This is a genomic window from Pigmentiphaga sp. NML080357 (assembly GCF_002188465.1).
In the GTDB taxonomy this organism is placed as follows: Bacteria; Pseudomonadota; Gammaproteobacteria; order Burkholderiales; family Burkholderiaceae_B; genus Pigmentiphaga.
Genome location: NZ_NINW01000024.1, coordinates 113,953 through 225,816, shown reverse-complemented (window position 1 = coordinate 225,816; position 111,864 = coordinate 113,953). Strand labels below are relative to the sequence as shown.

The window sequence follows — 111,864 nt, the reverse complement described above, 5'->3', positions numbered from 1 at the left end:
GCATCAAGGCCCTGCACGTGCCCTATTCGGGCGCGGGGCCGGCACAGACCTCGGTCATCGCCGGAGAGGTGGACTTCCTGTGCGACTCCGTCGGCAATTCGCAGTCCATGGTCCGCGCGGGCAAGATGCGGGGACTGGCGCTGGCCGCCGCGCAGCGGTCGCCCGCCATCCCCGACATTCCCACCATGCGCGAGGAAGGCGTCCCGGTGGAGGCCTACGTCTGGCAAGGCGTCTTCGCGCCCAAGGGATTGCCCGCCGGCATACGGGACAAGCTGGCGGCGGAAATCGCCCGGGTCATGCGCATGCCCGAGATGCAGGCCCGCCTGCAAAAGGACGGCTACGACCTCGTGCTCCAGCCGCCCGACCAATTCGCCAGGGACCTGGTCGCCGAGCAATCGATGTGGGCCAGGCTGATCGCCGAGAAGAATATCAAGGCCGACTGACCTTCGCCGGTACCACCGCACTTTCCACGCAACCACGAATGGACATCGACCATGTTTGAATACTTCGGCGACAATTACACCTGGAATATGGCCGTCAACCTGGCGCTCGGCATGGGCGCCGAGATCGGCGAGCTCGACGACGCCTCCGGCCCCGTCAAGGAAGCGTCGCGCCGCGGCGACCCGCATGCGGCCGAGATCCTGTTCACCGCCTGGACCGGGCTGGCCGACCGCGTGAAGGCGCTGGCGCAGCAGGACCTCCAGCACGATCGCACCTACAGCGCGGGCCGCAAGTTCAAGCGCGCCGCCATCTACTACGTGCAGGCCGAACGCATGCAGGCGCCGCGCTTCCCTGGCCGGGACGCGGCCTTCCGCAACATGCTCGAGTGCTTTCGGCGCTACGCCGAGCTGACCGGCCAGCCCGTCGAATGGGTGGACGTGCCCTACCAGGGCACCACCCTGCCGGCCCTGTACGTCCCGGCGCGCGAGACGCCGCCCGGCGGCGCGCCCTGCATGGTGCATTTCGACGGCCTGGACGTGACCAAGGAGATCCTGTACCTGATGGGCATGGGCGAGGCCTTGCGCGAGCGCGGCGTGTCCGTGCTGCTGGTGGACAACCCCGGCGTGGGCGAGGCCTTGCGCCTGCAGGGCCTGACCAATTTCCCCGAGGCCGAGGTGCCCGCTTCGGCCTGCGTCGACTACCTGGAGGGACGCGACGACGTCGATGCCTCGCGCATCGGCATCATGGCGTTGTCGCTGGGCGGCTATCACGCGCCGCGCGCCGCCGCCTTCGAACCCCGCCTGCGCTGCTGCGTGGCCTGGGGCGCCAACTACGACTGGGGCGCGACCCAGCGCTACCGCCACCAGAGCCAGGACCCGCGGCTACCCGTTCCGCATTACTGGGAACATGTGATGTGGGTGTTCGGCCAGACCACCATGGAAGGCCTGCTGGCCACGGCGGACCGCATGACGCTGGAGGGCGTGCTGCATCGCATACGGTGCCCCATCCTGGTCACGCACGGCGAGAACGACCGGCAGATCAAGCTGGCCCAGGCCGAACGCCTGGTCGCCGAATGCGTGAACAGCCCCAAGGCGGAGCTGTTCGTCCATACGCTGCGCGATGGCGGCGCCGAGCATTGCAGCGTCGACAACCTGGCGCTGGGCGTGGACGCCATCGCTGACTGGGTCGGCGCAACCATGCGGGAGCTTGGGCAGCGCCCGCAGGATCGACGCCCGCGCTAGCCGGCCTTCGCCCCGAACTTGGCCGGCACGACGACGGCACGATCGTCCGCGCCGGCCTCGGGCGACGCCGGCGCCTTCCTGGCGTGCTTGAGGCGGTAGTCCTCGAGGAACTTGGCGATGCGGCCGATGGCCTCGCGCAGATCCGCCTCGTGCGGCAGGAACACGATGCGGAAGTGGTCGGGATGCGGCCAGTTGAACCCCGTTCCCTGCACCAGCATCACCCGCGTGGCTTCCAGCATCTGCAGGAAGAACTGGCGGTCGTCCTCGATGGGATACACCTCGGGATCCAGCCGCGGGAACATGTAGAGCGCGGCCTGCGGCTTGACGCAGGTCACGCCGGGAATGGCGGTGATCAATTCATAGGCCAGGTCGCGCTGCTGGCGCAGCCGGCCCCCCGGGGCCACCAGGTCGTTGATGCTCTGGTAGCCGCCCAGCGCGGTCTGGATCGCCCACTGGCCCGGCACGTTCGCGCACAGCCTCATGTTGGCGAGCATGTTCAGGCCGTCGATGTAATCGCGCGCGGCGCGCTTGTCGCCCGAGACCACCAGCCAGCCCGCGCGGTAGCCGCAGGCGCGGTAGCTCTTGGACAGCGAGTTGAAGGTCAGCGTCAGCACGTCGGTGGACAGGCTCGCCAGCGCGGTGTGGCGGGCGTCGTCGTACAGCACCTTGTCGTAGACCTCGTCGGCCAGGATGACCAGCCCGTGCTCGCGCGCGATGGCGACGATTTCCTGCAGCACGTGGTCGGGATAGACCACGCCGGTCGGGTTGTTCGGGTTGATGACCACGATCCCCTTGGTGCGCGGGGTGATCTTGGCCCGGATGTCGTCCAGGTCGGGAATCCAGCCCTTGGCCTCGTCGCACAGGTAGTGCACGGGCGTGCCGCCCGACAGGCTCACGACCGCCGTCCACAGCGGGTAGTCCGGCGCGGGCAGCAGCAACTCGTCGCCGTCGTCCAGCAGCGCGTTGGTGGCCATCGCGATCAGGTCGGAGGCGCCGTTGCCCAGGTAGATGTCTTCCAGCGTCACGCCCTGCACGCCCTGCGCCTGGGTGTAGTGCATGACCGCCTTGCGCGCGGCGAAGATGCCCTTGCTGTCCGAATAGCCCGCCGAGTTGGGCAGGTTGCGGATCATGTCGAGCTGGATTTCCTCGGGAGCGTCGAAACCGAACACGGCCAGGTTGCCGATGTTGAGCTTGATGAGCTTCTGGCCTTCGTCTTCCATCTGCTTGGCCCTGTCCATGATGGGGCCGCGGATGTCGTACAGGACGTGGGCTAGTTTGTTCGATTTGTTGATGGGTTTCATGCACGGTCTTCCGGAGAGTGGGGCAGCAGCGCTCCCAAGCCGAGATACTAGAACATAGAACACGAAATCCCCAAAAAGCGGGGAGCCGCATCGGCGTTGCGATGACTTTCCACGGCTTGACTCGATCACTGTATATTTATACAGTATCCTGCCGTAAACCGTTGTTGTCCCATGCCTTCTGCCGGAATCTCCACGCCGCGCGCCAGCACCGCGATCCATCCCCTCCTGTGGCGGGGATCGCAGCTTGCCCGCAACTGCCGCCCCGGCCTGGATACCGGCCATGCCGAGCTTTCCCGCCAGTTGCCCGACGGCGGATGGCCGCTGGGCAGCCTGACCGAACTGCTGCTGCCGCAGCCGGGCATAGGCGAAATCCGCCTGTTGCTGCCGGCGCTGCGGCAATTGCCCGCCCAGCGCAGCATCGTCCTGCTCCACCCGCCCCACCAGCCGTCCGTCCAGGCTTGGCAGACCCATGGCATCTCCAGCCGGCAACTGCTGTGGATAGCGCCGGCACAGGCGGCCGATGGCTTGTGGGCGGCCGAACAGATCCTCAAGCAGGGGCATTGCGCGGCCCTGCTCTACTGGCCCTCCCGTCCACCTGCAACCGCCCTGCGCAGGTTGCACCTGGCCGCCCAGGCCGGCGACACCGCCTTCTTCGTATTCCGCCATGCCGAAGCCGCCCGCGCGGCATCGCCCGCGCCGCTGCGCCTGATTTTGCGTCCCGCCGCCGACCACCTGCGCGTGGACATCCTCAAACGCCGCGGTCCCGTCCACGATGCGAGCCTGCTGGTGCCGCTCGCACAGCCGCGCACGGCAACTGCCGTGGATTCGATTCCCGTCTTTTCCGAGTCTCCCCATGCGCCTGTGGATCAGCGTCTACCTGACGCACTCCAGCCTCGACGCACTGAGCCTGTCCTGGCCGGATGACACGGCCGGCCCGCTGGTGGTCCTGGAGCGCGAAACGGTGGTGGCCGTGACACCCGCCGCCGCGCAACTGGGCGTGCGCCCCGGCATGCGCAAAAAGGGCGCTGGCGCTCTTGCCCCACATGCAGAGTTCATTCAGCGAGACCCCGAACGGGAAAAGCAGTTGCTCGATGCCGCCGCGCTGGCCATGCTGCAATACACGCCGGAAGTCGCGCTGGGCCCCGATACCAGCGTAGTGCTCGACGTCAGCGCCAGCCTGCGGGCCTTCGGCGGCCCCTTGGCACTGAGCCGGCGCATCCGGCGCACATTGGAACAACTGGGCTGCCGCGCCCGCGTCGGCATGGCGCCGACCGCCCATGGCGCCTGGCTGCTTGCGGCACGAACGACGCCCGGTCCACGCCGCGTACTGCGGCAGGAGCGCCTGTTGCGCCGGATGGCCGGGCTGCCATGCCTGCTGCTGCCTCCGGCACGGCTTCATCAGGCTTGGCTCGAAGGCATAGGGTGCCGGACCATTGCCGCCCTGATGCGGCTGCCGCGGGCCGGCCTGCAACGGCGTTGCGGCCACGCCCTGCCCCACATGCTCGATCAGGCCCGCGGCCGCGCCCCGGAACTGTTCGACTGGGTCCGCGCCCCCCTGCAGTTTTCGGCCCGCCTCGAACCGATCGCCCGGCTCGAACACACGACCGCGGTAATGGTCGTGGCCCGGCGCCTCGTCCAGCAACTTGCCGGCTGGCTCGGAGCCACCCATACCGCCGCCCGCACCATCGTCCTCGTCCTCGAACACGAGCGCGGCCGCCATGCCCGGCCACCCACGCGGCTCGCCGTGGCCCTGGCCCAGCCCGGCTGGCAGGCCGATCACCTGCTGCGCCTGCTCAAGGAACATCTCGAGCGCCTGACCCTGGCCGCCCCCGCCATCGCCGTGGCCCTGCACGCCGACCAGCTCGTTACCCGCACCGCGCCCTCCGAAGCCTTGTTCCCCGATCCCGGCGGCACCCCGGCCGACCACGATCGGCTACTGGAACTGCTGACGGCGCGACTGGGCGCCGACCGTGTGCTGGCCGCCCGGCCACGCGCCGACCACCGGCCGGAAGTCGCCAACTGCTGGCAACCGGCCTTGTCCCCATCCTCGTCGGGTCCGCAGGACACCGCTCCCGGAGCCGAGCGCCCCCTGTGGCTGCTCGCCCAGCCCATCGCCCTGGTCCTGCGCGGCAACCGGCCGCACTACGGCACGCCGCTGCGCTTGCTGCACGGTCCCGAACGCCTGGAAAGCGGCTGGTGGGACGGCGCCCCCATCTCGCGCGACTACTTCGTGGCCGAAAGCGCAGACGGCATCCGCTACTGGATCTACCTGGACCAGGCGCTGGACGAGCCGCGCTGGTACCTGCACGGGCTCTACGCCTGAACCGCCATGCCATCGCTCCCGCCCTCGCTCCCCTCCCTGCCCGGCTACGCCGAATTGCAATGTCTGAGCAACTTCACCTTCCTGCGCGGCGCCTCCTGGCCCGGGGAACTGGTCGAGCGCGCCGCCGAACTGGGCTACACGGCTCTGGCCATCACCGACGAATGCTCCCTGGCCGGCGTCGTGCGCGCGCACGAGGAAGCGAAGAAACACAAGCTGCGCCTGATCCTGGGCAGCCAGTTCCGGCTCGACGCCCAGGACGGCATTCCGCCCCTGGACCTGATCCTGCTGGCCACCAACAAGGAAGGCTACGGCAACCTGTCGGAACTGATCACTTATGCTCGCATGCGCGCCGCCAAGGGCAGCTACCGCCTGCTGCCCGGCGATCTTTCCCACCCCGAGCCCGAGCATGATCATCTGCGCGGCGTGCCGGACTGCCTGGCCATACTTGCGCCCGCCCACGGCGTCGCCCGCGATGTGCTTGCCAAGCAGGCCGGCTGGCTGGCGCGGACCTTTCCGGGGCGGTGCTGGATGGGTTTGTCGCTGCTCAATCGCGCCGGCGACGGCGCCCACCGCCAGACCGTCGAAGACGTCGCCCGCACGATGGACCTGCCCGTCGTGCCCCTGGGCCAGGTCGAGATGCACGTCCGCTCGCGCAAGCCCTTGCACGACACGCTGTGCGGCATCCGCCTGCGCCAGTCCGTGGCCGAATGCGGCTATGCGCTGGTGCCGAATGCCGAACAGCACCTGCGCGCGCGCGTGCACCTGGCACAGGTCTACGGCGCCGAGCTGATGCGGGAAAGCCTGCGCATCGCCGGACTATGCACCTTCAATCTGAAGGAACTCGAGTACGAATACCCCGAGGAACTAGTGCCGGCGGGGGCCACGCCCGCAACCTACCTGCGCGACGAGACCTATGCCGGCGCCAACAGACGTTTCCCCGAAGGCATCCCGGACAAAGTGCGCGATCAACTCGAAAAAGAACTCGCGCTGATCAGCGAACTCCAGTACGAGGCCTACTTCCTTACCGTCTACGACCTGGTCAGGTTCGCCAAGAGCCGCCGCATTCTCTGTCAGGGACGCGGATCGGCCGCCAACTCCGCGGTCTGCTTCTGCCTGGGCATCACCGTGGTCCCGCCGGACGACAACTCGCTGTTCGGACGCTTCATCAGCAAGGAACGCAACGAGCCGCCGGACATCGACATCGACTTCGAGCACCAGCGACGCGAAGAGGTCATCCAGCACATTTACGAAAAATACGGACGGCGCCGCGCCGCGCTGACCGCCGTCGTCATCAGCTACCGTTCTCGCAGCGCACTGCGCGACGTGGGGCGCGCGCTGGGCATCGACCTGGCCCTGGTCGATCGCGTCGCCAAGGCCCACCAATGGTGGGACGGCAGAAAGAACTTGCTGAACCGGTTCGAAGAATGCGGACTCGCCGCCGACTCTGCCGAAGCCCAACTCTGGGCCAGGCTGACCGAGCAACTGCTGGACTTCCCGCGCCACCTTTCCCAGCACCCGGGAGGCTTCGTCATGTCGCGCGGACCGCTGTCGCGCCTGGTGCCCATCGAGAACGCCGCCATGCCGGACCGCAGCGTCGTGCAATGGGACAAGGACGACCTAGACGCGGTCGGCCTGCTCAAGGTCGACGTGCTGGCACTGGGCATGCTGACGGCGCTGCGGCGCGCCCTGGAATTCGCCAGCCAGCGACAGCAGAGGCTGCTCGATCTCTACAGCATTCCTCCCGACGACTCGGACACCTACGACATGATCTGCAAGGCCGACACCATAGGCGTCTTCCAGATCGAGTCCCGCGCGCAAATGAGCATGCTGCCCCGCCTGCAGCCGCGCAATCTGTACGACCTGACGATACAGGTCGCCATCGTCCGGCCCGGCCCCATCCAGGGCGGCATGGTGCACCCCTTCCTGAAACAGCGCGAACAAGCACGCCTGCACGGCCCCGCCCGGATTCCGTATCCCAGCCCCAAGGTCCGCAAGGCCCTGGCCCGCACCTACGGCGTGCCCATCTTCCAGGAACAGGTCATGCAGATCGCCATGTACGCCGCCGGCTACAGCGAAGGCCAGGCCGACGAACTGCGGCGCTCCATGGCGGCCTGGCGGCGCAAGGGCGACCTGGCGCAGCACTACGAACGCATCGTCACCGGCATGCTGATCCACGGCTACGACCGCGCCTTCGCCGACTCCATCTGCCGCCAGATCCAGGGCTTCGGCGAATACGGCTTTCCCGAATCGCACGCCGCCAGCTTCGCGCAACTGGCCTACTCCAGCTCCTGGCTCAAATGCCACGAACCCGAAGCCTTCCTGGCCGCGCTGCTCAACAGCCAGCCCATGGGGTTTTATTCGCCCTACCAGTTGATCCAGGATGCCCAGCGCCATGGCGTGGCCGTCCTGCCTGTCGACGTACTGGCCAGCAATTGGGACGCCACCCTGGAAGACACCGGCGACGAACGCCCGGCCGTGCGGCTTGGACTGAACCAGGTGCAGGGCTTGTCGGAAGCAGCCGGCCGGCGCATCCAGGCGGCGCGTGAACACCGACCGTTTGCCGACGCCACCGACCTGGGCCGGCGCGCCGATCTCGATCGGCATGCCTTGCAGGCCCTGGCCGCGGCCGATGCACTGCGCCGCCTGTCCGGCCACCGCCGCGCCGCCCTGTGGGAAGCCATCGACAGCGTCCCCCAGCGCGACCTGCTGCGCGACGCCATGGTGCACGAACAGGCGCCGCTGCTCGATGCGCCCAACGAAGCCGACGACATCCGCGCCGACTACGAATCCCTGAAGATGACGCTGCGCCGCCACCCCGTGGCCCTGCTGCGCGACCGCCTGGCCCGTCGCGGCTTCATGCCGGCCGAGGTATTGAAGACCTACCCCGACCGCCGCCTGGCCCGCGCCTGCGGCATCGTGACCGTGCGCCAGCGTCCCGGCACCGCCAAGGGCGCCGTCTTCGTCACGCTGGAAGACGAGACCGGCCAGGTCAACGTCATCGTCTGGCCGGGGCTGGTCGAACGCCAGCGCCGGGAACTGGTGGGCGCGCCGCTATTGGGCGTGTACGGCACCTGGCAGTCGCACCAGGGCGTGCAGCACCTCCTGGCCAAGCGGCTGGTCGATCTGACGCCGCTGCTGGGCAAGCTGGTCGTGTCGAGCCGGAATTTCCACTGAGGGAAACCCACCCCCTCCGCGCTCCGCGCGTCCCCCTCGAGGGGGAGCGGCCAAAGGCCGCTAGGGGGTGGGCATCCTTGACTGACGCTCGTGCGTGAGCTTGCGTATCAGCGCCAGGATCACCAGCGCGAACAGCGTGCTCAGGATGGCGGTCATTTCTCTGCCCATGCCCGCCGCGATGCCGATGGCCGCCGTCAGCCAGATGCTCGCGGCGGTCGTGAGTCCATGGATTTCGCGATTGTTGTCTTTCAGGATGGCGCCCGCGCCGAGGAAACCTATGCCCGCGATCACGCCTTGCAGGACGCGGCTCATGTCGGCCACCTCCATGCCGGCCTGCAAGGGCACCAGCACGAACAAGGCCGCGCCCAGCGCCACCAGCATGTGCGTGCGCAAGCCCGCCGAGGTACCGCGGATCTCCCGCTCCAGCCCCAGCAATCCGCCCAGCACCATGGCAACCAGCAGGCGCACCAGCACCCGGGTGAATTCGCCTACGTCGGGGAGATCCGAGAATTCTCCCGAGGCCGCCGCCCATACCTGCGCCCACAATCCGCTTTCCATAGACTCGTCCCGGCATGTCCGCCAGGCGCCAGACTACGGCAGCGCGGCCGTGGGCGCCGTCACAAACATGGCACGGCGGTAACAAGGTATGAATCGCCGCCTGCGGCCCTAGACGACGGCGCGATGGCGCTCGATGCAGGTGCGCAGGATCTCGTCCGTGCTCCGCTCCCACCAGCGGTAGGAAAAAATCTCGACCTCGCTATACCCGGCGAACCCCTGGGCTTCGACCCAGCCGCGAACCTTGGATATCTCCATCACGCCGTCGCCCATCATGCCGCGGTCGTTCAACAGGTCGGTCGTGGGCGTGAGCCAATCGCACACGTGGAAAGCCAGCAGGCGGCGCTTTCCGGCTCGCTCGATCTGCGTCTGCAGCTTGGGATCCCACCAGACGTGGTAGAGATCCACTGCCACACCGAGATCGCCGCTGCCGGCCGGATCGAGCAAATCGCACACGTCCAGCGCCTGTTCCAGTGTGTTGATGCAGGCCCGGTCGGCGGCGTACATGGGATGCAGAGGCTCGATCGCGATCGGCATCTTCCGCTCGCGGCCGTATTCCAGCAATTGCGCGATGCCGTCCGTCACCTGCGCACGGGCCCGCCCGATGTCGCGATACTCGGCCTGGCCTTGCAATGCCCCCGGCAGCCCCCCCACCACCAGGACCAGGCAGGCGGCGTTCAGCTCGCACGCCTCGTCCACCGCGCGCCGGTTGTCGTCGCGGGCGCGCGCAAGGCCGGCATCGTCCGAGGCTGTGAACATGCCGCCGCGGCAATAGCCGGACAAGGCCAGGTCGTGGCTGCGCACGGCGCGCGACACTTCTTTCAGGCCGACGGCGGCAACCTGGTCGCGCCAGGGGGAAATGGCCCGCACGCCATGACGCGCGCAGGCATCGAGGATGTCGAGCAGCGGCACTTCCTTTCCATGCGCCTTGCGCACCGTGGCCGTGTTGATGGACATCCATTCATGGTCTTTGGAGAAGTCTCGCATGAGTGTGAATCCCTAGTCTTGCTCCAGGCCATGCAAGGCCAGCAGCGTCCGCATGCGGTGCACGGCGAGTTCGGGTTGTTCCAGCAAACCGGCCGCGTCGGCCAGCCGGAACAATTCGGCGAAGTGCTGCAGCGAACGAGCGCTCTGCTGCCCGCCCACCATCGCGAAGTGTTTCTGGTGGCCATTGAGCCAGGCCATGAACACCACCCCTGTCTTGTAGAACCGCGTGGGGGCGGCGAAGATGTGGCGCGAGAGCGGCACCGTGGGCTGGAGGATTTCGTTGAAGCGATCCAGGTCGCCGGCGGCCAGTTCGGCCAGCGCGGCGCTCGCGGCGGGAGCGATCGCATCAAAGATGCCCAGCAGCGCGTCGCTCTGCCGATGATTGGGCTGGTCTCCCTGGCCGTCGCCGGCGATTAGTTCGGCATAGTTGAAGTCGTCGCCCGTGTACATGCGCACGCCCGCGGGCAGGCGCCGGCGCATGGCGATTTCCTTGTCCTTGTCCAGCAGGGATATCTTGATGCCGTCGACCTTGCCGGGGTGCGCGGCGATCACGCCGAGCGCCGTCTCCATGGCCGCGTCCAGGTCCGCGCTGCCCCAATAGCCCGCGAGCGCCGGGTCGAACATGTCCCCCAGCCAGTGCAGGATGACGGGCTCCTTGGCCTGGCGCAGTATGCGGTCGTAGACCCGCTCGTAGTCCGCCGGGCCGCTTGCCACCCGCGCCAGCGCGCGGCTGGCCATCACGATCAGCCGGCCGCCCAGCCCTTCGATGGCCTCCATCTGCTCTTCATAGGCGCGGATCACGTCGTCGACGCCGCGGGCATCCTCGGGCGCCAGGTGGTCGGTGCCGCAGCCCGAGGCCACACGGGCGCCTGGCACGTCGCGCGCCGCGTCCAGCGACCGGCGGATCAGCTCGAGCGAGGTTGGCCAGTCCAGTCCCATGCCGCGCTGGGCCGTATCCATGGCCTCGGCCACGCCCAGCCCCAGCGCCCACAGGCGCTGGCGATAGGCGATGGTGGCGTCCCAGTCCACCGCGCATTGCAGCCATGGGTCGACCGCGGCCAGCGGATCGGCCACCACGTGCGCGGCCGAATAGGCGATGCGGTTGAACCGGACACCGGCCTTGGGCGGCTGGAACGCCGCCCGCTCGCGCAGCGCGTAGCGTTGCAGGCCTGCGGGCGAGGGCAAGGTTATGGACAGGCTCATCGCGCGGCCCCGATATCCAGCTTGGGCACGTCCACCCAGCGGCGTTCATTCCAGCTGCGCAACGCGGCCTCGACCAGCTGCACCCCCTTCGCACCTTCGGGCAACGTCCAGCGGTACGGCGCGTCCTCCACCACGTGGCGGATGAAATGCTCCCATTGCACCTTGAAGCCGTTGTCGTAGACCTGGGTGTCGGGCACCTCTTGCCATTGGTCGTAGAACGGCATGGTCTGCTTGACGTCGGGATTCCACACCGGCTTGGGCGTATTGACGCGCGATTGCGTACGGCAATCGGTCAGGCCGGCAACGGCGGAACCATGCGTGCCGTCCACATGGAAGGTGACGAGGTCGTCGCGGCGCACGCGCGTGACCCACGAGCTGTTGACCTGGGCCACGACGCCACCCTCCAGTTCGAAGGTGGCGTAGCACGCATCGTCGGCGGTGGCCTGGTAGGGCTTGCCGGCTTCGTCCCAGCGCGTGGGGATGTGCGTCTTGCCCAGGCAGGACACGGCCTGGACTTCGCCGAACAGGTTGTCCAGCACGTAGCGCCAGTGGCAGACCATGTCGAGGATGATGCCGCCGCCGTCCTCGGTGCGGTAGTTCCAGGAGGGGCGCTGGATGGGCTGCAGGTCGCCCTCGAACACCCAGTAGCCGAACTCGATGCGCACCGACAGGATCTTGCCGAAGAAGCCCGCCTTGTTGAGCATGTCCAGCTTGCGCAGGCCCGGCAGGAACAGTTTGTCCTGCACCGCGCCGTGCTTGAGGCCGGAGCCTTCGGCCAGCCGGCAGATCTCCACCGCCTCGTTCAGGTTGGTAGCGATGGGCTTTTCGCAATACACGTGCTTGCCGGCGCGTATGGCCTTGGCCAGCAGCGTGGGGCGCATCTGCGTCGTGCCGGCGTCGAAGAACACGGAATCGTCCGGATTGGCCAGGGCCTTGTCCAGGTCCGTGCCCCAGCGAGGGATGTCGTGGGCCTTGGCAAGCGCTTCGATTTTCTCCGCATTGCGGCCGATGAGGATGGGGTCTGGCATGACCTTGTCGCCGTTGGACAGGGTGACCCCGCCCTGCTTGCGAATGGCCACGATGGACCGGATCAGGTGCTGGTTCATGCCCATGCGGCCGGTCACGCCATGCATGATGAGGCCGAGTCGTTGTGTTGCCATGCTTTTGTCTCCGTGGATCAGCGGGGCGGGTTGCACTTAATTCACCATTTGGTGAATAGTGACGATGAAGCAATGGGATGTCAACGGTGGCTTGGCGGAATGGACGGCGGGGGAAACCCTAATGAGGTGGGTTCTCACAGGCGGACCGCGTGTCTGCGCCCATAAAAAAACCGCGCCGTGGCAACGGCGCGGTTTGCTTGGCGGAAGCCGAAAAGCTTAGAAGTCCATGCCGCCGGCGGCGGGAGCCGGAGCCTTTTCTTCCTTGGGCAGTTCGGCCACCGTGGCGTCGGTGGTCAGGATCAGGCCGGCGATGGATGCGGCGTTTTGCAGCGCCGTCCGCGTGACCTTGGTGGGATCGACGACGCCGATCTCGACCAGGTCGCCATAGTCGCCGGTCGCGGCGTTATAGCCGAAGTTGCCTTTGCCCTCGAGCACCTTGGACACCACCACCGAGGGCTCTTCGCCCGCATTGGCGACGATGGCGCGCAGGGGCGCTTCGAGCGCGCGCAGCACGATGCGGATGCCGGCGTCCTGGTCGCCGTTGGCGCCCTTGAGCTTCTCGACCGCGGCCCGGGCACGCAGCAGCGCGACGCCGCCCCCCGGCACGATGCCCTCTTCCACCGCGGCGCGGGTCGCGTGCAAGGCATCGTCGACGCGGTCCTTCTTCTCCTTCATCTCGACTTCGGTCGCCGCGCCCACCTTGATGACGGCCACGCCGCCGGCCAGCTTGGCCACCCGCTCCTGCAGCTTTTCACGGTCGTAGTCGCTGGTGGCCTGCTCGATCTGCTTCTGGATGGACTTGACGCGGGCGTCGATGCGCGATTGCTCGCCGGCGCCACCGATGATGATGGTGTTCTCTTTCTGCACCTCCACGCGCTTGGCGCTGCCGAGGTCTTCCAGCGTGGCCTTGTCGAGCTGCTTGCCGGTCTCTTCGGAGATGACCGTCGCGCCGGTCAGGATGGCGATGTCTTCCAGCATGGCCTTGCGGCGGTCGCCGAATCCCGGAGCCTTGACGGCCGCGACCTTGAGTACGCCGCGCATGGCGTTGACGACCAGCGTCGCCAGGGCCTCGCCGTCCACGTCCTCGGCAACGATGAGCAGGGGTTTGCCGGCCTTGGCGGTCGCCTCGAGCACGGGCAGGAGATCCCGGATGTTGGAAATCTTCTTGTCGTGCAGCAGGACCAGCGGATCGTCCAGGTAGGCGACCTGCTTTTCCGGATCGTTGATGAAGTACGGACTCAGGTAGCCGCGGTCGAACTGCATGCCCTCGACGATGTCCAGCTCGTTCTCCAGCGACTTGCCGTCCTCGACGGTGATGACGCCTTCCTTGCCGACCTTGTCCATCGCCTCGGCGATGATCTTGCCGACGGCCTCGTCGGCATTGGCCGAGAGCGCCGCGACCTGGGCCACTTCCTTGTTGGTGGAGATGGGCTTGGAGAGTTTGCGCAGTTCTTCGACGACCGTCGCCACCGCTTTGTCGATGCCGCGTTTGAGGTCCATCGGATTCATGCCGGAAGCCACGTACTTCATGCCCTCCTGCACGATGGCCTGCGCCAGGACGGTGGCGGTGGTGGTGCCGTCGCCCGCGACGTCGGCCGTCTTGGAGGCAACCTGCTTGACGATCTGCGCCCCCATGTTCTCGAACTTGTCCTTCAGCTCGATTTCCTTGGCCACCGAGACACCGTCCTTGGTGACTACCGGCGCGCCGAAGCTGCGTTCGAGCAGCACGTTGCGGCCCTTGGGTCCCAGCGTGACCTTGACCGCGTCGGCCAGCACGTTCACGCCCTGCACGATGCGCGCGCGGGCACTATCGTGGAATTTGACGTCTTTCGCACTCATGTCTTTCTCCTCGCAGTCGGATCGTCAGGCGGCTTTCTTGAGTTCGCCCCGGTTGTCCTCCAGGACACCGAGCACATCTTCTTCGCGCATGACGAGGAATTCCTCGCCATCGATCTTCACGGTCTGGCCGGCATACTTGCCGAACAGCACGTGGTCGCCGACCTTGAGCTGCAGCGGTCGCACGCTGCCGTCATCGAGCGTCCTGCCCGGCCCCGCCGCGACGACTTCCCCCTGCTCGGGCTTTTCCGCAGCCGTGTCCGGAATCACGATGCCCGAGGCCGTCTTGCGTTGTTGTTCGATCCGCTTGACGATAACCCGGTCGTGAAGGGGACGAATCTTCATGATCAATCTCCTAAGCGATTACAGATCACCAGAAAGGGATAACCGGCGCACTCGCGCAAGAGCGGAGCGCCAGGCAGCCTGCCGCTGCGGACCGAAAATATGAGCGCGCGCCAAGCCTTCAAGAGGCGCTTGGCCGCGTACTTGTATCAAAATGAAACATCAAAGAATGATGTGGTCCACCCGGCCGAGCCGATAGACGGCGCGGCCCCCGCGCCCGGTTTCCAGGGGATAGGGCACGACCGGGCACGGCAGCGCCCGGCCACCCCCGCTGTCGAGCGTGCTGTCTTCGTCGTCGACCTGCTGCCACAGCCCGCCCTTGCGGGGCCGGAACAACCAGCGCACGTAGCCCCTGTACGCCGCCATGCGCAGCAGTTCATCGCGGTCTGGCGCTTCCATCACCACGCCCGGCTCCGCGGCGTCCACGTCCGGATAATCGCCGAAGGCCCGATGGCCGGCCAGCGCTTCGCTGGCGGATGCGCCCAGCCGCCACCAGGGCCGGCGCACCAGGCGTTCGAGATCCCACGCGCCCAGTTGCCATGCCGCATCGAGCAGGGATTGCTCGATGGCCGCGATGCCCTCCCCCCGCGCCTCGATCTGCAGCGCCGACCCCGCAACGGCTCGCAGCGGCACGGGCACGCCCGCCAGCTTCAGCGGCGTTTCGCGCCTGAAGCCATGCCAGTGGATGATGAGGATGACGGGAATGTCGCGCCGCGGCACGGTGGTCGCGGTAATCGCGTAGATGGGCAGCTTCATTGCGGCAGCATGGGCCGAAATCGTTTCAAAGACGTTCATCGTGCCTCCGATTCGATTTACGCGCGGCCCCGGCTTGCATGCTGCATGCGAGATGCGAACATGCGGGGCCGCCGTGCTTCATGCGGAAAAATGTATCGCGGCGCCCGGGTCTCTTCAAGCGTCCCGGCCCTGGGGGCACGGCGGCCGGTAGGCAAAAAAAAGGCGGCTTGCCAGGCAAGCCGCCAACACAGGCAACAACACAACAGAAAAAATCAGCCGGCCTTCGGGGCTTCCTTGCCCTCGACCTGTACCCGGTAGCCGGAACGCACGTTGGGCCAGTAATCCCAGATCGCCTTGTGGTGCGTGCAGCGGTTGTCCCAGAACGCGATCGAATGCGGTTCCCACCGGAAGCGGCAGGTCCACTCCGGCTTGTTGCAATGATCGACCAGGAACTGCAGGACGCGCTCGCCTTCCAGCCTGGGCAGTTCGTTGATGTGCGAGGTGAAATCGGTATTGACGAAGATCAGTTTCTTGCCGCTCTCGGGGTGGCGCACGATCACCGGATGGGAAGAAATCGGCGTGCCGGGACCGAACACCCGCGTGCCGTCATGGGTGGCCGTCAGCCCTTCCAGATAGGTTTTCATGCGGGGCGACAAGGCGTCATAGGCGGCGTACATGCTGGCGAACATCGTGTCGCCGCCACCGTGCGGAGGCACCGTGTGGTTGTAGAGCATGCTGCCCAGGGGAGGAATCGGCGCGCAGGACTGGTCGCTGTGGAAGTTCTCGCCCGAGATCTGCTTGGACGTCTCGTCGTAGTGGAACTTGCGGACCAGCGGGTTCTCGGTGGTCTTGCTGATGGTATTGACGCCGACGTGCTTGCCCAGCGTGCCGAAATAACTGGCGGTGCGGATCTGGTCTTCGAAACTGATCTTCTGATTACGGAAGAAAATAACCTGGTATTCAATGAAAGCCGCATGCAGCTCCGCGACTTCCCTGTCGCTAAGCGGCCGGGTCAAATCGATGTTTCCGATTTCAGCTCCAATATGCGGAGATATCGGGGTAACGGTGATGCATTCGTATTTCATAAATAGTTTTCCTGATCCGCCAAAATAAAAACCGGAAAATGATTCGACGGCAACCGGTCTTGTCGCCAGTCCGGCATGGAAGCAATCATGCGCCCGCGGAGCCGATTCAGCTAGCCCTGGGGCCGACTACTAGTTATGCATTTTTCGCATCGCTCATGGGGCAGACTCGCTGCCAACCAGGGTCTCGGCGGCGGTCTGCCTGAGCAGGTCCACGGTTTTCGTCGTCAGCAGCGTCGGAGGGCGCCGGCTATGCGTCACCAGCGCGATGGCCCCGCCGATGACCGGCTCGACCAGGGGATGGATGCGCAGCTCGGTGCTCTGCATGCCGGCGCGCACCAGGTTGTACGGGACCACGGCCGCGCCGAACCCCTTGTCGACCAGCGCCACGATGGCCTCGACCCCGTCGATCTCGAAGGCGATGTCGAGCGTCAGCCCCTGGCGCGCCGCTTCGGCCTCGACCAGCATCCGCAGCGGATGCGGCTCCGACGGGAAGATCAGCCGGTGTTCGGCCAGGCGGGCAAAGGCCAGCGGCTTGCTTTCCCCGCCCTCCTCCGTCTTGCGCAGGATCAGGCACAAGGGCTCGCGCACGATGGGCTCGATTTCGGTCAGGGTGGAGACCGCCGGGTCGTACATCAAGGCGGCGTCCAGCTTGTCCGAGATCAGGCGCTCATAGAGCGCCATGCTCAGCGCCTCCACGATAGTGAGTTTGGCCAGCGGAAAGCGCTGGCTGAACGCACGCACCAGCGGCACGGTCAGAACGCGCCCGAGCGAAGGCGGCAGCCCGATCACCACCCGTCCCGTGATCTCGGTTTCCGACCGGGACAGGACCTGGGTCGCGGCATCGAACTGCTGCAGTACGCTGCGGGCGAACAGGGAAAACTGCTCGCCCGCATCGGTCAGCACGATGCCCCGGCCATGCCGGTGGAACAAGGTCTTGCGCAGCTCGACCTCGAGCTGGCGCACCTGCCGGCTCAGAAACGGCTGGCCCACGCCCAGGGCCGCGGCCGCGCGGCTGAAACTGCCGTGCTCGGCCACCCGCACGAAGTACTCCAATTGCTTGAAATCCATGGTTTTTTGATCTAACAGAAATGCAATATCTGCATAGCTTGTTGCTATATTCGTGCTTGAAGGCGACTTTGGCAAGCCGCGGGAAAATCTGCTTGACACCGCAAGACTCGACCTTATAGTGTGTCACCTATTAACCAATGGACCATACACGAAACACCGATATTCGGTTTTCAAGTCACATATTTATCGTTTGTTTTAGTAATCGGGCCATGGCTGCGCAAACCGAGGGTTTGCACGAATTATCAATGGAAGAGACACCCGGATATTCCGGCATACCCCCCGGCATTTTGGCCGGATAAATGATTTCTTCCTTTTCTTCGTCGAGAGAGCATTACCATGGCATTGAAAAAAACCATGCTGCGCACCTGTGTGGCCGCAGCCATCGCATCCCTGGGCCTGGCCGGCGCCGCGCAAGCCCAGGGCTATCCCGCCCGCCCGGTCACGCTGGTGGTCCCCTTCGCCGCCGGCGGCTCTTCCGACATCCTGGCCCGCGCCTTCGGCGCCTCGCTCGCCGCTCGCCTGGGGCAACCCGTGGTCGTCGAGAACAAGCCGGGTGCCGCCGGCATCATCGCCTCGGATTATGTGGCGCGCGCCCAGCCCGACGGCTACACCCTGTTGTTCGGCACCATCGGCACCCACGCCATCAACCCCGTCCTGAAAAAGACCCTGCCCTTTGACGTCGCCAAGAGCTTCACGGCCATAGGCCGGCTGCAGGACGGTCCGCTGGTGCTGGTGGTCAACCCGGGATTGCAGGTCAAGAACCTGCAAGGGCTGATCGACTACGCGCGCGCCAACCCCGACAAGCTGTCGTATGCCTCGGCCGGCATCGGCGCCATTTCCCATCTAGCGGGCGAGTTGTTCAAGTCCGAGGCCAAGGTCGAAATCACCCACGTGCCCTACAAGGGCGGCGGCGCGGCCATGCCTGACCTGCTGGGCGGCCAGGTGCAACTGATGCTGGAAACAATCCCCAACACGCTGTCTTCGGTGCGTGCGGGCAAGCTGCGCGCGCTGGCCATCAGCAGCGATGCGCGCTCGGCCTCCCTCCCCGACGTTCCCACCTTCAAGGAGGCCGGGCTCAACAAGCTGAATGTCACCACCTGGACCGGCCTGTTCGGACCGGCCGGCATGCCGGCCGACGTGGCGGCGCGGCTGAATGCCGAGATCGCGAAAATCGCGACCGACCGCGACTACATCACGCGCATCGAGCAGACCGGCAGCGAGGTGGCCAAGCCCATGACGGGCGAGCAGTTTGCCTCCTTCGTCAGCAGCGAGGTCTCGCGCTGGCGCACGGTGGCCCAGGCGGCCGGCGTCCAGCCCGAATAAGTCGTCGGCACCGCTCCCGCGAGCAGGCTCCCGCGCCTGCCGCCATGCGGCAGCGCGGTCCGGCGGCAAGCGGGCAAACGGCCCCGGGATGCGCTGGGCCCCGCCTATCCCGGAGGGCGGCCACGCACCTCGGCCCGCGACGAAGCGGACAGCACCGGCGCCACATTGGCCGGCAGCGATTTCATGCACGCGGCATAGTCGGCATCGACCTGGGCCAGCGTGGTCCGGTTGCCGTAGATATCGGTCACCAGGCCGACGAACCAATTCTTCGTTTCGACATCGTCGATCTGCGACGTGGCCAGCACTTCGTCTATCGTGCGCTGGGCGGTCCACCCCATGTCGCGCAGCCTGACGACGACTTCCCGCACGTCGCGGTTGGTAACGCACTCGTCTTGACGAGCGGCCGCGCCGGCCTGGTCCGGGCCGTGCATGGCGCATCCCATCGTCACAGCAGTCGCGAGCCCCGCGAGCACTGTTCTCATGAATTTCCCGATCCCCGAGGATGTTTGTTGCTTCTCTGCGCGCAAGCATATCGAAGCGCGATGAGGAATTCCACACGTGTGCAGAAGACGCCGGGATTCCGCGACGCCGGCGGGGCTCGCCCGGCCGGGTCGATCGTCCCGGGGGGCAAAAAGTGCTCCCTTGCCGGGGCGCGCAGCAGCGTGCCGGCATTTTCTACACCGAGCGCATGCCGGCTCGGATAGCCTGTTAAACCCGGAAATGACCGCAACGGCGCTGTAACCCCTGGGGAAAAAGCGTGCCGCTAAGCTGGACTCGTAAACGAACAGGATGCCTGCCATGCGCATTCCTCCCACGACGCGCGAGACACGCTACACCGCGGAAGCCTATCTGCGGACGGTGGTGCTGCCGCTACGCCCGGACATTCCCTCGCACGCCGTCACTATCGAAACCGACGAGCGGGGGCTCTGGAGCGCGCAGATTTTCGGAGTCGAGCAATCCTTGCAGAGTCCCGGCGAGCCGCTGTACCGCGAGGTCCTGGACCGGCTGTCGCACTGGCACCCCATCTACGACCGCGAAGAGATCACGGCACTGCTGACCACGCTCAAGATCATCGCCCCCAAAGCCGGCGTCGCCATCCCGCCCGGCTCGTTGAAGCTGCTGGAACTGCCCGCGGGCGTCCTGGTGCTCACGCTGAACGACACTGCCGTGGTGGCCTCCGAAGACCCCCTGCACTTGCTCTCCCAGGCCGTGGTGAGGCTGCGCGCCGCCCAGGACGCCGCCCGTTGACGCGGGTGACCCCGGAGGCCGGGAACCGTTGCGACTGGTATCATGCATACTTCCCGCCTCGCGGCGGGCAAGCAATAGGTGAAGCATGTTCCCGACACGACTCACAGACGGCTATCGTTCCTTTCTCGACGGCCGCTTCAACGACGAGCGCGCCCGCTACAAGACGCTCGCCGAAAAGGGCCAGAAGCCCGAAATCATGGTCATAGGCTGTTGCGATTCCCGCGTCGCCCCGGAAGTCATCTTCGACGCCGGCCCAGGCGAAATCTTCGTCGTTCGCAACGTCGCCAACCTCGTCCCTCCCTATGAAGGCGGCACGCCCAACTACCACGGCACCAGCGCCGCGCTGGAGTTCGCGGTGCAGTCCCTGCGGGTCAAGCACATCGTGGTGCTGGGCCACGCGCTGTGCGGCGGCATTTCGGCCATCGCCAACAGCGCCGAGCCGCTCTCCCCGGGCGACTTCATCGGCAAGTGGATGCAGCAGATCGCCCCTGTCGTCGATCGCATCGTTCCGCCCGGGGAAAACCCCGGCATGTACATCAGGCAACTCGAACTCGCGACCGTCGAACACAGCCTGGCCAACCTGATGAGCTTCCCGTGGGTGCGCTCGCAGGTCGAGCAGGGCCGATTGCAGCTGCATGGAGCCTATTTCGGCGTGGCGACCGGCGTATTGATGGTGCGCGACCCGTCCACGGGCGAATTCCACGCCGTGACCGACAGCCCTCCCCTGGGCAACTGATCCTCGGCGCAACAACTTTTACGCAACGTCATCCGGCCCCGGCGGTCGAAACGCTTTGAGCACCGCCGACGCGCATGGAGCCACGCATCATGATGTTACGTATCGCCGCCGCGGCACTGTTCTGCCTGCCCCTCGTCGCCCATGCGGCCGGCACCGCCAAGCTGGCGGGCCTGGACGACCGGGGCCGGCCCTTCTCGGCTTCGGTGGAATACGCCGGCGACAACCTTCGTGCCGCATCGCCCCAGAGCCCCAACGGCTACCTGCTAGCCCGCGGGGAAAAAATCTATGCGGTGACCCGGGTCAATGGGCAGCAGGTCGTCATGGAAGCCGCCGACCTGATGCGCATGGCGGGCAGCCTGATGCCCAGCCCCACCGCCGCGCTGGAACAAGTCAGCGCCATCGTTTCGCTGCAACCGACGAGCCGGCGCGAAACCGTCGCCGGACTCGGCGGGACAGTGTACGTCCTGACCTATGAAGACGGCCAGCGACGCCGGCGCACGGAAGAGCTGGTCCTGACCTCCGAACCCGCCGCGAGCGAACTCACGGCCGCCGCCCTCAAGCTGGGGAGGAGCCTGGCGGCGCTGGCCGGAACGCTGCTGCCCGCCGGCGCGGACGACCTGGCGCGGCGGCTGCAGAACGATCGGCTCGGCCTGCTGCGCTTCGGCGACCGCTTCCGGGTTGAAGCCCTGGACGACCGCGCCCCCCAGGCTTCGCGTTTCGAGCTTCCCGGAGGGTCTTTCCAGATTCCCGATCTGCGCGGCCTCGTGCCGGGCCTCGGGGGGCGTTGAGCCACCGGACATCGGGCATGCAATCGGGGCGGACAGGGCCTAGAATGCCGGAATCCGCCCACCCGCCTCCGATTCCATGCTCCATCCCGCCGCTCCCCACGGGGAGAAGACGTTCCCATGACCCGCGCCACGCAGTTCAGCCTGGTGACGATCGCCGTCGGCATCGTCGTCCTCGGCATGAAATACGTGGGCTATCTGCTCACCGGCAGTATCGCGCTCTATTCGGATGCCCTCGAAAGCATCGTCAACGTCGCCACCGCCGTCATCACGCTGATCGCCGTTTCGGTCAGCGCCATCCCGGCCGACACCAACCATCCGTACGGCCACAACAAGGCCGAGTACCTGTCCGCCGTGCTGGAAAGCACGCTGATCCTGGTTGCCGCTTTCACCATCCTGCGCGAAGCCTACGAGGGCTTCATGCATCCACGCCCCTTGGAAACGCCGCTGCTGGGCACGGCCGTCAACCTGGCCGCCACGCTCATCAATGGGCTGTGGGGAGCCATGCTGATACGCCATGGGCGCCGGTGGCATTCGCCCGCGCTGGTGGCCGACGGCCGCCATCTCTGGACCGACGTCGTGTCCTCGATCGGCGTGGCGATAGGCGTCGCGCTGGTCGCCCTGACGGGATGGCAGCGCCTGGACGCCATCATCGCCGGGCTGGTGGCGCTGCACATCCTCTGGTCGGGATGGCGGCTGATGCGCGATTCCGTGGGCGGCCTCATGGACGAGGCGCTGCCGGTAGAAATCGTCGACGGCATACGGCAGGTCATCCGCAACGCGGGCGGGGGCGCGTTGCAGGCCAACACGCTGCGCTCGCGGCGTTCCGGCGCGCGGGTGTTCATCGAATTCAATCTCGTCGTGCCCGGCGACATGCCGGTGGCCGCCGCGCATGCCATCTGCGACCGGCTGGAAGCCGCCATCCAGGACTACGTGGAAGGCAGCGCCATCGTTATCCACCTTGAACCCGAACAGCAGGCCGTGGCTACGCCCGACGTCCGCATAGGCTGACTCTCATCATGTTCGTATCCCCGCCCGACTCCCTCCCGCCCCAGGCCGCCATCGACGCCACGCGCGCCTGGCTGGAAAAGGCCGTCATCGGCCTGAACCTGTGCCCTTTTGCCAAGGCCGTCCACGTCAAGGGCCAGATCCGCTACGTGGTCAGCCAGGCCCACGATCCTGACGCCCTGCTCGAGGACCTGGCCGAAGCCTTGCGCAGTCTCGCGCAGAGCGATCCCGAGCAGGTGGACACGCTGCTGCTGATCCACCCTTGGACGCTGGCCGATTTCCATGCCTACAACGATTTCCTCGACGAGGCCGACGCCGCGGTGGAAGCGCTGGGCCTGGCGGGCGAAATCCAGGTGGCCAGTTTTCATCCCGACTACCAGTTCGCCGATACCGAGCCGGACGACATCGAGAACTACAGCAACCGTTCCCCCTATCCCACGCTGCACCTGTTGCGCGAGGCGAGCGTGGACCGCGCGGTCGAGGCATTCCCCGAAGCCGAGCGCATCTACGAGCAGAACATCGAAACGCTGCGCGCCCTGGGCCATGAAGGCTGGAAGAAACTCGGCCTCTAGGGCCGGTTCGCCTATTCGTCGTCCACGCGGACGCGCAGCCGCTTGACCTGCCCATGCCGGACCTTGCGCTGCAGGCGGCGCTGCTGCGACCCTATCGTCGGCTTGGTAGGCTTGCGCGGCTTGGGCGGCTCGGCTACCGAAGCCAGCAGCGCCCGCAAGCGCTCCAGCGCATCCGCGCGGTTCTTTTCCTGGCTGCGATAGGCCTGCGCCTTGATGACCACCACACCCGCGCTCGAAATGCGCCGGTCGTGCTTCTGCATCAAGGCCTGCTTCCATGCCTCGGGCAACGAGGACGCGCCGATGTCGAACCGCAGGTGGACGGCGCTCGACACCTTGTTCACGTTCTGCCCGCCCGCGCCCTGGGCGCGTATCATCGTGAGCGCGATCTCGTCCTCGTCGATCGCGACGCCCGGGGCCAGGTGCAGGAGCGGCATGAGGCTTCCTAGTGCGTGCCGGCGTCCACCCGCATGCCCAGGCGCCGCAGGAGGCTGCGGTCGGCCTCGGCCTGGGGATTGTCAGTGATCAACAGGCGGTCGCCGTAGAACATGGAATTGGCGCCCGCCAGGAAACACAGCGCTTGCAAGGCGTCGTTCATTTGCTCGCGCCCCGCCGACAACCTGACCATGGCCTCCGGCATGGTGATGCGCGCCACCGCGATGGTGCGCACGAACTCGAACGGATCCACGGCAGCGTTGTCCGCCAGCGGCGTGCCTTCCACGCGCACCAGGTTGTTGATCGGTACCGACTCGGGATACGGATCCATGTTGGCCAGCTGCACGATGAGCCCCGCCCGCTCGCGGCGCGACTCGCCCAGGCCGACGATGCCGCCGCAGCAGACCTTGATGCCGGCGTCGCGCACCCGGCCCAGGGTGTCCAGGCGATCCTGGTAGGTGCGCGTGGTGATGATCTGGCCGTAGAACTCCGGTGCGGTGTCCAGATTGTGGTTGTAATAGTCGAGCCCGGCCTCGCGCAATTGCTCGGCCTGCCCGTCGCGCAGCATGCCGAGCGTCACGCAGGTCTCCAGCCCCAGGCCCTTGACCGCCTTGACCATCTCGGCCACGGCTTCGACCTGGTGCGGCTTGGGGCTGCGCCAGGCGGCGCCCATGCAGAAGCGCGTCGCGCCATTGTCCTTGGCCGTCTGCGCCGCGGCGAGCACGTCGTCCAGCGGCAGCAGCTTTTCCGCCTCCACGCCGGTGTCGTAGCGCGCCGACTGCGGGCAATATGCGCAATCCTCGGGACAGCCGCCCGTCTTGATCGACAGGAGCGTCGACAACTGGATGGCGTTGGCGTCGAAGAACCGCCGATGCGTCTCTTGCGCGCGGTAAAGCAGATCGGCGAACGGCAGTTCGAACAACGCCAGCACCTCGTCCACGTTCCAGGATGCGCAATTGCGGCGAGATGTAACGGCGGGTGCCGCGTTCGCAACGGCGGGATCTGCTTGCATGGAGAACTCCTTCACGATGGATCGAGAGGCCGGCGAGCGGCGTCAATCGCACATGGTAAGCAAGCGGCGCGGCATCATCAAATATTCAAAATCCGCTTTTTGCCGGAAAAATCGGCGAATTTGCTGCCTACGTCGAGATCTTGAATCAAGTCGCGGCCAACATGCCGTCTACGTCCGTTGCAATTTCGCATGATTTTTCGGTTAAGGTGCGATACGCGCGCCCGCAGTGAATGCTCTCGCGCCCGGGCGCGCAAGATGATGTAATCGCGCCCCGGACTTGCATTTCTTCTCCAAGATTGCTTGAATGCCGGCTCTGTGCAGAGGCGGCCAGCCGCTCAGGCCGGTCTGCCAATATTTTTTAAGGAGTACGCATGCGCACCAAGAAAGAACTGATCGACGCTCTCGCCGAGCGCACCCAACAACCCAAGAATGTCTCCGAAGCTTTTGTCGACGCGCTGGGCGATGCGCTGCGCGACTCGCTGGCCAAGGGCGACGAGGTCGTGCTGCCTGGCGTCGGAAAGTTCTCGGTGAAAGAAAAAGCCGCCAAGACCGGCCGCAATCCCCGCACCGGCGAAGCGATCCAGATCGCCGCCCGCAAGGCCCCCGCTTTCAGCGCGGCCAAAGTGCTGAAAGACGCCGTCGACGTCAAGTAAGCGTCGTTCGCGCCGTCGCATCGAAGCCGCCCGGCTTCGGTGCACTCCCGCTGGCTCGCACGAATCAGTCTGCCTTACACTGGCAGGAACCTGTCGTCCCACGGAGCCATTCTTGTCCACCGAGCACCTCGCCGAGCCCTTCAACGGCCCGAGCACCACTTACCTGGTCTCCCAGGTCCATCATCCCCTGCGCAATTTCAGCGATGCCATCCTCAAGCCCTATGGGGTCACCGGCATCCAGTTCACCGTGCTTTCCGTGGTGGCCCATCGGGAAGGCCTGTCGTCGGCCGACCTGTCCCGCCGGTTCTACGTGACTCCGCAATCCATGGGGCAGCTCCTGGCGACGCTCGAGGAACGCGGCCTGCTCGAACGCAAGGAAGACAGCAACAACCGCCGTATCCTGCGCATCACGCTCACCTCCGCGGGGCGCGAAGTCGTCGAGGCCGGCACGCGCGACATGGCCAAGCTCGAGGAAGATGCCTTCAGCAGCCTGAGCCCCAAGGAAATCAAGACGCTGCGAAGCCTCTTGCGTACCGTGGTCGACGACCTGCGCAGCCGCAGGATAGGCTCGGCCTGATCGACTTGCGCCCCTGTGCACGACGGGGCGCAAACAGCGCCGTTTCTATCGAAATCCGTTGTGATTCGATAATTATTATGTGATTCAACTAGCCCGGCGCTTCATCCTATAGTGCCCCTCGACATACAATCAGAGGGGACACCGATGAACGTACCTGCCGGCAAGACGGCGGCCCCATCGCGCCGCATCTGCCTGGGCATCCTCGCCGCCGCCGCGCTGGCGGCCGCCGGCGCCGCCCACGCCGCCGAATTCCCCACCTCTCCCGTCACCATCGTCGTGCCCTTCCCACCCGGCGGGCCGACCGATACCACGGCCCGGCTGGTGGGCAAGACGCTCTCGCGGCAACTGGGCCAGCCGGTCGTGGTCGAGAATCGCGCGGGAGCGGGAGGAACCGTCGGCTCGGCCTACGTGGCGCGCGCCAAGCCCGATGGCCATACGCTGCTATGGGCGAGCACGAGCAGTCTGGGCGTGGCCCCCGGCCTCTACCGCAACCTGGCCTATTCGCCCATCAGCTCGTTCGAACACGTGGGCCTCGTCGCGCGCAGCCCCATCCTGCTGGTCGTGCGCGCCTCCCTGGAGCCCGACACGCTGCAGGCCCTGACCGCCTACGCCGCCACGCACAAGGTGTCCTACGGCTCGGCCGGCAACGGTTCGATCAACCACCTGACCGGCGAATGGTTCAAGGAAGTGTCGGGCGCAAAGCTCCTGCACGTGCCCTACAAAGGCGGCGCGCCGGCACTGGCCGACATGCTGGGCGGACAGATCGACATGACGCTGGAAACGATCACGGTGGTACGTCCCTACCTCGAATCCGGCCGCGCCAAGGTCCTGGCCACGGCCGGCGCCGCGCGATCGCCCGAAATGCCCAACGTTCCGACCGTGCGCGAAATCTACGGCCACGACTTCGAGTCGTATTCGTGGACCGGCCTGGTGGCGCCGGCCGGCACGCCGGCCGACGTCGTCCGCAAGCTCAACGCCGCATTGCATGCGGCCCAGGACGATCCCGAGCTGGTCGAGCAGATGAAAGCGGGCGGCCAGGAGGTGATCAAGACCACACCCTCGGAGTTCAAGCAGTTCCTGGCCGGCGATACGCGGCGCTGGGCCGAGCTGATCAAACGCACCAACACTTCACTGGATTGACCTTATGCGCATCATCATCGCCGGCGCCGGACTGGGCGGACTCACCGCTGGCCTGGCCCTTCTCCAGCAGGGCTTCCAGGTCCGCATCCTCGAACAGGCTCCCGTGCTCAAGGAGGTGGGCGCGGGCATCCAGCTCGGGCCCAACGCTGTCCACGTACTGTACGCACTGGGCCTTGAACGGGACGTCATGGAACAGGCCTGCGAGCCCGAGGGCAAGATCGTGCGCCTGTGGAACACCGGCCAGACCTGGACGCTCTTCAATCTGGGCGACGTCTCGCGCGAGCTCTACGGCTATCCCTATCTGACCGCGCATCGCGCCGACCTGCACCAGGCGATTGCCGCCGGCGTACGACGCGCGGATCCCGACGCGCTGGTACTTGGTGCCAGGTTCGTCCGTTTCGAGCAGCATGCCGGCGGCGTGGTGGCCCATACCGCCGACGGCCGCAGCTTCGAAGGCGACGTGCTGATCGGCGCCGACGGCGTGCATTCCCAGGTCAGGGAACAGCTGTTCGGCGCAGACCGTCCGCGGTTCTCGGGGCTGGTCGCCTGGCGCGGCGTGATCGAGGCGGACAAGCTGCCCGAGCGGCTGCGGCGGCCCTATGGCGTGAACTGGGTGGGCCCGGGCGCGCACGTGATCCACTACCCGCTGCATGCGTTCAAGCTGGTCAATTTCGTGGCGGCGGTCGAGCGCTCGGATTGGCAGGTCGAGTCCTGGACCGAGCGCGGCACCACGGAAGAATGCCTGGCCGACCTGAAGGGCTGGAACGAGGACGTGCACACCCTGGTGCGGACCATAGACGTACCCTACAAATGGGCGTTGATGGTGCGCGATCCGATGCAGACATGGCGCCGCGGCCGTGTATCGCTGCTGGGCGACGCCTGCCACCCGACCCTGCCCTTCCTGGCCCAGGGAGCCGGCATGGCGCTCGAAGATGGCTACATACTGGCACGGGCGCTGCGCGCCTATGCCGACGACCCGGAACACGCCCTGCAGCGCTACGAGGATGCCCGCAAGGAACGCACCGCCGGCGTCATCAACGGCTCGAACGCCAACGCGCAGCGCTTCCACAATCGGGAGCTCGCGCACGCCGAAGGCGCCGCCGCATATGTGAACCGCGAATGGCGCGAGGACCGCGTCAAGGAACGGTACGAATGGCTGTTCACCTACGATGTGGAGACGGTGCCGGTTTGACGCCCGTGGCGGTCATTTCCGTTCCATGACCGCCTTGAAGATGGCGGCGAAGCGGGCCAGCGTGTCCGGATGCGGCGCGCCGGCCCGCATGACATAGCTGAAATCGAAGGGAACCGCCGGGCTGATGCGGCGGAACTCGACCGCATAGCGCGCGCACGCGCTTTGCGAGAAAGCCGGAATGATGGCGATGCCGAAGCCCTGCTCGGCCATGCCCAGCGCCGTATCGAGATGCTGGACGGTCATGCGCGGCCCGATGTCGATCTGGTGCTTGTACAGGGCCTCTTCGGCCAGTTGCTGGATCGGACTGTCGTCCGTCAGCGCGACGTACGGCTGGCCGCGCAGCATCTCCCAGGTGGTGTCGTCCATGCCGGCCCCGGAAGGGACGGGCCGGAAGCGCCCGGCCGCGTAGACGGCCAGCAGGCCCGACGAGGCCAGGGGCTTGCGCGCCAAACCGGACACCTTGGAAAAAAATGCGCCGAAGGCCGCATCGATCTCGCCCGTCTCGGCCAGCTGCTGGATTTCGAGCGGGCTGCCGGCGATGACCTCGATCTCCACGTCGGGATGCTCGGCGTGGAAGCGCCTGAGCGTTTCGGGCACGACATTGGCGGCCATGAGCGGCGTGAATGCCAGCCGCAGCGCCGCGCCTTCTTGCCGCCCCATTTCCTTCAATCGCGCCGCGGCGGCGGTCAGTTCTCGTTCGACCATTTCGGCCGAAGGGAGGAAGGCCCTGCCCGCCTCGGTCAGCACCACCGCCCGGGTCGTACGCTCGAACAGGCGCGTGTTGAGCTGGGACTCGAGTTCGCGTATGGTGGCGCTCAGTCCCGCCTGGCTCAGGTGCAGCCGCTGGGCGGTGCGGGTGAAATTGCCCGATGCCGCCACGCCCAGGAAGGCTCTCAATTGGCGCAGAGAAATATTCATGCGCCAATTATTTCACGTTAATTCAGGTTCAAGCCCACCTGCTTGACGATGTTGCCCCACTTGGCGATGTCGGTCGCGATCAGCTTGCGCAGGCCATCGGGCGACGTCGGCTTCGGATCGGCCCCCGCCGCGCGCACCCGCTCGATCACCGCCGGATCGTTCAGCGCCGCCGATACCGCCTCGTTCAGCCGCTTGATGATGGGCTCCGGGGTCCCTGCCGGCACCGCGATGCCGAACCAGCCCATGGCCTCGTAGCCCTTGATGCCAGCCTCCTCCAGCGTCGGCACGTCCGGCAGCGAAGAGGAACGCTCGCTGGTGGTGACGGCGAACGCCTTCAAGCGGCCTTCCTTGACGTAAGGGACGGAGCTGGGGGTATCGCTCATCGCCAGAGGGATCTGGCCGGCCATGGCGTCGGTGGTTGCCGGCCCGGTGCCTTTGTAGGGCACCAGCACGGTCTTGACGTTGCCCAGCTGGTTGAAGAGCTCGCTGGCCAGGTGCATGACAGTGCCCTGCCCGCCGTGCCCCAGCGACAGCTTGCCCGGCGACGCCTTGGCGTCGGCAAGCAACGCCTTGACGTCTTTGTACGGGGAATTCGCCGGTCCCACGAGCACGAAGGGCGACGTTGCCACCAGGCTGACCGGGGCCAGGTCCTTGACCGGGTCGAACGGCAAATTACGGTACAGCACGCTGTTGATGCCGAGCGCACCCGCGCCGCTCAGGACCATGGTGTAACCGTCGGGCGCGGCTCTGGCCACGGCCTCGACGCCGATGTTGCCGCCGGCTCCGCCCTTGTTCTCCACCACGACCTGCTGCCCGAGGTTCTTGGACATGACGGGCGCCATGACCCGCGCGATCAGGTCCGTGCTTCCGCCCGGCGGAAACGAGACGATCATGCGTACCGGCTTGCTGGGAAAGTCGTTCTGCGCCTGCGCACCGGAAGCGGCCAGCGCCACCGCGGCCGCCACGGCGGCCAGGATGCTTGTCTTCACCATTATCTCCTTTGGAAAGCTCGCGGCCCGTGTCGCGGATTGCCTCCGGGCCGTCTTTATTTTGATCAAGCTCAAATTTGAACATGCTTCATGATGAATCATCCCCATGGATTGCGCATCAGGGCATTCACCATCATCGCGTTGACCTGTTCGGCCGCCTCGTAGACCGCCCAATGCCCCGCCCCGGGCACCAGGTCGAAGGAGGCCTGCGGCAGGGTCTGGCGCAATGCGCGGCCTTGAGCCTCCACATTACCGCCGCCGTAGACGTCCAGTTCGCCGGCAATGCCGTGAACGGCGCAGCCCAGCGTGGCGAAGGCCTCCACTTCGCGGCTGGCGAGTAGCGGCCTGGCGTCCAGCCGGCACCGCTCGACATTGCGAGCTTGTATCGCCACCGCTTCGTCGTCGATACGACCGGGATTCCCGAACATCGATACGGCCAGGTTGTGCCGATGGATGCGCGCCCGCTCCGCGGGATCGGCGATGCCCCGCCAGCGCAGCAGCTCAGGCGGCTTGGGCACGGCGGGCGCGAAGCTGCCTCGCAGCAGCAGTACCTGCCGCACGCGCCTCGGCCGTTGCAGAGCCATGCTTTCGGCAAGCACGGACCCCAGCGAGAATCCGGCCACGGCGATGGTTGCATCCGGTCCGGCCAACTGGTCGATGCCTTCCCACAACAGCGTGGCAAAGCGCCGGCAGGACACCTCGCCCTCGGGAAGCTCGGAATCGCCATGCCCGGGCAGGTCGGGCGCCAGCACGGTGAAGTGCCGGGCAAGAGGCAGCACGTTGCGCATCCAGTGCGTCCAGGATCCGCCGGTGCCGTGGACCAGAACGAGCACCGGCCCGCTGCCCCACTGCCGCCATGCCATGCTCCTGCCGCCGCACGAAACCGCATGCAAGGCCGCAAGCGATTCGGGGTCTTCGACGATGGCTTCCACCCTGCCTCCTCCAACAACGTCCTTCGTCTGGACATCTCATGATAATGATACCTTATATAAGGTTATCTTACTTAGTCAAGACTTTATTGAAGGGCAAGGCCAACCTTTTCTTCTAGAATAGGCGGCGGTCCAGCCGCCCCCGTTTCATCCCCTTCACGCTCGCGCCTTTTCTTCATGAAGAACCCATCCGCCTCGTCTTCCTCCTCCCCGGAACTCGGCCTGCGCGAACGCGGCAAGCTCGACAAGCTGCGCCGCATCAAGCAGGCGGCGCGCGACGTGTTCCTGGAAAAGGGCTATGACGCGGCCACCACGCGGGAGATCGCCCAGCGGGCCGAAGTGGCCATCGGAACCATCTTCGTCTACGCCGAGGACAAGCGCGATCTATTGATGATGATCGTCAACAACGATCTGGACGCGGTCAACGAGAAAGGCGCCAAGGCCTTGCAGCAGGACGGGCCGCTGATCGACCTGCTCATGGCTTTCTTCGGCCTGCGCTACAAGTACTGGGCCCGGCATCCGCAAATATCGCGGCCCGCGGTGCAGGCAACCTCGGATTTCCTGGCCACCAGCACCGATCGCGGCGAGGAAACGCGGCGTTTCTATGCGCGACGCACCAACATCTACGCCATGCTGGCCGACGTCGTGAGGCGCAAGCAGGCCAGCCACGACATCGGCAGCCGGGCGGATCCGGAACTGATCGCGGCCTTGTTCGTCACCATCTACCTGACGGAAGTCCGCCGCTGGCTCAGCCAACCGACGCCCAAGCCCGCCGCCGGGCTGGCTTACCTGCGATCGCTGTTGCGGCTGGCCATCGAGGGGCTGGGGCCGACGTCCTCCGAGCGCCAGGCGCTGGAGCGTCAATAGGGCCTGGTCACGCCGAATCGCCGCTACCCTCTTCCCAAGAGGTCGTGCGAGTCCAGCAGCGCAAAGACGATTTCCGGATTCTTTTCGAAGCAGCGGCGTATCGCGGCCGGTATGGCTTCCCGGGTCTTCCTGCACAGGCCCGGGCGCTCCTCGATCTCGATACTGATGCCCCGCACGGTGCGCACCTCGTAGATGCTGGGCGTAATCCGCAGCACGATGCCCAGTTGCGCCTGCATGCGCATTTCCATGTGCTTGAGGTCGTCGAAGCTGGACATATTCTCCAGCCGGGCCACCAGCCGTTTTTCCTCTTCCTTGGTCAACCGTAGGACGCGGATGTCGGCCTGCGGGTCGGCCAGCAACCGTTCGCGGTCGCATATGCACGCACCCGGCGGGCATTCTTTGCGGATCGGAAATGGGGCATTCATGCCCTGGGATTTTATCCCCTGCCAAGCAAGGGCATGGACAACGGGAAAACCGTGCCCTCGTACAGGTTGACTTCCGGCGGCAGCGTAGCCATCAGCACGACCACCCGCGCCACGTCCTCGGCCTTCATCAGTTCGCCGGGCTGGAACTTGCGGCCGGACTTGGCAGCGAGCGCCGACTCGGTCACGCCGGGATGCAGGATGCTCACGGCGATGCCATGCGCGCGGCCGTCGAGCGCGAGCGCATGGGTCATGCCCGCCAGCCCGTGCTTGGTGGTCGTGTAGGGAACGGAATCCGGCCGGGGAACCTTGGCCGCGACGCTGCCGATGTTGATGATGCGTCCGCCCCCCTGCGGCTTCATGATACGGAAGGCCTCGCGGCTGCAAAGAAAGGTGCCGGTGAGGTTCACGTCCAGCACCTGGCGCCACGTGTCCAGGCTCATCGTCTCGATGGGCTGGCTGGTGGTCACGCCCGCGTTGTTGACGAGGATGTCGACGCGGCCGCGGGCCTCCATCGCGGCCGCGAACAAGTGCGCGACCTCGTCCTCTCGGCTGATGTCCGCCACGCAGGCCAGGGCTTCGCCGCCCGCTTCCCGTACCCGGCGCGCCGTCTCTTCCAGGGCCTCCCGCTGACGCGCGGCCAGCACCACGGCGGCGCCCGCCTCGCCCAGCGCGATGGCGATCGCCCGGCCGATGCCCGAGCTGGCACCGGTGACGATAGCGGTCCTGCCTTCCAGGCTCAGCATGATGCCGTTCCTCCCGACGATGGCGCCGCGCGCCGATGACCGGCGCGGCTCATTCCGCAGTCATCCCGGCGGCGCGTATGATCTTGCCCCACTTCTCGGTATCCACTGCCACGACGCGCGCTAGGTCCTCCGGTCCGCCGGGCAGCGGTTCGGCGCCGATCCCGCGCAGGAAACGCGCCATGTCCGGGCTGACGGTCACCTTGTTCAGGGCGGCGCTCAGCGTCTTGCGTACCGATGCCGGCGCATGGGCAGGCAGGAAAATGCCGAACCAGCCGGCAAGGTCGTAGCCCTGCACGCCTGCCTCCGCCATGGTGGGCACGTCGGGCAGCGACGTGGGGCGGGTGCTGCCCGTGACCGCCAGGGCCTTGACGCGGCCGCCCTTGAGTTGCGGAATCGCCAGCGTGGCATCGGCGAACAGGAAGGTGATGCGTCCGCCGATCAGGTCGGTCATGGCCGGCGGCACGCCTTTGTAGGGAACATTGACGGCATCCACGCCGGCAAGCGTCTTGTACAGTTCCCCGGCGACCTGCCCCGTCGCGTTGCCGCTGCCCCAGGAATACTTGCCGGGATCGCGCTTGAGCATGGCGGTCAACTGCGCCACGGAATCGACCTTGGTGTGTTCGGGAGCGACCAGCAGGACGAAGCCCAGGCTCGCCACCGTTCCCACCGGCATGAAATCCCCGATGGGATCGAACGGCAGCTTCTTGAACAGGTGCACGTTGGCGGCATGGGTGGAATTCGGCGTGAACAGGATGGTGTAGCCGTCGGGCGCGGACTTGGCGACGAAATCCGCCGCCAGGTTCCCCAGCGCGCCGGCCTTGTTCTCGACCACCACCGGCTGCCCCAGCTCTTTCTCCAGGCCGGCCGCCACCTGACGGGCCACGTTGTCGATGCCGCTGCCGGCCGGGTAGCCCAACAACATGCGCAACGGACGCGCCGGATAGTCTGCGGCAGTTGCCGGCGTGCCTGCGGCAAGGGCAAAGACCGCGGCCAGGAAGGCCAGATACTTGTTCACCATCGACTTCGTCTCCTCGTGTTGTGCGGGGATCTCGCGTCCCCTGCGGTCAGCGTCCGAACTTGGCCGACAAAGCCGTACCGGACAAATGGCCCGCCAGGCTGCTCGACGCCGCGGCGGACAACCCGGGCGCCAGTTCCAGGAATTGCTTGACCGCGCGGACCGTGACCGCGCTGCAGTCCAGGATCGACGCCGCGATCTCGTCCGCCCGAGCGAGCAGCGCGTCGCGCGCCACAACCTCGCTGGCGAGCCCGGCCTGCAATGCCTGCGCGGCATCGACCACGTCGCGGGTAAGCACCATGCGGGCAATGGTCTTGATCGGCACCCGCCCCGTCAGCGCGGACATGACCAGCGCCGGCGGGATGTCCCGCTCCATTTCCGGAATCCGGAACTGCGCGTCGTCGGATGCCAGCGTGATGTCGCACACACCGGCGAGCGCGCATCCGACCCCTTCGGCTCGCCCCTGGACGACGGCGAGCACCGGGACCTGGGTGCTCTTGAGCGCGTCGTACAAGGCCAGCGCCGGCATGGCGACCCGGCGCCGCAGGAACTCCCCGGTAGGCGTGGCGCCGGGCTGCGGCATGGGCGAGACCCGGCCCGCGCAGAAATCGTCCCCCTTGCCGAACAGCCGCACGAGGCGCGTATCCTCCTCCAGGTGCGAGACCGCTTCGATGATGAGGTTGCCCATTTCCGCACTCATCAGGTTGCCGTTCTCCGGGGTATTCAGGACGATGTCCACCAAGCCGCCGTTGCGGCTTACCAGGACGGGTTGGCTCATTGCTGTGCTCCTTGCGCGCGCCGTATGGCTTCCCAAATGACCGGGGCAGTGGCAGGCATGGGAAGCTCCCCGTCCCAGCAGTCGCCCAACGCATCGGCCAAGGCATTGAAAATGGCCGCCGTGGCCGGCGTGATGCCGCTCTCGCCTCCCCCCTTGACGCCCAGGGCGTTGCCCTGGGTGCGGTCCTCGGTCAGTTCGACGTCCAGGCGCGCCGGCATCACCCCAGCCCGCGCGACGCCGTAGTCCATGTAGGAGCCACTGAATACCTGCCCGCTTTCGGGATCGATCTGGTAGTCCTCGAGCAAGGCCTGCCCGATGCCTTGCGCCAGCCCGCCATGCACCTGCCCTTCGACGATTTGCGGATTGATGGGCCGCCCCACGTCGTCGATCGAGGTATAGCGGACGATCTCCACGTCGCCGGTGTCGGGGTCGACTTCCAGTTCGCACACCGCCGTGCCCGTGGGATGCGCGGGGATACGGCCGTTGAACTCGGCGGCGGCGGAATACCGGCGGACATCGGCTTGCCCTGGCACGCCATCCCGCTCGATGCGGGCGGCCACCTCGAACAATCCCACCGCGCGGCTCGAGGCCGGATCGACGAAACGCCCCTGCTCGAAGCGCACGTCCTCGGTCCCGCATTTCAACATGGCCGCGGCGACCGGCGCGCCCGCCGTGCGCAGCTGCGCTGCCGCCTCGACCAGCAGTTGGCCGCCCAGCCGCATGGACCGATCCGAGTGAGAGCCTCCTCCCACCTTGACGAAGGCCGTGTCGCCCGTGCGTACGGCAATGGCATCGAACGGCACGCCCAGTTCGTCGGCCAGGACCTGGCGGAACGTGGTTTCATGCCCCTGTCCGGTACTCTGCGTGCCGACCACGCAATCGATCGTCCCGTCCGGCGCGACCGTGAGCTCGACACGCTCCCGCGGCGCGCCCACCGGCGATTCCACGTAGTTGGCCAATCCGAGTCCCAGCCACTTGCCTCGCGCTCGCGCCGCTTGCCTGCGCGCAGGCGCATCGTCCCACTCGGCGACTGCCAGGGCACGCTCCATGTTGGCCGCGAACTGCCCGCTGTCGTAGGTCAAGCCCATGGGACTTCGATAAGGCATCTGCTGCGGGCGGATCAGGTTGCGCCGCCGCAGCTCGATGCGGTCCATGCCCAATTGGCGAGCGGCGATATCGAGCATGCGTTCCATCGCATGCGTGGCTTCCGGCCGGCCGGCGCCGCGATACGGGCCGGTGGGCGGCGTGTTGGTCAATACGGCGGACAGCGTGGCGGCCGCGGCCGGCACGTGATAGACGGTGGTCATGATGCGCGAGCCATTGGCCAGCGGCACGTACGAGACCGTGTGCGCGCCCACGTTGCCAATGATCTCGTTGTCCATCGCGAGGATGCGTCCGTCCTCGTCGAAGGCCATGGCGGCGCGGATGACCTGGTCCCGCCCCTGGTAATCGGCCAGGAAGGCCTCGTTGCGATCGCTGGTCCATTTGACCGGGCACCCCACGCGGCGCGCCGCCCACAGCACCGCCAGCTGGTCGGGGTTGACGCAGCTGCGCGGTCCGAAGCCGCCGCCCACGTCGTACGAGACGACGCGCAGCCGCTCCGGCGGAATGCGCAGCGCGTCGGCCATGCACAACTGTTGGCGGTTCACGCCCTGGCTGCCGGCGATGAGCAGATACTCGCCCGTGCGCGGGTCGTAGCTGCCCAATGCCGAGCGCGGTTCCATCTGGCAGTTGACTACGCGGCTGTTGCGGAACTCGTGGCGCACGACGTGCCGGGCGCGGGCGAAGGCGCGGCGCACGGCCTCTTCCTCGCCGATGCGAGCCTGGAAGCAGAGGTTGCGCGGTGCGCCCGCCCACAGCTGCGGCGCGCCCTCTTCCATGGCTTGCACGGCGTCCACCACGGCCGGCAGCGGATCGTAGTCGATTTCGACCCGTTCGCAGGCATCGCGCGCTTCGCGCACGCTGCGCGCCACGACCAGCACGACGGGTTCGCCCACGTGCCGCACGCGGTCCACGGCCAGCGGCAGGTGCCGCTGGTTGAAGATGACACCGGTGCTCGACTGCGAGAAGGCCCGCTCCCTGAACGCAACGGCGTCGGCCGGATTGGGGATGTGGTCCATGCCCTGGTGGCCGTCGTCGAGATAGTCCTGGCCGCGGAGCACGGCGATGACGCCCGGCGATTCCAGCGCCGCCTGGACGTCGATGGCTCGTATCGCGGCATGGGGATGCGGCGAGCGCACGAATGCGCCATAGGCCTGGCCCGGCAGGTTCACATCGTCGGTATAGCGCCCCTTGCCGCTGACCAGGCGGATGTCTTCGGCGCGGGGCAACGGCTGGCCGACCAGCTTATCCATGGTTCGCCTTCCCCAGCGGCTTGCCCGCCGCGATACGCGCCTGCGCCGCGTGCTTGACGGCGCGCACGATGTTGACGTATCCCGTGCACCGGCAGATATTGCCTTCCAGCGCGCGGTGTATCCTTTCGTCGTCCGGCGATCCGTCGGTATCCAGGTAGTAGTCGATGGCCATCATCATGCCCGGCGTACAGAATCCGCACTGCAGCCCGTGGCAGGCGACGAAGGCCTGCTGCACCTCGCCCAGGCCGTCCGGACCGCCCAGTCCCTCGACGGTGAGGACGTCGCCGCCGCTGGCCTGCGCCGCCAGCACCGAACACGATTTCACGGCGGCGCCGTCGAGCTTGACGGTGCATGCGCCGCATTGGCTGGTATCGCAGCCGACGTGAGTACCCGTCAGGCCCAGTTCGCCGCGCAGCAGCTCCACCAGCAGCGTGCGATCATCGACCTCCCGGCTCACGGGCTGCCCGTTCACGCGCAGCTCGACCTTGATCATGTCTGTGCCTTCTCGCCGACGGTGGCGCTGAACCGCCTGAAGAACTCCTCGGCCAGCTTGCCCGCGACCGATCCGACCACCCGGGATCCGATCTGCGCCAGCTTGCCGCCCACCTGCGCCTGCGCGGTGTAGGAAAGCAGCGTGCCCTCGCCCTCTTCGGCCAGCTCCACGTCGGCCACCATCTTGCCGAAACCGGCCATGCCGCCGTCGCCCTGGCCCACGATCCGGTAGCGCGCAGGGGCCTGCTTCTCGCCGATGACCAGCGTGCCCTTGAACCTGGCCTTGACCGGCCCGATGGCCGCCACCACGACGGCCGCATACTCGTCGGCGCCAGTCTCGCTGAACGACTCGCAACCCGGCACGCAGGCCTGCAGCACCTCCGGAGTATTCAGGTATTTCCACACCAGCGCACGCGGCGCTTCCAGCCGATGCGATCCCTTGAGTTCCATGTTGTCTCCGACAGTTTCCGGCACCGGCATCGCCGGGGCCGCTCCATGCCCCGCGTTTCAGCCCGCCCGTTCCACCGCGTCCCATGCGCGCCGCGCCAGCACCCGCACCAGATTCGCGCGATAGGCTGCGCTGCCCGAGCGATCGTCGTTCAAGCCGGTTTCCTCCAGCGCGGTGTCGTCCAGCGCCGCCGCGCCGCCCGCCGCGAGCGCCTGTTCCGCCTCTTGCCAGCGAAACACACACGGCCCGGCGCCGGTTACCGCCACCCGGAAGCCAGCTTCGGTCTCCGCAATGAAGACCCCCGCCACCGCATAGCCCGTGGCCTTATGGCGGTACTTGGCGTAGGCGCTGCGCCGCGGCACCGGAAACTCGATACCGACGATGATTTCTCCCGGAGCGAGAGCGGTCTCGAACATGCCGAGGAAGAACTCGTCGGCACCGATGCGCCGCCGGCTGGTCACGACCGTGGCGGCCAGGCCCAACACCGCCGCCGGATAGTCCGCCGCCGGATCGTTGTTCGCCACGGAACCGCCCAGGGTGCCGCGATTGCGTACCTGCGGGTCGGCAATGAGGCCGGCCAGCGCGGCGAGGCCGGGAATCGCATCGCGCACCACGGGGGACGATGCGACCTCGGCATGCCGGGTGGCGGCCCCGACGGCCAGGACGCCCTGCGCGAGCGACAGGCCCTGCAACTCCGGCAGGCGCGATACATCCACCAGATGGGAGGGGGCCGCCAGCCGCTGCTTGAGCGTGGGGATCAGCGTCATGCCCCCCGCCAGGGGCCGCGCCTCGGATTCGCGCGCCAGCCAGTCCAGCGCTTCCGGCAGGGATGCCGGGCGCACGTAGCTCAAGGGATACACGGAGTCTCCATTCTTATCGTGCAAAGGCCGGGAACGCCGGCCTTTGCAGTGTCGCGCACTACTGTAGAAGAAACGGCCGCGTGGCTGAAACACCGAATTGCGATGGATTAACAAGCAATTTCGATCAGTCTTCGTAGCGTTTCAACATGGCCCGCGCAATCACCAGTTGCAATACCTGGCTGGTACCCTCGTAGATGCGCAAGGCCCGCGCGTCGCGATAGAGCCGCTCGACGTGGTGCTCGGCCACGTAGCCGGACCCGCCGTGGATCTGCAACGCCCTGTCGGCAATGCGTGACAGCGCCTCGGAACAGAAATACTTGGCCGCGGCCGCCTGGCTGCGCGCATCGTCGCCGCGCTGCAAGGCCTGTGCAGCCTGCGTCACCAGGGCATGGCCGGCCAGGTATTCGGTTTCCGAATCCGCCAGCATCGCCTGGATGAGCTGGAAGCCGGCAATGGGCTGGCCGAACTGCTTGCGCTGCAAGGCATAGCGGGCGGCTTCGTCGATCAGCCGACGCGCCATGCCCAGTGCCGAGGCCGCCACGCTGATGCGGCCGCCGTCGAGAACCTGCATGGCGGTCTTGAACCCCTGCCCCAGCGCGCCCTCGCCGCCGATCACGTTCGCGACCGGCACCCGAACGTCGTCGAAGATCACGTCGCTGATCGGCGAGCCGCGCTGGCCCAGCTTTTTCTCCGGCTTGCCGATGTGCAACCCAGGCGTGTCGCGGTCGACGAGGATGGCGCTGATCCCCGCCGCCCCGGGCGCGGCGGGATCGGTGCGCGCCATGACCGTGAACACGTGCGCGCGGGTGGCATTGGTGATGAATCGCTTCGTGCCGTTGATGACCAGCATGTCGCCATCGCGCTCGGCCCGGGTCTTCAGGCTCGCCGCATCGGAGCCGGCATCGGGCTCGGTCAGGCAGAAGGCCGCGCGCAGCTCACCGCTCGCCAGCCCCGGCAGGTACTTGCGCTTCTGCGCCTCGGTGCCCGCCAGCACGATGCCCTTGCTGCCTATGCCGACGTTGGGCCAGAACACCAGCCGGAACGCGGGCGAGGTATAGCTGAAGGCCATCTGCACCTGCAGCTCCTGCATCAGGTCGAGTTCGCAGCCCCCGTACTCCTCGGGAATGCCGAGGCCGAAGAGCCCCATGTGCTTCATCTCTTCGATGATTTCCGCTGGCACCTCTTCTTTCTCCTCGACCTGCCTCTCTAGCGGCATCAGGCGCTGGCGGATGAAGCGATCGATGGTGTGGAGCAGCTGCGGGAACGTTTCCTGGTCGAATGCCGGCATCGGTGCGCTCCCGTTCAACGGATGACGAACAAGGCATCGAGCGCGACGACGCCTTCTCCTTCCGGCAGCGCGACGAGCGGGTTGACGTCGATCTCGGCGATCTCGGGATTCGCCAGCATCAGGTCCGCCAGCCGGCGCACGACGCCGGCGACGGCCGCGACGTCCACCGCCGCGCGTCCGCGCAGCCCGGACAACAGCCTGGCTCCTTTGAGCCGGCGCAGTTCGCCGGCGATCTGCGCCTCGGTCAAGTCGGGCGCCATCAGCCGCACGTCGTGCAGCGCCTCGATCCAGATTCCGCCCAGGCCGGCCAGCATCACGACGCCCCATTGCGGATCGCGGCGGCCGCCGACGACCAGTTCCAGGCCCGGCCGGGACATGGCCTCCACCAGCATGCCGTCGAGCTCCAGCCCGGGGCTGTGCCGCGCCACCGACGCCGCCATCGTCCCCCACGCGGCCTCCAGCGCCGCGGCGTCGTGCAGGCCGACCGCCACGCCGCCCGCATCGCTCTTGTGCATCAGCATGTCGGCCTGCGCCTTCAGGACCAGGGGATAGCCGACGTCGGCCGCCCGCTGCAGGGCTTCGTCCAGCGTACGGGCCAACCCGCCCCGCGGCGTCGCGATGCCCAGTTCCTGCAACAGGCGCTTGCCCTTGTATTCGGCCATCGGCCCCGGGACCAGGCCCGGCAGCCGCCGGCCGCCCTCCGGGCTGCGCTCGGCGGCCGCCGCATGCAGCCGCCCGTAGCGGTGGACGTGCGCCATGGCTCGCATCGCCCGCTCGGGCGAACGCAGGAAAGGCATGCCGCTCTCGTGTACCTTCGCAAGGAACTCCTGGCCCAGCGGCGCGCTGTCGCCCATGACGACGAAGCACACCGGCTTGCGCGAGGCCCGCATGACGGGCAGAAGCGAGTCGGCCTTGGCCACCTGCTGCTGGGGCGAACCGCCCATGAGCGGCATGATGAGGCTGCCCACGCCGGGGTCGTCCAGAATGGCCTGCGCCGACTGGCCGAAGATCTCGGGCTTCTGCATGCCGATGGCGGTCAGGTCCAGCGGATTGTCCGGCGCCATAAAATCCGGAAGAATGCCCGACAGCGCCTTCATCGTTCCGGGAGCGAACTCGGCCAGCGGAAGGCCCACTTCCTCGCAGAAGTCGAGCGCGACGCCGCGCAGCGCGCCCGAGTTCGAGGCCACAGCTGCCTTGCCTTGCAGCACCGGCTGGGGATACCGGGCCAGGATCGCCGTCACGTCGAACAGCTCGTCCATGCTGTCCACCACCACCACGCCTTCGCGCTCGACCAGCGTGCGCATCACCTCGTAGTCGCCCGCGAGCGCGCCGGTGTGGGACTTGGCCGCCTCCCGGGCGCGCTGGCTTCGGCCCGGATGCATCAGCACCACCGGCTTGCCCAGTTCGCGCGCACGAGCGGCCATCCGCAGGAAGGCGGCCGGCTGGCGCAGCATCTCGACGAACACCGCGAAGGCGTCCACGTCGGGCGCATCCACCAGGGCCGAGAGGAAATCCTCCGCCCCGAGCACGGCTTCGTTGCCGGTGGAGATCGAGAACGAGACACCAAGGCCCCTGCCCTGGAAGGCCTGGCGCAGATTGCCGTTCATCGCGCCGCTCTGGGCCACGATGCCGATGCGCGGCCCGCTTCTGGCCGCCGCAGGCTGCACCGGCTCGAACGTGAGCGGCACGTTGTCCGCGAAGTTGATGAAGCCAAGGCAGTTGGGACCGAGCACGGCGACGCCGTGGCGCCGGGCGATGGCCGTCAGCTCGTCCTGGGCGGCCTTGCCGGCTTCTCCCAGCTCGGCAAATCCCGAGGCGAAGACCACCGCAGCGCCCACGCCGCGCCGCCCGCAGGCGGCGATCGATTCGCAAACGGCCACTTGGGGCACGACCAGTACCGCCACGTCGACACCTTCCGGCAGGTCGTCGATCGACTTGAAGCAGCGGATGCCGTTGACTTCGTCGCGGCTGCGGCTGACCAGGTGCAGCGTGCCGGCATAGCCGAAACGCTGCAGGTTGGCCAGCAGCAGACCGCTTACCGAACCGGGTTCGGGCGAAGCGCCCACGACCGCGATGGACTGGGGCCGCAGGAGGCGGTCCAAGGCAAAGGAGGACATGCGATTTTCCTGCTCGATCAGCGTTGGTAGGCGCCGAGTCCCGGCTTGAACGATTTGTCGTCGAGGAACTGCTTCATCGCGGTGTCGCGGCCGCGTTCGGGATCGTGGAAGGTGCCCTGGTCGACCTTGGCCATCAGGTAGTCGGCGGCCTGCTCCCAGGTCATTTCCGCGGCCATGCGATGCGCAATCTTGGCCTGGCGGAGGACGGTGGGATTCTTTTCCATCAATACCTTGGCCAACGCCTTGGTCCGTTCGCGCAGGCGCGCGCGCGGCACGGCCTCATTGACGAGGCCGATCTCGGCGGCGCGGCGGCCGTCGAAGGTTTCCCCGGTCATGACGTAATACATGGCTTCGCGTTCGCGCACCAGGCTGGCGAGCGCACGGCTGACGACGCCGGCCGGGATGATGCCCCAGTTGATTTCGGACAGCCCGAAAGTGGCTTCTTCGGCGGCGATGGCGAGGTCGCAGGAGACCAGCGGCGTAAAGGCGCCGCCGAAGCACCAGCCATTGACCATGGCGATGGTGGGCTTGGAATAGAAGCGCAGCTGGCGCCATTGCCACAGGCCGTTGGCGCGGAACAGACGCGTGCGTTCTTTGGGGTCGTTGTCGGTCGCGCGGAAATATTCGCGCAGGTCCATGCCTGCGGAGAAGGCATCGCCGGCGCCGGTAAGCACCATGACCTTGCAGCGGTCGTCGGCCTCGAGTTCTTCGAGGATGCGGACCATGTTGTAGACGATGCCGGGATTGATCGCGTTGCGTTTTTCGGGGCGGTTGAGGGTGACCCAGGCGATGCCGTCTTCGAAGTCGACGAGGACGGGGGGGGCGTCTGCGGCGGGTTGGGTGGCGGAATTGGCGGTCATTGATGTCTCCTCGATCCGTTGCTGGGGTTATGGTTCGTGAGACGTAATATATAAACTTACTTTATATAAATCAACTTGTTTTTATGCTCGATGGAGACAGGATACTGCGCGGACGGGTTCTTGGGGACGTGGGCCGGCAGGCGCGGTGCCAACCGCGGTGCTCAGTGAAACATTCCGGTGTTGGCTTCCGAGGGGCCGCGCAAGGCGCCTGCCGGCGCCTCGGCTTCAGGCCGGCGAAAACACGCGCAGGCGATGGCCGTCCGGGTCCACGGCGACGAAGGAGCGGCCGAACTCGAGGGTTCTTGGAGGCATGAGCAGGGGTACGCCGCGTTCGGTCCACCGGGCACAAGCGGCGTCGACCTCGGCGTGGGTATCGACGTTGATCGACAGTTCGCAGCCTCCACCCTCGCCGCCTGGCGCGGGTTCGACGGTGCGTTTGGACCACAGTCCCAGCCTGAGGCCGGACGCGAGGGCGAAGAGCGCGAATGTCGGCGAAGACTCGACCGGTTCGGTATCGAGCAGCGCCGCATAGAAACGGGCGCTCGCCTCGGGGCTGTCCACATAGAGAATGACGAAGTTGGGATGGGGCATGTTGTCGCTCCTGGATGGGTTGTGCAGCCAGGATAGCGGCACATGCTGTCAATTTCTGGCAGCATCAATCCCGCGGTTCGGGGATGCCCTCTTTTGCCCGCCATTCCTTGAGCAGCGCGTGGCGCCGCCGGGGGTAGCGGTCGTCGGTGGGAACCAGCTCCACGATCCGGTCGGTGCGGAAGTGGCGGAAATCCTGGCGCAGTTCGCACCAGCCCAACACGATGCGCGCCCGGTCGAAAAAACCGAGGCCGAAGGGCCAGATCGTGCGCCGCGAACGGATGCCTTTGCTGTCGAGATAGACGATGCCGAGCTTGCGCTCGGCGCGGATCGCCCTGCGTATGGTCGGCAGGTCTGCGCCGTCGGCCGCGATGGCCTCGCCCGGTCCGACAAGCAAGGCAGAGGTATCGATGTGGGGGCGCAGGTCGTCCGGCAGGACCGCCGCGATCTTGGCCAGCGCATTGCGTGCAGCCGCGGCGAGCGGGTCGTCCGCACGCTTGGCCACCCACCGGGAGCCGAGCACCAGGGCTTCGATTTCCTCTTCGGAGAACATCATGGGCGGGAGCATGAAGCCCGGGCGCAGGACATAGCCGAGCCCGGGTTCGCCTTCGACCTGCGCGCCTTGCGCGTGCAGGCTGGCGATATCCCGGTAGAGCGTGCGCAGGCTGATGCCAAGCTCCTGGGCGAGCACGCGTCCGCTGACGGGGCGGCGGCGCCGCCGCAAGGCCTGGAGCAGCGCGAGCAGGCGTTCCGACCGGGACACCGCGCAACGCCCTGGGACCGCTAGCCGGCCAGCGCCCGCAGCGTATCCGGCACGGGAATGCCCTGCATCTGCCAGAACGCCTCGTCGGCCCAGCCCCGCCCTACTTCCGTTCCGTGGGTCTGCTTCCAGGCCGGCCGCTTGTCCTTGTCGATGAGCAAGGCGCGTATGCCCTCCTGGAAATCGCCTTGGGTGCTGCACCACAGGGCAACGCGGTACTCCAGCTGGAAGACTTGCGCCAGCGACATGTGGCGGGTACGGTGCCGCAGCTCCCATGCCAGGCGCGCCGTGCTGGGTGCCCCTGCGGCGAGGGCATCGCGCGCGCCTTGCAGCCACGGATCGCCGCCATCGTATTGCAGGATGGCGGACACGACCTCGTCGAGCGCCGGCGCGCGGCAGAGCTCTGCAATGGTGTCGGCGTTGCGGCGCAGCGGGCCGGCGGCGGGTTCCGGCACGCTGCGATACGCATCCAGTACGTCGTGCAGCAGCATGTCGTCGAACTGCCGGTCCCCGCTCCATTCCTGTCCGGCCAGGGTATGGAGCACGTGCGGTTTCTGCTCGTGCCGGATGTGGTAATCGGCCCACCCGGCGTACAAGGCGTCTGCGGCGTGCAGCGACGCCCCGGTCAGGCCCAGGAACAGCCCCGACTTGCCCGGCATGCGATTCAGGCCCCACGACATCCCCACGTCGGGAAACAGGCCGATGGCGATCTCGGGCATGGCCAGGCGCGAGGTCTCGGTGACGACGCGGTGGCTCGCGCCTATCATCAGTCCCAGTCCGCCGCCCATCACGATGCCGTTGCCCCAGCACAGGAAGGGCTTGGGATACGTGTGGATGGCATGGTCCAGGCTGTATTCGCGCTCGAAGAAGCGGGCGATTTTCGGCGGGATGCCTTCGTCCTGGCGAGCCACCATCTCGCGGTACACGCTCCGCAGGTCGCCGCCGGCGCACAGCGCCCTGCCCTCGGCCTCCAGCATCACCACTGCGATGGCGGGATCCGTCGCCCAGGCGGCGAGCCGATCGGCCAGCAGGTTCGCCATTTCCAGCGACAGGGCATTGAGGGTGGCCGGGGCATCGAGAGTCGCGATGCCTATGCGCCGGCCGCCTGCAGCGGCGACTTCGCGGAACCGGACCGGAGCGGAAGAAGTCTGCATGGCCGTTCTCCCGCCTGGCGCTACTGCATGCTGCCGGCAAACAGCGACCGCGGGCGCCGCCGCAGCAGCAGCGCGGCGATGCCGGCCATGGCCAGCACGGCAAACAGCAACAGGCTCCAGATCTCGTAGCGCACGCCAAGCAGATCCACCGCCGCGTCGGCGCAGGTGGCGTAGATGCCGAACACCGACGGCAGGGCCTCATCCAGGCCGGACGCGGTCATGAAGCGGTCGGCGAAAGTCTGGGCGCAGCTCATCAGGTGCGAAGCGACATTGTGCTGGTAGACGGCCGTCGCCCCCCCGGCCAGCGCAAGCACGGCCACCACGCCGGCGCACAGCTTCTGCGCCGCGGCGATCCTGCGCAACGACAGGCCCAGCAGTGCGAATACCGCAACCGCGAGATAGATCAGGCGCTGCAGCACGCACCAGGCGCAAGGCTGCATGTCGAAGACATGCTGCGATACCAGCGCGATCGCCACGGCCCCCAGGCTGGCGATGGCGGCGAATGCGAGCAGGCGGTCAACAAGAACGGTTTTCATGGATGATGGCCGGAGGTTCTCAGAGGGAGTGTAGTTGTGCCTGGCGCAGCACGCCCAGCACCAATTCCGAGGCTCCGTCCCAGACGATCTGGACCCCCAGACACAGCAGGATGAATGCAGACAGCCGCAGGAACACCGCAGTTCCCGAATCGCCCAGGAGGCGCAGCAATTGCTGCGCATAGCGGAAGGCCAGCAGCACCGACGCCGCCACCAGCGCCAGCCCGAACACCGCCCCGGCTATCCGGGTGGCGCTCATGGCCAGGGACGCATGGTCGTGCAGGCTGGCGCCGACGGTAATGGCGGCGGCAATGGAACCGGGTCCGCAAGCAATGGGAAAAGTGAGCGGATAGAACGCCCTGCGGTCGGCCATTTCTACGGTGAAGCCTTCGGCCATGCGCGCGGAGCGCTCCGCGCCGCCGTCGCTGGAATTGAGCAGGCGCCAGGCGCTGGCGACCACCAGCAGCCCCCCGCCGACCCGCACGATGGCCAGGGAAATGCCGAAAAAATCCAGCACGATGGAGCCGATGAGCATGGCGGCGAACAGCAGCATGAAAACGTTGCGGGCAATCTTGCCGGCCAACACTTCCCGCATGCCCGTGGAAGCGCCTTCGGTCAGGGACAGGAATATCGGCGCCGTCGCCGTCGGATTCAGGATGGGGACCAGGGTCGCCAGGGAAAACAGGAAACTCTTGCCCAGCGCCAGTCCATAGTCTTCGATCAACATGACCGAAGTGTAAGAGAAATGGGATCAGGCCGCAGCGCTTCGCCTTTCCGCGGCAGCCCCGTCCAGCTCCGCGGCACGCTCGATCAACTCGGCGTAAACCTCGCCCACCAGGATCAGCGCCGGGCCGCCGCCTAGTTGCCGCGCCGCCTCCGGCAGCCTTGCGACCGTCGTTGGCAGCACGCGCTGGGTGGGCAAGCTGGCATTCTCCACCAGCACCGCGGGGCGCGCGCCGGGTACACCCGCTGCCGTCAAGCCGCGGGCGATGGCGTCCGCCTGGCGGCTGGCCATGTACAGCACGACGGTATCGGCCCCGCGGGCGGCCTCGGCCCAGGCATGTTCCGGCTCCCCCTTGCCTACCGATGGCGTCAGGAACATGACGCTACGGCTCAGGCCCCGCCGCGTGAGCGAGCAGCCCAGCGCCGCGCTGGCGCCGAAGGCGGCGCTCACGCCAGGGACGACTTCGACGTCGATGCCTGCCTCGGCCAGCGCGGAGAGCTCTTCCTGCGCCCTGCCGAACAACATGGGATCGCCGCCCTTGAGGCGCACCACGCATGCGTGGCGCCGGGCGGCATCGACCAATTGGCGATTGATGAACTGCTGCGCCGTGGACAGCTGGCCGCATCGCTTGCCCACGGCCACCCGCCGGGCCTGCGGCGCCAGGGCCAGCACGGCTTCGTCGACGAGCGCGTCGTGGAACACCACGTCGGCCTGCGACAGCGCGCGCGCCGCCCGCAACGTCAACAGATCCGCCGCGCCGGGTCCGGCTCCGACCAGATAGACCTTTCCCATGTCTCAGCTCCGTCCGGCCCGAGCCGCCCGGAGCGTTCGCACCACCGCGCGGAAGGCAGTCATACCGCCGTCTCCGGGACCGGATAGCTCTTCTGGTAGGCGGCAGTGAAGGTTCCGAGCGCCCGGAGCGCCTCGTGCGGATCGTGGCCCGGCTTGACCGCGAAGCTGTCGAAGCCGGAGCGCGCCTGATAGTAGACGGTATCGATCATGACGTCGCCCACGGCGCGCAGCTCGCCCGTCCAGCCCAGCCGCGTACGCAGCAGATAGGCGATGGAATAGCCTCGGCCATCGGTATAGATGGGGAAATCGACCGCGATCAGCGCCAATCCCTCGGGGCGGATCCGGCCGTCCTCGGCCAGTTCGGAGGGATCGTCGTCGGGCGCCAGCAGCACGCCCACGGGCTGGGTGCGCTCGCGCAATTGCGCCTGCGCGGATTGCCAGACCGAAAGCGGAACGAGCCAGTTGCCGTCCTGCGGCGGCAGCGCCCGCGCCTCGGTGGGCTCGAAACGCTGCCAGGTATCGACTTCCAGCTTGCGATGGCGGATGAGATTGGCGGGATGCCGCGGATCAGACATGGGCAGCCTCCGCAACGGCCTTGGCCTGCTTGCGCTCGGCATAGACGCGGGTCTTGAAGGGATCGATGCCCACTCGCTCGACGACGTCGATAAAGCGTTCGGCGTCGCTGTCGCGCAGGTCGAGATACGTTTCCACCAGGTTGGCCACGACGTCGGCCACCTCCTCGCGTGCGAACGACGGGCCGATGACACGGCCGATCGCCGCCCCGCCCCCGCGCGTGGACTCGATGTCGGGCAGCGGCTTGGCAGCCCCGCTCTGGCGGCCGCCCAGCGTGACCTGGTACCACTCCTCGCCGGCCTTGTCCACGCCCAGGATGCCGATGTGGCCGACGTGATGGTGGCCGCAGGAATTGATACAGCCCGAGATGTTCAGGTCGAGTTCGCCGATCTCGTACAGGTAGTCGAGGTCGTCGAAGCGGCGCTGGATGGCCTCGGCCACGGGGATGGACACGGCATTGGCGAGCGCGCAGAAATCCCCGCCCGGGCAGGCGATGATGTTGGTCAGCAGGCCGACGTTGGGCGTGGCCAGGCCCAGCTTGTCGAGCTCCTTCCACAGGGCATGGAGCTGGCTGCGCGCGACGTCGGCGAAGACCACGTTCTGCTCGTGCGTGACCCGCATTTCGCCGAAGCTGTAGCGATCGGCCAAGTCGGCCACCGCATCCATCTGGTCGGCGGTGATGTCGCCCGGCGGCACGCCGGTGCGCTTGAGCGAAAGCGTCACGGCGGCATAGCCGGGCACCTTGTGGTGATGGGTATTGCGCCGCAGCCAGCGGGCAAAACGCGGATCGTTGCCCGCATGCTGGGCCGACGTATCGGGGCCGGGGTCGGCCGCGTACGGCGTGACGGTGAAACGATCGGCGATCGCCTGCACCTGCTCGGCCGTGAGGGTCTCGGGGCCACCCTTGATCTGCTTCCACTCGCGCTCGACTTCTTCGCCGAAGACCTGCGGCGTAAGCTCCTTGACCAGGATCTTGATGCGGGCCTTGAACTTGTTGTCGCGGCGACCGTGCAGGTTATAGACCCGCAGGATGGCCTGCAGGTAGGTCAGCAGGTGCTGCCAGGGCACGTAGGGGTTGATGAGCTGGCCCACGATGGGCGTGCGGCCCAGGCCGCCTCCGACCCAGACGCGAAAGCCGATTTCGCCGTCCTGCTCGACTGCCTGCAGGCCGATGTCGTGCACCCCGACCGCCGCGCGGTCCGTCACCGCGCCGCTGACGGCGATCTTGAACTTGCGGGGCAGGAAGGCGAATTCGGGATGGAAGGTGGACCACTGCCGTATCAATTCGCACCAGACCAGCGGATTGACGATCTCGTCGGGCGCGACGCCCGCGAACTGGTCCGTGGTCGTATTGCGGATATCGTTGCCGCTGGTCTGGATCGAGTGCATCTGCACCTTGGCCAGCTCGGCCAGGATGTCCGGCACGTCTTCCAGCCGCGGCCAGTTGAACTGCATGTTCTGCCGGGTGCTGAAATGTCCGTAGCCGCGGTCCCATTTGCGCGCGATATGGGCCAGCGTGCGCAGCTGGCGCGAAGCCAGCATGCCGTAGGGAATGGCGATACGCAGCATCGGCGCGTGGCGCTGGATATACAGGCCGTTCTGCAGCCGCAGCGTGCGGAAATCGTCCTCGCTCAGTTGCCCGTTCAGGAAACGCCGCGTCTGGTCACGGAATTGCGCGACGCGTTGGTCGACCAGCAACTGATCGATGGGTTGATACTGATACATGCAGCAAGCCTCTAGATGTGGCCAATGGCGGAAGGCGGAGCGCGTCCGGCCCGTCGGCCGGCGCGGGCGCGCGTATGCCGCGCAGGCGCGCGCCCAGGCATGCAGCTTACAAATACCGGCTTACGAATAAAACGACCGGTTCGTAATGTGCATATACGGAAACTTGTCTAAGAAGCGGCGGGCAGTAAAACGTGCGCTTATATCCGGGCGACACGGCCGGCGAACGCGCATCGCGATCAATCGGACGAGCCCGCGACTCGCCAGGAAAAACCAAGGCGCGCACCTCCCGGTACGCGCCTTCGGGGCCGTGCCGATCCGGGGAGGATCAGGCGTCGTTGGCGGCGTAGCCCATGTTGACCCGCAATCCACCCGCGCCGTCCTTGTCGCGGTTGTTGCGCATGCGCTCGATATGGTCCAGGTACTCGGGCGTGATGTCGCCGGTCACGTAATGGCCGTCGAAGCACGAGGTCTCGAACTGGGTCAGGTTGGGGTTCATGTCGGTCACCGCCTGCCGCATGGCGGCCAGGTCCTGGTAGACCAGCGCGTCGGCGCCGATGACCCGGGCGATTTCCTCGTCCGTGCGTCCATGCGCGATCAGCTCGCTGCGCGTGGGCATGTCGATGCCGTACACGTTGGGGAAACGCACCGGAGGCGCCGCCGACGCGAAAAACACCTTGTTGGCGCCCGCGGCGCGCGCCATGTCGACGATCTCGCCGCTGGTGGTGCCGCGGACGATGGAGTCGTCGACGATCAGCACGTTCTTGCCCTTGAACTCCTCGCTCATGGCGTTGAGCTTCTGGCGCACCGATTTCTTGCGCACCGCCTGGCCTGGCATGATGAAGGTACGGCCGACGTAGCGGTTCTTGATGAAGCCTTCCCGGTAGTCGAGATTCAGCCGGGCTGCCAGTTGCATGGCGGCGGGCCGGGCCGAATCCGGAATCGGCATGACCACGTCGACCTCGCCCAGCCGCAGGTTGCGGGCAACCTTGTCGGCCAGGTATTCCCCCATGCGCAGGCGCGATCCGTAGACCGAGACGCCATCCATCAGCGAATCCGGACGGGCGAAGTACACGTACTCGAAGATGCACGGGCTCAACTGGGGGTTGTCGGCGCACTGGCGCGAGGCAAACCGGCCGTCGAGGTCGATGAAGATGGCCTCCCCGGGCGCGACGTCGCGTTCCAGCTTGAACCCCATGCCTTCCAGCGTGACCGATTCGGACGCCACCATCCATTCCACGCCGGCGTCGGTCTCGACCTTGCCCAGGCACAGCGGACGGATGCCGTACGGGTCGCGGAAGGCCAGCATGCCGTAGCCGGCGATCTCGGCCACCACGGCATACGCGCCGCGCACCCGGCGATGCACCGCAGACACCGCCTTGAAAATGGCGTCCTCGTCCAGCGACACCCCGTTCGACGAACGCTGCAGCTCATGCGCCAGCACATTGAGCAGCACTTCCGAATCGGAATTGGTGTTCATGTGGCGGCGATCGACGCGGAACAGCTCCTCGCGCAGCGACTCCCAGTTGGTCAGGTTGCCGTTGTGGGCGAAGGTGATGCCGAAAGGCGCATTGACGTAGAAAGGCTGGGCCTCTTCCGCGCTGGAGCTGGAGCCGGCGGTGGGATAGCGCACCTGGCCGATGCCCGAGTTGCCGGGCAGCGAACGCATGTTGCGCGTACGGAACACGTCGCGCACCAGGCCATGCGCCTTGAACATATTGAACGTATTGCCCTGCGACGTGGCAATGCCCGCCGCGTCCTGGCCGCGATGCTGCAGCAGAAGCAGGCTGTCGTAGAGCAACTGATTAACCGGCGCGTGCGAGACGACACCGACGATTCCACACATGAGAGCCTCTTATCAAGAGCACAAACTTAATAGCGGATCCAGTCCGCGAACTGTTCCGGCAAGTACGGCTTGACCGCCCGCGCGCCTGCCTCGGCATAGGGCGACAGCGCCGCCTCGGTCCACCACGGCTCCTTGGGCAAGGGCGTGAACCCCGCCGCCACCACCAGGACGAGCACGATCACCACGCCCCGCACCAGGCCGAACACCGCGCCCATGCCCCGGTCGGCCAGCGACAGGCCGGTAGCCTTGATCAGCAGCCCGAGGGCAAGATTGACGATGCCTACCGCGAGCAGCACCGCGATGAACACGCCTGCGTACGCCACCGCTGCCCGCAGGCCGGGATTATCGATGTATCCGGCCAGCCACTCGTGGGCGACGGGACCGTATCGGACTGCGCCCGCAAAGGCCGCCACGTACGCGATCAGCGACAGCACCTCCTTGACGAGCCCGCGAAAGAGGCCGATCACCACCGACGCCCCCAGGATCAGCAAGACGCCGTAATCGAAATTGGTCACAGCGGCACGATGGAACTGCTGAAACCGGCCGAGGTGATACGTGAACGGGCGGCATCGGCGGCCTCGCGCGAGGCAAAGGGACCGACCCGCACGCGGAACACGTCGCCCTTGCCGGTCTTGACGCGCTCGGTAAAGCTCTTGATGCCCGCGGCGTTCAACCGGTCGCGCATGTCATTGGCGCGCTCTTCCGTGGAAAACGCGGCGATCTGCACCGCGAAGCTGCCCTTGCTCTCGGGCTTGGGCGCCGCCGCGGCGGGGCTGTTGCCTTCCAGCAAGGCCCGCGCCCGCGCGGCCTCGGCGCGGGCGGCTTCGCTGGGCGCAGGACGCGTTGGCGCAGCCGTTGCCGGCGGCGGGGTCGCCGGCTTGGGCGGCTCCGGTTGGACCGGCGGCGGCTTGGGAGGTTCAGGCCTGGTTTCGGGCTTGGGTTCAGGCTTGGCCGGTTCCGAAGCAGGCGCCGGAGCCGGGGCCGTGCTGGCGAGGGGTTTGTCGGCAGCGGGCGCGGTCTCGGGTTCGGGCGCCCTCGCAACCGGTTCGGGCGCTGCGTTGCGATCCGGAATCTGGATGGGGATGTCGTCGGGCAGTAGCGGCGGCTCGGAATCGAGCACCATCGGCAGCACGACGATCGCCGCCAGGACCAGGGCAATGGCGCCGACGAGTCGGCGGCGGGCCCGGCGGCGCGCTTCCTGTGCGGGATCCTGCGATTCGCTTCCGGCTGCGTAGCCGGCGCGGCTGGATTTGGCCGTGGTGGTGGCCGCCTTCTTCTTGCGCTCGAGCAATCCCATTGATACGTCCGGCTGAAACACGCGGCGGTGTCGTGCGTCGCCCCTGCAAGGGCCGGGCTCAGCCCGCGCGGGCGGCCTTGGCCGCGCGCATGGACGCCAATACGCCCGCCACGGTAAGGAAAGATCCGAAGACTAGGATTCTATCACCCTCGCCCGCTCTTCCTTGCGCCGCGGCAAAGGCCGCCGCCGGGTCGGCATGGGCCTGGACGGAGGACTCCTTGTCCTCTTTGACGCCATGCGCGCGCAGGCGGGCCGCCAGCGCCTCGCCGCTCAATCCGCGCGGTCCCGGCAACCCGGCGCAATGCCAATGGTCGACGCGGTCGCCCAGCTTGGCGATGACGCCGTCGATATCTTTGTCGTTCAGCATTCCGAACACCGCATGGGTGTAGGGATGGAAGCCCATGTTGTCGAGATTGTCGGCCAGCACCGCCGCCGCGTGGGGGTTGTGCGCCACGTCCAGGATGACCGTGGGCCGGCCCGGCAGGATCTGGAAACGCCCGGGCAGCTGCACCTGCAGCAGCCCCAGGCGCACCGCCTGCTGCGGCACCGGCAGCCGCTCGCGCAGCGCCTCGAGGGCCGCGAGCGCGGCCGAGGCGTTCAGGAGCTGGTTGGCGCCGCGCAGCGCGGGGTAGGCCAGCGCATTGCGGCGCTGGCCGCGGCCGCCGTAGCTCCACTGCTGCTTGTCGCCCGAGTAGTTGTAGTCGCGCCCGAAACGCCAGAGATCCGCGCCGATGCTGGCGGCATGGTCGAGCAGCGATTGCGGCGGTACGGGGTCGGCGCAGATGGCGGGCTTGCCGGCGCGGTAGATGTGGGCTTTTTCCCAGCCGATCTTCTCCCGGTCGTTGCCCAGCCACTCGACGTGGTCCAGGTCCACGCTGGTCACGATGGCGCAGTCGGCGTCCACGATGTTGACCGCGTCGAGCCGGCCGCCCAGCCCCACTTCGAGGATCGCCACGTCGAGCCCCGAGCGGGCGAACAGCCGGAGGATGGCGAGCGTGGTCAGCTCGAAATACGTCAGCGAGATGTCGCCGCGCGCTTCGTCCACCGCGGCGAACTGTTCGGTCAGCGCGGCGTCGCTTGCCGGTTCGCCGTTGATGCGCGCCCGCTCGTTGAAGTCGAGCAGGTGCGGCGAGGTGTACAGGCCGACCTTGTAGCCCGCTGCCAGGAGTATCGACTCGAGCATGGCGCAGGTCGAGCCTTTGCCATTGGTGCCGCCCACCACGATGGTGACGGCGTCGAGCTCGAGCCCGAGACGCTGCGCCACCGTGCGCACCCGTTCCAGGCCCATGTCGATGGGACGGCCATGGATGGATTCCAGGTAGGTCAGCCATTGCGCCAGCGGGCTGTGCGCATCGGGGCGGGAAACGGGAGCGGAGGACGGCATGGAAACGACCGGAAAGGCAAAACCGTAACTATAGAACGCCCTTGGTCGGCCAGGCGGTGAGGATGTCGTAGCCGTCGTCGGTCACGGCCACCATGTGTTCCCATTGCGCGGACCAGGATCCGTCCACCGTCACCACGGTCCAGTCGTCGTCGAGCACCTTGACCTCGTGGCGGCCGGCATTGAGCATGGGTTCGATGGTGAATACCATCCCTTTCTTGAGCCGAAGCCCGGTGCCGGGCCTGCCGTAATGCAGGACCTGCGGCGCCTCGTGGTACTTGCGGCCGATGCCGTGGCCGCAGAAATCGCGCACCACCGAAAAGCCCGCGTCCTCGGCGTAGGTCTGGATGGCCGCGCCCACGTCGCCCAGCGTCGCCCCCGGCCGCACCGCGGCGATGCCGCGCAGCATGCTTTCCAGCGTGACGTTGACCAGGCGCTCGGCCTCGTGCGAAGGCTTGCCGGCGAAGTACATGCGGCTGGTGTCGCCGTGCCAGCCATCCTTGATGACGGTGACGTCGATGTTGATGATGTCCCCGTCGCGCAGTACGTCCTCGGGCTTGGGGATGCCGTGGCAGACGACGCCGTTGATGGACGTGCACAATGTCTTGGGAAAGCCGTGGTAGCCGACATTGGCCGGAATGGCCTTCTGCACCTTGGTGATGTATTCGTGGCAGCGGCGGTCCAGCTCTTCGGTGGAGACGCCGGGCTGCACGTACTCGCCTATCATCTCCAGGACCTCGGCCGCCATGCCGCCCGCAACGCGCATCGCTTCGACTTCTTGCGGGGACTTGATGGTAATTGCCATGCGGGGGACTCCGTGTTTATCCGATTTTACCGCCGGCCTTCGCCGGTCTCCGCGGAGGAGGCCGCGCGCGGGCCGCGCACGGGTGCCGCCCTGGCCGCCCAGCGGTCCAAAGACGCCATGACGGCGTGCGGCCGGGTCAGCACGTCGTACACCCCACCATAGCGGGCCTGCATGTCGGCCAGGGCCGCAGGCGCCGCGCCGCGCGCCTGCGCGTGCGCCGCCGACCAGCGTCGCGCCACGCCCAGCGCCAGCGCGTAAGGCAGATAGCGTTCGTAGCGGGCGAGCGCGGACTCGGCGTCGAGCGGCGCCGACGCCGCCGAGGGATGCGCCAGGAACCGCCGGAAGCCGTCGATCTGAACGCGCAGCGCCCGGCCTTGCGCGGTATAGCCCTTCAGGCCCGGAAAACCCGCGCACACCACCGGCAAGAGGATCAGCGGAGCCAGGCCGGCCAGCAAGAGCGGCAACGACTCCGCGTGCGTCACCAGCACCGCCAGGCCGCCTGCCAGGCACAACAGCGCGAGCGCGCCCAGCACCACCCTGCTGACAAAGCTCGTGGCGCCCGCGCGCCACTGCGCATGGACGGCGCACCAGGCCGGCACCGCGGGCAGCGGCAGCAAGATGCCCCATGCTGTCCATGCGAGCAGGCTGCCCTCGCGGATGATGGCCAGCCCCACCAGGGCCACGGTCATGGCGATCCAGAGATAGAACGCCTTGCGGGCGCGTTCGCCGTAGGTGACGAAAAGGCTGCGCGCATAGGCTTCGTCCAGCCATTGCCGCTGGTCGCGCAGGGCTTCGTCGTAACAGCGCCGGTAGAGGCCGTCGAGCCGCAGCAGCGTCCGCCCTCCGGCGAAGAATCGGCCCAGCATCCCGTTGAGCAGCGGATCGTGGCGGGCATCGCCGCCAGTCTGGTTGGGCAGACGCTCGAGATAGCGGCCGTCGGCCTGCACCCGCAGCCGCACCGACCGCCGCGCCAGCAATTCCATCATGCCGGACAGGAATGCCCAGCGGTCATAGCCCTTGCGGTACACATAGCGCAGTGCCGGCGCCGACAGGCCCTCCGGCGGCTCGGTGAGCGGAGTCTTGCCGCGCCGGCTCCATCCGCCGGCTTGCAGCCAGGCCACCAGGTAATACAGGAGAAGGCATCCGGCGCCCAGGCCGCCCACCCAGAGCTCCGCCCGGTCTTGCACGCCGTGCCACCATGTCATGACCGGCCCTGGCCGCGAGACCTGCCCCGCCGGCCAGGCCAGCTCCACCGCCATGGACTCGCCGGGCGCCAGGACCCGTGTGGAAACGAATACAGCGCGTCCCGGCTCCCGCTCCTGCAGCCGGCCGGACGCCTCGCGCTGCCCCGCCACGGCCGCGTCCTGGATGGGCGCCTCGCCGGGCAACACGATGCGCACGCGCACCTTGTCGATGGGCAAGGCCCATTCCCTGCCCGTGACGTCCCACACGAGCCGGTCCTGTCCGCCCGCCGCCCGGAGCTGGCGGGTGACGCGATAGGTCAACGTGTACTGGTACTCACCGGGACGGAAGACGACATCCTTGCGGCCGGTGGTCACGCGCACGCCGTCCCGGAGCCGGGACAGCTCGAAAGGCTCGGCCCGGCCGTCGCGCCGCACCGAGACGACGTCGAAGCCGGCCGTGGTCCGGGTGCCGTCGTCGCGCCGGTAAAGATGGGCGAAATCGCGTTGCAGGCCATGCCGGATCTGCTTGCCCTCGGAACGCACACGCAGGTTCTCGGTGACGAGCAGGTCGCCGCTGCGTTCCACCTTGATGTCGCTGAAAAATTCGAGGATGCGCTCGTCGGCCCGCGCCTGTCCGGTCAGGGCGAGCAGCCAGCACACGGCCAGCAGCCAGACTCTCATGTCCCGCCCCGTCAAAGCGGCGGGAGGCGGCGAAGCGCTCGCGCGATCGACGGCCGCGCCTCGCGGCCGGCCGTCCGGGAAGGATGGAAGACACGGGCCGCCCGGGCCCCCAGATGCGATGCGCTATCAGACATGACACCAGCCTTGTTTTGGCAGGACTGTACCATCGGCCGCGCGCGCCGGCCGGAGGGCTCGTCTCAAGTTGTTTCCAGGTCACAAGCCCCCGCTGGTCCCGGCTTCGCCCGGCGTTTACCCCATTGACAGGCTTTTCCCGCTTGCCTAGAATTTTTTGAACTAATCGTTCATTTATGTACAATCCAGTACGGCACAGGAGAACCTCATGGCATCGCCCCTCATCGGTATCAGCGGCGCAGGCATAGGCGGGCTGGCGGCGGCGATCGCCCTGCGCAAGCTCGGCGTGGAATCCGTAGTCTTCGAACAGGCCCCGCGCTTCGCTCGGGTCGGCGCCGACATCAACCTCACCCCCAATGCCGTACTGGCGCTCGACGGCCTGGGCGTGGGCGACGAACTGCGCAAGACCGCCGCCCGCCCCACCCACCGCATCAGCCGCACCTGGGATACCGGCGAGGAAACCTCCCGCCTGGAGATGTCCCAGGCCGCCGAAACACGCTATGGCGCACCCCAGCTCACCATGCACCGGGCGGACCTGCTCAGCGCGCTCGAACAGGCCGTGCCCGCAGACACCATTCATCTAGGCAAACGCACGACGGGCATAGAAGAAGGCGCCGACGGCATTACCGTGCGCTTCGAGGACGGCAGCTCCCGCCGGGTGGATGTCCTGGTGGGTGCCGACGGCATCCATTCCACGGTGCGCAAATACCTGCTGGGCGACGAATATCCCGAATTCACCGGCGTGGTGGCCTATCGGGCGGTGGTCCCGGCGTCCAGGCTGGAAGGCGTGCCCAACCTCGGCGCATTCACCAAGTGGTGGGGCCCCAACCCCGAGACCCAGATCGTCACCTTCCCGCTCAACCTCGGCCGCGACATCTTCATCTTCGCCACCACTCCGCAGGACAGCTGGCGCCACGAGTCCTGGACCATGCCTGGCAGCGTCGAGGAATTGCGGGCCTCCTACGCCGGCTTCCACCCCGAGGCGCGGGCGCTGCTCGACGCCTGCGACGAGGTGCTGAAATCCGCGCTCTATGTACGCGACCCGCTGCCTTCCTGGTCGCGCGGCAACATCACGCTGCTGGGCGACGCCTGTCATCCGATGATGCCCTTCATGGCGCAAGGCGCCGGCATGGCGATCGAGGACGGCATCGTGCTGGCCCGTCATCTGGCGGCCTCCCCCCAGGCTCCGGCCGAGGCCCTGCGGCGCTACGAGGCCGCCCGCCGCGAGCGCACCGCCAGGATCCAGATCGGTTCGCGCGGCAATAACTGGCTCAAGGAAGGCGGCAACGCCGACTGGGTGTACGAATACAATGCCTGGAGCGTGCCCCTGGTCTGAACCTCCATGTCCTTTTCCGCCGAAGCCCTCGATGACGAGCCGTCCGCCAAGACCGGCCCGCTGGTGTCGCCCGTGCTGCGGGCTTTCCGCCTGCTGCGCTACGTGGTCGAAGGCGGCAGCACGTCGAACCTGAGCGAGGTCGGCCGGAGCATAGACGTCAATCGCGTCACAGTGATGCGGCTGATCGCCACCCTCGAGCACGAAGGCGTGCTCGAAGCCCTGCCGCAAGGCGGCCACCGGATCGGCCTGGCCTTCCTCAAACTGGCCACGGCGGCCACCGCGGCCAACGACATGCTGGACCTGGGCCGGCGCGTACTGTCGAACGTGCGGGGCCAGTTGAATGTCTCGGCGTATCTGGCCGCGCTGGACGCCGGCCATGTGGTGTACTTGCTGCGCGACATGCCAGAGGCGGGCTTGGTTAGCAGCGTGAAGGTCGGCAGCCGGGTCGCGGCCCACCTCACCACCCCGGGCCGCGTCCTGCTGGCATGGCAGCCGCGCGCCACGCTGGACGCCCTCTTGACGGACGAACCGCTTGCCGCCGCCGATGCCGGCAAGCTGGAACGCCAGCTCGCGGCCGATCGCGAACACGGCTGCGCATGGAGCTTTTCCGGCTTCGAACAAGGCATCAACTCGTGCGCCGCGCCGGTATTCGGCGGACTCGGCGAGGCGGTGGCCGCCATCAGCGTGGCCGGGCCCGAAACGGCATTCGGCGCAGACCAGGCCTCGCGATCCCGCACCGAGCGGGTCGTCCTGCAGGCCGCGCGCGACCTATCCCTGCTCCTGGGCTGCCGCGACTATCCGCCGGCCGGTTGAGAGGCGCCGGCGCGCCTCGGTCAGCGCTTCCCGGCCGCCTCGGGCAGCACACTCAGAAGATTCGCGCCCGTGCGCGACAAATGCTGCCGCAGGATCTCGCATGCCCGTTCAGCATCCCGGTCGAGCGCCGCCTTGAAGATCGCCTCGTGCTCGGCCGGCACGTTGCGGTCGGGCGAATTGCTCGCCAGGAACAGCCGCCGGTAGCGATCGCCCAGGTCGTGAAGCGTATTGCAAAAGCGCAATAGCAGCGGCATGCCACAGGCCGAGAACAAAGTAATGTGGAAAGCGCGATGCGCCTTCTCCCAGGCGGGTAGCTTGTCGCCGCTGCGGTCGGCGGCCTCAAGCCGGCTCAGCCGATGGTAGGTCGCCACCAGGGCATCCTCCCACCGTTCGTCGCCGCGCTTGATCGACTCGGCCAGCGCCATGACTTCCAGATTCATCCTCAGCGCGGTGACCTCGCGAAAATCGTCCGCGGATACCGGCGCCACGCGGTAGCCCTTCTTGTCCGTGGTCACCACCAGGCCGTCGGATACCAGGCGCGTCAAGGCTTCGCGCAGCGGGCTGAGGCTGACGTCGTACTGCTCGCGCAGCTCGTCCAGCCGCAACTTGCTGCCCGGCAATAGCGTTCCCCCGAGGATCGAGCCGCGCAGCGCCTCCACCAGGGTGGTCGAAAGCGTCGGGCCGCTGGCCGGGGTCGTATCGGTAAGTGTGGTCATGCTGAAACTCGGAAAAAAGAAGGCGCGAGCGCGCACGCGTCATTCTAGCCGTTTCTTCGTATCTTCATAAAAATAATCGACAAAAATAAAAAACTGCAGATTTAAAAAATAATCGATTACTATATTTAAATCGATAAGGAGACAGCATGACCTCTTCCCGCCCGGATCCCCAGTTTGTCCAAGATACATTCGGCCACTATTCCGACTCCGTCGCCAGCAAGGAAGAGCGGGCCCGCGGCTACCGCGAGATGGCGGGCTTCCTGCCTCCCCGCGTCCAGGCCCGTCTGGATGTCACCGGCGCATTGGATCCGCAGATGCTCGACCTGCAGGAAAAAGTCCGCGCCCATGCGCTCGATTCCGCCCATTTCGACGCCAAGCAGGTGCAGTTGCTGATCTTCGCCATGCTGGTGGCCGAACTGAGCGACGCGGCCATCATTCACGGGGTAGCCGCGCGCCGGGCCGGCGCCAGCTGGCAGGAACTCCAGTCCGTGGTGAACCTGGCCTACGTCTTCCGGGGCGTTTCGGCGGCCAACCGCGGCGCCGACATGCTGATACGCATCGCCGAACGCGAGCGGGAATTGGCCGCCCAGGCCTGATCCGGGAGGAGCCTGCCATGCAAGCCTGCCAAGGACCGGCCCGGGCCACGCGCAAGCCCGCCTTCATCGTGCCGCCCGGTTCGTGCGATTGCCACGCGCACATCTTCGGACCACGCCAGCGCTTCCCGTTCTCGCCGCACCGCAGCTATACGCCGGAAGACTGCACCGCCGACCAGTATCGCGACATGCTGGCCACGCTTGGCTTCGACCGGGGCGTGCTGGTCCAGGGAGGCGCGCACGGCACCGACAACACCGCCATGCTGGACGCCATGGAACGGCTGGGCCCCCGCATCAAGGGCATCGCCGTCCTCCCGCCGGGCACGCCGCTGCGCGAACGCGAGGCGCTCCATCTCAAGGGAGTACGCGGTTTTCGCATGTCGACGGTGGTCTCGGGCGGCGTCGGCTTCGATCAACTCGAAGCGCTGGCGGCCGAAGCGGAAGAAATGGGCTGGCACTTGCTGCTGCACTTCCATCGATCCGAGGAACTGGTGGCCGTGGCCGATCGGCTGCGCCGGCTGCGTTGCCATTATGTGCTGGACCACCTTGCCCGCATCCGCGCCGAAGAAGGCACGGCTTCGGCCGCTTTCGGCACGGTCCTGTCCCTGCTGGAAACGGATCGCTGCTGGATCAAGCTGGCCAGCCTGTATCGTTTGTCCGGCAAGCCCTATCCCCATGCCGACATGCTGCCCATGATCCATCGCGTCGTGGCCGCTCGGCCCGACCGCATGATCTGGGGCAGCAACTGGCCACACCCGATTCACACCGGTCCCATGCCCAACGACGGCGACCTGGTGGATCTCATTCCGCTGTGGGTGCCCGATGCCGGGCATCGGCGGCAATTGCTGGTCGACAACCCGCAGGCGCTCTACGGCTTCGACCGCCGCACCTTGCCGGGATGACCGGCGCCGGGCCGGCGCGTCGCGCGCCGCTCCCTCCCCATGACAAAATCCAGGAGACATCCATGCCGCTCAGCGCGCGCCCATTCATCGCCCTCGCCGTTCTTGCTGCCGCAGTTCCTGCTCACGCGGCCTATCCCGAAAAACCCATCACCTTCGTCGTGCCCTTCCCGCCCGGAGGCACGACCGACATCATCGCACGCTCATTGGCGGCCCGCCTCGGCGCGGAGCTGAAACAGACCGTGATCGTGGAAAACCGGCCCGGCGCCGGCGGCAACGTCGGCGCCCAAGGCGTGGCGCGCGCCCAGCCCGACGGCTATACGTTGCTGCTGTCGACCGCCGGCCCGCTCAGCATCAACCAGCATCTCTACAAGAACCCCGGCTACGATCCGGCCACCAGCTTCGCGCCGGTGGCACTGGTGGCAGCCGTTCCCATCATGCTGGTGGCCAATCCTTCGGCGCCGTTCAAGACGGCCGCGGAACTCATCGACTATGCCCGCAAACATCCCGACAAGCTCTCGTACGGATCGCAGGGCAACGGCACCACCAGCCACCTCACGATGGAATTGCTCAAGACGCAGGCGGGCGTCAGCATCCAGCACATTCCCTATCGGGGCAGCGCGCCGGCCGCGACCGACCTGATGGGCGGCGTGGTGCAGGTCATGTTCGACAACTCCCCCAGCACCCTGCCCTTCGTCAAGGCCGGCAAGATGCGCGCCTTGGGCGTGGCGTCGCCGAAGCGGGTCAAGGGCATGGACGACCTGCCTTCGCTTTCCGAGACGCTGCCGGGCTTTGCTTCCGAAGCGTGGTTCGGCCTCGTTGCGCCGGCGGCCACGCCCGCCGCTACGGTCGACATCCTGAACAAGGCGATCAACAGGATCCTGTCCAGCGCCGAGTACAGGCAAGAACTGGCCAACTCGGGCACGGAGCCCTTGGGTGGCACACCGGCGGATTTCGCCAAGTACCGGGACGCCGAAACCGCCAAATGGGGCAAGATCGTGCAAGCTGCCGGCATCAAGCTGGACTGAGGTCTCGCGGCTGGTACGCCGCGTCGCCCGGCTACTCGTCGCCGTGGAACCGGGCGCGTATCTGCCCCGCCGTGGCCAACGGACGCCCCAGCGCGGCCGCCACCTCGGCCACCTGGCGCACCAGCGCGGCATTGTCGGGGGCCAGCGATCCGTCGCGCAAATAGAGGTTGTTCTCGAACCCGACGCGAACGTGGCCGCCCAGCGCCGCGGCCGCCGCCGCGCACGCGTGCTCGTGCCGGCCGAACGCGCACATGGCCCAGGGATGGGCCTGATCGTAGGCGGCCAGGAAAGGCAGGAGATCGGAAGGCGAGGACATCTGGCCGGCGCTGTAGCGGCCGAGGACGAACAGCACGAACCAGGGCGCATCGGGCACGACGCCCTGGCGCCGGTAGTCCATCCAGCGTTCGATGTCGCCGGCGTCGTACAGGATGACCTGGGTCATCACCCGCTCGCGCGCCAGCCATGAGAACAGCGACGCCACCCGCGCGTCGGCCTGCGGGCCGAGCGCGATTTCGCGCAATCCCACCGATACGGCTTCGGGTCTGACCGCCATGACGGCAGCCACCTGCTCGTCGGGCGCATACACTCCCGCCGCCTCGGTCGTGATCTGGATCACCAGTTCATTGCCCACCGCCTGGCGGACCGCCCGCGTGGCGGCCATGTAGGCGTCGGGCTCCAGGCTGTGCGACTGGTCGGCCTTGCGCACATGCATGTGCAGCATGGCGGCACCGGCGTCCAGGCACCGTTTCGCGGTCTCGGCCAACTGGCCCGGCGTGACCGGTACCGCGGGATGATCGGTAGCCTTCTTGTAGGCGCCGTTGGGCGCGACGGTCAGGATCAGCGGCGCATCGAGGTCCGCCGGTACGAGTGCCGGTGCATGCATGTCCACCCCCTCAGGCGCCGACCGGTTCACGCATGGTGACGAACTCCTCGGCCGCGGTGGGATGCAGGCCTATGGTCTGGTCGAACTGCCGCTTCGTCGCGCCGCATTTCAGCGCGATCGCCAACCCCTGGATGATCTCGGGGCCGTCCGGACCCACCATGTGGCAGCCCACCACGCGGTCGCTCGCATCGTCCACCACCAGTTTCATCATGGTCTGCTCGTCGCGGCCGGTCAGCGTGTTCTTCATGGGACGGAACCTCGAGCGGTAGACGCGCACCTTGCCGTAGCGCTTGCGGGCATCCTCTTCGGACAGCCCCACTGTGGCCACCGGCGGCTGGCTGAAAACGGCGGCCGGAACGTTCTCGGCATCCGCCTGCATGGGATTGCGGTTGTAGAGGGTCTCGGCCAGCGCCCTGCCCTCGGCGATCGCCCAGGGAGTCAGGTTCAGGCGATCGGTCACGTCGCCCACCGCGTAGATGCCGGGAACGCTGGTCTGCGATTTCGCGTCCACCTTGACGGCGCCGCGCTCTCCCAGCTCCACGCCGCAGGCCTCCAGGCCGAGGCCGCGGGTATTGGGGGCACGGCCGGTTGCCATCAGGACCTGGTCCACCACCAGGATCTCGCCGTCGTCGATCTGCACGGCGATGCGGCCCTCGCGCCGGTTCAACGCGACCACCCTGGTATGCGGGCGGATGACGATGCCGCGCCGCTGCAGCGCATCGGCCATGGTCGAGCGGATGTCCTCGTCGAAGCCGCCAAGGATCTGGTCGCGCCGTATCGCCAACGTGACGTTGGCGCCCGCGCCGCGGAAGATGCCGGCGAACTCGAGGGCAATGTAGCCGCCGCCGACGATCAGCACGTCGTCGGGCCGCTTGTCGAGCGACAGGGCTTCGTTGGAGGTGATCGCCAGTTCGATGCCCGGGATGTCGGGCAGCATGGGATGGCCGCCGGTTGCGATCAGGATGCGCTCGGCGGTATGGCGCCGGCCCGCCACTTCCACCGTGTGCGGATCCACGAGCGTCGCGCGTCCTTCCAGCAGCGTCACGCCTGCCTGGTCCAGCATGCGGCGATAGACACCCTCCAGGCGATCGATCTCGCGGTTCTTGGCGGCCACCAGAGCGCCCCAGTCCAGGCTCGCGCCCTCCACGGTCCAGCCATAGCCGGCCGCGTCCTCGAAGGCGTCGGCGAACTGCGACCCGTACATCAGCAGCTTCTTGGGCACGCAGCCGCGGATCACGCAGGTGCCGCCCACGCGGCTGTCCTCGCAGATCGCCACGCGCGCCCCGTACGAGGCGGCGCGGCGCGAGCCGGCCACGCCGCCCGAACCGGCGCCAATAGTGATAAGGTCATAGTCGAACGCTGACATCAGGCACGTCTCCGGCAAGAGAATCATCGATACGTCGGCATGGATGATAACCCCGCATGGCAGACCCTGCCCGCACGACCACCATGAGCACACCGCATCCGGACACCTCGGTCCCCACCCTGGACTACTACGAGCGCAACGCGGCCTCTTTCTGGGAAGGCACGCGCGACCACGACGTGGCCCAGAACATCGGCGCGCTGCTGCGGCACATCGGCGCCCCCCCGCCGCTGTCCATCCTCGATTTCGGATGCGGCCCCGGGCGCGACCTGAAGACCTTCCGCGATCTCGGGCACGAAGCCATCGGGCTGGACGGCTCGGCCACCTTCGCCGCCATGGCCCGCGCGCACAGCGGATGCGAGGTATGGCAGCAGGACTTCCTCGGCCTGGACCTGCCGGCCTCGCGGTTCGACGGCATCTTCGCCAACGCGTCCCTGTTCCACGTGCCGAGCGCCGAGCTGCCGCGCGTGCTGGCGGCGCTGCACCGGACCCTCAAGCCGGCCGGCGTGCTGTTCTGCTCCAATCCTCGCGGCAACAACGAGGAAGGTTGGAATCGCGGCCGCTACGGCGTCTACCACGACCTGGCCCAATGGCGCAGATATCTGGATGCCGCCGGCTTCGACGAACTCGAGCATTACTACCGGCCGCCGGGGCTGCCGCGCGCCCAGCAGCCCTGGCTCGCCACCGTGTGGCGGCGGCGCGCCCCGGCAATCGGGTAGACTCGGCCCCCTTGCTGCCCAATCCTCTCCGCGCCGTGACCCCTGCCCTCGACACCCTGCATTGGAACGACCCCGAACCGCGCGAGGCGGCTTGGCTGTCGGCCGGTGGCCATCCTCCCCCCAAGCGCGTGGTGGAGGCGGACGACCGTACGCCTGCCGACCAGGCCTATCGCCTGGCTTGCGAGGGCACCGCGCTACTGTGGCGGGGCGACTTCCAGAATGCCCGGCAACTGCTGCAGGCCATGGCGCGACGCGTGGACCGCAAGCCGTTCAAACCGGGCGCCACGATCACCCAGACCTTCCACCTCTATCGCCAGGCGCAACTGCAGCGGGCGCGCGTGCTGGGCATGCTGCTGGTGCCGATGGCCGCGGATTTCGGCATTCCGCTGCGCCGCGCGCCCGACGTACGCCAGGCCTGCCGCGAAGCCTATGGCAGCCTCGGCCGCGACGCCGTGGTGTCGCTGCGCGAGCTGCAAGGCGTCATCGGCGCGCACGAATGGCGCAAGAAAGGCGTGCAGGTTCCTGCCCTGGACGCACGCATCCATCCGCACTACGGCGTGTTCTCGCCGGTAAGAGGCGAATACGTCGAGCTCGTGGCCCGGGCTCCTCTGCCGGGCGTGGATGCCGCCTTCGACATCGGCACCGGCACGGGCGTGCTGGCGGCCGTGCTCGCACGCCGCGGCGTGCGGCACATCGTCGCCACGGACGCCGATCCGCGCGCGCTGGCATGCGCGCGCGAAAACGTCGAGCGCCTCGGGCTGGCCGGCCGGATACAGGTCGAGCAAGCCGACCTGTATCCGCCAGGGCGCGCGCCGCTTGTGGTCTGCAATCCCCCCTGGGTACCGGGCCCCGCGCATGCCAGCCTCGACCGTGCGGTCTTCGATCCCGACAGCCGCATGCTGCGCGGTTTCCTGGCAGGACTCGCCGCGCACCTGGAGCCTGGCGGTGAAGGCTGGCTGATCCTCTCCGACCTCGCCGAGCACCTGGGGCTTCGTACCCGAGAGGAATTGCTCGGCCTGGTCGAGCGTGCCGGCCTGCGAGTCGTGGACCGCCTGGAAGCCCGGCCGCGGCATCCGAAGGCCCAGGCCGCATCCGATCCGCTGCACGCGGCGCGCGCCGCCGAGACCACGGCCCTGTGGCGGCTGGCCTTGCGATAAGCTCCTCGACAGACGAGCATCGCTTCCACCTTCTTCACCCTGCACCAAGGACTCCCATGATCAAGCACATCGCCATGTGGCGCCTCAAGCTCGACGAAGGCGAGACCCGCGAGTCGGCCTTTGCCGCCATCCGCTCGGCCATCGCGGCGCAACGCGGACGCATTCCGGGCCTGCTCGAATCCGAGGCCGGCCTGAACTTCAGCACGTCGAGCAAGGCGCTGGACGTCGCGGTGTATACGGTCTTTACCGACCGCGAGGCGCTCGCGGCCTATCACGCCCATCCGGTGCACATGGAGACCCGCGCCAAGGTGGACCGCTATCTCAGCGCCGGCTGCATGGTGGACTACGAAATCGGCTGAAGCCCAGGCAACGCGCATTGCCCCGCTGCGCTCACCTGACCGTTCGGCCTATCCCGTCGGCCTTGCCGTTAGGCATATTCATCAGCGTGTCATTCCTTCCTACCATTCCCTCGTTCGAACTCACGAGGGAGCACGATGATGAAACTGTTTTCGAGGCAATGGCTGATGACATTGCTGGTCGCGGGATTCCTCGCCGGTTGCGGCGGCGATGGCGCGGTCACCACGGGAAGCGGCACGGGAAATCCTGGGAATCCGGGCGGCGAGCCGGGGCCGCCCCCGCCGGACCCCTATGCGGACAGCACGGCCACCCCGCCCGCTCCGATCGCCAATCCCACTATCACGGCAGCCGCCACGATCTCGCCCAGGCCCGATGACAGCGGGCTGACCGAGATAAACATCGCCGGCTTTGCCGCGCCCACGGCCAAGACGCTTTCGGCGCGCCAGCTATCCATGCGCTCGGGGCCCAACAAGGCCGCCGCCACGCGTGCCAATCTGACGCGAGCCGCAGTGCCCGATCTCGAAGCCGACGACTTCGTCGTGGTGGAAAACGGCATCGTCAAAGGCCATACCGTGGTCCGCATCGGCGAGGACTCCTCGCGCGCCAAGGCCGACGTCGTATTCGTCTTCGACACGACGGCCAGCATGGGCAGCGCGCTATCCAGCGTCCAGTCCTCGATCGCCGAGTTCGTCGACTTCCTGGATGAGAGCGGGCTCGACGTGCAATTGGGCGCAGTGACCTTCGGCGATGCCTTCGATACGCGATCAGCCAATTCGGGCCGCATCGGCACGGGCAGCACGGCGCCGCCGGGCTTCGACCTCAATGAGCGCCAGGTCTTCGCGCCTACCGCCGACTTCGACAAGTTCAAGCAGTTCATTTCGGAAGAAGTGCCGGCTGGCGGCGGCGGGCTGCCGGAGAATGCGACTGGCGCGCTGCAGTTCGCGTTCGATACTACGCCATGGCGCAGCGGCGCCCAGCGCGTGCTGATCGTCGTCACGGATGTCACCTCGCACAACGCGGCCACCTACGGCAATGACAACATCAGCGGCCGCTGGATTCCGCCTTCCGCGGAAGACCTCATCGCCAAGCTCAAGGGCAAGGCCGTCGTGCACGTCGTTTCCCCCAAGATCGAGAACGCCGGCGCCAATACGGACATGAAGGTATTCGCCGGCACGGAAGGCACGGGCGGCGCCTACTTCGAATGGGACAGGAAAGTATTCAGCCTGGTCGACCTGCCCATTGCCGAGGTGGCTGCCGGCGGCTACGTCATTACCTACCGCAGCAAGAAGGACGGCAAGCCCAAGACCGTACGCGTGGTGATCGACAACGGCGCGGACATCCGGGGCGAAATCAAGCTGGAGTATTAGCCCCCCCTACGCGCTTACGCGCGCCCCCCAGGGGGCGGCGCTGGCGGACCGGCGGAGCCGGATCCGCGGCGCCCTGGGCAGGGCACCGGTTGGTGGCGGAGGCGCTGCGCCCTGAGTTTAGGGGTGCGGATCAGTGGGCGAAGCGTTCTGCGCCGGCTACGCAGGCGACGGCGGCGAGGGTCGCCGCCAGCATGGGCCAGCTCACGGCTTCGTGGAGGAACAACGCCGCCAGGCCCAGGCCCATGAAGGGCTGGAGCAACTGCAGCTGGCCTACCGCCGCGATGCCGCCCTGCGCCAATCCGTGGTACCAGAACACGAAACCGATCAGCATGCTGAAAAGCGAAACATAGGCAAGTCCGAACCAGGCCGGCGCGCCGACATGGCCTACCGATGCCGGCATGGTGAGCCAGGCGATCGGCAGCATGACGGGCAAGGATAGTACCAGCGCCCAGCTGATGACCTGCCAGCCCCCGAGCTTGCGCGACAGGCGCGCACCTTCCGCATAGCCCAGCCCGCATACGATGATGGCGCCCAGCATCAGCAGGTCGCCCTGGAAGGATGCCCCGATCCCGCCCAAGAGCGCGTAGCCGGCGACACAGGCGCTACCCAACAGCGAAAACAACCAGAAGGCGGGCCGCGGCCGCTCGCCGCCACGCACGACGCCGAAGATCGCGGTGCAAAGCGGCAGCAACCCCACAAAGACGATCGAGTGCGCCGACGAGACATGCTGCAGGGCCAGCGCGGTCAGCAGCGGAAAACCGACCACGACGCCGGCGGCCGCAAGTCCGAGCGAGGGCAAGTCTTCCACCCCGGGGCGCTGCTGGCGAAACGCCGCCAGCAGCGCCAGCCCGAGCGCCGCGGCGATGGTGGCACGCGCGCAGGTGAGAAATACAGGATCGAAATCCATGACCGCCGCACGCGTGGCCGGCAGCGAACCGGCGAAAATCGCCACGCCAAGGAAACCGCTGATCCACCCGCTTGCCGTCTTGCTCATGAACTCCCCTTTCCGCTGCCAGGCAGTAGACCACGGCAGCATGCGAGTTCCCAGGCACAGTCCGATACAATCCGACGAAACTGTTATGGTTACATGACCAGCACAGCCGAGACCGACGAACGTGGAAAATAAGCAGACCCGGATCGATGCCGTCATGGACGCGGTCCGAACCAGGATCGCCGCGCGCGCCTACCTGCCGGGCATGCGGCTGCCGTCCGTGCGGGCGCAGGCCAAGGCCATGCGGTGTTCGGTTTCCACCATCGTCGAGGCCTACGAGCGCCTCGCGGCGGAAGGCCTCATCCGCGCGCGGCCCGGCTCCGGATTCTACGTTTCGGGGCCGGCGGCGCCGCTGGCCCTGGCGCAGATCGGCCCACAGCTCGATCGTGAGGTCGATCCCCTCTGGGTCTCGCGCCAGTCGCTGGAAACCTTCGCCACGGTGCTCAAGCCCGGATGCGGCTGGCTGCCCGCCGCGTGGATGTACGAGGCGGGCATGCGCCGCGGGCTGCGCGCGGCGGCACGGGCGGAAACCTCGACGCTCGTGGACTATGGCACACCGCTCGGCCTGCCGGCGCTGCGCCACCTGCTCGCGCGGCGCATGGCCGCCGTCGACATCGAGGCGCCGCCCGAGCAGATCATGCTGACCGAATCCGGCACCCAGGCCATCGACCTGATCTGCCGCTTCCTGCTGGAGCCGGGCGACACGGTGCTGGTCGACGATCCCTGCTATTTCAATTTCCACGCGCTGCTGAGGGCGCATCGCGTCAAGGCGGTAGGCATTCCCTACACGCCGAATGGACCGGACCTCGCAGCCTTCGGCGCCGCCCTGGACGCGCATTCGCCCAGGCTCTACATCACCAACTCGGGCATCCACAACCCCACCGGCGCAACGCTCTCGTCCGTCACGGCGCACCGGCTCCTGAAACTTGCCGACAACTCCGGCCTCGTGATCGTCGAAGACGATATCTTCGCCGACTTCGAAACCAGCCCTGCGCCAAGGCTGGCCGCCTTCGACGGTCTCTCGCGCGTGATCCACATCGGCAGTTTCTCCAAGACGCTCTCGGCCTCGCTGCGATGCGGCTACATCGCCGCGCGCGCCGACTGGATCTCAAGCCTGACCGACCTCAAGACCGCCACCAGCTTCGGCAGCGGACGCCTGGCCGCGCACGCCGGCGCATAAGGCCCGGCAGCCTTAGGACCGGGCGCCGGGATAGCCCAGGCGGGCCGATAGCGCCTCGGCGGCCTGCCGGACAGCGGCGGCGATAGGACCGCTGGGATCGGAATCGAAACGAGCGCTGTTGCCCAGTGCGGTCACGACCAGCACCAGCTTCGCGTCGTAGTCGAACACCGGGGAGCTGACCGAATTGACGCCGGGCAGCACGTCGCCCGTGACGCGGCCGACGTGCGAGGCCCGCACGCTGTCCAGCAGTTCGCGGACTTCGCGCATGTTCGAGGGGTACGCGCCTTCCATGGCCCGTTCGCGCAGTTCCTCTTCGATCAGGCCGGCGGTGAGGTGCGGCTCCATGAAGGCCGCGAACACCCGTCCCGTGGCGGACGACAGCAGCGGCAGGACCGAACCCGGGCGGACGTTCACCATGACCGGGCGCGGCGAATCGCGCCATTGCACGACGGTCGGGCCGCGGTTGCCCCAGACCGCGGCCAGCACGGTTTCGCCAAGCGTATTGCTGAGCTCGTCCAGCAACGGCGTCACCAGCCTGACGGCGTCCAGCGCGGCTAGGCTGGCGAGGCCGATACGAAGAGAGCCCCGCCCCAGGCTGTACCGGCCCTGGGTGTCCTGCTCCACATAGCCGCGCTTGACGAAGCTGGCCAGGTAGCGATGGACCTTGGCCGGATGCATCCCGGCCGCCTGGGCGATTTCCTTGAGCATGAGAGGACGGACGGCGTCGGCGAACACGTCCAGCACCGTCAATCCGGTTTCCAGCGCCTGGACGCCGCCGCCACGGCTTGCGGCCTCGTCTCCGGCATCGGGCGCGACCGCCGCCGTCGTGCGCTTGCCTGTCACCCTCACTCCGTCTCTCGAGTTACGTTTAGCGTAATGCTAGCACGCATCACGTAATAACTTGACGAATGGCACGGCGATAATTACGCTTATCGTAAATAGATTACTTTCAACGTAATCCCAATCCGGACCATCATGAACGCCTCCACCGACCGCACAGAAACCGCCCCCGGCTACATGTCGGGCTTCGGCAATGAGTTCGCCACCGAGGCCTTGCCCGGCGCGCTTCCCGAGGGCCGGAACTCGCCACAGCGCGCGCCCTACGGGCTCTATGCCGAGCAATTCTCCGGCACTGCGTTTACCGCCCCGCGCAGCCACAACCGGCGCTCCTGGCTTTACCGCATCCGCCCGGCCGCCGTACACCTTCCTTTCGAGCCGATGGAAAGCCCCCACCTGGTGGGCGATTTCGCGCAGGTGCCGCCGACCTCGCCGAACCAGCTGCGCTGGGACCCGCTGCCCATGCCGCAGGCGCCCACCGACTTCATCGAAGGCTGGGTCACCATGGCGGGCAACGGCGCGGCCGACACCATGCAGGGCTGCGCCATCCACCTGTACGCGGCCAACCGTTCCATGCAGGACCGCTACTTCTACAGCGCCGATGGCGAGCTGCTGATCGTGCCGCAGCACGGACGGCTCCACATCGCCACCGAACTGGGCGCGATCGACCTCGCGCCGCAGGAAATCGCCGTCATCCCGCGCGGCTGCCGCTTCCAGGTCGCCTTGCCCGACGGCGCGGCGCGCGGCTACATCTGCGAAAACTTCGGCGCGCTGCTGCGCCTGCCCGACCTCGGGGTGATCGGCTCCAACGGCCTGGCGAACCCGCGCGATTTCCTCACTCCCCGCGCCCGCTACGAAGACCGCGAAGGCCGCTTCGAACTGGTAGCCAAGTTCGGCGGCCGCCTGTGGCGCGCCGAGATCCATCATTCGCCGCTCGACGTGGTCGCCTGGCACGGCAGCTACGCGCCCTACAAATACGACCTGCGCCGCTTCAACGCGATAGGCTCGATCAGCTACGACCACCCCGACCCGTCCATCTTCCTGGTGCTGCACGCGCCGAGCGACACCCCGGGCGTGGACTCGCTGGACTTCGTGATCTTCCCGCCCCGCTGGCTGGCCGCCGAGAACACCTTCCGTCCTCCCTGGTTCCACCGCAACGTGGCCAGCGAGTTCATGGGCCTGGTGCATGGCGCCTACGACGCCAAGGCCGAGGGCTTCGTGCCGGGCGGCGCCAGCCTGCACAACTGCATGTCGGGCCATGGACCCGACGGCGACACCTTCGAGAAAGCCTCGCATGCCGACACCACCCGGCCGCACAAGGTGGACGACACGATGGCGTTCATGTTCGAGACCCGCACCGTCATCAAGCCCACCCGCTATGCGCTGGAGGCGGCCCAGCTGCAAAGCCAGTATTTCCAGTGCTGGCAGAATCTGAAGAAGCATTTTTCCCCGGAGACCCGATGAACCCCGACGACCCCACTGTCGCCCCCAGCCTGAAGAGCTGGGTGGAATCCGCCAACACGGCCGACAGCCACTTTCCCATCCAGAACCTGCCCTACGGGGTGTTCAAGCCCTCCGCCGACGCGGCCGCCCGGGTCGGCGTGGCCATCGGCGACCAGATCGTCGATCTGTCCTATCTCGAGCAGGCGGGCCTGTTGCGCACGCCCCGGCCGCTGTTCTCGGCCTCCAGCCTGAATGCCTTCATGGCCTGCGGCCGCGACACCTGGCGCAGCGTGCGCGCCCGGCTCAGCACGCTGCTGGCCGCCGGCACGGCCACGCTGCGCGACGATGCCGCCGCGCGGGCGCGCGTCCTGGTTCCGCAGGCGTCGGCCACCATGCTGCTGCCGGTGGAAATCCCCGGCTATACCGATTTCTATTCCTCCAAGGAACACGCCACCAACGTCGGCGCCCTCTTCCGCGACCCCAAGAACGCGTTGCTGCCCAACTGGCTGGAAATCCCGATCGGCTACAACGGCCGCGCCTCTTCGGTGGTGGTAAGCGGCACGCCGGTGCGCCGCCCCAATGGGCAGATCAAGCTGCCGAACCAGGAGCGCCCGGTTTTCTCGCCTTGCCTGAAGCTGGACTTCGAGCTCGAGACGGGCTTCTTCGTGGGCGTGCCCAACGGCATGGCGGAACCCGTCGCCTGCGCCGATGCCGAATCCCGCATCTTCGGCATGGTGCTGCTCAACGACTGGAGCGCGCGCGACCTCCAGGCCTGGGAGTACGTCCCCCTGGGCCCCTTCAACGCCAAAGGTTTCGCCACCACGATCTCGCCCTGGGTGGTCACGATGGATGCCCTCGCGCCCTTCCGCACCCGACAGCCGCGGCAGGATCCCGAGCCGCTGGCCTACCTGCGCCACGACGGCCCGCACGCGTTCGACATCCACCTGGAAGTCGCCCTGCGCCCGCAGGGCGGCGAGGCCGCCACCATCGCCCGCACCAACTTCAAGTACATGTACTGGACGATGGCTCAACAACTGGCGCACCATACCGTGTCGGGTTGCAATACACGGGTAGGCGACCTGATGGGCTCCGGCACGATCAGCGGCCCGGACCAGGGCTCGTACGGCTCGCTGCTGGAATTGACCGCCAATGGCAAGCAGCCGGTGGACATCGGGGGCGCCACGCGAGCTTTCATCGAGGACGGCGACGAGGTCACGCTGACCGGCTGGTGCCAGGGCCAGGGCTATCGCGTCGGCTTCGGCCAATGCACGGGCACGATACTGCCGGCGCTGCCCATCGCCGGCTAGCAATCGCTAGCGGCCGGACTTGTCTCCCCGAGTCCGGCCCTGACGACAACCCAAGGAGACATGCATGAAAAACAACTGGACGACGGCACTGGCGGCATCGGCGCTGGTTATCTGGACCGGCGTGGCCACGGCGGCGGAATCCTATCCTTCCAAGCCCATCCGGTGGATCGTGCCCTACGCGGTGGGCGGCGGTTCGGATTTCCTCGCCCGCACCATCGGCGCGCAATTGTCCGAGATCGTGAAGCAGCCCGTCGTGGTCGACAACAAGCCGGGCGGCAACACCGCCATCGGCGCGGTCGAGACGGCGCGCGCGGCGCCCGACGGCTATACCGTGCTGTCGGCCGACAACGGCACGCTGGTATTCAATCCGGCGCTGTACAAAAACCTGAGCTACAACCCCAGCCGCGATCTCGCGCCGGTCACGCTCATGGGCAAGTTCCCGATGATTCTCATCGTCGGCCCCAATACCGAGTTCAAGGATGCGAAGGACTTCATCGCCAAGGTCAAGAGCCAGCCCGGCAAGTACAGCTATGCCTCCGCGGGCGCGGGCAGTCCCCATCATCTGGCCATGGAATTGCTAAAGGAACGCACCGGCATGCGCATGCTGCACATCGCTTATCGCGGCGCGGCGCCGGCCCTGGTGGACGTGGCTGGCGGACAACTGCCGGCCATGATGACCGATCTCGCGGCGGGCAATGCGTTCATCAAAGGCGGCAAGGTGCGCGCGCTGGCGGTAGCCAATCCAACGCGCCTGGCACAGTTGCCCGACGTGCCGACGTTTGCCGAGCTGGGCATCAAGGACGTGGAGGCGTCGGCTCAGGTGGGCATGGTCGTTCCGGCCAATACGCCGCCGGATATCGTTGCCGCGCTGCAGAAGCAGGTCGCGGCGGCCATCAAGACGCCTGCCGTGAACAAGAAGCTGGTGGACTTCGGTATCGAACCGGTGGGCAGCACCCCGCAGGAATACGCCGCGCTCATCAAGAGCGAAAGCGAGCTGTGGCAGAAGCTGATCCGCGACTTGAAGATCACGCTCGATTGAAGCGAGTACGGTGGATCCTGAACACGACCGAGCGGGGCGTTCATTTAAAAAAGAACGCCAACCATCGCCAGCCAGGTGTTACCCTAGGATGCGGTGGATCCGGCTCCGCCGGTCCACCCGTATCGCCCCCTGGGGGGCGCGCGTAAGCGCGTAGGGGCCCATCTATCACGCCAACGCATCCGGATACGGGCTCGTGTCGACGTGATAGAGCATGTCCCGGGCCAGCGCCTGCATCATGTCCGCCTTCACGCTGGCGTACTCGGTGTCGTTCCATAGATTGCGCGCCTCGATCGGGTCGCGGTGGAGGTCGTACAGTTCGCCCCATGGCGCGCCGTCATAGATCGTGAGGCGGTAGCGGGCCGAGCGCAGCGTGCGGCAACGTATGCGCGTATCGAAGCCGAGGATCACGCGCTGGCCTTCTTCCTCGATCATCAGGTGTTCGCGTACGCGGTCGGCCTTGCCCGCCATGACATCCAGCAGACTCCTGCCCTGGATGCCGTTGAAACCCGCCACGCCGGCGCGCGCGAGTATGGTGGGGGCGATGTCGATAGTGCTGGACAGCGCGCTGGCGGCGCCTTGCAGCCGGCGCTGCGGGTCGCGCCAGATGAAAGGTACCCGTACCAGGCCGCGGTAGTGGATCGGGCCCTTGAGCATCAGTTGGTGGTCGCCAAGGTAGTCGCCGTGGTCGCTGGTGAAGATGACCACGGTATTGTCTTCCAGCCCCAGGCGCCGCAGGGCGGCCAGGACGCGGCCGATCTGGTGGTCGATGTTGGTGATGGAACCGTAGTTCAGCGCCAATGCTTCTTTCGCTTCGCGTTCAGTGCAGGCGAAGATGGCGGGCGTGTGCTTGATGGCCTTGCCGCCGTCGCGCTGGCGGCGGAGCCATTGCACGTGCGGAGGCGGGGTTGCGCCGGAGTGGAAGGAAGGCGGCAAGGCCATGTCGTCGGGATCGTACATGTCCCAGTACTTGCCCGGCGGCGTAAACGGGTGATGCGGGTCGGGAAAAGAGCACTGGATGAAGAAGGGCCGCCCGCCCGCCTCTTCCAGTCGCTCGATGGTGCGATCGGCGATGTAGGCGCTGGGATAGAGCTCCTCGGGCACGGCCGTGCGCCAGGCCTGTCCGAACGAGGTCAGGACGTATTCGGGCGCAGGGGCCGCGGCCTTGGGGCCGATCATGGCTTCGACCTCGGGATGGTGCTCGCGCAGCCATTGCCGGTAGTGGCCGTGCACGGAATCGCTGTGGTCGTCCACGAGGTCCACGTCTTCGAAGCCGTAGAACGGGTAGTCGAGGTCGTAGCCGTCCTGCGTCAGCCACTTCTTGCGGTTCTCCTGGTCGTAGCGGCCCCGCCCCCGCGCCTTGGCCTCGCGCGGCAGGCGGTCGGCGGGATTGGGCGGCCAGGGTGGCGGATTGTCGGTCATGTTCTGGAAATGCGCCTTGCCCACCAGCGAGGTCCGGTAGCCGGCCTCGCGCAGCACATCGACGAACGTGGCCGATTGCAGGTCCAGCGGAATGCCGTTGTGGCGCGCGCCGTGGGCCGACGGGTAGCGCCCGGTCAGCAGGCTGGCGCGATTGGGCATGCAGATCGGCGTCGCGACGTGCATCTCGTCGCACCGCCAGCCGGCGGCGGCCAGGGCATCCAGGTTGGGGGTCGCCACCACCTTGTTGCCGTAGGCGCCCAGGTGATCCGCGCGATGCTGGTCAGTGATGAACAGCAGGAAATTGACAGGTCGTTGCGATTGCGGCATTGGCGCATCCATTGAAGCGTGCTCTTCCCTCTCGTCACTCGGCCGTGGCGCCCGATATCTGCACCGCCCGCTTCCACTTGGGCATGTCGGCGGCAATGATCCGGCCCATCTCCGCCGGGCTCATCGGGCGCGGCACCATGCCCAGGTCGGCCATTGTGTCTGCAAAGCCTGCCTTCTGCAGCGCCTGGCGCACGTCGGCGTTGAGCTTGTCCACGACCGGTGCCGGCGTGCCTGCCGGCGCGGTCAGTCCCATCCACGATGTCACCGAAACGTCGCGCGCGACGTCCTTGAACAGCGGAATGCCGGGCAGCGCGGCGAAGGGTTCGGGATTGGCGACGGCGAGCACCCTCACGGCGCCGGTCTTGATGAACGGCGCGGCGGGCGCGATCCCGCCCATCATCAGCGGCACGTGCCCCGCCGCCAGGTCCGCCATCGCCGGCCCGGCGCCCTTGTAGCCGACATGCACCACGTCCAGCTTGGCCGCCGTCTTGAACAGCTCCATCGCCAAGTGGTGCACGGTGCCCGCGCCCGGCGACGCGTAGCTGTACTTGCCCGGCGACTTGCGGATGGCGGCCACGGCTTCCTGCAGCGTGGCCGCGGGGAAAGAACGATGCGCCAGCAGCACGACAACGTTGTCCGCCGCCATGGCGACCGGCGCGAAATCCTTGATCGGGTCATAAGGCAATTGCTTGAACAACGCGCTGTTCACCCCGTGCGTGTTCGAGGTGGCCATCAGCAGCGTATAGCCGTCGGCCGGCGACTTGGCCACCGACTCGCTGGCTATCAGGCCCGATGCGCCGGGCTTGTTTTCCACGACGACGGTATAGCCCTGCTGTTCCGAGATGACGCGGGCCAGCTGCCGCGTCATGACGTCGACGGCGCCGCCGGGCGCGAACGGCACGACGATGCGCACCGGTCTGGACGGGAAGGCCTCGGGCTGCGCAGCGGCGGCGGCCGTGGCCAGCGTGGCACAGGCCGCGACGAGGATACGGGTCGGACCCATGTCGTCTCCTTGCATAGTGAGCGTTATGCCGGGAGTATGGACGCGGCGGGCCGGACTTGGGTAATGACTAATCGACCCGCTGCCATGAATTCTGGTTATCCCGGCCCGCCTCCGGCCGACAGGACCTCGTGCCGCCACGGGCACTGTCTTTCATGCGCCGGCCGCCTCCCGCAGGCACGCGAGGAAATCCTCTTGCACCGGCGTCGGCACGGCGCCCGCGCGCCGCAAGACGCCGACGGTGGCCTGGCGCGCGAGCGGCAGCGGCAGCACCTTGAGTCCGCCCAGCCTGGACAAGGCCTGCACGACGGAATCCGACATGACCGCCAGCAATTCGGCGTCCCGCAGCAGCGAGGCGATCAGGACCACCGACGAAGCCTCGACGGCAACGGGCGGCATCGGTTCGCCGGCAGCCGCCAGCGCGAGTTCGAACTCGCGCCGCAGCGGCGTGTTGGCTTGCGGCATGACCCAGGGATAGGTCCGCGCCTGCGCCCAGCCGATCCGGCGCAGCCTAGCCAGCGGATGCCGGCGGCTGGCGACCACGCAAATGCCTTCTTCCTGCAGCGGCTCGGCCGCCACCGCCGCGTCCATGGGCGCCTCGATGCGCGAGACAACGCAATCGAGCCGGCCTTCCTTGAGCAGTGGCAGCAGCTTCTCGAGCGAGTTCTCGTGCACGGCGACGCAAATGCCGGGCCGCAGGCGCCGGAACCGCCCCATGCACGCGGGCAACAGGCCGCTCGTTCCGATGGGCGTGGTGCCCACCACCAGTTGCCCTACCGATCCATCGCTCATCGCGCGCAAGGTCTCGCCCGTGCGCTCCAGTTCTCCCAGGACGGTACGCGCGTGCTCGACCAGCGTGTCGCAGAAACGCGTGGGCACCAGCCCGCGCGAATGCCGTTCGAACAACTCGACGCCGAGATCCGACTCCAGCTCGCGCAGCCATTTCGACAGCGCAGGCTGGGTCATGTGCAGGCGCGCCGCGGTCAGGCTCAGGTTGGCCGTCTCGTGCAAGGAGACCAGCACGTACAGTTGCCTGACTCGCAGGCGTTGAATCCAGTCCATGGGCATTCCAGCAACCCGGTAACGCCCCATTCTGGCATAGTCGGGCGGCGGACGGCCCGAGGCGGACGCTATGCCGTCTGCGGGGCCATCGGCACGAATGCGTCGCAATAAAAGCGGTCCGAGGCCAGTTCCCGCTCGTGCACGAAGCTCTGCCGCGCCGCGCTGATCATCGCTGGCGACCCGCAGGCATAGACCTCGCAATCCGCCAGCGAAGCGAAATCGTCCAGCACCGCCTGGTGGACGAACCCCTCGCGACCTTGCCAGCCGCTGCCCTCGGGGCAGTCGGACAGCACGGGAACGAAACTGAACCAGGCATGCTTGCCGGCCCACTTGCGCGGCAATTCCGCCATGTACAAGTCTTCCTCCCGGCGCGCGCCCCAGTAAAGCGTCATTGGCCGCTCGAGCTTGCGCTTGATCGCGTCCTCCACCATGGACTTGATGGGGGCGAAACCCGTGCCGCTGGCGACCAGCACCGCCGGCCGGCTCGAGTCGCGCAGGTAGAAGTCCCCGAAAGGCAGCGATACGTCCAGGATCTGTCCGGCCTGCACCGACTCCGCCAGGTAGGCCGAGAACTTGCCGCCGGGAACATGGCGAATGTGCAACTCCACGCCGTCGCTTTGCTGGGGCGGGTTGGCCATCGAAAAATGCCGGATCGTGCCGTCCGCCATCCGCGCGTGCAGGTACTGCCCGGCCTTGAAGCGCACCCGGGTGCCCGCCGGAAAGCGCAGCTGCAGCACCGTCACGTCGTGGGCCGCGCGGGTCATGCGATAGACCTTGGCCGCCACCGTCTTGCTGGCGGCCGGATCGCGGCGCTCGATGTCGCGCACTGCCACGTCCAGGTCCGAACAGGGCCGGGCCTGGCATAGCAGGACGGCGCCCTCGCGCCGCTCGTCCTCGCCGAGCACGCCTTCTCCCGTGCCGCCCCGGGTTTCGCCCGCCACGATCTTGCCCCGACAGCTGCCGCAAATGCCTGTGCGGCAGGAGTACGGGATCTCGTAGCCGGCGGCCAGCGCGCCGTCCAGCACGCTCTGCCCGGCATCGCAAGGGAATTCGATGTCTCGCTGATCGATGCGTATGGTGTATTGCATGGATTCCATCCCGGTCCCGCCGGGTCAACAGAACTAAAGGCCCGCCAGCAGGCGCACGGTGCGCAGCACGGCGGATGCGTCGGCCGCGCCCCGGCCGGCGATATCGAAGGCGCAGCCGTGCCCCACGCTGCTGAAACAGACGCCTCCGCCCACCGACAGCGCACTGGCTTGCCGTGGGCTCAGCAGCTTGACCGGAATGTGGCCCTGGTCGTGGAACATGGCGAGATAGACGTCGTGGCGGCGCTGCGCCAGCATCAGGTCGGCGCCCTGCGGGCCATCCACGTCCAGTCCCATGGCACGCAGGCGCGCGACCGCCGGTTCGGTAATCGACTGGTCCTCGTCGCCGAACAGGCCATCCTCGCCCGCGTGCGGATTGATACCGAAGATGCCCAGCCGCGGCTGGGCGATGCCGATCATGCGCGCGCCCTCGATGGTGGCCAGCGCCGCATCCACGACCAGTTGGGTATCCAGCCTGCCCAACGCCGTCCGCACAGGTTCGTGCAAGGTCACATGGCCGATCTTCAGCTCCGGCGAAACCAGCACCAGGAAGACCCTGTCGGGCGGGGCGCCGGTCAACTGCGCGATCAGGCCCGGATAGCCCGAGAACGGAATACCCGCCCGCGCCACGGAAGTTTCCGAATGGGGACAGCCCACCACGGCATCGACCGCGCCGGCCTGCGCCAATCGCACCGCCTCGCGCACATAGGCCACCATGGCCGCGCCCGCCGCGGCGCGCACTTCGCCCGGAACGTACTCCGATGGCGGCAACGCCGCCACCTTGGCCCACAGCAATTGATCCGGTTGGCGCCGGGCGCCGGGCACGAACGCGGTGAGTGACATGCCCGGTGCATGGCGGACCAGTTGCTCTCGCAATACGAAGCCATCGCCCACCAGCACGCAGTCGACCGGCTCGTCCCGCAACGCGAAAGCCGCCTTGACGGCGATCTCCGGGCCGATGCCGTTGGCGTCGCCCAATGCGATCGCGATGCGCTTGCGGCCGGCCGTCATAGCGGTATCGCCAGCAGCGTATCGATGTTCTGGCTATCGCAGACCGCGATGCGCTCGGCGAACTTCAACTGCCCGTCGGCGCCTTCGACCACGCGGTCCAGGTAGCGCCCGGAAGCGAACACCTCGGTCCCGCCGTCGCGCATGATGCGCACCACCAGGAACGGCGTCTCCACGCGCGCCGCGCCATCTTCAATGCCCAGCACGAAAGGCAGGCCGACGATGTGGCGGTAGCGGTGGCGTTCATAGACATTGGCCTCGCGCAGCGCCGAGACGCGGTCCTGAAGCATGGCGCGCGTATCGGCGTAGATCAGGCCCGCCTGCATGCCGGCAGCGTGGTTGTCCGCGGTATTGACGACGTACAGGCAGCGTTCCTCGAAAAATGCCGGCCATGCCTCGACCTCGTCGTTGTCGATGCAGCGCGCATAGGCGGCATTGAGGGCGCCCAGCCGTTCTTGCGAAAACTCCGCCATGCTTCAGATCTCCATGTAGCCGCGATAGGCGTTCCAGAACCCGCGCACCGACGCTTCCGTGGTGCGATTCTCTTGTGTTTCGATGCCGTCGCCGCCCATCTCGAGCACCGCCTGTTCATCGTCGGTACCCCTGATGCCGCGCTGCACGAAGCCGCCCACCGCGCCGTCCTCCATGGACACGAAGCCGGCCGGCCCGGTCAGGTTGGACTGCTTCAGGCGCATGCGCCGCAGCTCCGGCGTGTCGTCCGCGAATCCGAGATATGTCCAGTTCAGCACGGTCTTGTCCATGCCCGCCGGCAGGATCTGGCGAACGGCGATCGTGTTCTGGATCTGCGCCAGCACGAAGCCGGGGAACACCGACAGGATCTGCAGGGTCACGCCGTCGCCGAACTCGTCGCAGCCGTCCAGCATGCTCGGATCGGCCAGCGCGTAGCCCTCCTTGTCGGAGCGCAGCTTCTCGGCGCTGTACTCGGCGTTGGGCTGCGGCTGGTGCGAGACCTTGGAATAGCTGACGTGGTGGGCGCCGGTCTCGCTCACGATCACACCGCCCTTCTGCGACAGCCGGTTGATATTGAAGGTGGTGAAGAACACGTGCAGCAGGCTGGCATGGTAGGAGTCCTTGACGTTCTCCATGTACAGCTTCCAGTTGTTCGGAATGGTCTGCTTGAAGCGGCCGATGACTTCCACCGGCTTGCACAGCACGCGCTCGATGCGCTCCAGGATTTCATCGCCCAGGTACTCTTCGATGGGCGGCACGTCCTCGTCCAGGCTGCCGAACACCAAGCCGGCCACGCTGGCGGTGCGCAGCTTGCGCGGGTGATGCTCCTCCATCCGGAACCCTGGCGGCATCCCGCCCTTGCCGTTCACGCCCTGCTGGAACGCCACCCCGCGCAGGTTGCCCTGCAGGTCGTAGCGCCACGCATGGTAGACACAGGCGAAATCGCGCGTCTTGCCGCCGTCGTCGAGCGCGATCAAGGCGCCGCGATGGGCGCAGCGATTCTCGAAGGCCTGCAGCTCGCCTTCTTCGTCGCGCGTGACGATGACCGGCATCTCGCCGACGAAGGTGGTGCGGTATGCGCCTGGTTCGGCAAGCTCGGCCTCCAGGCACAAGTAGTTCCAGGTCGGCCCCTGGAACACCCGCTTTTGCTCGGCGTCGTACACGTCCCGGTCGCGATAGAGCCAATAAGGCACCCGGGTCAGGCCGGCCTCCCAGGTCCGCCGGGGTTCGTGAATCTCGCTGTGACTCATGGACTTCCTCGTTGTTGCAAAAATCAGTTAATGGTGACCTCGGCCGTGTCGATGGCCTTCTTCCACTTGATGCGCTCGGCCTTCATGAACTCAGCCATCTGCGCCGGCGCATCGCCGCCCACCTCGGCGCCCTGCTCGATGAATTTCTGCTTGACGTCGGGCATTTTCAGAACTTCGGCGATGGAGGCATTGAGCTTTTTCACCACGTCGGCCGGCGTGCCCGCCGGCGCGACCACGCCGAACCAGGTGCTGACGTCGAAGCCGGGGAGACCGGACTCGGCCAGGGTCGGCGTCTTGGGCAACAGCGGGCTGCGCTGCGCGCTGGTGACGGCCAGGATGCGCACCTTGCCCGACTCGTGCTGGCGGAACGTCGAGCTGATGTTGTCGAAGAACGCGTCGACCTGGCCGCCCATCAGGTCGGCCAGCGCCGGCGATGTTCCCTTGTAGGGAACGAACACGAAGTTCAGGTTCGCCTGAGAGGCGACCAGCGCGCCCGTCAGGTGGGATGTGGTGCCGTTGCCCTGCGTCGCCACGGTCACCTGGCCATCGTTCTTGCGCGCGTAGCCGATGAATTCCTGCGCCGATTTCACGGGCAGGTCGTTCTTCACCGCCAGCACGTTCGGCACGCGCGCCAGCACGGCCACGGGCACGAAGCGCTCCGGATCGAACTGCAGGCTCTTGTACAGGTATTGATTGATGACGAGCGGAGCGGGCGGCGTCGCCATCAACGTATAGCCGTCGGGCGCGGCCTTGGCCACGATGTCGGCGCCGATGTTGCCGCCGGCACCCGGCCGGTTGTCGATGATGACCGGCTGGCCCCACATCGCATTGAGCTTCTCGCCGATGATCCGGGGCAACACGTCGGCCGTGCCGCCTGCCGAGTACGGAACCACGATGCGCACCGGACGGCTCGGAAACGCGCCCGGTTCGGCGTGCGCCACGCCACAGGAAACCGCCCATGCCGCCAATGCGGCACAGGCCATCGATGCAGGTTGTCTCATCCTTGACCTCGTCTACGGAAAATGCGGACGGAACGTCGTTTCCCGTCCGAACATAAAGTCGCAAAGCGAACAATAGTTCGCGTATAGCCGACGATCAAGAAAAGTGGTTAAAATGTTCGCAAAACGAACGCTCGCACGCTTATCTCCATGACGACGACCACGCCCGATACCCGTACCAAGGAAGACAAGGAATACGTGGCCGGCCTGGAAAAGGGCTTGGCCATCATCGAGGCGTTCGGCATCCGCTCGGGCCCGCTCACGCTCAGCGAGGCGGCCGAGATCACGGGCCATCCGCGCGCCACCGCCCGCCGCTCGCTCCTGACCCTGCAACGGCTCGGCTACGTGGAAAGCGATGGCCGGTATTTCCGGCTGGCGCCGCGGGCGCTCCGGCTGGGGCACGCCTATGTCACTTCCAGCCCCCTGCCCAAGCTGGTGCAGCCGGTGCTGGAGACCATCAGCGAGCGAACCAAGGAATCGAGTTCGCTGGCGGTGCTCGATGGCGGCGAAGTGGTGTTCGTCGCACGCGCCGCCACGCGCCGCAGCCTGTCGGACGGCCTGGGTATGGGATCTCGCCTGCCGGCGCACTGCGCCGCGACAGGCCGGGTATTGATGGCGGCGCTGGCGGCCGACGACGTCACGCAATTGCTGGGCAGGATGCCGCGCCGCGCGCTCACGCCCCGTACCCGCACCGAGATCCCGGAACTGCTCGCACTGTTGGACGAAGCACGGCGCCTGGGTTATGCCACCAGCGACGAGGAACTCGAACTAGGCGTACGCTCCATCGCCATCCCGATCTATGACCAGACGGGCCGCACCGTGGCGGCAATGAGTCTGGTGGCGTCGGTCAATCGCTACACGCTGGACCAAATGGTGGAAGCCCTGCTGCCGGAATTGCTGGGCGGCCGGCGCATGCTGAGCGCGATGCTCTAGCGATCCCCGCAACCTTCGGCCTACCCAGCTGCGAACCCGCCGCCCGCTCGGGAGCGGTACCAAAGTTTCCGGTATGCTTGACGCCCCCAGAACAAGGAGACATCCCATGTTCCGCAAGTTCCTCGCCGTCGCCGCGCTGGCAATGGCGGCCACAGGCGCCCACGCCCAGGCTTATCCATCCAAGCCCATCCGGCTCCTTATCCCGTTCCCGCCGGGAGGCGGGACCGACATCCTGTCGCGCCTGATCGCCAACAAGCTGGGCGAAGCCGAGAAGTGGACAATCGTGTCCGAGAACCGCGCCGGCGCAGGTGGCACCATAGGCATTGCCGCCGCGGTGCGGGCTGCTCCCAACGGCTATGAAATGGTCATGGGCCAGAAAGACAATCTCGTGGTCGCCCCCTGGCTCTACAAGAGCGTGACCTACGACCCGACCCGGGACTTGGTGGCGGTGGCCCACATCGGCTATACGCCCATCGTCATCGTCACGCAGGCCAGCTCCCGCTTCAAGACACTGGCGGACGTGGTGGCCGCGGCCAAGGCGGCCCCCGGCTCCATCACCTACGGATCGCCCGGCAGCGGCACGACCATCCACCTGGCAGGCGAAATCTTCAAGGATGCCGCCAAGATCGACATCCGCCACATTCCCTATAAGGGGTCCAATGCGGCCATGATGGACGTGCTCGCCGGCAACGTGGACCTGATGGTTTCCTCCGTGCCGTCGGCCATGGCGCAGATCCAGTCCGGCAAGCTGCGGCCACTAGCCGTCACCAGCGCCAGGCGAAGCACCTCGCTGCCCGACGTGCCGACCATCGCCGAGCTCGGGTACAAGGGCTTCGACGTCAGTACCTGGTACGGCCTCTTCATGCCGGCCGGGACGCCCCGCGAGATCGGGGCCACCGTCAATACCGCCGTCAACAGGCTGCTGGCCATGCCCGAGACGCGCGAGGCCATCCATGCACAGGGTGCGGAGGCCCAAGCCATGTCGGCCGAGCAGTTCGCCGAGCTGCTCAAGACGGATTACCAGAAGTGGAAAGGCATCGTGCAGGCCACGGGCGTCACGGTCGAATGAACGGCGCGTGTGAAGCGGTCTGAAACAAATCTTGGTCCGGCGCTCGAACTTGCAGGTACGGACAATGTCTACCATGGACTTCTGCCCATACAACTGCGGGGTGTTCTCTTGAGCGCACGACAACTTCTCGACCAATTGCTGCAATCCGGCCAGGGCCTCGTCCGCGACGTGGCCGGATCCCGCGGCCAGCAGCAAGGCCCGGCCCGTGGAACGGGCGGCGGGCTCGACGGGCTCCTGCCCGGCCTGGGCGGGGGCGCGCTGGGTGCCGGCGCCATCGCGCTGCTCCTGGGCAGCAAGAAGGCCCGGAAAATCGGCGGCAAGGTCGCCATGTACGGCGGCATGGCGGCGCTGGGCGCCCTCGCGTACCGCGCCTACAGCGACTGGCAGGCCAAGCAGGCCCAGCCCACCTCTCGCGAGCCGCAAACGGCCGATCGCCTTCCTCCTCCCGAAGCGGAACGCCACAGCCGCGCCGTGCTGACGGCCATGATCGGCGCGGCCAAGGCCGACGGCCACATCGGCGAGGAAGAGCGCCGCCTGCTCGATGCCGAGATCGGCAAGCTCGCCGGCGACGACGCCGACCGCCGCTGGCTCGAGGCCGAACTGGCCCGGCCGCTCGATCCCGCCGTGGTGGCGCAGGCGGCCGGCACGCCGGAAATGGCCGCGGAAATGTATCTGGCAAGCCTGATCATGGTCGACGAGGAGAGCTTCATGGAACGCGCCTATCTCGACGAACTGGCGAGGCAATTGAAGCTGGCCCCCGGTCTCAAGCAGGAGCTCGAGCAGCGGCTGCGCAAGGAAGTCTCGGCCTGACGCAAAGCCGGTCCACCAAGAGGCCGGCTCAGTCCAGCCTCACGCCGGCCGCCTTCACCACCTTTCCGAAGCGCTCCGTATCGGCCCGCACCAGTGCGGCGAACTCTTCGGGGGTGCGCGTCTCGGTACCGTCCACCCCCATCTTCACCAGTTGCTCGCGCACGTCCGGAGCCGCCATCGCCTTGGCGAATTCCGCATGCAGGCGATTGACGATCGCCGCGGGCGTATCCCGTGGAGCAAAAATGCCGTACCAGGTGGCGAAGCGATATTCCGGCAGCCCCGACTCCGCCACCGTGGGCAATTCCGGGAATTCCTGCAGGCGCTTGGTCCCCGTCACGGCCAGGGCGCGCAGCTTGCCGGTCTTTACGTACGGCGCGGTCGTCGGATAGGTGTCGAAACCGACCTGCAGCCGGCCCGCCAACAGGTCCGGCATGGATTGCCCGGTGCTCTTGTACGGCACGTGCATCAATTCGACACCCGCCATGCTCTTGAACATTTCCCCCGCGATATGGGGCGTGGTGCCGCTGCCCGCCGACGGAAAGCTGAGTTTGCCCGGGTTGGCCTTGGCGTAGGCGATGAGTCCGGCCAGCGTATGAACCGGCAGCGAGGGATGGACGGCGACGAAGTGCGGCACTGACGCCGTCAGGATTACCGGCGTGAAATCGCGCGCCGTATCGTAGGGGATGTTGGTAAAGAGATGTGGCAGGATGGTATTGACCGAGACCACGCCCATCATCAGCGTATACCCGTCGGGCGGCGCCTTGGCGACGATACCGCCCGCCACGATGCCGCTCGCGCCCGGCTTGTTCTCCACCACCACCGACTGGCCGATGTTCTCGGACAGGCGCGGCGCGATCACGCGCGCCACGACGTCGGTGCCGCCCCCGGGCGCAAAGCCGACCAGCAGACGAATGGGCTTGTTCGGAAATGCCTCGTCCTGCGCGCGGGCGGGCAACGCGGCCGCCAGCGCCATCACCACTCCCGCTCCTACCGCGTACTTCAGCACCCAGCTTTTCATGGCCACGCTCCTTCAAGAGGTCCGGCCCGCCGCTCAGACGGACCGTCGGCTGTTCAACCTATGGTTTCACGCAAAAGCCTCATCCAGTTTCCTCCCATGATCTTGTCGATGTCGGCCTGGCGGAAACCGCGCCGGTCCAGCTCGGCAATGACGTTCTGCAACCCCGCCGGGGTGCGCATCCACTCCGACCATCCCTCATGCGGCGCGATTTCCATTTCCTTGGCCGGCGCGCTCTGGCGCGACCACTTCGCATAGCGCCACCAGGTCCGCACCGATCGGGGATGCCCCGGACAGTAGTCGGTGCCGATGGCCACGGCGTCGATGCCGATCCGGTCCACGGTCCAGGCCACCATGTCGCCGAACTGCTCGAGCGTGGTGGCCGCGCCGTACTTGGTCATGTTGCGATTGGGCGTAAGGCCGATCACGCCGCCCCGCCTGGCCAGCTCCAGCAGGGCTTCTGTCTGCTTCAGGCGCCCTGCGCCGTATACCGGCGCTCCTACGTATTCGCGCGGGTTGGCATGGGTGATGGCCACCGGCTTGGCCGACATCTGGATGGCTTCCAGCGTCGTGCGTTCGCCGCAATGGGACAGGTCGATCAGGATGCCCAGCTGGTTCATCTCCTCCAGCGCCAGCTTGCCGAAGCGCGAGGAAATGCCCGTGTCCTTTTCTTCCCAATAGCCGCAGCCGATATAGTTCTGCAGGTTGTACGTCAATTGCATCACGCACACCCCCAGCTGGCGGAACACGGCGAACAGGTCCAGGTTATGCTCCACCGGCGCCGTGTTCTGGAAGCCGAACATCACGGCGGTGCGCCCCGAGGCCGCCACGGCCTCGATCTCGGCCACGCTGGCGGCCGGCGCGACGAGATCCCGGTTCTGCTCCAGCACGACCCGCCATTTGCCCAGCAAGGCCAGGGTCTCGGCGGCGTTCTCCCACACCGCCACCGTGGTGTTGACGCATCCGATGCCGGCCTCCCGCCACTCCTCGAACCAGCGTCGCTCCGGCACCGGCATCGACAGGCCGTCGACGATGATGCCTGCCTTCGAATGGGGTGCGTTCATGTCGGCTGTCCTTCGCGCGAAGCGCATCCTTGGCTGGAGGGAACGTGGCGCAGCATGTTCAGGTCCATGTCGTCGTCGGCGGGCGGCCTGCCTTGCAGCGTGCCGTCGTCGCGCAGGATGACCGGCCCGGCATGGCGCCGCGACACCACCGAATCGGGCGCCAGCGCCTGGTTGGACAAGGCATGGATGGCGCGCCACAGGCCGGCCTCGACGGGATAGCCGTATCGGATGGCGTGGGCCAGCAGCGGATCCCAGTCATCGATGCCGCGGGGCCGGGCCGTGTTGAAGAGCGTGACGACCGCCTTCTGGCCTCGTCCGCCGGTCTCGTCGGGTTGCGAGACTTCCGCGCCGATGCCGTAGCGTTTGCCCAGACCCGCCATGACGTGCAGCTCATGCACGGCCGTCACGCCCGACACCCGCAATGTGGCGCGGCCCGCGGCGCGCGCCCGTTCCACGCCCAGGTCCATCAGCGTGGGCAGCAACACCCATGCGTGTATGCCCGCCCCGTCGACGACCAGGGCGCCGTCCTCGGCATCGGCGACTACGACGCGATCGAGAAATCCTTCGCGCAACCCGGCATGCCCTTCGTAGAGCGCGCGGAAACCTCCCAGTCCCATGGACTGCGACAGCAGCACGACCTCGCGCACGCCATGCACATAGCCGGGCGGCAGGCCGCACACCAACAGGATGCGGTCTATGCACATGCGCGCTTCGCGCACGGAGACGTCGAATATGCGGGGTGAATCGGCGACGGCCTGGGTCATAGCACGGGCTCCTGAGGATAGAACCAATGGGGATCGGCGCCGGCGGCAATGTCGGCCGCCGTCGGCGCGCCCTGGTAGATGACGCCCCGCAGGTTGCGCTGCAGATAGTCGCGGGTCTTGTCGATGCCGTGGATGCCGATGTTGATGAAGCGGGTGATCTCGCATGGCACGAATTGCTCGCCCATGATGTTGGTGTGCGGCGAATGAAAGGCCATGCCGCTGAGCGTCTGCACCCGGCTCACGATGAAGCGGTACTCCGGCCGTTCCAGCAGGAAACGCGCCACGCTGGTCGCGGGCGGCCGCTGGGCGATCTCGCGCTCCAGGCCCACCACCAGGCGCGGCAGGTCCAGGCCGAGGTTGAACACGTCGCCCGCCTCGGCCCTCGGGCCACGCCGCGGCTCCTCGGCAGTGGCCGACTTGTACCAGACGAATTTCGACGCGCCCTCGCCGTCCAGGTCGATATCAAAGGCCCAGCCATACTCGGCATGCAGCAGGTCGCGCAGGTGGCCGATGGACATGGAAGGATCGGTGGCGTATTCCTCGTCCACCGCCAGCCCTTCGGCCAGCCGGTCGCACAGGTCCGGCACCAATTCGGTCAAGAGTCCAAGGAAGGTCTCGAACGCCTCCTCGTGCACCGTGCCGTCCAGCGCGTCGCACAGCGCAGCAAGCGGATAGCGTTCGATGCGGCCCTGCACCCTGCCCGTGTCGTACAGCGCTTGCACGTGCCCGCGTATGGCGGCGAGGTCGGCCGCAATGTCCGCGCTGGCGGTGAATTGCTCGTAGTCCATCCTGTCTTCGCGCCGGAAGACGATGGCCTTGTCCAATAGCGCGAGCAGCATTCCCAGTTGCGCATCCCTGGCTCCCACGCGCAGGCGCTTGGCGCCGACGATGGCCTGCTCGCGCGCCATGATCCAGTGGTGCACCAGCTTGGGATGATTGTTAACGTACAGGACCAGCCCCAGCGCGGAGGCATTGCCCACGCCCAGGAAACGCTCGATCTCCGGAGCCAGCCGGGCCGACCGGGCGCAGGCACAGCGCGCCAGGTGATTGACCAGGTCTACCGAGAACACCCGCATCATGTATGCGCACAGCATCTGCGCATCGAGCGGCCGGCGCAATGGATGGGTGTTCTCCAGCGACCGGAATGAGCGCGTGCCGAAGGTACCGTTGCCGTCCAGGCCGGTATTGCGCATCAAGTAGCAGACCTCGGCCAGCGTGGGCACGTCCGGCTGGCGTCCCTGCGCCAGGGCCTCCACCGTATGGTTGAACACGCGCGCGCTGCGGTTCGAGCGGGCCCAGATCAACGTGCCGGGCGTCGCGCGGCCGGCATACAGCTTGGGAATCTCTTCGCCGGTGGTGCGGATGTCCTCTTCCGATACAGGTCCTTCCACCAGCGCCGCCATCATGTCCCAGGCGCGGCCGATGATGCGGCCCGCGCGCCCTTCCATCTTGGGCTCGAACGAATGCACGATGAAGTCGAAGGGCATCGCACCGGTGTCGATGCGATACAGCGCGGTGCCGCGCGCCCGGTCGTCGATCTGCCAGCGCACCCGTTCGATGGTCCAGCGCTCGCGTATGGCCTTGGCCATCAACAGGCGCGACACGCTCAGCCGGCTGGCCTGCATCACGCCCATGCGGGCCGGCGTCATCAGCACTCGGGCGCTGCGGATCCGAGGTTCGCGGTCCGGGGAATCATGCGGAGCGGAGACCGGGGCGATCTCTTCCACGTCGGCAAAGTCCATGCACTACTCCTGTCGTCACCGCGCCGCCTGGCGCTGTCGGGAAAGCCGTCGGAACTCGTGTTTGCCCTGTTGTTGTATTCTATTAGAATACATATGATTCTATTTGAATCATTCTATACTCCTCATCCCGGAATGCAAGAACTTTTATGACAAGGAAGTGGCGCCATGCTCGAAGCGCGGGAGGCCGGCGGGGTCCGGCCGCTGAGTTCGGTACTGAAGACGCTGCAGCTGCTGGACCTGCTGGGCAAATCCGACCGCCCCATGAAACTGATGGAACTCGCCGCCGCGTCCGGCAGCAGCCGCGCCACCACCTACCAGAAGCTGCTGACCCTGGTTGAGGCCGGCTGGCTCGAGCAGACGGAACAAGGCAGCTACCGGCTCTCGCTGCATGCGGCGCTGGTAGGCGAAACCGCGTTGGTGCAAGCCAACCTGGGCGAGCGGTTTGCCCACGTCATGCAGGAACTCGTGCTTCAGGTAGGAGAAACCGCCTCGCTCGCGGTCCTGAACGGCAATTGCGTGCGCCTGGTGCGGCGCGTGGAGGCACAGCAGGTGGCAGTGCGCGCCGACGTCAAGGTCGGTACGCTGCTATCGCTGAATGACAGTTCGTCCGGACGCGTGTTGACCGCGTTTTCCAGCCCGGCATACCGCGACATGCTCCAGCGCCAGGGCGCCGTGCTGGCCAAGCCGGCGCTGTTGAAGGAAATCGCGGCGCGCGGCTATGCGATCTCGGAGGGAACGGACACGCCCGGCGTGCAGTCGGTGGCGATGCCGGTGTTCGATGCCAAGGGGGCATGCATAGCGGCGCTGTCGCTCGTGACGCCGGCGTCGCGCTTCAATCCCGAGGTATTGATCGAACCGCTGCGCGAAGCGGTCCGGAAGTTGAACCAGTTGAAGTGACCGACACGCCGCTTCACGAATAGGTTCGTCCATCGCCCACCGGCCAGATCGAAGCGAGACGCGCCGCGGCATCGAGCAGGCGGGGGGCGCTCCCCTCCAGAGCCTGCCTGTTCATTCGTGCGCACGGCGCAGCCATCGTAATGACGCCGACGCACTCTTTCTTTTCGCCGAACCGGCGAACGAGAACCGGCACCCCTATTGCCCCCACACCCAGCGAATGCTCCTCATAGGAAATCGCATAGCCACGCTGTGCGGAGACTTTCAAATCCTCGAGGATCGCTTCCACTGTGCGCAGAGAATGCTCGGTCGCGGGCTCCAGGCCATTCTTCAGCACCAGGCCGATCGCCCGCTCGCTGCTCATGGTGGACAACCAGGCCTTGCCAGCCGCATGCAGGTGCAAGCGCACCTCGAACCCATAGCTAGGATTGAGTTGCAATAGGCGGCTTTGAGCAAGGATGGAAGATACCCACGTAATGGTGTCGCCTTCGACGACAGCCAGGCGGATCAACTCGCCCGTTGCGTCGGCCAACTCACGCAGGATGGAATTGCTCTGGTCCAGCAGCAGCGACTTGGACATCTTCCGCAACCCCAGGTTGCTCATCTTGAAGGTCAGGTAATAGCGCCCGGATGTCTCGTCTCGAAAAACGTAGCGGCGTCCAATCAAAGTATTGATCAGCTTGAACGCGATGGCCTTGTTCACATCGAGCAGCGTCACGATGTCGGTGAACGACATTCCGTCCTGGGCATCCGCCAGCGCTTCGAGAATTTCGAGGGCACGTTGTACCGCCGCGATCTGTTCTCCCTTCGCCCCGTCGCCCTGCCCCATTTCTTCAGTCATCGCTTCTGTTCGCCTTCGGATGATGTCCGGCACGTCGGACGCATGCCGGCGACCCCTTCATATTAACCAGCCGCCTGCCCGCACCATTTCCTCTACTTCCGTGCATCGCAAGAACCCAGGTTACCTACAAATAACTTATTGATATCAATCATAAAACATTTTTTTATACTGGCATTGACGATTAGAAGTAACCTAGGTTACCTTAAAAAGACGGTTGACCTTCATAGCCGTCGAGACACCCGTCGCCACGAGGAGGAACATGAGACAAGGCAGTCGGCTTGCCGCCGATATAGGCGGCACCTTTACGGACGTGGCGTATTTCGATGCCAGCACTGGGACCCTGTCGCTCGGCAAGTCGCTCAGCACCCCCGATCATCTGGTGGACGGCATCGCAAATGGCGTGGACCAGGCCCGGACAAGGTTCAGGGATGCGGAAGTCTTTCTCCATGGTTCCACGGTGGCCATCAACACGCTGCTGGAACGGCGGGGCGCGCGCACTGCGTTGCTCATTACCCAGGGGTTCCGCGACATCTATGAAATCGGGCGCATCAACCGTCCCGATGCCTACAACCTGTTCTTTTCCAAGCACGTGCCTCTGGTAGAGCGGGCATCGCGCTTCGAAGTGACGGAGCGCCTGACTGCGGATGGCGAGGTCCATGTCCCTCTGGACGAAGCGAGCGTGCACCGCATTTGCGACGAACTTCTGGCCCAGGATATCGAGGCAGTAGCCATTCTGTTGCTCCACTGCTATGCCAACCCATCGCACGAGATACGCGTCAAGCAGATCGTCCAGCAACGGCTGCCACATGTGTTCGTGACGGCATCGCATGAGCTCTCGCAGGAATACCGCGAGTTCGAGCGCTGTTCGACTACGGTGGCAAATGCCTACGTCGGCCCTATCGTCAGCCGGTACGTGGGCGAGATCGAGACCCGGCTCCAGCGGGAGGGATTCGAAGGATCGTTCCTGCTCGTTCAATCCACGGGCGGACTGTACGCATCCGGCCAAGCGCGCCGCGAATGCGTACGCATGCTCGAGTCGGGGCCGGCGGCCGGTGTGGTAGGCGCGCATGCGCTATGCGATCGCCTTGGCATCGGGAACGCCATCGCATTCGACATGGGCGGCACGACCGCCAAGGCGGGCGTCATTCTGGAGGGGCGCGTGCTCACCGGCAATCTCGCACTGGTAGGCGGATACAACCAAGGACTGCCGGTGCAGATCCCGCTCGTGGACGTATTCGAGGTCGGAACCGGCGGCGGCAGCATTGCCGAGCTCGATCATGGCAACGCCCTGCACGTCGGGCCTCGAAGCGCGGGCGCCGACCCTGGCCCGGCCTGCTACGGCCGTGGGGGTGTTGCGCCGACCGTCACCGACGCCAACCTGGTACTCGGTCGACTCAGCCCGGAGCGATTCCTGGGTGGGCAGATGCAACTCGACTCCGATGCCGCTTGTCGTGCCATCGAGACGAGAATCGCGGCGCCGCTAGGCATCAGCGTGCAACAGGCGGCCGAAGGCATACTCCGCATCGCCGCCACCAAGATGTCGTACGCGGTAAAGGGCGTGTCGACCGAGCGAGGCCTGGACGCCGCGTCGTTCACACTGATCGCCTACGGCGGCGCCGGCCCCTTGCACGCTTCGGCGGTGGCGCGCGAGATCGGCATGAAACACCTGATCATCCCCCGCGCGCCGGGCCACTTCTGCGCCTTCGGCATGCTTCACTCCGACCTCCGGTACGACTACGTCCGCACGAGCTTCAAGAAGCTCGAAGAGGCACATCTAGCCGAGATCATGGAGCAGCTCGACGCTCTCGCCGGCCAGGGACGGAAAGCGCTTGCGACAGGAGGCGTGGCTCCGTCCTCAGTCCTCGTCGCCTATTCCGCGGACATGCGCTACGTTGGACAGGAGCACTCCGTCACCGTAGAACTGGATGAAGCATCCCTGCGAGCAGAGGACAAGGCCGCCATCAAGGCGCGATTCGATCAAGTTCACCAACAGCGCTACGGCACTTGCGCACCGGACGAGCCGGTGGAGATCGTGACATTGCGGGCGGCAACCACAGGCATCATGCCCAAGCCGCCTATGGAGCGCATTGCGCGTGCTCCCTCAGAGGCGGCGGATGCAGCATGCATCGCCGAACGCGGCGTCTATTTCTCCGAGGACCAACCCCGCATGCCGACACCGGTCTACCGCCGGGACATGCTGCTCGCGGGCCATCGTATCGTCGGTCCCGCCTTGATCGAAGAGCACGCCTCCACCACGGTGCTCTTTCCCGAAGATGCGCTCGCTGTCGACGAGTACGGCAATCTCCACATCGAACTGGGAGTCTCCCGATAATGCCCAGCGCCACTTCCCATCCCACTCGCGCCGATGACCGCCCGGACGCCGTGCTGACCGAAATCGTTCGCAACGGCGTCCTCGCCGTGACCGAAGAGATGAAGACCAATCTCATGCGGACGGCCTACAACATGATCATCTACGAAGCCCTGGATTTCACGGTAGGCCTGTTCACTGCGGAAGGCCAGACCATATCGATTGGCATCGGGCTGCCCAGCTTCATCCGTGGCATGGCCAATGCCGTGGATGCCAAACTAAGCCGCTACGGCATGGAAGGCATAGAGCCCGGCGACATCCTCGTCACCAATGACGCGTACATCACCGGCAGCCACCTCAATCACTTCACCTTCAGCCAACCCATATTTTTCGATGGCAAGCTCACGGCCTGGGCGTGCTGCATGGCGCACTGGCCCGATGTAGGCGGCTCGCTGGGAGGCGTCACGTCGGATATCTATTCCGAAGGCATCCAAATCCCCGTGATGAAGTATCAGCGCGCAGGCGTCGTCAACGAAGATCTCGTCGAGATCATCAAGGCCAATGTGCGGCTGCCCGAGCGCGCCATGGGCGATCTGCGCGCGCAGATCGTCGCTGTCAATACCGGCGCTCGGCGATTTGCCGAGCTGCTCGAACGGTATGGCCGCACGCCTGTGCTCGGCGCCATCCGGAACATCATGGATCAATCCGAGGCCGCCGCGCGCGAGCGTACGCGATCCATCCCGGACGGCGTCTACGAAGCGGAATCGTTCATGGACGACGACGGGCTGGACATCGGCAAGCCGGTTCCCATCAAGGTCCGGGTAATCAAGAAAGGCGACGAACTGACGGTCGATCTGTCCGAAATCAGCCCCCAGGTCCGCGGCTTCTTCAACTCCGGCCCAAGCACTGGGTATTCCTGCGCCCAGGTCGCCTATAAATGCCTCACTTCGCCCACCGACTACCCCATCAATGACGGCAGCTTTAGGCCCCTGAAAGTCATCGTACCCGAGGGTACCGTCGTCAGCGCCGTCAAGCCGGCGGCCATGCGCAAGTGGATGACGTTCCCCATGACCGTAGTCGACACCATCTTCAAGGCCATGGCGTCGGCTATTCCCGACCGCACCATCGCGGCTCACCATGCCGACCTCGTGATTGCCCTGTTCCACGGCATATCGCCGGCCGATGGCAAGTTCTTCATAGGATTCATCGGCCCCACGGGCGGCGGCTGGGGCGCGAAACGGTCTGGCGACGGCATGAGCGGCGTGGTCTGCTCCAACGACGGCGATACCCACAACAGCCCCTGCGAACAGCTCGAGGCCAAGTATCCGATCCTGATCGAACGGCATGCCTTGCGAGAAAACTCTGGCGGCGCCGGCCAATACCGGGGAGGCCTGGGAACGGAGGTCGTCGTGCGCGCGCGATCACCGATTTCCGTGGACGTCCAGGCCGATCGCATGCAATGCGCACCATGGGGGCTGGAAGGCGGCCACGCCGGCCTTCCCAATAATGTCTTCGTCACCCGGCACACCGCCGCGGGCCCCCAGGTCGTTGCCGGCAAGATCCGCAACGAGCGTTTAAAAGCAGGCGACACCCTGCATCTTCTGGCAGGCGGCGGAGGCGGCTTCGGCTCTCCCGAGCAGCGCGATCCCGACGCCGTGGCCAACGATGTCCGGCAAGGCTATGTCGGCGTCAGGCAAGCGCAGGAAATCTATAAAGTCGCGATCCGGGAAGGCAAGCCGGATACAGCGGCGACCACGGCGCTCAGGCGAACTATGCCGGCGCGCTAAGCGGCGACCACCCAAGAGGAGACACCATGATCCAGCCCCTTATCCGGTTCGAACCCAAGGCCTGGCACAAGGTCGCGCTCGGCCTGGCAGCAGGATGCGCCATGCTGACCGTGCCCGTCGCCGGCATCGCCGCCGAGACCTTCCCCTCGCGGCCCGTTACGCTGGTAGTTCCCTATCCTCCCGGCGGCGGAGCCGACATCCTGGCCCGTACCGTGGCCAAGTACCTGGGCCGGGAGTGGGGACACCCGGTCATTGTGGAATCCCGCGCGGGGGGCGGCACCACCATCGGCGCCGCTCATGTGGCTCGGGCCAAACCCGACGGCTACACGCTGCTGGTGAGCGTAACCCAGCATGCCATCGCCCCTTCCCTGTTCAAGCAGCTCCCGTACGACTACCTCACCGACCTGACTCCCGTCGCCCTGTTGAGCGACAGTCCCTTCATCCTGACGGTGCCGGAACGCTCTCCTTTGAACAGCTTGCCCACTCTGCTGGCGGCGCTCAAGCAGCGAGGCGGTTCGATGAACTTCGGCTCTTCCGGGCCCGCCAGCGTTCCTCATCTGGCAGGCGAAATGCTCAACCAGGCCGCCGGCGCCAAAGCGTCGCACATACCCTATCCCGGCACTGCGCCCGCTTTCACAGCCCTGCTCGGCGAGCAAATCGACTACCTCTTCGGCGACACCTCAGTGCTGCCCAGCGTGCAGGCCGGCAAAGTCAAGGCGCTCGCGGTGACGACGCGAGAGCGCAGTCCGAGTTTGCCCTCGGTCCCCGCGGTTTCCGAATTCATCCCCGGCTTCGCGCTGTCCTCCTGGGTTGGACTGGAAGCGCCGACTGGCACACCGCAATCCGTGGTAGCTGCCATCAACGCCACGGTACAGAAAATCCTCAAGGATCCGGAGCTGGAGAAATCGTTCGCCGAAACGGCCAAAGAACCGCTTTTCTCGACGCCCGCGCAGTACGCGGAATTCAGGAAGGCCGAGGTGGAGAAATTCCGCAAACTGACGCGCGATATCGGGGTCAAGCTCGAGTGACTGGACCGTCAAGCGATCCGAGGTTGAAGGCCGTCTCGCTCGCCGGGCGATGGCAACGGCTGGTACAAGGCCACTTGCCGCTGCGTGGCGGTCCTTGCGCATGCCTGCTCGGCATCGGCAACGTCGCCGTGGCAGACTTCGAACAGGACCTGATGGATTTCCTGCACGGCAAGTACAACGCCAACGGCGCGCTGAACCCGCATTTCGACCACGCAAGCCGTCGTGAGGACAAGTCCGGCAGCCTCGTCGCGCTATTGCAGTCCATCGCCCAGGATCCCGCTCCCTGCACCGAGGCCGGCCGTCTGCTGGAGGGGCTCGAAGGCTCGTTACGCTCGCTGGAAAACAGCCATTGAAAAACGCGAGGGAAAGCCCTTGCGCCAAATCGCTGAGAAACGCGTCGCTGCCTCTACAGCTGGATATTCAACTGCTCGACCAGCCTCCCCCACTTGCGCTCGCCCTCGGCAATGGAACGCCGCGCGTCCTCGACCGATCCGCCCGCCGGCTCGGCGCCCTCGCTGATCAGGTTCTCCCTTACCGCCGGCGATTTCAATACCTGGTTCACGTCGCGGTTGATGCGTTCCAGGATTTCCCTGGGCGTGCCCGCCGGCGCCATCAGCCCGAACCAACCCACGGCCTCGTAGCCGGGCAGGCCGGCCTCGGCGACCGTGGGAACCTCGGGCAGCACGGGCGAACGCTTGGCGCTCGTCACCGCCAGCGCCTTCAGCTTGCCGCTCTTGATGTGCTCGCGCACCAGCGGAAACGGCGCGAAGTTCAACTGGATCTGGCCGGCGATGGTGTCCGATACCGAGGGCCCGCTGCCCTTGTACGGCACATGGGTAAGCTTGACGCCGGCCATCGAGGCGAAGAGTTCGCCGAACAAGTGGTTGGACGAGCCGTTGCCCGACGATCCGTAGTTCAGCTTGGCCGGATTGCGCCTGGCATAGTCGATCAGCCCCTTCACGTCATTGAAGGGCATGCGCTCGTTGGCGACCAGGACCACGGGCGGCATGGCGAGCAGCGCCACCGGCTCGAGATCTTTCGTCGGCTCGTAGCCCAGGTTCTTGTACAGGCTGCGCGCGACCAGGATGTTGCCGAACGAGCCGAGCACGGTGGTGTAACCGTCCGGCTTGGATTTGGCCACCATCTCCACCCCTATGGTGCCGGCCGCGCCGGGCTTGTTCTCCACCACCACCGACTGGCCCCAGGCCTGGCTCAGCCCTTGCGCGATCACGCGCCCGAGCAGGTCGGTATTTCCCCCCGGCGTGTACGGCACGATGAGCCGGCTGGGACGCGAGGGAAACGCGTCTTCCGCCTGCGCCGCCGCGCCAGCGGCCAGCAGCGCGCCGCCCAGCAGGGCAACCCAGAAACGTTTAGCCATCATATTTCCCCCTTCACGACGCCGATACCGCGGCCTGGCCGTGGCGGCGCTCGTACGACGTGCCGAATTCCCGCGTCTGTCCGAACACGGCGGGCAGCGGCCGTCCGTTCGGCAAGGTCAGCCAGGCGCGCAACAGATGCCGCCGGCGGGCCGGCTCGTCATGGTCCTGGTACTTGGTGCGGGCATGCAGCACCGAATAGTTGTTGCCGATCTGGATGTCGCCCGGCTCCATGCTGAAGCTCAGCTGCACCTGCGGATCGTTGCAGATCTCTTCCACCAGTTCGATGGCCTGGGCCTGCGCCTCGGTCCAGCGCGGCACGCCGGGCAGCTCCTGCGCGAGCTTCAGGTAGCGGCGCTTGTACAAGGCGCTCAGCCGCCCCTGGAAAAAGTTCAGGATGGGCACGGTCTGGATACGCAAGCCCCCGCGGTGCTGTCCGCGGGTATCGAAATGGAATGGCTGCTGCAACACCTCGACCAGGTCGGGACGGCGCCGCAGCACTTCGTTGTACAGCGTCGCCACGCTGACGAGCTTGCTCACGCCGCCCGACTTCGCGGTGCGCAGGCACAGCAGCATGAATGCGTCGCCGCCGTCGTTGTGGAAGGTCAGTTCGTCGTCGGTCTGGTAGCTGCGCACCGAATTGTCGTTGGATACCTTCAGCCCGGTATTCGTCACGCTGTGCATGCGATTGCCCGCGCCGTCCTGCTCCTGCGGCTCGCCCAGGTGCACGGACAGCCCCCAGAACAGCACGCGCGCTTCGTCGTCGGTGTAGTCGCCTATGGGAAGTCCGCGCAGCAGCGCAAAGCCGCGGCCACCTTCCAGCTGATCGCGCACCGCAGCCAGCCGCGCCGCCATGCGTGGAACGGGAAAGTCGGCCGCCTCGAATTCGGTCGGTCGCAGTCCCTTGGCCATTGCGGCGGCCGTCGCCGAGGCCAGTTCACGGATTTCTCCGGCATCCAGGCGCCAGATCCAGTCGCTGGTGCCGGCAAGGCTGGCGCCGCTCCATACTTCCGGGCCGGCGAGGGGTTGTACTGCCTGGGCGGTCATGTCGTCTCCTTGTCGCGTATTTTCTGGACATCTTAACATTGTCGACAATTTATGAAGCAATGTTGATCTTGTCTTCGACGGCGCCGGCTCCTCGCTGTGATGGAATTCCCTATTGCTTAAGTGAATTAAAGTGCATCTAATCCACTGACGATAATGAATTATCGTGCACAAAAATAATGCCCAAGGAGGAGACATGAAGCCCCCAATTCGAGCCCGCGCCCGCAGTTTCGGAACAAACTGGCAAGGCGCCGCCGCCGCGCTTGCCGCAGCCACGGCGATCCTCTCCGCGTGCGGCGGGGACGGCGACGGCCACGCTCCCGGCACAGCGCCGCCCCCGCCTCCGGACAGGGCGGCTTTGCAGCAGGCCTGCCCGACGCTCGCCGGCGCCAAGGTGCCGGCCGGCGCCATCGGCCTGCCGAGCGGCGAAGCAACGATCGCCACGGCGCAGCTCGTCGCGGCGAATCCCGACAGCAAACTGCCTGAATACTGCCAGGTGCTCGGCTCCATTGCCGCGCGCACCGCCGGTGCCGATCCCATCCGGTTCCAGCTCAACCTGCCCCTCTCGTGGAACGAAAAAGCGCTGATGTACGGCGGCGGCGGCTTCAACGGCAGCCTGGTAACCGGCCTGGATCCCCTGCGCGACGCGCCCGCCGGCCAGCCCACCCCGCTCGCCCAAGGGTATGCGACCTTCGGCACCGACTCGGGCCACGATGCGGCGGACTACGTCGCCACCGATCCCGGCAAGTTCGCGCTGAACGACGAGATGTTCGCCAACTTCGCCCACGAGTCCTACAAGAAGGTGAAGGACGCGGCGCATGACATCCTGCGGCGCTATTACCAGCGGATGCCGCAGAAACAGTACTTTTTCGGCGGCTCCGAAGGCGGGCGCGAGGGGCTGACGATGGCCCAGCGCTACCCGGACGATTTCGATGGAATCGTCTCGGTCGTCCCCGTCATCCACTGGACCGGCCTGTTCAATGGCTTCCTTGCCTTCACCCAGCCGCAGTTCGGCGGCGGCACGCTCGACAACGCCAAGATCACGCTGGTGGCCGATGCCGTCAACGACGCATGCGATGCGCTGGACGGCATTGCCGACGGCGTGGTGAGCGACTACCTCGGCTGCCGGGCCAGGTTCGACCTGCGGGCCTTGCGCTGCCCGGACGGAAGCGACGCCGGCGATACCTGCCTGTCGGATGCGCAGCTTGCCACGCTCGCGGCGGCGTATGAACCGATACGCCTTCCCTTTGCGCTGGCCAACGGCGTCACCTCCTATCCGGGCCGCTTGTTCGGGGGAGAAATCCAGCCCGGCGGCGAAGGTATCGGCCGCTGGGTGAGCACGGGACGGGTCCCATCCGTTCCGACGCCATCGCCGGCGGATGCCCGCGGCGTCATCTATGGCAGCAGCTACGCCCGGTACGTCATTGCCAGGGATCCGGATTTCGACGTGCGGGCCTACGATCCCCTCGCCTTCGCCTCGCGCATCCAGCAAGTCTCGGAATGGATGGATTCCACCAACCCCGACCTGTCGGCCTTCTTCAAGCGCGGCGGCAAGCTCATCATCCGCGAGAACACCGGCGACTTCGCGCAAAGCGCCGCCGCGGGCATCGACTACTACGAAAGCGTGGTCGCCCGCATGGGCCAGTCCGACGTCGACAAATTCCTGCGGCTCTATGTGTCGCCCGCCTCTTCGCACGGCGGCCGGGCCGCCAGCCGTACGACCGGCGAGGAAGTGCCGACCTCGCACGACTTGCTGGAGACCCTGGACAAATGGGTAGCCGGGAACGTCGCACCGGGCGATTCCCTGCTCCAGGTCAGGCGCGACACCGCGGCGCCGCATGCCGTGCTGGCAGCGCGTCCGATGTGCCGCTATCCGGCGTTCCCGCGATACGTGGGCGGAGACCGGCGCGAGGCCGCGAGCTATCGCTGCTCCAGCCTGAGCGCCCAGCCCTAGAGGGAGGCGCCGACCTGCAGTTGGCGCCGGATCTCATTGCTGTTTTCCTCGAGCCGCATGGCCCACAGCCGTTCGGCCTCGTCCGCGTCGCGCTTGCGGAACGCCTGCAGCGACTTGCGCCACAGGGCCAACGAGCGCTTGCGGCGTTCGACCGAGCGCAGTCCCAGGCGGGTATAGCGCGACATCTGCAGCGACAGCGAGGTAATCAGCATGAACAGGCGATCGTTGCCGCTGTAGGCGGCGCAGCACAGCGTCAGGCGCGACAGGATTTCGCCGAACGCGTCCCCGCCGTCGGGATCGTCGGCCAGCGTGGCGAGCTGGCCGACGCCCTCCTCCAATATCGCCAGCAGTTCGGGCGAGGCCGACGAGGCGATCCGGCGCGCCACCAGGCGGACCAGCGCAAGGCGTACCTCGAGCAAATCCTCGATTTCCTTCAGGGACAGCTGCGTGGCCTGGGCGCCGCGCCGCGCGTGGATGCGCACGATGCCTTCCTTTTCCAGCAGCCGCATTGCCTCGCGCACCGGGCTGCGGCTGACGCCGAACTCGTCGGCGATGTCCTGCTCGCGCACCCATTCGCCGGGCTGGATGACGGAATTCAGGATCCGATCGCCCACGTGCGCGGCGATCTGTTCAGGCAGCGTCAGAGTCTTGGACTGCCCCAGCAGCCAGCGGAAACTGGTGGCGCTGCCTTCGTCGGTGGCTTGCAGGAATGCGGAGGATCGGGTGATTGCTGACGGCTCCATCGAATGCCCTGTTTTGTTGGTCTGTTCATCTGCACGCGGCCAGCGGGCAGTATACGGCGGGCGGTCGGGCGGCCCGCCAAGGGCGGGAAGGCCTCAGCATGCGGTGCGCCACGGCCTCGCCTTGGGCTTCCCCGTTGCCGATTTCCATTGCGCGGGCAGGGTCATGCCGCGCGCGGCTCAGCGGGCCGGCGCCTGCCCGCGTCGTGCGCGAAATCGCCCTGAAGGCGGCCTAGACCTGGCCCTGGCGCCGCAGCTCGATCGGCTCGGACACCCAGAACCCGATGTTCCTGACCGTCGATACCGGTAGCCTGAGGCCGCTCGCCTCCTCGACCTTGCGCCGCAATCGGCGCATCTGGGTATCCAGGCGCCGCCGGTCGTAGCCCGGAAAGCGCTCGGACAGCGCCGCGAGGATGTCTTCGCGGGACACGCACTGCTCGCCTGTCGCGAGCGCGCACAGGAGCGCGTAATCGAGCGCCGACAGCGCGATGGGGTCGGCAGCCGGCGGCATCAGGAGCGGCGGCGTCCCCGACAGGTACCAGACGCCCGGCACCGCGGCGGCCGGCGGATCGACGAACTCCTCCGGCAGGCACTGGTGGCGATGGGTAACGTCGCGCGCCACCGCCACGCGCGTGTCGCCGGACTCCGACAGGCGCGCCGACCACATGATGGTGACCAGGGTGCCGTCCTTGCGCACGTAGCGGTTCTCGAAATGGCGCTGCAGGTAGCCGGCCTCGACGCGCTTGACCGCGCTGAGCGTACGTTCGACGTCCTCGTAGTAGACGAACTCGATCATGGGGCGTCCCACCATTTCTTCCGGCTTGTAGCCGAAAATGCTCTCGCAGGCGCCCGTGATGGACAAAAAACGGCCCTGCCGATCCACCACGCAGATGGCGTCGAGCAGCAGGTCCAAGACATCGCTGGAAGGCAACGCCATCAAGCCCTCTTGTTCCGGAAAACTCGCGGCCACGCCACCCCATTGGCGCAGGCCGTCTTTGTTACAAAATCTTACCACCTTCGCAGCCGGCGGGAAGCCTGGGTCGCGGTGAAAACGCCGTCGCCCGCTTTTTTCTATTGCTGCGGTCAATAGTTCCGCATGCCGGCGATACCAGGGATCCCCCTTCCCGAGGAAACTACGGGGAAACCCGAGCATTAATGCCATTAATAGCAAGGCTTCGCGTGCAGCGATAGTTCTGCGCCGGGCCCGTCATTAGACTGTCCCCAATTCCAATAACCGCGTCCGGCACATCCGCCCCGCGCGGATACGAGACATGAGCCATACCATCACGCTGCGGCCCAGCGGCCATACCTATACCTGCCCGTCCGATACGCCTGTCCTGAAGGCAGGCCTCGATACCGGCTTGTTCTTGCCCTACAGCTGCCGCTCGGGCGTCTGCCGCACATGTCGCGGCACCATCCTCGAAGGCGAGGTCGATTACGGCGACGTGCATCCCAGCTACCTGAGCGAGGACGACAAGCGCGCCGGCCTGGCGCTGCTGTGCAAGGCAACGCCGCGGACAGACCTGGTCGTCGAAGTGAAGGAGCTCGATCCCGGCGACGCGATCCGCGCCAAATACCTGCCGGCACGCGTGCTGAAAATGGAGAAAGCCGCGGACGACGTGATGATCGTCACGCTGGGCCTGCCGATGAATGAACCGATGCTGTTCCGCGCCGGCCAATACCTCGACATCCTGCGTGCGGACGGCAGCCGCCGCAGCTACTCCATCGCCAACGTGCCGCACAACGAAGGTGTGCGGCAGGTGGAACTGCACATCCGCCACATGCCTGGCGGACCGTTCACCGACCACGTGTTCGGCTCCATGAAGCTGCGGGAAATCCACAAGCTGGAAATGCCGTTGGGTTCGTTCTTCCTGCGCGAGAGCGACAAGCCCGCGCTCATGATCGCGTCCGGCACGGGATTCGCTCCCATCAAGTCGCTCATCGAGCATTCCTTGCAACGCGGCATCCGGCGGCCCATCGTCTTGTATTGGGGCGGGCGCCGCCGCGCCGACCTTTACCTGCACGATCTCGCGCAATCCTGGGCGCAACAGTACGACCATATCCGCTTCGTGCCGGTACTGAGCGAGCCCACTCCGGCCTGCTCCTGGACGGGCCGGACCGGGTTCGTGCATCGGGCCGCCATGGAAGACTTTCCCGACATGTCGGGCCACCAGGTCTACGCCTGCGGCGCGCCGGTGGTGGTCGAATCCGCCCGGCGCGACTACGTGGCCCGGTGCGGGTTGCCCGAAGACGAGTTCTTTGCCGATTCGTTCCTGACTGCTAGAGAGGTGGGTTCTCCCTAGAAAAGGCCTCCCCTGCGCGCCGACGCGCGCCCCCGGCGCTGGAGGACGGTGGAGCCGGATCCCCGGCGCCCTTGACCTAGGAAAGTTTTTCGCGCGGACCCTGCGCGGTGAGTATGAGGAGATCGTCATGTTGCCTGAGAATTGCCGGGTGGATATCCCTGCCCACGAGTCCATCGTCAAGCCGTTCTGCCTCGGGCACGGCACGCTGGAGTGCTATAGCCTGAAGGCCTCGCGCCGGTTCTATGAAGAGTTCCTGGGCCTGGAATGCGTGCGCCATGGCAAGCCGGCCATGGCGGTCCGACTGGCGATGCGCTTTCACATCATCTGCGTGGAGGTCGGCGACCAGGTCCATCCGACCAATCTGCTGAATCACTGGGGCCTGGACCTGCCCACCAAGGAAGCGGTGGACCAGGCGCACGCGGATGCGCTGCGCTACCAGGACAAGTACGGCATTCGCCAGGTTCTGCCGGTGCAGGACATGCACGGCGTCTACTCCTTCTATCTCGAAGACCTGGACCACAACTGGTGGGAGCTCCAGTACTACGAGAACGGTTTCCAGCACGACGACCTGTTCGATTTCGGCGACCGCTTCTCGATGGACGACGCCGCCGACATCGGTTCGCTCGAAGAACTCAAGATCCGCAACCAGGGTGCCGCATGATCCAGCTCGTCACGTTCCTGCACGGGGGCGAACAGAAAACCGGACTGCTCCACGAGGGCAACATCTACGCTTCGCCTCGCTATGCCAGGGTGCAGGACGTGCTGGACGACTGGCCCCGCGCCAACGACAAGCTCGGCGCACTGGCCGGCGACCTGCCGGGCCGCGAGCCGGTCAGCGGCGCCACCCTGCTCGCTCCCCTTCCCCATCCTCCTACCATCTACTTCGCCGGCGCGAACTACCGCGACCACGTCGAAGAAATGCAGCGGGAATTGTCAATGCCTCTGGAACCGGATCCCAAGGGGGCCGGCCAGAAACCCTGGCATGCCATCAAGGCGTCCCGCACCACCGTGGTCGGCCCCGATGCGCAGGTGCGCGTGCCGCGTGGCATGCCCCAGCTCGACTGGGAGCTCGAACTGGGCGTAGTGATCGGCAAGACCGCCAAGGACGTGGGCCTGGATGAAGCCATGGACCATGTGGCAGGTTACGTGGTGGCCAACGACCTGTCGGCGCGCGGCCACTTCGGCCGCCCGGGGGTGGGCGACGCCTCGCCCTTCAAGTGGGACTGGATAGGCCAGAAGTCGTTCGACGGCGCCTGCCCGCTCGGGCCCGCGATCACGCCGGCCCGCTTCGTGCCCGATCCCATGAACCTCGCCATGAAGCTATGGGTGAACGATGAACTGATGCAGGACTCGAACACGTCCCGCATGCTGTTCAGCATCGCCGACCAGATCGCCCACCTGAGCTCCCGCCTGACGCTGATGCCGGGCGACCTGATCCTGACAGGCACGCCGGCGGGCGTGGGCGCCGCCCGCAAGCGCTTCCTGCAGCCGGGCGACGTGGTCCGGCAATGGATCGAACACATCGGTTCGTTCCAGTTCACCATCGTGCAATGATGCCGCGCCCCTGCCCAAGGCCGGACATCGGCCCGCGTTCACGGACGAAAGCCGATGCTGTCGATGCAGCTCACCACTTTCGACCGGAACCACTGGCTGGCTGGATCCTTGTGGAAACGGTCGTGCCAGTACAAGGCCACCTCGAAGTGGCCCAGCGGCAGCGGCAACGGCTTCACCAGCAGCGGAAAGTACTTGCACAGCTCGACAACCAGCGACTCGGGACAGGTCCAGATCAGGTCGGAATTCAGCACCAGGTGCGGCGCGGCCAGGTACTGCTGCATGCGCACCCGGATCCGGTCCTTGGCGCCGACCTCGTTCAGGGCGCGCTCGAGCAGGATGTGGCCGCTGCCGGCATATTCCACCAGCAGATGCTGCTGGGCGACGAAGCGCTTCTGCGTGAGCTCCTGCCGGGCGATGGGATGGTCCTTGCGCATCAGGCACAGGTAGCGCTGCTTGAACAGGACTTTCTTGTGGATGTTGCGCTCGAGCGCGGGCAGGTAGCCGAGCGCCACGTCGATGCGGCCCGTGGACAGCCCATGCACAGTCTCGTCGATCGGCGCGAACACCACGTTCAGGTTCACCCCCGGGGCCTCCTGGGCCACGCGGGCGAACAGGCTCGGCAGCACCACGACCTCGCCCACGTCGCGGGTGCGTATCGTGAAAGCCCGCCGCGACTGGGCGGCGTCGAACGACGACAGCATGCCCGAGGTCTTGCGCACGGCGTTGAGCGCCTCGATCAGTGCCGGCGCCATCTCGGCCGCCAGCGCGGTCGGCTCCATGCGGCGGCCCGCCAGCACGAACAGCTTGTCGCGGTACTCGAGCCGCATCCGCTTCAGGGCGCTGCTGACAGCGCCTTGCGTCACGCCCAGGTTCTCGGCCGCCAGGGTGACCGACCGATCGCGCCACAACGCTTCGAATACGTACAGCAGGTTCAGGTCTTTCACGTCGCGGTCCCGAAGCGGCGCAGGACAACTATCAACACCGCTAATAGTTTGGAATCACGGCAGACCGGTAGATGACGGGCCCGCCTGCACAGATACTCGAAAACCGATGAGGCAACTATAAAGCACAGTGATGTCCGGCAACAGCGACATGCGGGCATGCCCGATGCCGCCGGCGGATTTCGAACCACATGGCGACCTGCCCCCAAGGCAGGCACATCAACGTAGGGAGACACCATGCAACGCACTCTGGCTTTCACATTGGGCCTGGCCGTCGCGGCCGCCTGCGCCCCCGCACAGGCCGAGGTCAAGATCGGCTTCCTGGCCACCCTGTCGGGCCCGTCCGCGGACGTCGGCCAGGACCAATACGACGGATTCATGCTCGCCATCGAGCAAATGCAGGGCAAGCTGGGGGGTGTCGAGGTCAAGGTCATCCGCGAGGACGACCAGATGAAGCCCGAAGTCGCCGTCCAGGCGCTCACCAAGCTGCTGGACCGCGACAAGGTGGACATCGTCACCGGGCTGACCTACGCCAACGTACTGATGGCGCTGCAGGGAAAGATCGCCGGCACCAAGATTCCGTTCATCGGGTCGGTGTCGGGCCCCTCGCCCACCGCCGGCGCGCAGTGCAAGCCCAACCTGTTCATTACTTCATGGCAAAGCGACGCCACGGCCGAAGCCATGGGCAAGTACTTGAACGATGCCAAGATTGAACAGCTCGCCATCCTCGCGCCGAACTTCCTGGGCTCCAAGGACAAGGTCACGGGCCTGAAGCGGTTCTACCGGGGCAAAATCGTGCAGGAGACCTACACGCCGCTCACCCAGCTGGATTTTTCCGCGGAACTCGCGGCTGTCGGCTCGTCCGGCGCCAAGGGATTGTTCGCATTCTTCCCCGGCAGCCAGGGTGTCAGTTTCGTGCGCCAGTACCAGCAGTTCGGCATGCTGCAGAAACTGCCCATGTATTCCGTGCATACCATCGAGCCCGGCAGCGTGAACGCCATGGGCAAGGCCGGAATCGGCGCCATCGTGGCCGAGGCCTGGCAGCCCAGCGCCGACAACGAGCAGTCGCGCCGATTCGTGGCCGCCTTCGAGAAAAAGCACAAGCGCCCGCCGACCTCGTTCGCCGCCTTCAGTTATGACGCCGCCATGCTGATCGACGCTGCCGTCAAGGCCCGTGGCGGCGACGTGTCCGATGCCCAGGCGCTGAATGCCGCCTTGCGCAACGCGAAGTTCGAATCGGTCCGAGGCGCGTTCAAGTTCAACAAGAACAACTACCCCATCCAGAACTACCACATCTACCGGGTCGTGGAAGGCAAGAGCGGCAAGCCGGAGTTCCAGGTGCTGGTGCGCGACGTGCTGGCCGGCCATGGAGATGCGTACGCCGAGGCATGCGGCGCGACCTAGGAAGGCAGCGGGGCCTCCCGCACGCTCCGTACGCCCGCCCATGATCCGTTCAGGTAAAGCAGCGGCTGTTGATCCGGAGATCGATAGCCCGACTCCACCTGGCCGATCAGCAGCGCATGAGTCCCGGCGTCCACGTTCTGCACCAGCGCGCAGTCGAAGGTCAGCACCGCTCCCTTGAGCATGGGCTCGCCGGACGAGGTCGTCGTCCAATCCTGGTCGCAAAAGCGTGCGTCGCCGGATTCGCCGGAGTGTCCGGCAAAGACCCGCGCAACCCGAACCTGCCCCAGGTCCAGCATGTTGACGGAGAACTTGCGGTTCTCGACCACCCGGCTGTAGGTGTAAGTGGACTGGTTCACCGCGCAGACGATGCGCACCGGATCGGTCGACAGCGACATCACGGCGGTCGCCGTCATGCCGGCCCGGTTCGGCGCCCGACCCGTCGTGATGATGGTCACCGCCGCCGGGTAGAGCCGCATCATCTGGCGGAACTCGTTTTCGGTGAGCGCCATGTCAGCCTCCCTTTCGACTCAGGCCGCATGCCCTACGCCGAGGGCCGCATTGACCCGCGGCATGACCTGCGTCGCCATGAGCTCCATCGAACGCCGGGCGAGCTCCGGGTCGACCATGTCCATGCCGGCGTAGACGATCTCGCCGAAATCGCCTGCCGTCTCGCGCAATGCCAGGATCTGCTCGACCACCTGCTCGACGGTTCCCGCGATGACGAGTTCGTCCACCAGGCGGTCCAGGGTGACGGCCGCGTCGTCCTCGTCCTTGTGCTTCTTGAAGATGACGTGGCGGTTCGACATCTTCATCTTCGTCAGCATCTGGCGGTAGTAGTAGCGATAGGGGCTGTTGGCATCCTGCTTTCCGTAGGCACGCGCCACGCCATCGTCGTCCGCCACGAAAATGGTGCGCGCGATGCGCCAGTCGGCCGTATCCGGCGCAAGGCCAACGGCACGCTTGCCTTCGGCATAGTTCTCCCAATGGCTGCGCAGCCAGTGCGGCAGCAGGAAATTGGCCGACATGGGGTGGAAATCGCGCTTGCCCATCGCCACCACGCCCTTGGAGAACGGCGCGACCACCGTGCCGACGATTTCCGGATACGGACGCTGGTAGGGCTTGAGCATGATGCCACGCCCGATTTCGAACGCCGCCGTCGCGGCGGTGGAAACCTTGAAACGGTTGCCGGGCAGGTCGATGTCGTACGGCGCCTCTCCTTCCCAGATGGCCAGGATGACGTCGATCGCCTCGGCGAACAGCCGGTTGCGGTCCTCGTCCAGGATACCTAGCGCTTCGGCATCCGAGGCCAACGCGCCGGGACTGATCCCGAAGATGAAACGCCCCTTGGCCAAGTGGTCGAACATCGCCGCGTGCGTGGCCAGCAAGGTCGGATGCGAGTGCGACAGGTTCGAGGTTCCCGACCCGAGCTTGATCTGCCGGGTCTGCGGAATCAACGTTGCCAGGAACAGCAGACTGTTGGTGACGTTCTCCGCCTGGTCGGTCAGGTGCTCGCCGACGAACGCATCGTAGAAACCGAGCTCGTCCGCGAGGATGATGGCCTGCCGGTCCTCCTGCAGGGTTTCAGTGGGGTTCCGATGCAAGGGATGCAGCGGCATCGTGAAATAGCCCAGGCGCATTTGGCTTCCTTCTGTTCAGTCCGTTGACGTGGTGATCGCCGCTCCGCGCTATTGCGGCGGAACGCCCGCCGCCTTGACCTGCTCGGCCCAATACGCGATCTTCTCGCGCGAGAATTCGACATACTCCTTGCGCGACATGGGTAGCGGCTCCATGCCGAGCTCGTGCAGCTTGGCGACGAAGGCCGGGTCCCGTGCCGCGTCCATCATCCAGCCGTGGAGCTTGTCGAGAACGGGCGCCGGCGTGCCCTTGGGCGCGGCCAGGCCCAGGTGGAAATCCAGCTCATAGCCGGGATAGGTCTCCGCTATCGTGGGCACTTGCGGCCACAGCGCATAGCGCTTTTTCGCGGTGACGCCCAGCGGCACCAGCTTGCCGCTGGCGATTTGCCCCACCGACGGCAGGTATTCCATGAACACGACCAGGATCCGCCCGCCCATGAGATCGGTCGTGGCATTGCCTATGGACGTATAGGAGACGCCCTTGATCGGCGCTCCCGCCTTGAGGCGGAAGAGTTCGCCCGACATCTGCGAGGCAGAGTTGTAGTAGCCGAAGAACGCCTGCTCCGGATGGGACCTCGCATGCTCGGCCAACGCCTTGATGGAGGTAATGCCGGACTCCTTGGTCAC

The 111,864-nt window shown here is 66.6% G+C and carries 108 protein-coding genes and 1 pseudogene (2 of these 109 cut by a window edge); 42 read left to right on the top strand and 67 right to left on the bottom strand.

Going from position 1 to position 111,864, the window contains the following annotated elements:
• Together CDO44_RS08335 and CDO44_RS08330 are read left to right on the top strand one after the other, a co-directional pair.
• On the top strand, positions 1–443 hold the 3' end of the coding sequence (locus tag CDO44_RS08335) for a tripartite tricarboxylate transporter substrate binding protein (protein WP_087779763.1). 532 nt of this gene lie to the left of the window's left edge; only the last 443 of its 975 coding nucleotides appear in the window; its start codon lies beyond the left edge, outside the window; the stop codon is at positions 441–443.
• 51 nt (positions 444–494) lie between these two features.
• A complete protein-coding gene (locus CDO44_RS08330) occupies positions 495–1,682 on the top strand; it encodes a S9 family peptidase (protein ID WP_087779762.1) in 1,188 nt (395 codons plus the stop codon).
• On the opposite strand, the gene CDO44_RS08325 is transcribed toward CDO44_RS08330, so the two are convergent.
• Positions 1,679–2,983: a pyridoxal phosphate-dependent aminotransferase gene (locus CDO44_RS08325; RefSeq protein ID WP_233146089.1), complete on the bottom strand. Its 1,305-nt coding sequence runs from the start codon at positions 2,981–2,983 to the stop codon at positions 1,679–1,681. The two genes, CDO44_RS08330 and CDO44_RS08325, sit on opposite strands and share 4 nt — an antisense overlap.
• Before the next feature lie 171 nt (positions 2,984–3,154).
• Between CDO44_RS08325 and imuA the strand changes: the two genes are divergently transcribed.
• From imuA to CDO44_RS08310, 3 genes are read left to right on the top strand one after another with little or no spacing between them, the layout of a single operon-like run.
• On the top strand, positions 3,155–3,907 hold the full coding sequence (gene imuA / locus CDO44_RS08320) for a translesion DNA synthesis-associated protein ImuA (RefSeq protein WP_087779761.1): 753 nt from the start codon (positions 3,155–3,157) through the stop codon (positions 3,905–3,907).
• Positions 3,837–5,306, top strand: coding sequence for a DNA polymerase Y family protein (locus CDO44_RS08315; RefSeq protein ID WP_087779760.1), 1,470 nt, complete (start codon positions 3,837–3,839; stop codon positions 5,304–5,306). The genes imuA and CDO44_RS08315 overlap by 71 nt, the downstream gene beginning before the upstream one ends.
• 6 nt (positions 5,307–5,312) lie before the next feature.
• A complete protein-coding gene (locus tag CDO44_RS08310) occupies positions 5,313–8,480 on the top strand; it encodes an error-prone DNA polymerase (RefSeq protein WP_087779759.1) in 3,168 nt (1,055 codons plus the stop codon).
• Positions 8,481–8,540: 60 nt separating this feature from the next.
• On the opposite strand, the gene CDO44_RS08305 is transcribed toward CDO44_RS08310, so the two are convergent.
• From CDO44_RS08305 to CDO44_RS08265, 9 genes are all read right to left on the bottom strand, one after another.
• Complete coding sequence (locus CDO44_RS08305; protein WP_087779758.1) at positions 8,541–9,038, bottom strand: MgtC/SapB family protein; 498 nt, start codon at positions 9,036–9,038, stop codon at positions 8,541–8,543.
• A gap of 108 nt (positions 9,039–9,146) precedes the next feature.
• Entirely contained in the window at positions 9,147–10,022 is an 876-nt protein-coding gene (locus tag CDO44_RS08300) for a sugar phosphate isomerase/epimerase (protein WP_087779757.1), read from the bottom strand.
• A 12-nt stretch (positions 10,023–10,034) separates the two neighbouring features.
• Positions 10,035–11,225 carry a dihydrodipicolinate synthase family protein gene (locus CDO44_RS08295; protein WP_087779756.1) on the bottom strand — a complete coding sequence of 397 codons (1,191 nt, stop codon included), beginning with the start codon at positions 11,223–11,225 and terminating at the stop codon, positions 10,035–10,037.
• Positions 11,222–12,385: a Gfo/Idh/MocA family protein gene (locus CDO44_RS08290; protein WP_087779755.1), complete on the bottom strand. Its 1,164-nt coding sequence runs from the start codon at positions 12,383–12,385 to the stop codon at positions 11,222–11,224. The genes CDO44_RS08295 and CDO44_RS08290 overlap by 4 nt, the downstream gene beginning before the upstream one ends.
• Positions 12,386–12,601: 216 nt before the next feature.
• Positions 12,602–14,224 (bottom strand): chaperonin GroEL, encoded by a 1,623-nt coding sequence (gene groL, locus CDO44_RS08285; RefSeq protein ID WP_087779754.1) that lies wholly within the window; start codon positions 14,222–14,224, stop codon positions 12,602–12,604.
• A gap of 24 nt (positions 14,225–14,248) precedes the next feature.
• Positions 14,249–14,566, bottom strand: coding sequence for a co-chaperone GroES (gene groES / locus CDO44_RS08280; protein WP_087779753.1), 318 nt, complete (start codon positions 14,564–14,566; stop codon positions 14,249–14,251).
• Positions 14,567–14,725: 159 nt separating this feature from the next.
• Positions 14,726–15,358 carry a diguanylate cyclase gene (locus CDO44_RS08275; RefSeq protein ID WP_087779752.1) on the bottom strand — a complete coding sequence of 211 codons (633 nt, stop codon included), beginning with the start codon at positions 15,356–15,358 and terminating at the stop codon, positions 14,726–14,728.
• A 212-nt stretch (positions 15,359–15,570) separates the two neighbouring features.
• Positions 15,571–16,383 carry a TauD/TfdA family dioxygenase gene (locus tag CDO44_RS08270; RefSeq protein ID WP_087779751.1) on the bottom strand — a complete coding sequence of 271 codons (813 nt, stop codon included), beginning with the start codon at positions 16,381–16,383 and terminating at the stop codon, positions 15,571–15,573.
• A gap of 153 nt (positions 16,384–16,536) precedes the next feature.
• Entirely contained in the window at positions 16,537–17,451 is a 915-nt protein-coding gene (locus tag CDO44_RS08265; RefSeq protein ID WP_087779750.1) for a LysR family transcriptional regulator, read from the bottom strand.
• Positions 17,452–17,787: 336 nt separating this feature from the next.
• Between CDO44_RS08265 and CDO44_RS08260 the strand changes: the two genes are divergently transcribed.
• The gene (locus CDO44_RS08260; protein WP_087779749.1) at positions 17,788–18,774 is read left to right on the top strand and encodes a tripartite tricarboxylate transporter substrate binding protein; all 987 of its coding nucleotides are present in this window, start codon (positions 17,788–17,790) and stop codon (positions 18,772–18,774) included.
• A 104-nt stretch (positions 18,775–18,878) separates the two neighbouring features.
• Here CDO44_RS08260 and CDO44_RS08255 read toward each other — a convergent pair whose 3' ends face one another.
• Complete coding sequence (locus tag CDO44_RS08255) at positions 18,879–19,256, bottom strand: hypothetical protein (protein WP_144389490.1); 378 nt, start codon at positions 19,254–19,256, stop codon at positions 18,879–18,881.
• A 316-nt stretch (positions 19,257–19,572) separates the two neighbouring features.
• Between CDO44_RS08255 and CDO44_RS08250 the strand changes: the two genes are divergently transcribed.
• The 5 genes from CDO44_RS08250 to CDO44_RS08230 all read left to right on the top strand — a co-directional run bounded on the left by CDO44_RS08250 (position 19,573) and on the right by CDO44_RS08230 (position 23,123).
• A complete protein-coding gene (locus CDO44_RS08250) occupies positions 19,573–20,022 on the top strand; it encodes a hypothetical protein (RefSeq protein ID WP_087779747.1) in 450 nt (149 codons plus the stop codon).
• An 85-nt stretch (positions 20,023–20,107) separates the two neighbouring features.
• On the top strand, positions 20,108–20,758 hold the full coding sequence (locus CDO44_RS08245) for a carbonic anhydrase (RefSeq protein WP_087779746.1): 651 nt from the start codon (positions 20,108–20,110) through the stop codon (positions 20,756–20,758).
• An 89-nt stretch (positions 20,759–20,847) separates the two neighbouring features.
• Complete coding sequence (locus CDO44_RS08240) at positions 20,848–21,546, top strand: hypothetical protein (protein WP_144389489.1); 699 nt, start codon at positions 20,848–20,850, stop codon at positions 21,544–21,546.
• 117 nt (positions 21,547–21,663) lie between these two features.
• Positions 21,664–22,554 (top strand): cation diffusion facilitator family transporter, encoded by an 891-nt coding sequence (locus CDO44_RS08235; protein ID WP_087779744.1) that lies wholly within the window; start codon positions 21,664–21,666, stop codon positions 22,552–22,554.
• A gap of 8 nt (positions 22,555–22,562) precedes the next feature.
• The gene (locus CDO44_RS08230) at positions 22,563–23,123 is read left to right on the top strand and encodes a DUF1415 domain-containing protein (protein ID WP_087779743.1); all 561 of its coding nucleotides are present in this window, start codon (positions 22,563–22,565) and stop codon (positions 23,121–23,123) included.
• A gap of 11 nt (positions 23,124–23,134) precedes the next feature.
• On the opposite strand, the gene arfB is transcribed toward CDO44_RS08230, so the two are convergent.
• On the bottom strand, positions 23,135–23,557 hold the full coding sequence (gene arfB / locus CDO44_RS08225; protein WP_087779742.1) for an alternative ribosome rescue aminoacyl-tRNA hydrolase ArfB: 423 nt from the start codon (positions 23,555–23,557) through the stop codon (positions 23,135–23,137).
• 8 nt (positions 23,558–23,565) lie between these two features.
• Entirely contained in the window at positions 23,566–24,567 is a 1,002-nt protein-coding gene (bioB, locus tag CDO44_RS08220) for a biotin synthase BioB (protein WP_087779741.1), read from the bottom strand.
• A gap of 371 nt (positions 24,568–24,938) precedes the next feature.
• Between bioB and CDO44_RS08215 the strand changes: the two genes are divergently transcribed.
• The 4 genes from CDO44_RS08215 to CDO44_RS08200 all read left to right on the top strand — a co-directional run bounded on the left by CDO44_RS08215 (position 24,939) and on the right by CDO44_RS08200 (position 28,129).
• Positions 24,939–25,220: an HU family DNA-binding protein gene (locus CDO44_RS08215; RefSeq protein ID WP_087779740.1), complete on the top strand. Its 282-nt coding sequence runs from the start codon at positions 24,939–24,941 to the stop codon at positions 25,218–25,220.
• Between the two features lie 112 nt (positions 25,221–25,332).
• Complete coding sequence (locus tag CDO44_RS08210) at positions 25,333–25,797, top strand: MarR family winged helix-turn-helix transcriptional regulator (RefSeq protein WP_158213225.1); 465 nt, start codon at positions 25,333–25,335, stop codon at positions 25,795–25,797.
• Positions 25,798–25,941: 144 nt separating this feature from the next.
• Entirely contained in the window at positions 25,942–26,937 is a 996-nt protein-coding gene (locus tag CDO44_RS08205) for a tripartite tricarboxylate transporter substrate binding protein (RefSeq protein ID WP_087779738.1), read from the top strand.
• 4 nt (positions 26,938–26,941) lie between these two features.
• Entirely contained in the window at positions 26,942–28,129 is a 1,188-nt protein-coding gene (locus CDO44_RS08200) for an FAD-dependent monooxygenase (protein WP_087779737.1), read from the top strand.
• A 12-nt stretch (positions 28,130–28,141) separates the two neighbouring features.
• Here CDO44_RS08200 and CDO44_RS08195 read toward each other — a convergent pair whose 3' ends face one another.
• From CDO44_RS08195 to CDO44_RS08185, 3 genes are all read right to left on the bottom strand, one after another.
• Entirely contained in the window at positions 28,142–29,047 is a 906-nt protein-coding gene (locus tag CDO44_RS08195) for a LysR family transcriptional regulator (protein ID WP_087779736.1), read from the bottom strand.
• Positions 29,048–29,064: 17 nt separating this feature from the next.
• Entirely contained in the window at positions 29,065–30,036 is a 972-nt protein-coding gene (locus tag CDO44_RS08190; RefSeq protein WP_233146087.1) for a tripartite tricarboxylate transporter substrate binding protein, read from the bottom strand.
• A 98-nt stretch (positions 30,037–30,134) separates the two neighbouring features.
• Positions 30,135–30,968 carry an alpha/beta fold hydrolase gene (locus tag CDO44_RS08185; protein ID WP_087779734.1) on the bottom strand — a complete coding sequence of 278 codons (834 nt, stop codon included), beginning with the start codon at positions 30,966–30,968 and terminating at the stop codon, positions 30,135–30,137.
• Between the two features lie 174 nt (positions 30,969–31,142).
• Between CDO44_RS08185 and CDO44_RS08180 the strand changes: the two genes are divergently transcribed.
• Entirely contained in the window at positions 31,143–31,832 is a 690-nt protein-coding gene (locus CDO44_RS08180; RefSeq protein ID WP_087779733.1) for a TetR/AcrR family transcriptional regulator, read from the top strand.
• Between the two features lie 23 nt (positions 31,833–31,855).
• Here CDO44_RS08180 and CDO44_RS08175 read toward each other — a convergent pair whose 3' ends face one another.
• From CDO44_RS08175 to CDO44_RS08055, 25 genes are all read right to left on the bottom strand, one after another.
• Complete coding sequence (locus CDO44_RS08175) at positions 31,856–32,257, bottom strand: hypothetical protein (RefSeq protein ID WP_087779732.1); 402 nt, start codon at positions 32,255–32,257, stop codon at positions 31,856–31,858.
• An 11-nt stretch (positions 32,258–32,268) separates the two neighbouring features.
• The gene (locus CDO44_RS08170; RefSeq protein WP_087779731.1) at positions 32,269–33,000 is read right to left on the bottom strand and encodes an SDR family oxidoreductase; all 732 of its coding nucleotides are present in this window, start codon (positions 32,998–33,000) and stop codon (positions 32,269–32,271) included.
• Positions 33,001–33,049: 49 nt separating this feature from the next.
• Positions 33,050–34,018, bottom strand: coding sequence for a tripartite tricarboxylate transporter substrate binding protein (locus CDO44_RS08165; protein ID WP_087779730.1), 969 nt, complete (start codon positions 34,016–34,018; stop codon positions 33,050–33,052).
• A gap of 46 nt (positions 34,019–34,064) precedes the next feature.
• Positions 34,065–34,793 (bottom strand): enoyl-CoA hydratase/isomerase family protein, encoded by a 729-nt coding sequence (locus CDO44_RS08160; RefSeq protein WP_087779729.1) that lies wholly within the window; start codon positions 34,791–34,793, stop codon positions 34,065–34,067.
• Positions 34,790–37,147: a xanthine dehydrogenase family protein molybdopterin-binding subunit gene (locus tag CDO44_RS08155; RefSeq protein ID WP_233146086.1), complete on the bottom strand. Its 2,358-nt coding sequence runs from the start codon at positions 37,145–37,147 to the stop codon at positions 34,790–34,792. The genes CDO44_RS08160 and CDO44_RS08155 overlap by 4 nt, the downstream gene beginning before the upstream one ends.
• Positions 37,140–37,640, bottom strand: coding sequence for a (2Fe-2S)-binding protein (locus CDO44_RS08150; RefSeq protein WP_087779728.1), 501 nt, complete (start codon positions 37,638–37,640; stop codon positions 37,140–37,142). The genes CDO44_RS08155 and CDO44_RS08150 overlap by 8 nt, the downstream gene beginning before the upstream one ends.
• The gene (locus CDO44_RS08145) at positions 37,637–38,089 is read right to left on the bottom strand and encodes a CoxG family protein (RefSeq protein WP_087779727.1); all 453 of its coding nucleotides are present in this window, start codon (positions 38,087–38,089) and stop codon (positions 37,637–37,639) included. Before CDO44_RS08145 ends, CDO44_RS08150 begins: the two co-directional genes overlap by 4 nt.
• A gap of 57 nt (positions 38,090–38,146) precedes the next feature.
• Positions 38,147–38,947, bottom strand: coding sequence for a xanthine dehydrogenase family protein subunit M (locus tag CDO44_RS08140; protein ID WP_087779726.1), 801 nt, complete (start codon positions 38,945–38,947; stop codon positions 38,147–38,149).
• A 124-nt stretch (positions 38,948–39,071) separates the two neighbouring features.
• Positions 39,072–40,235, bottom strand: a complete 1,164-nt coding sequence (locus tag CDO44_RS08135) for an acyl-CoA dehydrogenase family protein (RefSeq protein WP_087779725.1) — start codon at positions 40,233–40,235, stop codon at positions 39,072–39,074.
• Between the two features lie 14 nt (positions 40,236–40,249).
• A complete protein-coding gene (locus tag CDO44_RS08130) occupies positions 40,250–42,352 on the bottom strand; it encodes an acetate--CoA ligase family protein (protein WP_087779724.1) in 2,103 nt (700 codons plus the stop codon).
• Positions 42,353–42,369: 17 nt separating this feature from the next.
• Positions 42,370–43,212: a p-hydroxycinnamoyl CoA hydratase/lyase gene (locus CDO44_RS08125; RefSeq protein WP_087779723.1), complete on the bottom strand. Its 843-nt coding sequence runs from the start codon at positions 43,210–43,212 to the stop codon at positions 42,370–42,372.
• A 225-nt stretch (positions 43,213–43,437) separates the two neighbouring features.
• Positions 43,438–43,803, bottom strand: a complete 366-nt coding sequence (locus CDO44_RS08120; protein ID WP_087779722.1) for a VOC family protein — start codon at positions 43,801–43,803, stop codon at positions 43,438–43,440.
• 64 nt (positions 43,804–43,867) lie between these two features.
• On the bottom strand, positions 43,868–44,563 hold the full coding sequence (locus CDO44_RS08115) for a YafY family protein (RefSeq protein WP_087779721.1): 696 nt from the start codon (positions 44,561–44,563) through the stop codon (positions 43,868–43,870).
• A 20-nt stretch (positions 44,564–44,583) separates the two neighbouring features.
• Positions 44,584–45,714, bottom strand: a complete 1,131-nt coding sequence (locus tag CDO44_RS08110) for an enoyl-CoA hydratase/isomerase family protein (RefSeq protein WP_087779720.1) — start codon at positions 45,712–45,714, stop codon at positions 44,584–44,586.
• Between the two features lie 20 nt (positions 45,715–45,734).
• Positions 45,735–46,250, bottom strand: coding sequence for a disulfide bond formation protein B (locus CDO44_RS08105; RefSeq protein ID WP_087779719.1), 516 nt, complete (start codon positions 46,248–46,250; stop codon positions 45,735–45,737).
• A 19-nt stretch (positions 46,251–46,269) separates the two neighbouring features.
• The gene (locus tag CDO44_RS08100; RefSeq protein WP_087779718.1) at positions 46,270–46,974 is read right to left on the bottom strand and encodes a MarC family protein; all 705 of its coding nucleotides are present in this window, start codon (positions 46,972–46,974) and stop codon (positions 46,270–46,272) included.
• 24 nt (positions 46,975–46,998) lie between these two features.
• The gene (gene cobA / locus CDO44_RS08095; protein ID WP_087779717.1) at positions 46,999–47,763 is read right to left on the bottom strand and encodes a uroporphyrinogen-III C-methyltransferase; all 765 of its coding nucleotides are present in this window, start codon (positions 47,761–47,763) and stop codon (positions 46,999–47,001) included.
• A gap of 59 nt (positions 47,764–47,822) precedes the next feature.
• Positions 47,823–48,338: a DUF934 domain-containing protein gene (locus CDO44_RS08090; protein ID WP_087779716.1), complete on the bottom strand. Its 516-nt coding sequence runs from the start codon at positions 48,336–48,338 to the stop codon at positions 47,823–47,825.
• The gene (locus CDO44_RS08085) at positions 48,331–50,061 is read right to left on the bottom strand and encodes a nitrite/sulfite reductase (RefSeq protein ID WP_087779715.1); all 1,731 of its coding nucleotides are present in this window, start codon (positions 50,059–50,061) and stop codon (positions 48,331–48,333) included. Before CDO44_RS08085 ends, CDO44_RS08090 begins: the two co-directional genes overlap by 8 nt.
• A gap of 325 nt (positions 50,062–50,386) precedes the next feature.
• Positions 50,387–51,904, bottom strand: coding sequence for an amidophosphoribosyltransferase (purF, locus tag CDO44_RS08080; protein WP_087779714.1), 1,518 nt, complete (start codon positions 51,902–51,904; stop codon positions 50,387–50,389).
• Between the two features lie 26 nt (positions 51,905–51,930).
• On the bottom strand, positions 51,931–52,419 hold the full coding sequence (locus CDO44_RS08075; protein WP_087779713.1) for a CvpA family protein: 489 nt from the start codon (positions 52,417–52,419) through the stop codon (positions 51,931–51,933).
• Entirely contained in the window at positions 52,416–53,201 is a 786-nt protein-coding gene (locus CDO44_RS08070; RefSeq protein WP_087779712.1) for an SPOR domain-containing protein, read from the bottom strand. The genes CDO44_RS08075 and CDO44_RS08070 overlap by 4 nt, the downstream gene beginning before the upstream one ends.
• 58 nt (positions 53,202–53,259) lie before the next feature.
• A complete protein-coding gene (gene folC, locus CDO44_RS08065; RefSeq protein WP_087779711.1) occupies positions 53,260–54,585 on the bottom strand; it encodes a bifunctional tetrahydrofolate synthase/dihydrofolate synthase in 1,326 nt (441 codons plus the stop codon).
• A gap of 28 nt (positions 54,586–54,613) precedes the next feature.
• A complete protein-coding gene (gene map / locus CDO44_RS08060) occupies positions 54,614–55,387 on the bottom strand; it encodes a type I methionyl aminopeptidase (protein ID WP_087779710.1) in 774 nt (257 codons plus the stop codon).
• 26 nt (positions 55,388–55,413) lie between these two features.
• Entirely contained in the window at positions 55,414–57,252 is a 1,839-nt protein-coding gene (locus CDO44_RS08055) for a DUF2207 domain-containing protein (RefSeq protein ID WP_087779709.1), read from the bottom strand.
• A 340-nt stretch (positions 57,253–57,592) separates the two neighbouring features.
• Between CDO44_RS08055 and CDO44_RS08050 the strand changes: the two genes are divergently transcribed.
• Positions 57,593–58,720 carry an FAD-dependent monooxygenase gene (locus CDO44_RS08050; protein WP_087779708.1) on the top strand — a complete coding sequence of 376 codons (1,128 nt, stop codon included), beginning with the start codon at positions 57,593–57,595 and terminating at the stop codon, positions 58,718–58,720.
• A gap of 6 nt (positions 58,721–58,726) precedes the next feature.
• Positions 58,727–59,533: an IclR family transcriptional regulator gene (locus tag CDO44_RS08045; RefSeq protein ID WP_087779707.1), complete on the top strand. Its 807-nt coding sequence runs from the start codon at positions 58,727–58,729 to the stop codon at positions 59,531–59,533.
• A 20-nt stretch (positions 59,534–59,553) separates the two neighbouring features.
• Here CDO44_RS08045 and CDO44_RS08040 read toward each other — a convergent pair whose 3' ends face one another.
• Entirely contained in the window at positions 59,554–60,249 is a 696-nt protein-coding gene (locus tag CDO44_RS08040; protein ID WP_087779706.1) for a GntR family transcriptional regulator, read from the bottom strand.
• Between the two features lie 146 nt (positions 60,250–60,395).
• Here CDO44_RS08040 and CDO44_RS08035 point away from each other — a divergent pair, with 146 nt between their 5' ends.
• The 3 genes from CDO44_RS08035 to CDO44_RS08025 all read left to right on the top strand — a co-directional run bounded on the left by CDO44_RS08035 (position 60,396) and on the right by CDO44_RS08025 (position 62,769).
• Positions 60,396–60,845, top strand: a complete 450-nt coding sequence (locus tag CDO44_RS08035; protein WP_087779705.1) for a carboxymuconolactone decarboxylase family protein — start codon at positions 60,396–60,398, stop codon at positions 60,843–60,845.
• Between the two features lie 17 nt (positions 60,846–60,862).
• Positions 60,863–61,744, top strand: a complete 882-nt coding sequence (locus CDO44_RS08030) for an amidohydrolase (RefSeq protein WP_087779704.1) — start codon at positions 60,863–60,865, stop codon at positions 61,742–61,744.
• A gap of 62 nt (positions 61,745–61,806) precedes the next feature.
• Positions 61,807–62,769 (top strand): tripartite tricarboxylate transporter substrate binding protein, encoded by a 963-nt coding sequence (locus CDO44_RS08025; RefSeq protein ID WP_087779703.1) that lies wholly within the window; start codon positions 61,807–61,809, stop codon positions 62,767–62,769.
• A gap of 31 nt (positions 62,770–62,800) precedes the next feature.
• Here CDO44_RS08025 and CDO44_RS08020 read toward each other — a convergent pair whose 3' ends face one another.
• A complete protein-coding gene (locus CDO44_RS08020) occupies positions 62,801–63,652 on the bottom strand; it encodes a 3-keto-5-aminohexanoate cleavage protein (RefSeq protein WP_087779879.1) in 852 nt (283 codons plus the stop codon).
• Positions 63,653–63,662: 10 nt separating this feature from the next.
• Positions 63,663–65,018, bottom strand: a complete 1,356-nt coding sequence (gor, locus tag CDO44_RS08015) for a glutathione-disulfide reductase (protein ID WP_087779702.1) — start codon at positions 65,016–65,018, stop codon at positions 63,663–63,665.
• Between the two features lie 83 nt (positions 65,019–65,101).
• Between gor and CDO44_RS08010 the strand changes: the two genes are divergently transcribed.
• The 4 genes from CDO44_RS08010 to CDO44_RS07995 all read left to right on the top strand — a co-directional run bounded on the left by CDO44_RS08010 (position 65,102) and on the right by CDO44_RS07995 (position 68,615).
• Positions 65,102–65,734: a class I SAM-dependent methyltransferase gene (locus tag CDO44_RS08010; protein ID WP_144389494.1), complete on the top strand. Its 633-nt coding sequence runs from the start codon at positions 65,102–65,104 to the stop codon at positions 65,732–65,734.
• 35 nt (positions 65,735–65,769) lie between these two features.
• Entirely contained in the window at positions 65,770–66,891 is a 1,122-nt protein-coding gene (locus tag CDO44_RS08005; RefSeq protein ID WP_144389488.1) for a class I SAM-dependent methyltransferase, read from the top strand.
• Between the two features lie 56 nt (positions 66,892–66,947).
• A complete protein-coding gene (locus CDO44_RS08000; protein WP_087779700.1) occupies positions 66,948–67,250 on the top strand; it encodes a Dabb family protein in 303 nt (100 codons plus the stop codon).
• A gap of 135 nt (positions 67,251–67,385) precedes the next feature.
• Positions 67,386–68,615 (top strand): vWA domain-containing protein, encoded by a 1,230-nt coding sequence (locus CDO44_RS07995; RefSeq protein ID WP_087779699.1) that lies wholly within the window; start codon positions 67,386–67,388, stop codon positions 68,613–68,615.
• 130 nt (positions 68,616–68,745) lie between these two features.
• Here CDO44_RS07995 and CDO44_RS07990 read toward each other — a convergent pair whose 3' ends face one another.
• Complete coding sequence (locus tag CDO44_RS07990; RefSeq protein ID WP_087779698.1) at positions 68,746–69,609, bottom strand: DMT family transporter; 864 nt, start codon at positions 69,607–69,609, stop codon at positions 68,746–68,748.
• Between the two features lie 154 nt (positions 69,610–69,763).
• Between CDO44_RS07990 and CDO44_RS07985 the strand changes: the two are divergent.
• Positions 69,764–70,771, top strand: a pseudogene (locus CDO44_RS07985) (PLP-dependent aminotransferase family protein); the annotation flags it as partial.
• 27 nt (positions 70,772–70,798) lie between these two features.
• Here CDO44_RS07985 and CDO44_RS07980 read toward each other — a convergent pair.
• Entirely contained in the window at positions 70,799–71,629 is an 831-nt protein-coding gene (locus CDO44_RS07980) for an IclR family transcriptional regulator (protein ID WP_158213224.1), read from the bottom strand.
• 132 nt (positions 71,630–71,761) lie between these two features.
• Here CDO44_RS07980 and hmgA point away from each other — a divergent pair, with 132 nt between their 5' ends.
• The 3 genes from hmgA to CDO44_RS07965 all read left to right on the top strand — a co-directional run bounded on the left by hmgA (position 71,762) and on the right by CDO44_RS07965 (position 75,412).
• A complete protein-coding gene (gene hmgA / locus CDO44_RS07975; RefSeq protein ID WP_087779696.1) occupies positions 71,762–73,087 on the top strand; it encodes a homogentisate 1,2-dioxygenase in 1,326 nt (441 codons plus the stop codon).
• The gene (gene fahA / locus CDO44_RS07970) at positions 73,084–74,373 is read left to right on the top strand and encodes a fumarylacetoacetase (RefSeq protein WP_087779695.1); all 1,290 of its coding nucleotides are present in this window, start codon (positions 73,084–73,086) and stop codon (positions 74,371–74,373) included. Before hmgA ends, fahA begins: the two co-directional genes overlap by 4 nt.
• A gap of 64 nt (positions 74,374–74,437) precedes the next feature.
• Positions 74,438–75,412 carry a tripartite tricarboxylate transporter substrate binding protein gene (locus CDO44_RS07965; protein WP_087779694.1) on the top strand — a complete coding sequence of 325 codons (975 nt, stop codon included), beginning with the start codon at positions 74,438–74,440 and terminating at the stop codon, positions 75,410–75,412.
• 165 nt (positions 75,413–75,577) lie between these two features.
• Here the strand turns inward: CDO44_RS07965 and CDO44_RS07960 are convergent, their stop codons facing one another.
• The 8 genes from CDO44_RS07960 to CDO44_RS07925 form a co-directional block, all read right to left on the bottom strand.
• Positions 75,578–77,158: a sulfatase gene (locus CDO44_RS07960; RefSeq protein WP_087779693.1), complete on the bottom strand. Its 1,581-nt coding sequence runs from the start codon at positions 77,156–77,158 to the stop codon at positions 75,578–75,580.
• 34 nt (positions 77,159–77,192) lie between these two features.
• Positions 77,193–78,161 (bottom strand): tripartite tricarboxylate transporter substrate binding protein, encoded by a 969-nt coding sequence (locus tag CDO44_RS07955; RefSeq protein ID WP_087779692.1) that lies wholly within the window; start codon positions 78,159–78,161, stop codon positions 77,193–77,195.
• 150 nt (positions 78,162–78,311) lie between these two features.
• Complete coding sequence (locus tag CDO44_RS07950) at positions 78,312–79,220, bottom strand: LysR family transcriptional regulator (RefSeq protein WP_158213223.1); 909 nt, start codon at positions 79,218–79,220, stop codon at positions 78,312–78,314.
• Positions 79,221–79,288: 68 nt separating this feature from the next.
• The gene (locus CDO44_RS07945; protein WP_087779878.1) at positions 79,289–80,308 is read right to left on the bottom strand and encodes a 2Fe-2S iron-sulfur cluster-binding protein; all 1,020 of its coding nucleotides are present in this window, start codon (positions 80,306–80,308) and stop codon (positions 79,289–79,291) included.
• Between the two features lie 33 nt (positions 80,309–80,341).
• On the bottom strand, positions 80,342–81,316 hold the full coding sequence (locus CDO44_RS07940; RefSeq protein WP_087779690.1) for a PdxA family protein: 975 nt from the start codon (positions 81,314–81,316) through the stop codon (positions 80,342–80,344).
• The gene (locus CDO44_RS07935; protein ID WP_087779689.1) at positions 81,313–81,786 is read right to left on the bottom strand and encodes an aromatic-ring-hydroxylating dioxygenase subunit beta; all 474 of its coding nucleotides are present in this window, start codon (positions 81,784–81,786) and stop codon (positions 81,313–81,315) included. Before CDO44_RS07935 ends, CDO44_RS07940 begins: the two co-directional genes overlap by 4 nt.
• A gap of 3 nt (positions 81,787–81,789) precedes the next feature.
• Complete coding sequence (locus CDO44_RS07930; protein ID WP_369824582.1) at positions 81,790–83,019, bottom strand: aromatic ring-hydroxylating dioxygenase subunit alpha; 1,230 nt, start codon at positions 83,017–83,019, stop codon at positions 81,790–81,792.
• Between the two features lie 38 nt (positions 83,020–83,057).
• On the bottom strand, positions 83,058–84,035 hold the full coding sequence (locus tag CDO44_RS07925; protein ID WP_198951324.1) for a tripartite tricarboxylate transporter substrate binding protein: 978 nt from the start codon (positions 84,033–84,035) through the stop codon (positions 83,058–83,060).
• 147 nt (positions 84,036–84,182) lie between these two features.
• On the opposite strand from CDO44_RS07925, the gene CDO44_RS07920 reads away from it, so the two are divergent.
• The 3 genes from CDO44_RS07920 (at position 84,183) to CDO44_RS07910 (ending at position 86,844) form a co-directional block, all read left to right on the top strand.
• Positions 84,183–84,965, top strand: coding sequence for an IclR family transcriptional regulator C-terminal domain-containing protein (locus CDO44_RS07920; RefSeq protein WP_087779686.1), 783 nt, complete (start codon positions 84,183–84,185; stop codon positions 84,963–84,965).
• Positions 84,966–85,071: 106 nt separating this feature from the next.
• Complete coding sequence (locus CDO44_RS07915; RefSeq protein WP_087779685.1) at positions 85,072–86,034, top strand: tripartite tricarboxylate transporter substrate binding protein; 963 nt, start codon at positions 85,072–85,074, stop codon at positions 86,032–86,034.
• A 108-nt stretch (positions 86,035–86,142) separates the two neighbouring features.
• Positions 86,143–86,844: a tellurite resistance TerB family protein gene (locus CDO44_RS07910; RefSeq protein ID WP_087779684.1), complete on the top strand. Its 702-nt coding sequence runs from the start codon at positions 86,143–86,145 to the stop codon at positions 86,842–86,844.
• Positions 86,845–86,872: 28 nt separating this feature from the next.
• On the opposite strand, the gene CDO44_RS07905 is transcribed toward CDO44_RS07910, so the two are convergent.
• Genes CDO44_RS07905 through CDO44_RS07890 form a run of 4 tightly spaced genes read right to left on the bottom strand, consistent with a single transcriptional unit; the run spans position 86,873 to position 91,429 of the window.
• The gene (locus CDO44_RS07905; RefSeq protein WP_087779683.1) at positions 86,873–87,862 is read right to left on the bottom strand and encodes a tripartite tricarboxylate transporter substrate binding protein; all 990 of its coding nucleotides are present in this window, start codon (positions 87,860–87,862) and stop codon (positions 86,873–86,875) included.
• A 53-nt stretch (positions 87,863–87,915) separates the two neighbouring features.
• Positions 87,916–88,923: a dipeptidase gene (locus CDO44_RS07900; protein WP_158213222.1), complete on the bottom strand. Its 1,008-nt coding sequence runs from the start codon at positions 88,921–88,923 to the stop codon at positions 87,916–87,918.
• Complete coding sequence (locus tag CDO44_RS07895) at positions 88,920–89,687, bottom strand: hypothetical protein (protein WP_087779681.1); 768 nt, start codon at positions 89,685–89,687, stop codon at positions 88,920–88,922. Before CDO44_RS07895 ends, CDO44_RS07900 begins: the two co-directional genes overlap by 4 nt.
• Complete coding sequence (locus CDO44_RS07890; protein WP_233146084.1) at positions 89,684–91,429, bottom strand: hypothetical protein; 1,746 nt, start codon at positions 91,427–91,429, stop codon at positions 89,684–89,686. Before CDO44_RS07890 ends, CDO44_RS07895 begins: the two co-directional genes overlap by 4 nt.
• A gap of 165 nt (positions 91,430–91,594) precedes the next feature.
• Here CDO44_RS07890 and CDO44_RS07885 point away from each other — a divergent pair, with 165 nt between their 5' ends.
• Positions 91,595–92,326: an IclR family transcriptional regulator gene (locus CDO44_RS07885; RefSeq protein ID WP_087779680.1), complete on the top strand. Its 732-nt coding sequence runs from the start codon at positions 91,595–91,597 to the stop codon at positions 92,324–92,326.
• 13 nt (positions 92,327–92,339) lie between these two features.
• Here CDO44_RS07885 and CDO44_RS07880 read toward each other — a convergent pair whose 3' ends face one another.
• Positions 92,340–93,197 (bottom strand): IclR family transcriptional regulator, encoded by an 858-nt coding sequence (locus CDO44_RS07880; RefSeq protein WP_144389487.1) that lies wholly within the window; start codon positions 93,195–93,197, stop codon positions 92,340–92,342.
• Positions 93,198–93,423: 226 nt separating this feature from the next.
• Here CDO44_RS07880 and CDO44_RS07875 point away from each other — a divergent pair, with 226 nt between their 5' ends.
• From CDO44_RS07875 to CDO44_RS07860, 4 genes are read left to right on the top strand one after another with little or no spacing between them, the layout of a single operon-like run.
• A complete protein-coding gene (locus CDO44_RS07875; protein ID WP_087779678.1) occupies positions 93,424–95,496 on the top strand; it encodes a hydantoinase/oxoprolinase family protein in 2,073 nt (690 codons plus the stop codon).
• Positions 95,496–97,259, top strand: a complete 1,764-nt coding sequence (locus CDO44_RS07870; protein WP_087779677.1) for a hydantoinase B/oxoprolinase family protein — start codon at positions 95,496–95,498, stop codon at positions 97,257–97,259. The genes CDO44_RS07875 and CDO44_RS07870 overlap by 1 nt, the downstream gene beginning before the upstream one ends.
• 26 nt (positions 97,260–97,285) lie before the next feature.
• Positions 97,286–98,287, top strand: a complete 1,002-nt coding sequence (locus tag CDO44_RS07865; protein ID WP_087779676.1) for a tripartite tricarboxylate transporter substrate binding protein — start codon at positions 97,286–97,288, stop codon at positions 98,285–98,287.
• Positions 98,288–98,310: 23 nt separating this feature from the next.
• Positions 98,311–98,640 (top strand): hypothetical protein, encoded by a 330-nt coding sequence (locus CDO44_RS07860; RefSeq protein WP_087779675.1) that lies wholly within the window; start codon positions 98,311–98,313, stop codon positions 98,638–98,640.
• 53 nt (positions 98,641–98,693) lie between these two features.
• Here the strand turns inward: CDO44_RS07860 and CDO44_RS07855 are convergent, their stop codons facing one another.
• Both CDO44_RS07855 and CDO44_RS07850 read right to left on the bottom strand, forming a co-directional pair.
• On the bottom strand, positions 98,694–99,668 hold the full coding sequence (locus CDO44_RS07855; protein ID WP_087779674.1) for a tripartite tricarboxylate transporter substrate binding protein: 975 nt from the start codon (positions 99,666–99,668) through the stop codon (positions 98,694–98,696).
• A gap of 10 nt (positions 99,669–99,678) precedes the next feature.
• The gene (locus CDO44_RS07850) at positions 99,679–100,710 is read right to left on the bottom strand and encodes a TauD/TfdA family dioxygenase (RefSeq protein ID WP_087779673.1); all 1,032 of its coding nucleotides are present in this window, start codon (positions 100,708–100,710) and stop codon (positions 99,679–99,681) included.
• A 193-nt stretch (positions 100,711–100,903) separates the two neighbouring features.
• On the opposite strand from CDO44_RS07850, the gene CDO44_RS07845 reads away from it, so the two are divergent.
• The gene (locus CDO44_RS07845) at positions 100,904–102,661 is read left to right on the top strand and encodes a tannase/feruloyl esterase family alpha/beta hydrolase (protein WP_087779672.1); all 1,758 of its coding nucleotides are present in this window, start codon (positions 100,904–100,906) and stop codon (positions 102,659–102,661) included.
• Here CDO44_RS07845 and CDO44_RS07840 read toward each other — a convergent pair.
• Together CDO44_RS07840 and CDO44_RS07835 are read right to left on the bottom strand one after the other, a co-directional pair.
• Positions 102,658–103,404 carry a GntR family transcriptional regulator gene (locus CDO44_RS07840; protein ID WP_087779671.1) on the bottom strand — a complete coding sequence of 249 codons (747 nt, stop codon included), beginning with the start codon at positions 103,402–103,404 and terminating at the stop codon, positions 102,658–102,660. The genes CDO44_RS07845 and CDO44_RS07840 overlap by 4 nt on opposite strands.
• 229 nt (positions 103,405–103,633) lie before the next feature.
• Positions 103,634–104,338, bottom strand: coding sequence for a PAS domain S-box protein (locus CDO44_RS07835; protein WP_087779670.1), 705 nt, complete (start codon positions 104,336–104,338; stop codon positions 103,634–103,636).
• Positions 104,339–104,672: 334 nt separating this feature from the next.
• On the opposite strand from CDO44_RS07835, the gene CDO44_RS07830 reads away from it, so the two are divergent.
• The 3 genes from CDO44_RS07830 to CDO44_RS07820 all read left to right on the top strand — a co-directional run bounded on the left by CDO44_RS07830 (position 104,673) and on the right by CDO44_RS07820 (position 107,258).
• Positions 104,673–105,704: a CDP-6-deoxy-delta-3,4-glucoseen reductase gene (locus CDO44_RS07830; protein ID WP_087779669.1), complete on the top strand. Its 1,032-nt coding sequence runs from the start codon at positions 104,673–104,675 to the stop codon at positions 105,702–105,704.
• Positions 105,705–105,831: 127 nt separating this feature from the next.
• Positions 105,832–106,365: a VOC family protein gene (locus CDO44_RS07825; protein WP_087779668.1), complete on the top strand. Its 534-nt coding sequence runs from the start codon at positions 105,832–105,834 to the stop codon at positions 106,363–106,365.
• Positions 106,362–107,258: a fumarylacetoacetate hydrolase family protein gene (locus tag CDO44_RS07820; RefSeq protein WP_087779667.1), complete on the top strand. Its 897-nt coding sequence runs from the start codon at positions 106,362–106,364 to the stop codon at positions 107,256–107,258. The genes CDO44_RS07825 and CDO44_RS07820 overlap by 4 nt, the downstream gene beginning before the upstream one ends.
• 38 nt (positions 107,259–107,296) lie before the next feature.
• On the opposite strand, the gene CDO44_RS07815 is transcribed toward CDO44_RS07820, so the two are convergent.
• A complete protein-coding gene (locus CDO44_RS07815; protein ID WP_087779666.1) occupies positions 107,297–108,202 on the bottom strand; it encodes a LysR family transcriptional regulator in 906 nt (301 codons plus the stop codon).
• Between the two features lie 234 nt (positions 108,203–108,436).
• Between CDO44_RS07815 and CDO44_RS07810 the strand changes: the two genes are divergently transcribed.
• Entirely contained in the window at positions 108,437–109,603 is a 1,167-nt protein-coding gene (locus CDO44_RS07810; protein WP_087779665.1) for an ABC transporter substrate-binding protein, read from the top strand.
• Here CDO44_RS07810 and CDO44_RS07805 read toward each other — a convergent pair.
• The 3 genes in view from CDO44_RS07805 to CDO44_RS07795 are tightly spaced (at most 48 nt apart) and all read right to left on the bottom strand, a layout consistent with a single transcriptional unit that may run on beyond the window.
• Positions 109,600–110,112 carry a flavin reductase family protein gene (locus CDO44_RS07805; RefSeq protein ID WP_087779664.1) on the bottom strand — a complete coding sequence of 171 codons (513 nt, stop codon included), beginning with the start codon at positions 110,110–110,112 and terminating at the stop codon, positions 109,600–109,602. The two genes, CDO44_RS07810 and CDO44_RS07805, sit on opposite strands and share 4 nt — an antisense overlap.
• 18 nt (positions 110,113–110,130) lie before the next feature.
• The gene (locus CDO44_RS07800) at positions 110,131–111,240 is read right to left on the bottom strand and encodes an LLM class flavin-dependent oxidoreductase (RefSeq protein ID WP_087779663.1); all 1,110 of its coding nucleotides are present in this window, start codon (positions 111,238–111,240) and stop codon (positions 110,131–110,133) included.
• A gap of 48 nt (positions 111,241–111,288) precedes the next feature.
• Positions 111,289–111,864 carry the 3' portion of a tripartite tricarboxylate transporter substrate binding protein gene (locus CDO44_RS07795; protein ID WP_087779662.1) on the bottom strand. 414 nt of this gene lie beyond the right edge of the window, so only the last 576 of its 990 coding nucleotides appear in the window; its start codon lies beyond the right edge, outside the window; the stop codon is at positions 111,289–111,291.

Excerpts from the sequence above, each read along its gene's own strand:
- cobA (WP_087779717.1), bottom strand. The coding sequence starts at position 47,763 with ATGGGAAAGGTCTATCTGGTCGGAGCCGGACCCGGCGCGGCGGATCTG.
- CDO44_RS07820 (WP_087779667.1), top strand. The coding sequence starts at position 106,362 with ATGATCCAGCTCGTCACGTTCCTGCACGGGGGCGAACAGAAAACCGGA.
- bioB (WP_087779741.1), bottom strand. The coding sequence starts at position 24,567 with ATGCAAGCAGATCCCGCCGTTGCGAACGCGGCACCCGCCGTTACATCT.
- CDO44_RS07890 (WP_233146084.1), bottom strand. The coding sequence starts at position 91,429 with ATGGACTTTGCCGACGTGGAAGAGATCGCCCCGGTCTCCGCTCCGCAT.
- hmgA (WP_087779696.1), top strand. The coding sequence starts at position 71,762 with ATGAACGCCTCCACCGACCGCACAGAAACCGCCCCCGGCTACATGTCG.
- CDO44_RS08255 (WP_144389490.1), bottom strand. The coding sequence starts at position 19,256 with ATGAGAACAGTGCTCGCGGGGCTCGCGACTGCTGTGACGATGGGATGC.
- CDO44_RS07955 (WP_087779692.1), bottom strand. The coding sequence starts at position 78,161 with ATGGGTCCGACCCGTATCCTCGTCGCGGCCTGTGCCACGCTGGCCACG.
- CDO44_RS08135 (WP_087779725.1), bottom strand. The coding sequence starts at position 40,235 with ATGCCGGCATTCGACCAGGAAACGTTCCCGCAGCTGCTCCACACCATC.
- CDO44_RS07990 (WP_087779698.1), bottom strand. The coding sequence starts at position 69,609 with ATGAGCAAGACGGCAAGCGGGTGGATCAGCGGTTTCCTTGGCGTGGCG.
- CDO44_RS08105 (WP_087779719.1), bottom strand. The coding sequence starts at position 46,250 with ATGAAAACCGTTCTTGTTGACCGCCTGCTCGCATTCGCCGCCATCGCC.
- CDO44_RS08195 (WP_087779736.1), bottom strand. The coding sequence starts at position 29,047 with ATGAATATTTCTCTGCGCCAATTGAGAGCCTTCCTGGGCGTGGCGGCA.
- fahA (WP_087779695.1), top strand. The coding sequence starts at position 73,084 with ATGAACCCCGACGACCCCACTGTCGCCCCCAGCCTGAAGAGCTGGGTG.
- CDO44_RS08215 (WP_087779740.1), top strand. The coding sequence starts at position 24,939 with ATGCGCACCAAGAAAGAACTGATCGACGCTCTCGCCGAGCGCACCCAA.
- CDO44_RS08000 (WP_087779700.1), top strand. The coding sequence starts at position 66,948 with ATGATCAAGCACATCGCCATGTGGCGCCTCAAGCTCGACGAAGGCGAG.
- CDO44_RS07835 (WP_087779670.1), bottom strand. The coding sequence starts at position 104,338 with ATGGCGTTGCCTTCCAGCGATGTCTTGGACCTGCTGCTCGACGCCATC.
- CDO44_RS08160 (WP_087779729.1), bottom strand. The coding sequence starts at position 34,793 with ATGAGCCAACCCGTCCTGGTAAGCCGCAACGGCGGCTTGGTGGACATC.
- imuA (WP_087779761.1), top strand. The coding sequence starts at position 3,155 with ATGCCTTCTGCCGGAATCTCCACGCCGCGCGCCAGCACCGCGATCCAT.
- CDO44_RS08030 (WP_087779704.1), top strand. The coding sequence starts at position 60,863 with ATGCAAGCCTGCCAAGGACCGGCCCGGGCCACGCGCAAGCCCGCCTTC.
- CDO44_RS07840 (WP_087779671.1), bottom strand. The coding sequence starts at position 103,404 with ATGGAGCCGTCAGCAATCACCCGATCCTCCGCATTCCTGCAAGCCACC.
- CDO44_RS08125 (WP_087779723.1), bottom strand. The coding sequence starts at position 43,212 with ATGACCGCCAATTCCGCCACCCAACCCGCCGCAGACGCCCCCCCCGTC.
- CDO44_RS07895 (WP_087779681.1), bottom strand. The coding sequence starts at position 89,687 with ATGACCCAGGCCGTCGCCGATTCACCCCGCATATTCGACGTCTCCGTG.
- CDO44_RS08170 (WP_087779731.1), bottom strand. The coding sequence starts at position 33,000 with ATGCTGAGCCTGGAAGGCAGGACCGCTATCGTCACCGGTGCCAGCTCG.
- CDO44_RS08260 (WP_087779749.1), top strand. The coding sequence starts at position 17,788 with ATGGCATTGAAAAAAACCATGCTGCGCACCTGTGTGGCCGCAGCCATC.
- map (WP_087779710.1), bottom strand. The coding sequence starts at position 55,387 with ATGGCAATTACCATCAAGTCCCCGCAAGAAGTCGAAGCGATGCGCGTT.
- CDO44_RS07925 (WP_198951324.1), bottom strand. The coding sequence starts at position 84,035 with ATGAGACAACCTGCATCGATGGCCTGTGCCGCATTGGCGGCATGGGCG.
- CDO44_RS08150 (WP_087779728.1), bottom strand. The coding sequence starts at position 37,640 with ATGATCAAGGTCGAGCTGCGCGTGAACGGGCAGCCCGTGAGCCGGGAG.
- CDO44_RS08120 (WP_087779722.1), bottom strand. The coding sequence starts at position 43,803 with ATGCCCCATCCCAACTTCGTCATTCTCTATGTGGACAGCCCCGAGGCG.
- CDO44_RS08020 (WP_087779879.1), bottom strand. The coding sequence starts at position 63,652 with ATGCATGCACCGGCACTCGTACCGGCGGACCTCGATGCGCCGCTGATC.
- CDO44_RS08270 (WP_087779751.1), bottom strand. The coding sequence starts at position 16,383 with ATGAAATACGAATGCATCACCGTTACCCCGATATCTCCGCATATTGGA.
- CDO44_RS08300 (WP_087779757.1), bottom strand. The coding sequence starts at position 10,022 with ATGCGAGACTTCTCCAAAGACCATGAATGGATGTCCATCAACACGGCC.
- CDO44_RS07945 (WP_087779878.1), bottom strand. The coding sequence starts at position 80,308 with ATGCAATACACCATACGCATCGATCAGCGAGACATCGAATTCCCTTGC.
- CDO44_RS08250 (WP_087779747.1), top strand. The coding sequence starts at position 19,573 with ATGCGCATTCCTCCCACGACGCGCGAGACACGCTACACCGCGGAAGCC.
- CDO44_RS07845 (WP_087779672.1), top strand. The coding sequence starts at position 100,904 with ATGAAGCCCCCAATTCGAGCCCGCGCCCGCAGTTTCGGAACAAACTGG.
- CDO44_RS08165 (WP_087779730.1), bottom strand. The coding sequence starts at position 34,018 with ATGGTGAACAAGTATCTGGCCTTCCTGGCCGCGGTCTTTGCCCTTGCC.
- CDO44_RS07905 (WP_087779683.1), bottom strand. The coding sequence starts at position 87,862 with ATGAAAAGCTGGGTGCTGAAGTACGCGGTAGGAGCGGGAGTGGTGATG.
- CDO44_RS07900 (WP_158213222.1), bottom strand. The coding sequence starts at position 88,923 with ATGAACGCACCCCATTCGAAGGCAGGCATCATCGTCGACGGCCTGTCG.
- CDO44_RS07995 (WP_087779699.1), top strand. The coding sequence starts at position 67,386 with ATGATGAAACTGTTTTCGAGGCAATGGCTGATGACATTGCTGGTCGCG.
- CDO44_RS07850 (WP_087779673.1), bottom strand. The coding sequence starts at position 100,710 with ATGACCGCCCAGGCAGTACAACCCCTCGCCGGCCCGGAAGTATGGAGC.
- CDO44_RS08040 (WP_087779706.1), bottom strand. The coding sequence starts at position 60,249 with ATGACCACACTTACCGATACGACCCCGGCCAGCGGCCCGACGCTTTCG.
- CDO44_RS08240 (WP_144389489.1), top strand. The coding sequence starts at position 20,848 with ATGATGTTACGTATCGCCGCCGCGGCACTGTTCTGCCTGCCCCTCGTC.
- CDO44_RS08035 (WP_087779705.1), top strand. The coding sequence starts at position 60,396 with ATGACCTCTTCCCGCCCGGATCCCCAGTTTGTCCAAGATACATTCGGC.
- CDO44_RS07870 (WP_087779677.1), top strand. The coding sequence starts at position 95,496 with ATGCCCAGCGCCACTTCCCATCCCACTCGCGCCGATGACCGCCCGGAC.
- CDO44_RS08145 (WP_087779727.1), bottom strand. The coding sequence starts at position 38,089 with ATGGAACTCAAGGGATCGCATCGGCTGGAAGCGCCGCGTGCGCTGGTG.
- CDO44_RS08265 (WP_087779750.1), bottom strand. The coding sequence starts at position 17,451 with ATGGATTTCAAGCAATTGGAGTACTTCGTGCGGGTGGCCGAGCACGGC.
- CDO44_RS08055 (WP_087779709.1), bottom strand. The coding sequence starts at position 57,252 with ATGAGAGTCTGGCTGCTGGCCGTGTGCTGGCTGCTCGCCCTGACCGGA.
- CDO44_RS08295 (WP_087779756.1), bottom strand. The coding sequence starts at position 11,225 with ATGAGCCTGTCCATAACCTTGCCCTCGCCCGCAGGCCTGCAACGCTAC.
- CDO44_RS08245 (WP_087779746.1), top strand. The coding sequence starts at position 20,108 with ATGTTCCCGACACGACTCACAGACGGCTATCGTTCCTTTCTCGACGGC.
- CDO44_RS08275 (WP_087779752.1), bottom strand. The coding sequence starts at position 15,358 with ATGAACGTCTTTGAAACGATTTCGGCCCATGCTGCCGCAATGAAGCTG.
- CDO44_RS07885 (WP_087779680.1), top strand. The coding sequence starts at position 91,595 with ATGCTCGAAGCGCGGGAGGCCGGCGGGGTCCGGCCGCTGAGTTCGGTA.
- CDO44_RS07825 (WP_087779668.1), top strand. The coding sequence starts at position 105,832 with ATGTTGCCTGAGAATTGCCGGGTGGATATCCCTGCCCACGAGTCCATC.
- CDO44_RS07920 (WP_087779686.1), top strand. The coding sequence starts at position 84,183 with ATGACGACGACCACGCCCGATACCCGTACCAAGGAAGACAAGGAATAC.
- CDO44_RS08325 (WP_233146089.1), bottom strand. The coding sequence starts at position 2,983 with ATGAAACCCATCAACAAATCGAACAAACTAGCCCACGTCCTGTACGAC.
- CDO44_RS08315 (WP_087779760.1), top strand. The coding sequence starts at position 3,837 with ATGCGCCTGTGGATCAGCGTCTACCTGACGCACTCCAGCCTCGACGCA.
- CDO44_RS08200 (WP_087779737.1), top strand. The coding sequence starts at position 26,942 with ATGCGCATCATCATCGCCGGCGCCGGACTGGGCGGACTCACCGCTGGC.
- CDO44_RS08110 (WP_087779720.1), bottom strand. The coding sequence starts at position 45,714 with ATGCAGACTTCTTCCGCTCCGGTCCGGTTCCGCGAAGTCGCCGCTGCA.
- CDO44_RS08230 (WP_087779743.1), top strand. The coding sequence starts at position 22,563 with ATGTTCGTATCCCCGCCCGACTCCCTCCCGCCCCAGGCCGCCATCGAC.
- CDO44_RS08175 (WP_087779732.1), bottom strand. The coding sequence starts at position 32,257 with ATGAATGCCCCATTTCCGATCCGCAAAGAATGCCCGCCGGGTGCGTGC.
- CDO44_RS08085 (WP_087779715.1), bottom strand. The coding sequence starts at position 50,061 with ATGTATCAGTATCAACCCATCGATCAGTTGCTGGTCGACCAACGCGTC.
- CDO44_RS07940 (WP_087779690.1), bottom strand. The coding sequence starts at position 81,316 with ATGACGGCCGGCCGCAAGCGCATCGCGATCGCATTGGGCGACGCCAAC.
- arfB (WP_087779742.1), bottom strand. The coding sequence starts at position 23,557 with ATGCCGCTCCTGCACCTGGCCCCGGGCGTCGCGATCGACGAGGACGAG.
- CDO44_RS07800 (WP_087779663.1), bottom strand. The coding sequence starts at position 111,240 with ATGCGCCTGGGCTATTTCACGATGCCGCTGCATCCCTTGCATCGGAAC.
- CDO44_RS07855 (WP_087779674.1), bottom strand. The coding sequence starts at position 99,668 with ATGATGGCTAAACGTTTCTGGGTTGCCCTGCTGGGCGGCGCGCTGCTG.
- groES (WP_087779753.1), bottom strand. The coding sequence starts at position 14,566 with ATGAAGATTCGTCCCCTTCACGACCGGGTTATCGTCAAGCGGATCGAA.
- CDO44_RS08070 (WP_087779712.1), bottom strand. The coding sequence starts at position 53,201 with ATGGGATTGCTCGAGCGCAAGAAGAAGGCGGCCACCACCACGGCCAAA.
- CDO44_RS08090 (WP_087779716.1), bottom strand. The coding sequence starts at position 48,338 with ATGTCTGATCCGCGGCATCCCGCCAATCTCATCCGCCATCGCAAGCTG.
- CDO44_RS07935 (WP_087779689.1), bottom strand. The coding sequence starts at position 81,786 with ATGGCGGAGTTTTCGCAAGAACGGCTGGGCGCCCTCAATGCCGCCTAT.
- CDO44_RS07960 (WP_087779693.1), bottom strand. The coding sequence starts at position 77,158 with ATGCCGCAATCGCAACGACCTGTCAATTTCCTGCTGTTCATCACTGAC.
- CDO44_RS08290 (WP_087779755.1), bottom strand. The coding sequence starts at position 12,385 with ATGGCAACACAACGACTCGGCCTCATCATGCATGGCGTGACCGGCCGC.
- CDO44_RS07805 (WP_087779664.1), bottom strand. The coding sequence starts at position 110,112 with ATGGCGCTCACCGAAAACGAGTTCCGCCAGATGATGCGGCTCTACCCG.
- CDO44_RS08155 (WP_233146086.1), bottom strand. The coding sequence starts at position 37,147 with ATGGATAAGCTGGTCGGCCAGCCGTTGCCCCGCGCCGAAGACATCCGC.
- CDO44_RS08205 (WP_087779738.1), top strand. The coding sequence starts at position 25,942 with ATGAACGTACCTGCCGGCAAGACGGCGGCCCCATCGCGCCGCATCTGC.
- CDO44_RS07865 (WP_087779676.1), top strand. The coding sequence starts at position 97,286 with ATGATCCAGCCCCTTATCCGGTTCGAACCCAAGGCCTGGCACAAGGTC.
- folC (WP_087779711.1), bottom strand. The coding sequence starts at position 54,585 with ATGCCGTCCTCCGCTCCCGTTTCCCGCCCCGATGCGCACAGCCCGCTG.
- gor (WP_087779702.1), bottom strand. The coding sequence starts at position 65,018 with ATGTCAGCGTTCGACTATGACCTTATCACTATTGGCGCCGGTTCGGGC.
- CDO44_RS07915 (WP_087779685.1), top strand. The coding sequence starts at position 85,072 with ATGTTCCGCAAGTTCCTCGCCGTCGCCGCGCTGGCAATGGCGGCCACA.
- CDO44_RS07830 (WP_087779669.1), top strand. The coding sequence starts at position 104,673 with ATGAGCCATACCATCACGCTGCGGCCCAGCGGCCATACCTATACCTGC.
- groL (WP_087779754.1), bottom strand. The coding sequence starts at position 14,224 with ATGAGTGCGAAAGACGTCAAATTCCACGATAGTGCCCGCGCGCGCATC.
- CDO44_RS08305 (WP_087779758.1), bottom strand. The coding sequence starts at position 9,038 with ATGGAAAGCGGATTGTGGGCGCAGGTATGGGCGGCGGCCTCGGGAGAA.
- CDO44_RS08180 (WP_087779733.1), top strand. The coding sequence starts at position 31,143 with ATGAAGAACCCATCCGCCTCGTCTTCCTCCTCCCCGGAACTCGGCCTG.
- CDO44_RS08310 (WP_087779759.1), top strand. The coding sequence starts at position 5,313 with ATGCCATCGCTCCCGCCCTCGCTCCCCTCCCTGCCCGGCTACGCCGAA.
- CDO44_RS07965 (WP_087779694.1), top strand. The coding sequence starts at position 74,438 with ATGAAAAACAACTGGACGACGGCACTGGCGGCATCGGCGCTGGTTATC.
- CDO44_RS07950 (WP_158213223.1), bottom strand. The coding sequence starts at position 79,220 with ATGGACTGGATTCAACGCCTGCGAGTCAGGCAACTGTACGTGCTGGTC.
- purF (WP_087779714.1), bottom strand. The coding sequence starts at position 51,904 with ATGTGTGGAATCGTCGGTGTCGTCTCGCACGCGCCGGTTAATCAGTTG.
- CDO44_RS08330 (WP_087779762.1), top strand. The coding sequence starts at position 495 with ATGTTTGAATACTTCGGCGACAATTACACCTGGAATATGGCCGTCAAC.
- CDO44_RS08025 (WP_087779703.1), top strand. The coding sequence starts at position 61,807 with ATGCCGCTCAGCGCGCGCCCATTCATCGCCCTCGCCGTTCTTGCTGCC.
- CDO44_RS08010 (WP_144389494.1), top strand. The coding sequence starts at position 65,102 with ATGAGCACACCGCATCCGGACACCTCGGTCCCCACCCTGGACTACTAC.
- CDO44_RS08130 (WP_087779724.1), bottom strand. The coding sequence starts at position 42,352 with ATGTCCTCCTTTGCCTTGGACCGCCTCCTGCGGCCCCAGTCCATCGCG.
- CDO44_RS08235 (WP_087779744.1), top strand. The coding sequence starts at position 21,664 with ATGACCCGCGCCACGCAGTTCAGCCTGGTGACGATCGCCGTCGGCATC.
- CDO44_RS07810 (WP_087779665.1), top strand. The coding sequence starts at position 108,437 with ATGCAACGCACTCTGGCTTTCACATTGGGCCTGGCCGTCGCGGCCGCC.
- CDO44_RS08050 (WP_087779708.1), top strand. The coding sequence starts at position 57,593 with ATGGCATCGCCCCTCATCGGTATCAGCGGCGCAGGCATAGGCGGGCTG.
- CDO44_RS08100 (WP_087779718.1), bottom strand. The coding sequence starts at position 46,974 with ATGTTGATCGAAGACTATGGACTGGCGCTGGGCAAGAGTTTCCTGTTT.
- CDO44_RS08045 (WP_087779707.1), top strand. The coding sequence starts at position 58,727 with ATGTCCTTTTCCGCCGAAGCCCTCGATGACGAGCCGTCCGCCAAGACC.
- CDO44_RS07875 (WP_087779678.1), top strand. The coding sequence starts at position 93,424 with ATGAGACAAGGCAGTCGGCTTGCCGCCGATATAGGCGGCACCTTTACG.